The sequence below is a fragment of the Tabrizicola flagellatus genome, from assembly GCF_008271465.1.
Taxonomy (GTDB): Bacteria; Pseudomonadota; Alphaproteobacteria; order Rhodobacterales; family Rhodobacteraceae; genus Tabrizicola; species Tabrizicola flagellata.
Genome location: NZ_VMDU01000009.1, coordinates 1 through 101,430, shown reverse-complemented (window position 1 = coordinate 101,430; position 101,430 = coordinate 1). Strand labels below are relative to the sequence as shown.

Genomic DNA, 101,430 nt, shown 5'->3' with positions numbered 1-101,430 from the left:
CAATTGTCACCCGCCGGCTCTGGTTTCAGCTGGATGACTCTCGGGGGTCAGAGCAACCGGAGCGCCCTCTTCCCCTGCTTTGCCCAAAAAGAAAGTGTTTGCCGCAGAGCCAGCAAGTTGAGTGTTCAACACGACGCCCAGAGCAAGGCTACCATATGCAACGCCAAAGTCCGCCAGCGCGGTGTAGTAGGCAACACGATCCCCAGCATTCGCATGAAACCGAAGGACCGACAGTTGCGTGCTTGATAGCATGATGTGCTCCTAAAGGTTGGACGAGGTGGCGCAAGTGAGAAATCGAGTCACATTGTCCTGGACGCGACGCCAGTTCGGGAGTTCCGAGAGATCATAGGTTGCAGAGACATCAAGCCCGGCAGCTTCAAAGAATTGTTCGCAGCCTGGATTCATTAAGGTGCCTGGTGCATTGCAATTCAAGACAGTTTTCAGTTGTCCAGTTTCATCGAAATCGATGTATATGTTCTTGTTGATTTCTTTCTTAATCTCTTTACTTGGGGATTTAATTTCCTCGAGCCCGAATGGTCCGTCCATGCGACTATAGTCAGCAAGAGGCCTGTCCGGATTACCACCTGGAATGAACATCTCAGCCGCATGTGGTGCTAGTCTTTCCATTGGTATGTGATCTGAAATCAGAAACAGCAGCAGACTGCGAATACCATTCTTCTTTCTTACTTTGGTATCCGGGCGGGTGACCATCTCAAATGTCCCGATATCTACGCTGAACAACTGCGCCGTATCGCGGAAACCGTCCTTCCGGTCCCACCGATCCTCGAAATAATCGATGGGCACACGCATCTTCACCTCGCGGTGCTCAAGCTGCATGACGATGGTATGGTTGACGTAAGTGGCATCCTCGGTGAACGCCCAGCACGGATCCAGGTCGTCGGGAATGGGGGTTGGCGGAGTTTCGGCAGACGCCGCGCCAAAAAAACTCGCCATGACAACTGCGAAGGCAAACCGCATCAGGCACCATGACCACGCCGTGAAGCTCAGCGAAAGGGAAGCGCAACCGGGGGGGGGTAAGTCAAGATGAAAATGCTGGTCAGGCGTGTGGGATGCGGTTGATGCACAAAGCAAAACGCCCGAGGTTTCCCCCGGGCGTTCCGTCAATCCGACGTCAGGATCAGAAGCCCGACTTGATCATCTCGAATTCCTCGATCATCCGGTCGCGCATTTCGGTCGAGGGCGGGTCCTGGACGAAGAGCGGCGTGGTGACCGGATCGACGAAGGCGGCTGCCAGCCGCTCTGCCGGGATCTGGGCCATGGCGGCGTCGTTCGACAGCGCATAACCGATAGCATCGAGGAGCGGCTCGGCCGAGGAGGGTGCGAGCAGCGAGTTCATCAGGTCGTAGGCCTTGTCCTCCTTGCCGGGGCCGTCCTTCATGTTGACGAAGCCGCAGAACCAGGTGGCCGCGCCTTCCTTCGGGGCGCGGTTGAAGCCGACGGGGAAGTTCTCGCCCTGAAGGATCGCGACCGGGTCGTTCCAGGACCAGGCCACCTGCACCTCGCCCGAGGCCATCAGCTGCGCCAGTTCCGAGGGGTCGGCCCAGTAGGCGCGGACGTTCGGATGCACCTTGCGCAGCCAGTCGGCGGCGGCCTGGAACTGTTCGTCGGTCACGTTCTCCCAGGAGGTGACGCCGGTCGCCATGAAGGCCAGCGACCAGATGTCGTCGGTGTTGTCCGGCAGCGCGATGCGGCCGGCATATTTCGGATCGGCGAAGACCTGGACGGTCGCGACATCCTCGGCCGGGACGGTCTCGGCGTTGTAGGCGATGGCGGTATAGGCGTAGTCGGTCGGGATGAACCAGACGCCCTCGTCATTCTTGAAGGCATCGGCCATGCGGGCGGGGATGTTCTTGAACTCGGGGATCTTCGAGACATCCCAGGGCTCGATCAGGCCGGCTTCCATGTAGCGCGGCACGGCGGCGGCGCAGGGATGGACGACATCGGTGCGGAAGCCCGAGGAGACCTTCTGGAAGGCCTCGTCATCGTCGGCGAAGAAAACATAGGTCGGCTTCTGGCCGTGCTTGTCCACATAGGGTTGCAGCATGCCGTCGATTTCCCAGCCGGCCCAGTCGAGCACGGTCAGCTCGGGATCGGCGGCATGGGCCGCGACGGACATGGACAGCGCGGAAGCTGCGCCAATAAGGACGATGGATCTGCGGCTCATGTGTTCTCCTCTGCCTGCTGCGCGGACGGTCCGCCCGTCGGGCGCAGTTGTTTCCCCTGCGAAGTCGCGGACTGACCGCCCCCTTCAACGCGCCGAAGTTGGTTCGGGTTCCGCAAAAGGACAAGGGGAAACTGCGAAGATTCGCGGCTTTTGCCGCAGAAAGCCGCGCAATTTCCGGTGACCTTGCGTCACCGTGCCTGATTGGCGGGCGCAAGGCAGGGGCGGCGCGGGGTTGCGGGGCTTCGGCGGGCTTGCTAGTCCTGTCGGCGAGGCCGGGGGCGTCCCGACTCTGGCGGGCGGGGAGACATCCGTCCGTCTGGCTGGAAGACCTGCCGCAGACCGGGACCGTCCCGCACTGCGTGCGGTCGCCCCCGAACTGCGGCCCCAAGTGGGAGTCGCGCCGTGGCGCTTGATCTCGAATTCGTCCGTTCGCAGTTCCCGGCCTTCGCCTCGCCGGTGCTGTCCTCGCATGCCTTCTTCGAGAACGCGGGGGGCAGCTACCCTTGCGTGCAGGTGGTGGACCGGCTGACCCGGTTCTACCGCGACCGCAAGGTGCAGCCCTATGGCCCCTATCCGGGGGCGCAGGCGGGGGGCGCCGAGATGGACGAGGCGCGCGACCGGCTGGCGGCGATGATGGGGGTCAGGCGGGAGGAGGTCTCGTTCGGGCCCTCGACCAGCGCCAACACCTATGTCCTGGCGCAGGCGGTGCGGAAGTGGCTGGCGGGCGGCAAGGGGGCCGTCGTGGTGACGAACCAGGACCACGAGGCCAATTCCGGCGTCTGGCGGCGGCTGGCCGAGGAAGGGATCGAGGTGCGGGAGTGGAAGCTCGATCCCGCGACGGGATCGCTGGACCCCGAGGCGCTGGCGGCGTTGCTGGCGGACGGCAAGGTGCGGCTGGTGTGCTTTCCGCATTGTTCCAATGTGATCGCCGAGATCAACGACGTGGCGGCGATCTGCGCGATGGCGAAGGCGGCGGGCGCGCGGACGGTGGTGGACGGGGTGAGCTATGCGCCGCACGGGTTTCCCGACATCCCGGCGCTGGGCTGCGATGTCTACCTGTTCTCGGCCTACAAGACCTATGGGCCGCACCAGGGGATCATGGTGATCCGCGAGGCCTTCGGGTTCGAGCTGCCGGGGCAGGCGCATTTCTTCAATCACGGCACGCTCTACAAGCGGCACACGCCGGCGGGTCCGGACCATGCCCAGGTCGCGGCCTGCGCGGGGATGGCGGATTACATCGACGAACTCGCCGCACGGCACGGGGTGACCGGCGACGCGGCGGCGCGGAACCGGGGGGTGCACGACCTGATGCGGGCGCAGGAGGTGGCGGTGATCCAGCCGCTCTTGGACTACCTTTCCCAGCGGAACGATGTGCGGCTTCTGGGGCCGAGGGAGGCCGCGCGGCGGGCGCCGACGGTGGCGGTGGAGCTGGACCGGCCGGCCGAGCCGGTGAGCGAGGCGCTGGGCCGCGACGGGATCGCCTGCTGGGCGGGGGATTTCTACGCCGTGCGGCCGCTGGAGGCGCTGGGCATCGACCGCGAGAAGGGCGTGTTGCGGATGAGCGCGGTGCATTACACCAGCGCGGAGGAGGTCGTGCGGCTGATCGCGGCGCTGGACCGGGTGTTGTAGCGCCCATCTTGCGGCGCGCTGGCGCGCAAGCCCTTGCGTTTGTCCCTGCGCGGCAGGCGCGCAGGGACGGCGTTGGGGGTTTGCCACCCCCAAACCCCCGGGAGTATTTGCAAAAAGGGCAAATGCAGGGTGATCCGGCTGTCTGGTCGCGGCGTAATGCCAGGTTGAGAAGGGCTGGGGAATGTCAGAAGCACCGTTGATCCTGTGGTTCCGTCGCGACCTGCGGCTGGCGGACCAGCCGATGCTGGCGGCGGCGGCGGCGACGGGGCGGCCTCTCCTGCCCATGTTCATCCTGGACCCGGAGACCGAGGCTCTTGGCGCGGCGCCGAAGTGGCGGCTCGGGCTGGCGGTGGAAGCCTTCGGCCGGGCGCTGGAGGGGCTGGGCGCGCGGCTGGTGCTGCGGCGCGGGCCGGCGCTGGAGGTCTTGCGCGGGCTGGTCGCGGACGTGGGGGCGGGCGGGGTCTGGTGGTCGCGGCTATACGATCCGGCGAGCGTGGCGCGGGACACCGGGGTCAAGGCGGCGCTGAAGGGCGCGGGTCTGGAGGCGCGCAGTTTCGCGGGGCATCTTCTGCACGAGCCCTGGGAGATCGAGACCGGGCAGGGCGGGTTCTACCGGGTGTTCACGCCCTACTGGAAGGCGATGCGCGGGCTGCCGGTGGCGGAGCCGGCGGCGGCTCCGAAGGCGTTGCGGGGCGTCGCGGTCCGGCCCGGCTCGGACCGGCTGGAGGATTGGCGGCTGGGCGCGGCGATGAACCGGGGGGCAGGGGTCGTCGCCCGCTATCAGGCGGTGGGCGAGGCCGCGGCGCGGGCGAAGCTTGCGGCCTTCCTGGACGGACCGGTCGCAAGCTACGGAGAGAGGCGCGATCTGCCGGGGGAGGCGGGCACGTCGCGGCTGTCGGAGAACCTGACCTACGGCGAGATCGGCATCCGCGAGGTCTGGCACGCGGCGCTGCGCCGGCGCGAGGAGGGGGCGGGGGGCGCGGAGAGTTTCCTGCGCGAGCTGGCCTGGCGCGAGTTCAGCTATCACCTGATGCACCATTCGCCGCAGATCACCACGTCGAACTGGAAGCCGGACTGGGACGCCTTCCCCTGGCGCGGCGACAACCCGGAGGCCGAACGCTGGCGGCGCGGCATGACGGGCGAGCCCTTCGTCGATGCGGGGATGCGCGAGATGTATGTCACCGGCTCGATGCACAACCGGGTGCGGATGGTGGTGGCAAGTTATCTCACCAAGCATCTCCTGACGCACTGGAAGGTCGGGCTGGACTGGTTCGCCGACTGCCTGACCGACTGGGACCCTGCGGCGAATGCGATGGGATGGCAATGGGTTGCGGGATCCGGTCCCGATGCCGCGCCCTATTTCCGGGTGTTCAACCCGGCGGGGCAGGCCGAGAAGTTCGACCCCGACGGCAGCTATCGCCGCCGGTTCCTGGCCGAGATGTCGCGCGCGCCCGGGGCCGAGGCGCTGGCCTATTTCGAGGCGGTTCCGCGGTCCTGGCAGCTGCGGCCCGACCAGCTCTATCCGGCGCCGGTGGTGGACCTTGCCGAGGGCCGCGCGCGTGCCCTTGCGGCATATGGGGCACGAAATGCTTGAGCAAGGCCGCGGCTTTGGCGAAAGTGGTGACGGAAAAGCCCTGTGGGGGGGGACATGGACGTTCTGACGACGGTCGATGGCCAGCGCGACCTGCCGCGATATTTCGCGACGGCCTTCGAGGTGGCCAGGCGGCTGGGCGAGGGTCGGCTGGATTTCGTGCTTCCGGACGGGCGGCGCTTTCGCGTCGAGGGCCGCGCGCCGGGCATCGCGGCGGAACTGCAAGTGGTGCATCCCGATCTTTTCGCGCGGCTGGTGCGCGAGGGGGACCTGGGCTTCTGCGACGCCTACCTCGACGGCTGGTGGACGACGCCCGACCTGCAGGCCTTCCTCGACCTGATCCAGCGCCCGGCGAACAACATCGTCGGCGACGGCTTTCCGGGCATGGGCCTGGTGCGCGCCTGGGAGCGGCTGCGGTTCTGGCTGCAATCGAACTCGAAGCGCCAGGCGCGGAAGAACATCAGCTATCACTACGACCTCGGCAACGATTTCTACCGGCTCTGGCTGGACGAGACGATGACCTATTCCTCGGCGATCTTCGAGAACCCGCAGGAAAGCCTCGAAACGGCGCAGCGCCGGAAATACGCCAGCATGGTGGACCAGATGGGCGCGCGCGCGGGCGACCATGTGCTGGAGATCGGCTGCGGCTGGGGCGGCTTTGCCGAATATGCCGCGAAGGAGCGCGGCCTGCGCGTCACCGGGCTGACGATCAGCCAGGCGCAGCACGACTATGCAGTAGAGCGGATCGCGAAGGCGGGCCTGTCCGACCGGGTGGAGATCAGGTTGCAGGACTATCGCGACGAGCGCGGCAGCTATGACGGGATTGCCAGTATAGAGATGTTCGAGGCGGTGGGCGAGAAATACTGGCCGGTCTATTTCAACACCCTGCGCGAAAGGCTGAAGCCCGGGCGCAATGCCACCTTGCAGATCATCACCATCGCCGACGCGCGCTGGCCCCTGTATCGTCGGGGCGTGGACTTCATCCAGAAATACATCTTCCCGGGCGGCATGCTGCCGGCGCCCTCGGTGTTGCGTGCCGAGGTCGAGCGGGCGGGGCTGCGCGTCAAGGGATCCATCGAGTTCGGGGAAAGCTACAGCCTGACGCTGCGGCGCTGGCACGAGACCTTCGCCGACCGCTGGGGAGAGGTGCGCAAGCTGGGCTTCGACGACAGGTTCAAGCGGATGTGGGACTTCTACCTCGCCTCTTGCGCGGGAGCCTTTCAGGGTGGAAACTGCGACGTGACGCAGATCACGGTGACGCGTCCGAACTGAGGACAGCTCTGAATGGCATCAGCCCTGCCGACCGCCTCGAAACTCATGGCTGCGGTTTGCTTTGCGGTCGTGGGCTGGATCATGGCCAACTACTACGCGATGAACATGCCGGACGCCTCGGCCGCGGGGCCGATCCGGGAAGGCGCGGCGGTGATCGGGCTTTTCGTCGGCTGGGCAGTGATGGGGCCCGCGGTCGGCAAGGGCTATGTCGAGGCGGCGGGCGCGGGGATCAAGACCGCGTTCGTGCTGGCTGTGGTGGCGCTGTTCATGCTGGCCCTGCGCGAGATGCTGATGAATTCGGTCAAGATGCGCTACGAAGGGGCGCTGGATGCGATCCTGGACGTGTTCCAGGTGATGGCGCAGCGGTCGCACGGACTGTTGTCGCTGGGCGTGTTCGGCACGATACTCGTGGGCGGCATTGCGGCTGGGCTTCTGACCGAGAACGCGGGCCGCCGCTGGAAGTGATGTGACCGGGTTTCCGCAGGACTGGCCGCCCGCGCTTCGGGCGCTTGTGTCGGGTGCGGATCCGGCCGGCACTGGGGCGCGAGTGGCCTATCTCGTGGCGGTGCTGGGGCAGGATGGTCTGCCCGCCGGGGAGGCGGGGCTGGAGCTTGCCGCGCTGGTGCTACAGGGCTTCGGCCATCTGCCTGCCGAGGCGATGGCCCGGCGCCTGCCCGGTCTGAGGGTCGAGGCGGCAAGCCGGGTGCGCGCGGCTGCCGCCCCGGGGCGCGGGCTGCGGCAGGGGTCGGGCGAGGTCGCGCTTGGGGCGGTCACGCCGTCCCATGCCGGGTTCTTCGCGATCAACATCCACCGGCTTCGCCATGGCCGCTTCGACGGGAGCCTGAGTCCGGAGTTGACTCGCGAGGTCTTCGTCGTCGGCGACGCGGTGACGGTGCTGCCCTATGATCCCCGGCGAGACCGCGTGCTCCTCGTCGAACAGTTCCGCATGGGACCCTACGGTCGCGGCGACCCCTTGCCCTGGCAGCTGGAGGCCATCGCCGGCCGGATCGACCCGGGCGAGACGCCGGAAGAGGCGGCGCGGCGCGAGGCGGTGGAAGAGGCGGGGCTGGTGCTGGGCGCGCTGGAGAAGGTGGCGGAATACTATCCGACACCGGGGGCGGTGGCGGAATATCTCTATTCCTACGTCGCGCTCTGCGACCTGCCGGACGGGGTGGCCGGTGTCTTCGGGTCGCCCGACGAGGCCGAGGACATCAAGGGGCACCTTCTGTCCTACGACCGGCTGGTCGAGGTGATGGCGGCAGGCGAGATCGGCAACGCCCCGCTGCTTCTGACGGTGCTGTGGCTGCAGCGCGAGCGGGAGCGGTTGCGGAGGTAGTAGGATGGGCGGATCGTCCCGCCGGCGATCGCGCCAGGCGTTCACCCCTTTTGCCCTGCCGTGACCCCGGAGGGTTTCACACCCTCCGGACCACCCGTTGAGTATTTCTCAAAAGAGCAATCGGGATCGGTTCGTTACAGGTTCAACGCTGTCCATGCGCCGTTCCTGGCCGACGAACGCACGCAGGCATCGACGAAGGCGACGCCTTCGAGGCCCTCCTTGAGGCCGGGGAAGGTGGTGCCCTCTGGAACGGCAGACCCGGCCTTGGCGGCACGGATGGCGCGGGCCGCCTCGGTGTAGATGTTGGCGAAACCTTCGAGATAGCCCTCCGGGTGGCCGGGGGGAACGCGGGTGACGCGGGCGGCCTCGGGACCCGATCCGGCGCCGCCGCGGGTGATCAGGCGCTTGGGCTGCCCGAAGGGGGTGAACCAGAGGTAGTTCGGATCCTCCTGCGCCCATTCGAGCCCGCCCTTGGTGCCATAGACCCGCAGGCGCAGCCCGTTCTCGTTGCCCGGCGCGACCTGGCTGCACCAGAGCATGCCCTTCGCGCCCCCCTTGTAGCGCAGCAGCACATGGCCGTTGTCGTCCACCCGGCGGCCGGGGACAAAGGCGGTCAGGTCGGCGGCAAGGCTGTCGAGCGTCAGGCCGGTGACGAAGTTCGCCAGGTTGAAGGCATGGGTGCCGATGTCGCCGGTCGATCCGCCCGCGCCGGACCGCGCGGGATCGGTGCGCCAGTCGGCCTGCTTGTTGTCCACGGGTTCCGTCAGCCAGTCCTGGACATATTCCACGTTGACGAGCCTCAACTCGCCCAGCTCTCCGGCGGCGATCATCGCCTTCGCCTGCCGGATCATCGGATAGCCGGTGTAGTTGTGGGTCAGCGCAAAGATCACGCCCGAGGCCTCGGCCGCCCTGGCCAGCTTCTTCGCCTCGGCCAGCGTCGCGGTCAGCGGCTTGTCGCAGATGACGTGGATCCCGCGCTTCAGGAACTGCATCGCCACGGGCGCATGCATGTGGTTCGGCGTCACGATGGCCACCGCGTCGATCCCGTCCTTGCGCCGCGCCTCCTTGGCCGCCATCTCGGCAAAGCTCGTATAGGCGCGCGGCACGCCCAGGTCGGCGGCCGAGGCCAGGGCCTTCTCGGGGTTCGAGGAAAAGGCACCGGCGACCAGCTCGTACTGGTCGTCGATCCGCGCGGCGATGCGGTGGACCGCGCCGATGAAGGCGTCACGTCCCCCGCCCACCATGCCAAGGCGCAGGCGTTCGGGGCGGGCGGTATGGGCGGCGTCGATGGGCATGGCTTACCTCGTCTCGTCTTTCATCTGTCCAGAAATATCCCGGGGGGTCCGGGGGGCTGGCCCCCCGGTCCGCCCTGTCAGTCAAGCCCCAGCATCCGCCGGTTGGCGGCGCGGTCGGTCCCGGCATCGGCGAAGTCGTCGAAGGCCTTCTCGGTCACCCGGATGATATGGGCCGCGACGAAGGCCGCGCCCTCGCGCGCGCCGTCTTCGGGGTGCTTGAGGCAGCATTCCCATTCCACCACCGCCCAGCCGTCATAGCCGTATTGCGTGAGCTTCGAGAAGATGCCCCCGAAATCCACCTGCCCGTCGCCCGGGGACCGGAAGCGGCCCGCGCGGTTCACCCAGGACTGGAAGCCGCCATAGACGCCCTGCCGCCCGGTCGGGTTCAGCTCGGCATCCTTGACGTGGAACATGCGGATCCGGTCGTGGTAGATGTCGATGTGCTCCAGATAGTCCAGGTGCTGCAGCACATAGTGGCTGGGATCATAGAGCATGTTGGCGCGCCTGTGGCCCTTCACGCGGTCGAGGAACATCTCGAAGGTGACGCCATCGTGCAGGTCCTCGCCGGGGTGGATCTCGTAACAGACATCGACGCCCATCTCCTCGGCATGGTTCAGGATCGGGGTCCAGCGCCGGGCAAGCTCGTCGAAGGCCTCTTCCACCAGCCCCGCCGGACGCTGCGGCCAGGGGTAGAGATAGGGCCAGGCGAGCGCGCCCGAGAAGGTGGCATGCGCGGTCAGGCCGAGGTTGCGGCTCGCGGTCAGTGCCTTCTTCACCTGATCGACGGCCCATTCGGCCCGCGCCTTGGGATTGCCGCGCACGGCGGGCGCGGCAAAGCCGTCGAAGGCCGTGTCGTAGGCCGGATGCACGGCCACGAGCTGGCCCTGGAGATGGGTGGAAAGCTCGGTCACCTCCAGCCCCGCCTCGGCCGCGACGCCCTTGACCTCGTCGCAATAGTCCTTCGACGCCGCCGCCTTGTCGAGGTCGAAGAGCCGCCCGTCCCAGGACGGCACCTGCACGCCCACATAGCCGCAGTCGGCCGCCCATTTCGTGATCGATCCCCACGAGTTGAACGGTGCAGCATCCCCGGCGAACTGCGCCAGGAACAGCGCCGGCCCCTTCATCGTCTTCATTGCGTTCCTCCCATCCGGGCCGGGCGGCCCTGTTCCACCTTGACCGGGACCTCCAGCCCCTGCCGTTCGGCCCAGTCGCGCTTGTCGATCTCGGCCACCAGGGCGCGGGCCAGGAATTCGCCGGCCCGTCCCACATCCTCGCGCACGATCAGCACATCCTGCCTGAACCGGCGCAGGACGGCGATGGCTTCCTTCGCCACCAGGTCGAAATCCCGGCCCAGGACGCGACCCGTGCGTTCCGCCCCGGCGATGGCGGCCATGGCGGCGGTGGTCGATCCGACGAGGATCCCGTCGGGCGGATTGGGCCGGGTGAAGCGCGCGGTGATCGCGGCCTCCACCGCCTCGCCGCCGCTGTCCGAGGTCACGCCCTCGGCCACCTCGAAGGGTATCCCGAGAAGCGCCGCCTCGTCCGAGAAGCCGAAGGTCATGTGCCGGGCATACATGTGCGCGCGCGGCGGCGGAACCAGGAGCAGACGCCGTCGTCCGCGTTCGGCCAGCGTCCGGACGCCGAGCCGGCCGTAGGCCTCGTTGTCGAAGTCGAAATAGGGGTGGTCGATGCCCATCGCGGTCCGGCCATGCGCGGCGAAGGGAAAGCCGTGCTCGTGCATGTAGCGGATACGGGGGTCGTCCTCCTTGGTCTGGTTCAGGATGATGCCATCGGCGCTTTCGGTTTCCACGATGTAGCGGATCGGCTCCATCGGGTCCTGGTCGGGAAAGAATGGCGTGACGATCAGGTGATAGGCGGTGCCACGCAGCGCGTTGGCGATCGAGTAGATCAGCCGCGAGGTGTGGTTCATCACATCCGCCTCGGTCGAAAGCACCAGCGCGATGACATTGGTCTTGCCCGTGCGCAGGCGCACACCCGCGCGGTTCGGGCGGTAGCCGAGCTGGGCGGCGGTCTCGCGCACGCGGCGCTTGGTGTCCTCGCCGATGTCCGGGGCGTCCTTCAGGGCGCGCGAGACGGTGGCGATGGCGAGGCCGGTGGCAGCGGCGATCGTCTTGAGTGTGGGGCGGGAATCCGAATCAGGGACAGCGGGATCAGAGAGGGTGGCCATCGCAGCCTCCGTCGGCCGGGCGCGGGGCGGTGCAGCCCCGACGAATCCCGGATGGTGATTCGGTGATCGCCGGTCCCTTTGCACGCGCAGCGCCGCGCGACGCTCCGCTGCCGGGAAGCGCCCGTCCGGCAAGGGGTTTCACGCTGTTTCGGCAGTGCGGCATTGACCCGATTTACCCGATGACTCCCGCGCGGAATGGCGCAGATCATCCTCTCATGAAAACTTGTGTCACAGGGCTCGACAAGCGAAAAGATCAGTTGATCGGCAAAACTATAACGTTATAGGCTATTTCTATAACGTTTTAGAAACCGGGAGGAACGGCATGAAACTTTCAAGGATGACGGCGCTTCTGGCGATGACCGTGGCGATGCCCGCCATGGCCACCGAGCTTGAGGTCACCCACTGGTGGACTTCGGGCGGGGAAGCGGCGGCCGTGGCCGAACTGGCCAAGGCCTTCGACGCGAGCGGCGACAAGTGGATCGACGGCGCCATCGCGGGCGGCGGCGGCACCGCGCGTCCGATCATGATCTCGCGCATCACCGGCGGTGACCCGATGGGCGCCACCCAGTTCAACCACGGCCAGCAGGCGCTGGAACTGGTCGAGGCCGGACTGATGCTGGACCTGACCGACGTGGCCGAGGCGAACAACTGGAAAGAGATCGTCTATCCGCCGAGCCTTCTGGACGCCTGCACCGTGGACGGCAAGATCTACTGTGCGCCGGTGAACATCCACTCGCCCGAATGGCTGTGGCTGAACAACAAGATCTACGAGGATCTGGGCATTCCGGTTCCGACCAACTGGAACGAGTTCGTCGCCACCGCTCCGAAGGTGCGCGAGGCGGGCAAGATCCCGCTGGCTCTGGGCAACCAGCCCTGGCAGTCGAACCTCGCCTTCGGCGCGATGCAGATCGCCGTGGCCGGGCTTGACGCCTGGAAGGCCGTGAACGTGGACAAGAACATGGACGTGGCGGCCGGCCCGGAATATGCGGCCGTGTTCCAGGCCGCGGCCGATGCCCGCGAACTGGCGCGCGGGTCGAACGTGCAGGACTGGAACCAGGCGACCGCCATGGTGATCAACGGCGATGCGGCCGGCCAGATCATGGGCGACTGGGCGCAGGGCGAGTTCCAGGTTGCCGAGAAGGTCGCCGGCAAGGACTATACCTGCCTGCCGGGCCTGGGCCTGAACCAGTACATCTCGACCGGCGGCGATGCCTTCTACTTCCCGAAACTGGACGACCCCGAGAAGGAAGCCGCGCAGAAGCGCCTGGCTGCGCTTCTGGTCAGCCCCGAAGTTCAGGTCGCCTTCAACCTGAAGAAGGGCTCGCTGCCGATCCGCGGCGACATCGACATGGCGGCCGCCAACGACTGCATGAAGAAGGGTCTGGAGATCCTCGCCGGCGGCAACATCGTTCCCTCGGGCGACATGGTCTGGTCGCCGGACGTCCAGAAGCTGAACGAGGACCTGATGGTCGAGTTCTGGAAGTCCGACATGTCGCCGGAAGACGCCCATGCGAAATGGGTCGAGAACCTGAAATCGGGTCTCTGAGACTGACTTCACGACAGGGGGTCGCCCGGTAGCGGGCGGCCCCTTTTCGCACCTGACAGTCGAAAGGGGGGCAGGGACCGATGTCAGCCAGCAGCGAGGCGGACGCAATCCGCACAGCTTCCGCGGCCAGGCCGCGACCGCGGTGGACCCGCAACATCAGCGCCAAGATCGCGGCGATCCCGATGATCGCGACGGCCCTGGTGGTCTTCGTCGGCGGCACGATCTGGACCGTCGTCTATTCCTTCACCGACTCCAAGCTCCTGCCCCGGCTGCGCTGGGTGGGGCTGGACCAGTACGAACGGCTCTGGTCGCAGAACCGCTGGCTGGTCTCGATCGAGAACCTGATGTTCTACGGGGTGATGTCGCTGGTCTTCACCATCGCGATGGGCTTTCTGCTGGCGGTGCTGATGGACCAGAAGATCCGCTTCGAGGACACGTTCCGCACCATCATGCTGTATCCCTTCGCGCTCTCCTTCATCGTGACGGGGCTGGTCTGGCAGTGGATCCTGAACCCGCAGTTCGGGATCGAGGGCGTTGTGCGCGACCTGGGCTGGACGAGCTTCAGCTTCGACCCGCTGAACAACCCGCAGACCGTGCTGTATGGGCTGCTGATCGCGGGGCTCTGGCAGGGCACGGGCTTTGTCATGTGCCTGATGCTGGCGGGCCTGCGCGGCATCGACGAGGACATCTGGAAGGCCGCGCGGGTGGACGGGATCCCGACCTGGAAGACCTATCTGGTCGTGGTGATCCCGATGATGCGGCCGGTCTTCATCACCACGCTGGTCATCGTCGCCTCCGGAATCATCCGGCTTTACGACCTGGTGGTCGCCATGACCTCCGGCGGGCCTGGCGGCAACGCCAGCCAGGTGCCGGCGATGTATGTCTACGACTACATGTTCCAGGCGCAGAACCTTGGCCAGGGCTTCGCGGCCTCGACCATGATGCTTCTGTCCGTGCTGATCGTGCTGATCCCCTGGGCCTATCTGGAATTCGGAGGCAAGAAGCATGGCTGACATCTCGATGAGTTCCGCCATGACCGGCCCGCGCGGCGCGAGGCCCAAGCGCGCGCTCAGCCCGCGCAACATCATGCTCTACGGCATCCTGATCGTGGTCTGCCTCTATTACCTCCTGCCGCTCTGGGTGATGGTGATGACCAGCCTGAAGGGCATGCCCGAGGTGCGGATGGGCAACATCTTCGCGCCCCCGGTCGAGATCACCTTCCAGCCCTGGGTCAAGGCCTGGTCCGAGGCCTGCACCGGCCTGAACTGCGACGGTCTCAGCCGCGGGTTCTGGAACAGCGTCATCATCACCGTGCCCTCGGTGATCCTGTCGATCGCCATCGCAAGCGTGAACGGCTACGCGCTGATCAACTGGAAATTCAAGGGATCGGACATCTTCTTCACCATCCTGATCTTCGGGTCCTTCATCCCCTATCAGATCATGCTCTATCCCATCGTGATCCTTCTGCGCGAAGCGGGGCTTTACGGCTCGCTCTGGGGTCTGGTGATCGTGCATTCGATCTTCGGCATGCCGATCCTGACGCTGCTGTTCCGGAACTACTTCAGCTCGATCCCGGAGGAACTGTTCAAGGCCGCGCGCGTCGATGGCGCGGGGTTCTGGGGCATCTACTTCCGCATCATGCTGCCGATGAGCCTGCCGATCTTCGTGGTGGCGCTGATCCTGCAGGTGACGGGGATCTGGAACGACTTCCTGTTCGGCGTGGTCTACACCAAGCCCGCCTATTACCCGATGACGGTCCAGCTGAACAACATCGTCAACTCCGTCCAGGGGGTGAAGGAATACAACGTCAACATGGCCGCGACCCTGCTGACGGGCCTGGTGCCGCTGATCGTCTACTTCGTCTCTGGCAAACTCTTCGTGCGCGGTATCGCCGCCGGTGCCGTGAAAGGCTGATCCATGGGAAACTCGATTGAAGTCAAGGACCTGACGCTGAACTTCGGCTCGGTCTCGGTCCTGAAGAACATGAACCTGAACGTCGAGGAGGGCGAATTCGTCGTGCTCTTGGGGCCATCGGGCTGCGGGAAATCGACCTTGCTCAACTGTCTTGCGGGGCTGCTCGACATCACCGACGGGCAGATCTGGATCAAGGGGAAGAACGTCACCTGGGCCGAACCTTCGGACCGGGGGATCGGGATGGTGTTCCAGTCCTATGCGCTTTATCCGCAGATGACGGTGCGGGGGAACCTGAGCTTCGGCCTGAAGAACGCCCGGGTGCCGCAGGCCGAGATCGACAAACGCATCGCGCGCGCGGCCGAGATCCTGCAGATCCAGCCTCTCCTGGACCGCAAGCCCGCGGCGCTTTCGGGCGGGCAGCGGCAGCGGGTCGCCATCGGGCGGGCGCTGGTGCGCGATGTGGACGTGTTCCTGTTCGACGAACCGCTGTCGAACCTCGACGCCAAGCTGCGCAGCGAATTGCGGGTGGAGATCAAGCGCCTGCACAACCAGCTGGGCAACACGATGGTCTATGTGACCCACGACCAGATCGAGGCGCTGACGCTGGCCGACCGGATCGCGGTGATGAAGGGCGGCGTGATCCAGCAGCTTGCCGCGCCGCTGGAAATCTACAACCGCCCGGCGAACCTGTTCGTGGCGGGCTTCATCGGCTCGCCGTCGATGAACTTCCTGAAGGGGCGAACGGTGGACGGCGGCCGCGCCTTCCAGTTCGGCGCGACGAAGATCGACCTGTCCGGCTATGACGGCGGGGCGGTGCTGGAGCGCGACGATGCGATCCTCGGCGTCCGGCCCGAGCATATCACCGTCTCCACTACGCCCCCGGCCGGTCCCTCGATCCCGGCCGAGGTCGAGATCGACGAGAACCTGGGCGCCGACAGCCTTTTGTGGCTGAAGGCCGAAGGGACCAACATGAGCGTGCGGGTGCCGGTCGAGGGCCGGATTCCCGCGGGAACGAAGGTGCATCTGGGGCTCGATATCCCCAAGGCATCGCTCTTCGACGCAAAGACGGAACAGAGGATCTGACATCATGCTCGACCTGGCGGGTGCCTGGACGCTTTCGGATGAAAGCGGCGCCCATGTCGTGGCCTTCGACCTGCCCGGGGACGGGATCACCGCGCTGCACAAGGCAGGGGTGATCCCGGACCCCTATCGCGGCCGGAACGAATATGACTGCCGCTGGGTCAGCGAGCGGGACTGGCTGGCGCGGCGCAGCTTCGACCACGACGGCAGTCCTGCGGTCCTCGTGGTCGAGGGGCTGGACACGGTGGCCGAGCTGCGGCTGAACGGCCAGGTGGTGCTGGCAGCGGCCAATGTCCACCGGCGCTGGCGGGTGGACGTGTCGGGCGCGCTGCGCGAGGGGCGGAACGAGGTGGAGATCCGCTTTCGCAGCCCTGTCCGCGAGGCGGCGGCGCGGGCGGCGCGGATGCCGTTCCCGATCCCCTACCAGCAGGTCAACGGCCCGATCCCGCATGCCAACATGCTGCGCAAGCAGCAGTGCGATTTCGGCTGGGACTGGAACATCGCGCTGGGCATCTTCGGCCTGTCGGGCGCGATCCGGCTGGAACGTGCCGGCCCCCGCATCGGCGATGTCATCGTCACCCAGGCGCACCGGCCCGGCATGGCCGAGGTCTCGCTGGCCGTCCATGCCGAAGGGGTCGAGGCGGTCGCGGCCAGCCTGTGCGGCGTCACCGGCACGGCTCCGGTCCTGGGCGGGGTGGCGCGGCTGACGATGAAGATCGCCGATCCGGTGCTGTGGTGGCCGGCGGGGCAGGGGGCGCAGGCGCTGCACGAGCTGGTGCTGGAGGGCGGCGGCGCGCGCCTGGTCCGGCGGATCGGCCTGCGCGAGATGCGGCTGGTCTCCGAACCCGACGCGGCTGGGCGGTCCTTCGGCGTGCAGGTCAACGGTCGCGCGGTCTTTGCCAAGGGGGCGAACTGGATCCCGGCGGATGCGCTGTTCGGGCGGATCACGCCCGAGGGCGTGCGGGGGCTGCTGCAATCGGCGGTCGATGCGCACATGAACATGATCCGCATCTGGGGCGGCGGGCGGTACGAGCCGGACTGGTTCTACGACCTTTGCGACGAGCTGGGTCTGATGGTCTGGCAGGACTTCATGTTCGCCTGCCATCTTTATCCGTCCACGCCGGAATTCCTCGCCGAGGTCGATGCCGAGGTGCGCGACGTGGTGGCCCGGATCAGCCACCACGCCTGCATGGCGCTCTGGTGCGGCGATAACGAGCTGATCGGGGCGCTGACCTGGTTCCCCGAAAGCCGGAAGGACCGTGACCGCTATCTGGTGAACTACGACCGGCTGAACCGTACGATCGAGGCCGCGCTCCATTCGGTCCTGCCGGGGGCGAACTGGTGGCCCTCCTCGCCAAGCCCGGGGCCTTTGGCCTTTGGCGACGCCTGGCATGACGACTCGTCGGGCGACATGCATTTCTGGAGCGTCTGGCACGAGGGGCGCGACTTCGACCATTATCGGGACGTAAGCCCCCGGTTCTGTTCGGAATTCGGCTTCCAGTCCTATCCGTCCCTCTCCGCGATCCGGCGGTTTGCCGACGCGGCCGACTGGAACATCGCCAGCCCGGTGATGGAGAGCCACCAGAAGAACCCCGGCGGCAACGCGCGGATCGCCGAGACGATGTTCCGCTATTTCCGCTTCCCGGTGGATTTCCCGAACTTCGTCTATGTGAGCCAGGTCCAGCAGGCGCTGGCGATCAAGACGGCGGTGACGCATTGGCGCAGCCTCAAGCCGCATTGCCAGGGGACGCTCTACTGGCAGCTGAACGACACCTGGCCGGTCTGTTCCTGGGCAAGCCTGGATCACGGCGGGAACTGGAAGCTGCTGCATCACATGGCCGCGCGGTTCTATGCGCCGGTCCTGGTGACGGCGGTGCCGAAGGACGGCGGCATCGAGTTGCGGGCGGTGAATGACCGGGCGGGGCCGGTGACGATCACCGTCACGGCCAATGCGGCGGCGATGGACGGGACGACACGGCAGCTGGCGCAGACGACGGTCACGGTTCCGACCGATGCGGCCGTGCCGGTATTGACCCTGGCCCCCGATGCGCTGGGGGCGGGCGAGGTGCTGGCCTTCACCTGGTCGGGCGATGCGCAGGGCGGGGATGTCCATGCACCGAGGCCCTGGAAGGCCTACGACCTTCTGCCCTCGGGCCTGACGGCGGACATCAAGCGGGAAAGCGACTTGTGGAAATTGACCTTGCAGGTCAAGGCTCTCGCCCCGTTTGTTGCGGTAGAATCTGAAGTTCCGGGCCGCTTCTCCACCAATGCCGTGACCCTGTTCCCGGGCCATCCGGCCACGATCACCTTCACCCCCGAGGATGCCTCGGCGGTCCCGACCTTCACCCTCCGCGATCTCCATTCCGCCACCTATGGCGGCTGACGAAAGGACCCCCCCATGTTCAGCTATCAGCTTTACTCCTCGCGCAACTTCCCGCCGATGTCGCGGACCTTCGAGATGGTCTCGAAGGCGGGTTACACCGGCGTCGAAGGCTATGGCGCGCTTTACGCCGACGATGCGGCGGTCGCGGCGACGGCGGAGGGCCTGAAGGCCACGGGGCTGACGATGCCCACGGGGCATTTCGGCCTGCAGCAGCTGGAGACCGAGGTGGACAAGGTGCTCGGCATCGCCAAGGCGCTGAAGATGGAGCGGCTGTATTGCCCCTACATCATGCCTGACGACCGCCCGACCGATGCAGCGGGGTGGAAGGCCTTCGGCGCGCGGCTGCAGAAGGCGGGTGCGCCCTACAAGGCCGCCGGTTACGGGTTCGGCTGGCACAACCATGACTTCGAGTTCAAGGCCCTGCCCGACGGGTCCATGCCGCAGGACCGCATCTTCGAGGGGGGGCCGGGCCTTGAGTGGGAGATTGACGTGGCCTGGGTCATCCGGGGCGGCGCGGACCCGCTGTCCTGGATCGAGAAATACAAGGACCGGATCACCGCGGCGCATGTGAAGGACATCGCCCCGGCCGGGGAGAACAGGGACGAGGACGGCTGGTCGGACGTGGGGTACGGCACCGTGGACTGGAAAACGATCATGGCCGCGCTGCGCAGGATCGGGGTCAGGCACTTCGTCATGGAACACGACAACCCGAAGGACGACGCGCGGTTCGCAACCCGGTCCATCGCTTCGGCCAAAGCTTTCTGAGGAATGGGAAAAATGGCAAATCTTGGAATCGGGATCATCGGGGCGGGCAACATCTCCAGCGCCTATCTGCGGCTGGCGCCGCTGTTCAAGGGACTGGAGGTGCGGGCCGTCGCCGACGTGAACATGGAGGCGGCCAAGGCGCGGGCCGAGGAGTTCAACGTGAAGGCCCAGGGCGTCGATGACCTGCTGGCCAACAAGGACGTGGACGTGGTCATCAACCTGACCATCCCCGAGGCGCATTATCCGGTGACGAAGCGGATCCTCGAGGCGGGCAAACACGCCTATTCCGAAAAGCCGCTGGTTCTGACGCTGGAAGAGGGCAAGACCCTGCGCGATCTGGCGGCGTCGAAGGGGTTGGCCGTGGGCTGCGCGCCGGACACGTTCCTCGGCGGGGCGCATCAGCAGGCCCGCGCGCTGATCGACGAGGGCCGCGTCGGCACGATCACCACCGCGGTCGCCTGCGTGCAGAACCACGGGCCGGAGGGCTGGCACCCGAACCCGGAATTCTTCTTCCTGCCGGGCGCGGGGCCGATGCTGGATCTGGGGCCGTATTATGTGGCAAACCTGATCAACTTCCTCGGCCCGGTGCGCCGCGTGGGCGCGATCACCTCCTCGGCCACGCCGACCCGCACCATCGGCTCGGGCGCGCGGGCGGGGCAGCAGATCCCGGTCAAGACGCCGACGAACATCCACGCGCTGCTGGAGTTCCACAATGGCGCGGTGGTGAACCTGACGACCTCGTGGGACGTCTGGCACCACAAGCGCAACCATTTCGAGTTCTACGGCACCGAGGGCACGCTCTATGTCCCCGACCCGAACTTCTTCGGCGGCACGGTCGAGGTGGCGGACAAGGCCGGCACCCTGACCGAGGTCGCGCCCTGGGATCACCCGTTCGGCGTGCCGAACCAGGAGCATCCGCAGCGCGGGCCGCTCGCCAACTACCGCACGGCGGGCCTGGCCGACATGGTGGCGGCGCTGCAAGCGGGGCGCGATGCGCGGTGCAGCCTGGAGCGGACGCTGCACGGGGTGGACGTGATGACCGCCTGCCTGAAATCGGGCGAGACGGGGGAGTTTATCACCCTGACCACCACCTGCACCCGGCCGGCGGCGCTCTCGCCCGCGGAGGCGCGGGCGCTTCTGCGCTGAGAACCGGCCCGGACCCGGCACCTCCCTGCCGGGCGGGCCGTCACGGGCGGGGGGATTGAGGGGTCCCTCCGCCCGTATCCATGACAAGAGGTTGACGATGCTGGAAAACCCCGTGATCCGCGGCTTCAATGCCGACCCGAGCTTCTGCCGCGTGGGCGAGGACTATTACATCGCGACCTCGACCTTCGAATGGTATCCGGGGGTGCAGATCCACCACAGCCGCGACCTGGTGAACTGGCGGCTGGTCGCGCGTCCGTTGCGGCGGGCGAAGCAGCTGGACATGCGCGGCAACCCCGACAGCTGCGGCATCTGGGCACCCTGCCTGTCCTGGGCGGACGGGAAGTTCTGGCTGGTCTATACGGATGTCAAGCGGCTGGATGGCGCCTTCAAGGACGCGCACAACTACATCGTCACCTGCGAGACGGTGGACGGCGAGTGGTCGGACCCGATCTACGTCAATTCCTCGGGCTTCGACCCCTCGCTGTTCCACGACCGCGACGGGCGCAAGTGGTTCGTCAACATGCGCTGGAACCATCGGGGCAAGGGGACGGGGCTGAACCCGGCGCATGATGCCTTCGACGGGATCGAGTTGCAGGAATGGCACCCGGAGCAGGGCCTGATCGGCGAGGTGACGACGATCTACACCGGCACCGACCTCGGGCTGACCGAGGCGCCGCATCTGTTCTGGCATGACGGATACTACTACCTGACCACGGCCGAGGGCGGGACGGGCTATGACCATGCGGTCACGCTGGCGCGGTCGCGGGACATCCGGGGGCCTTACGAGACGCATCCGCAGAAACATGTGATCACCGCGCGGTTCAACCCGGAAAACCCGATCCAGCGGATGGGGCACGGGCAGTATGTCGAAGGCCACGACGGGCGGTTCTGGCATTCCTTCCTCTGCGGGCGGCCGCAGAAGGGTCCGCGCGGGTTGTTCTGCGCGACGGGGCGCGAGACGGGGCTGGCCGAGGTCGTGTGGCGCGATGGCTGGCTTTGGCTGAAGGACGGGGGCATGCTGCCGCCGACCACGGTCGATCTGCCGGTGGAGCGGGTCGTGCCCGGTCCCGTGGAGCATGATTTCACTGGCGCGGCCCTGCCGCCGGATTTCCAGTGGCTGCGCACGCCCGAGCCGGAGCGGATTTTCCGCATGACCGGCAGCGCCCTGCGGCTGATCGGGCGGGAAAGCCTGGGGTCCTGGTTCGAGCAGTCGCTGGTGGCGCGGCGGCAGGACGAGCCCTGCTACGAGGCGGAGTGCGATGTCCTGGCCGACCCGCCCAACTGGCAGCGGGCCGCGGGGCTGATCACCTATTACAACCGGCACAAGTTCCATGCGGCGCTGATCACGCGCGAGGGGGGCGAGCGGGTGGTGACACTGGTTTCCTGCCTCGGCGACTGGCCGGGCGAGGCGCTGACCTTCCACGGGCGGTTCCCGGTGGCCGAGGGCAAGGTGACGCTGGGGGTCAGCGTCGATCGGGCGGTGCAGCGGTTCCACGTGAACGGCGTGGCGGTCGGGCCGGAGCTCGATGCCTCGGTCGTGTCGGACGAGGGCGGGCGGGGAGAGCATGCGTCGTTCACCGGCGCCTTCGTCGGCGTGGTGGCGCATGACCTGACGGGGCAGGGCTGGACGGCGGATGTGACCCGCTTCCGCTATGCGCCCAAAGCGGATTGAGGAATTGCGTGGGCGGATTTGATCAACTCTTGATTGCCGGGTGGATGGCGTCATAAAGGGCGAAGCCGAAGGGAGCCCCGATGGACGCCGACACCCGCAAGATCCCGAGCCACGAGGTCACCTATGCGCGGCTGCGCGACATGATCCTGTTCGGGCATCTGGCGCCGGGCGCCCCGGTGACGATCCAGGGGCTGATTGCGGATCTCGGCGCCGGCATGACCCCGGTGCGCGAGGCGATCCGGCGGCTCACGGCCGAGGGCGCGCTGCTGCCGCAGGGCAACCGGCGGGTCGCGGTGCCGGAACTCTCGGCGGACCTTCTGGAGCAGGTGGCCTTTGCGCGGCTGGCGATCGAGCCGAAGCTGGCGGAACTGGCGGCCCCGAAGCTGAGGGCGGCTCAGATCGACCGGCTGGAGGCGATCGACGGGGCGGTGAACCGGGCCATCGAGGCAGGCAAGCTGCCGGATTACCTGGCGGCGAACCATGCCTTCCACTTCGCGCTCTACGAGGCGGCGGAGGCCCCGGTCCTGCTGGACCTCGCGCGGTCCCTGTGGCTGCGGGCCGGGCCGAGCCTGCGGGCGGTGATCGATCGATACGGCCGCGAGGCGGCACCGGACCTGCACCGCGAGGCGCTGGCGGCGATGCGGGCGGGGGATGCGGGGGCGCTGGCGCGGGCCATCCGGGAAGACATCCAGCAGGGCGTGGATCACGTCCGGCAGGCGCTGGTCGAGGGGCATTGACGGCTGTCGAATTGAGCGCTGACGCGCGAGGCTTCTGTCTCGTCGTCGGGGCTTGCGCCCTCCTCCTCGGGCGATGGGGGTTTCACCCCCAAACCCCCGAGAGTATTTGGGAAAAGGGCAAGAGAGCGGGCTGGGAGGTAATTTGATCAAATTTCTTGAACGCCAGCGTGTTTGATCATATCCTGTGGGCAAGACGGGGCATTCGGCCCTGCCGATTCCCGCGAGGTCTGCCCATGAACATGATCACCAACCACATGCCCACGGCCGAGTTGCAGCGGCTGGATGCAGCGCACCATTTCCATCCCTTCACCGACAAGGCGGGGCTGGCGGCCAAGGGCGCGCGGGTCATCACCCGGGGCGAGGGCGTCTGGCTCACCGACAGCGAGGGCCACAAGATCATCGACGGCATGGCGGGGCTCTGGTGCGTGAACATCGGCTACGGGCGCAAGGAACTGGCCCAGGTCGCGGCGCGGCAGATGGAGGAGCTGGCCTATTACAACACCTTCTTCCAGACGACGCATGTTCCCGCCATCGCGCTGGCGGCCGAGATCGCGAAGCTGGCCCCGGGTGACCTGAACCACGTCTTCTTCGCGGGCTCGGGGTCGGAAGCGAATGACACCAACATCCGCCTCGTGCGCCGCTACTGGGACGTGATGGGCAAGCCCTGGCGCAAGACCATCATCGCGCGGTGGAACGGCTATCATGGCTCGACCATGGGCGGTGGCAGCCTTGGGGGCATGAAGCCGATCCACGCCCACGGCGGCAAGATCGACGGGATCGAGCATATCGACCAGCCCTACTGGTGGGGCGAGGGCGGGGACATGACCGAGGACGAGTTCGGCCTGGCCCGTGCGCAGGAACTGGAGAAGAAGATCCTCGAGGTCGGACCCGACAACGTGGCCGCCTTCATCGGCGAGCCGATCCAGGGCGCGGGCGGCGTGATCGTGCCGCCCAGGACCTACTGGCCCGAAATCCAGCGCATCTGCGACAAGTACGGGATCCTCTTGATCGCCGACGAGGTCATCACCGGCTTCGGGCGGACCGGCAACTGGTTCGGGTCCCAGACCTTCGACATCAAGCCGCATATCATGACCATCGCCAAGGGCCTGTCCTCGGGCTATGCGCCGATCGGGGGCAGCATCGTCTGCGACGAGGTGGCGAATGTGGTTGGTGGGGCAGGGGAGTTCTTCCACGGCTACACCTACAGCGGCCACCCGGTCGCCTGCGCCGTGGCGCTGGAGAACCTGCGGATCATGCAGGACGAGAAGATCGTCGAACATGTCCGCGACGTGGCGCATCCTTACCTGAAAGAACGCTGGGAGGCGCTGACCGACCATCCGATGGTGGGCGAGGCCAAGCTGGTGGGCCTCATGGGTTCCATCGCGCTGACCCCGAACAAGGCGAAGCGGGCGAAGTTCGCCAGCGAGGCCGGAACCGTGGGTTACAAGACCCGCGAGCGCTGCTTTGCCAACAACCTGATCATGCGCCACGTGGGCGACCGGATGATCATCGCCCCGCCGCTGGTGATCAAGCCCGAGGAGATCGACGTGCTGATCGAGCGCGCAAAGAAATCCCTCGACGAAGCCTACCGGATCGTCAAGGACGAGGGTCTCTGGGCCGAGGCCTGAGGGCATCCTGCCGGGCCCCATGGACGGGCGGTCCTGCCGGTCCGTAACGGGGTCCGGGCGCTTTCCACTCGGCTTTCCGCTCCTGCCATGCCGGTATGGCCTGGGGCATCGGCCGGTGGCTGCAGCCCGGATGAGGAGTCTTCCCGTCACGTTGATGGCGGGCAACTTCGGAGATCGGAACCCGGCCCGTCCCCGTCCGGGCCTCGCAGGCGCCTGCAAGGGCCCGCAAACAGAGCGCGTCGGATTGCTTCATGCGCCAGAGGCGGGCGGCGATGTCAATGTCGCGCCCCGCGGCCTTGCCATCCATGCCGACCCTGATGCCGCGGGCGGTCAGCACGGTGACGAACTCGGTCGAGGTGAACGCCTGCCCCGGCGCCGCGGACCGATGCGGCAGGAATGTCGGGAGCGGGCTGCGGCGATGACATGCCCGTCTTCCGGTTCCCGGTCGGCAAAGAGCTTGCGCCCGATTTCCAGCGGCAGATCGGAGAGCTCGTCATGGCCTTTCCGGCCCCTGATTTCCTGGGCGACTGTCCTGGCTGGCTCCGGTTTCGAACCGGCCCAGCAGCGTGTCGAGCGCAGCCCGGCCGCCGTCGCCCTGCACCAGCTTTTCCTGGAAGACGTTCGACGACCCCATGAACTCGGCCACAAACCGCGTGCCGGGTGTGCGGTAGATTTCCGGCGGCCTACCGATCTGTCCGGTCGCACCACGGCGCATGATCACCGCGCGGTCGGCCATCGGGAACGCCCGGGAGCGGCCGTGCGTGACACAGACGAAGCTGATCCCGGTCTCGCGCTGCAGGGTCTCGGGCACGGACTGCATCCGCACCTTCTATGCTGCATCAAGCGCCGACAGAGGTTCGTCCAGCAACAGGATCTCGGGCTCTACCAGCAGCGACCGCGCCAGTGCCATGCGCTGCCTCTGGCCGCCGGACAACTGGCCGAAGGAGCGCTCGGCGAATTTGCTGATCTGCATCCGGTCCAGCCATTGGTCTGCCCGACGCCGCTCGGCCCTAGAAGGCCACGCTCCGCACGCAGCCGCACAACAGCTTTCTTCGGCGCTGCACTCTTGAATCCCGGCCGGATCTGCCCGCATCCGCCCGTTCCCGGGACAGGCCGTTGCCGGTGTCGCGATCGGCTCCCGCATCCGACGTCGCAGCGCAGTCTCGGCAACATCCGGGTCACGGACGGCCCTCGCAATGGCTACGCCCCGGTTCGTCCCCAGCACGACGGCCGCGAGCTTGAACTCACTGCTGAACTCTTATCTCGTCACGTCCGATTTCCGGATCCCTGGTCACGTTCTTGTCTCCCTGTCCACGAAACCGGCAGCAGGCCAGTGGCGAGGGAAGCCCCGGGGGGCAGGCCAGTCGTGCTGCGGCCTCCGGGTCGAATGTCTCCGAAGCCTTGTGCCGTCATCCCTGTGCCGATATCCGACCTTGCACAGGACGAACTCTGCCATGTATGCGATGCAACCATCGGTGCGCTTGCGCCAGGGTAGGGTGCCCACAGCCCCTCGTCCTCTTGTGAGGTCCGCGGCTTGGGAAACCGTCACGAACCGGGCGGGGACAAGGCGTTTCAAGGACGAACGACGCATGGGGGTCGCTGACAAAGAAATGCCGGACCGGGGGACCTCCTTGCAGCTTGGCCCCCACCGCCTCTCCGTCGCCCCCATGATGGACTGGACGGACCGGCATTGCCGCGTCTTTCACCGCCACATGACCCGGCGGGCGATGCTTTACACCGAGATGGTGACGGCCCCTGCCATCATCCATGGCCCGAAGGGTCGGCTTCTGGACTATTCCCCGATCGAACATCCCGTAGCCCTGCAACTCGGCGGTTCGGATCCGAGCGAGCTGGCCGAGGCGACCCGGATCGCGCGGAACTGGGGCTATGACGAGGTGAACCTCAACTGCGGCTGCCCCTCGGACCGGGTGCAGTCGGGCTGCTTCGGCGCGGTGCTGATGGAGCGTCCGGCGCTGGTGGCCGACTGCGTCCGCGCGATGCAGGGGGAAACCGATGCGCCGGTCACGGTGAAATGCCGGATCGGGGTGGACGAACAGGACCCCGAGACCGTCCTGCCCCATTTCATCGAGACCATCGCCGGGGCAGGGGTGCGGCATGTCATCGTCCATGCCCGCAAGGCCTGGCTTCAGGGCCTGTCGCCGAAGGAAAACCGCGAGATCCCGCCTCTGGACCACGACCTCGTGGTGCGGATGAAGCAGCGCTTCCCCGAACTGACCATCTGCATCAACGGCGGCATCACCTCGCTGGACCAGGTGCGGGCGCTGCTTGCGCGGGGGCTCGACGGGGTGATGATCGGCCGGGCGGCCTATCACGACCCGGCCTCGGTGCTGATCGGGGCCGATGCGCTGTGGGGCGAGGACTTCGCCCCTGATCCGGTCGCGGTGGTCGCGGCGATGCGGCCCTATATCGCCGACCACCTCGCCGCGGGCGGCCGGCTGCACCAGGTCACCCGGCACATGCTGGGGCTCTTCACCGGCCGGCCCGGCGCGCGGGGGTGGCGGCGCATCCTGTCCGAACGCGCCAGCCGCGACGGAGCGGGGCTCGAGGTGCTGGACGCCGCCCTCGCCGAGGTTCAGGCCAGGGCCGCCTGACGCGGGATCAGCCGCGACAGGACCAGAGCGATCAGCCCGCAGGCCGCGATCGCCGCCAGCATCGGCAGGACGGTGCCGTCAAGGAAGGGCCCCGCCGCAGCGACGAGGACGCCCGCCGCCACCATCTGCATCGTGCCCCCCAGTGACGAGGCGAGCCCCGCGATGTCGCCGTGGTCCTCCAGCGCCTGCACTTGAGCCGTGGGCAGGATCACGCCCAGGAAGATGTTGCCCACGAACAGCGTGGTCATCGTCGCGGGCAGGCTCGCCAGCCCTGCCAGCGCCAGGCCGAAGCCCGCGAAGGTAGCCAGCGCAAAGCCGACCGTCGCCCCGGCGATCATCCGCAGCGTGCCCAGCCGCTGCGCCAGGGTCGAGGCGAACTGCGAGGCGGCGAAGAAGCCGATGGCGTTCACTGCGAAGGCCAGCGAGAACTGGGTGGGGGTCAGGCCGAACTCCTGCCGGTAGACGAAGGCGGCGCTGGCGATGAAGACGAAGAAGCTGGCGAAGGCAAAGCCCGCCAGGAAGGTCATCACCATGAAGCCCCGGTCGGCAAGCAGGAGCCGCGTTCCCGACCGGAAGGCCGCAAGGTCGAAGTGCTGCCGGTTGGCGTCCGTCAAGGTCTCCGGGACAGCGAAGTGGATCAGGAAAAAGCTCAGACAGGCCGCAGCCAGCAGCGCCCAGAAGATCAGCCGCCAGTCTCCCAGGGCCAGCAGTCCCGCCCCGGACAACGGGGCGAGCAGGGGCGAGACCGCGATCACGATCATGATGGTGGACATCATCCGTGTCGCCTTCGGGCCGGTGGCCAGGTCGCGGATCACCGCGCGCAGCACCACCATGTTCGCCGCCCCGCCAAGGCCCTGCACCATCCGCCCGGCGATCAGCCAGCCGATCGAGGGCGCAACCGCGCACATGACCGTGCCAGCGATGAACAGCGCGAGTCCGGCATAGAGCGGCGGCTTCCGCCCCGCCTGATCGGCCCAGGGCCCATAGACCAGCTGCGCGAGGCCGAAGGTGACGAAATAGCCGACGATGGTCCACTGCACCGCCTGCTGGTCCACCGCCAGGTCGCGCCCGATCTCGGGCATCGCGGGCAGATACATGTCGATGGCAAAGGGGCCGACGGCGGCCACGAGGCCGAGGATGACCGACATCAGGGTCAGGGACACGGGGCGTGGCATCGGGGATTCTCCTTGGGCAGGCGCGCTGCATACCAGATGGTATCTTCCGGCACCAGAGCACATCTGCGGCGGTCGATGGGGTGCAGGGGCAGACCGCCCCGTGCCGGTGACCACTGGCAGAGCCTGCCGCTCCGGGCTATGTCGGGGAACCGGATGCAAGGTGACCCATGCCCGACCTTTCGCTTCTCCTGCCGATGATCGCCGCCCTGGTCGTGATCGGCGCCTTCGCCGGGGTGATCGGCGGCCTTCTCGGCGTCGGCGGCGGGATCGTCCTGGTGCCGGCCTTTTTCTACGCCTTCGGCCATCTCGGCTATGGCGGGGGGCAGCTGATGCAGGTTTGCGTCGCGACCTCGATGGCGACCATTGTCGTCACCTCGCTGCGCTCGGTCTCCTCGCACAACAGGAAGGGCGCGGTGGACTGGGAGGTGCTGAAGACCTGGGGGCCGGCTCTGGTGATCTCGGCCGCCATCGGCACCTATGTCGCGGGCAAGGTCTCCTCGACGACGCTGCAGGCCGTGTTCGGGGCGCTGGCGGGGCTTGCCGGGCTCTGGATGGCCTTCGGGCGCGACCACTGGCGTCTGGGCGACCGCATGCCCGGTGAGCCGCTGCGGAGCACCCTGGCCGGCTCGGTCGGCTTCTTCTCGGCGATGATGGGGATCGGCGGCGGCACCTTCGGCGTGCCGCTGATGACGCTTTACGGCCTGCCGATCCACCGGGCGGTCGCCACCGCCTCGGGCTTCGGCGTGCTGATCGCCGTGCCCTCGGTGCTGGGCTTCCTCCTCCTGCCCGTGGCCGAGGCGCCGCCCTGGACCATCGGAGCGGTCAACCTCCCCGCCTTCCTCGTCGTCATCGGCACCACGCTCCTGACCACGCCGCTGGGCGTGCGGCTTGCCCATGCGATGAACCCCAAGCCCCTGAAGCGCGCCTTCGCGATCTTCCTGACGCTGGTCGCGCTCAACATGCTGCGCAAGGTCCTGGGATGGTAGACGCGGCGGCCGCGCGCGGCTGGTGCAGGATCGGCCCCGACCCGGCCATCGCCGCCTGGGCCGCCGCCGCCCGCGCGGCTGCCCTCGACACGCTCGCCGCCACGGAGGAACCCTGGCGCTGCGGCGGCACCTGGTTCGTCGGTGTCGATGCCCTGCCGAACGGACCCGACGGCGCGATCGGCGGCACGCCCTTCCCCTGGTCGGTCCTGCCGCTTGCCCCCGAACCCCTGCACCGGGCCCAGCTGTCGGTGATCCGCCCCGGCTATCCCCGACCCTCGCCCGAGGAAACGCCGACCGCCTTCGCCTTCCGCCGCGACCGGGACGCCGCGCATCTCGACGGTCTCCTGCCCATCGGCCCGACCCGCGCCCGGATGGTCAAGGAGCCCCATGCCTGGATCCTCGGCCTGCCGCTGAACGACACCGCCGCTTCTCCGCTCACCGTCTGGGAGGGCAGCCACGACCTCCTCCGCGCCGCGCTGCGACAGGCGCTGGCGCCGCACCCGCCGGACATCTGGGGCGAGATCGACATCACCGCGGCCTACCAGGCCGCCCGCCGCCAGGTCTTCGCTTCCTGCCGCCGGGTCGAACTGCCCGCCCGGCCGGGCGAGGCGACCCTGCTCCACCGCCTGACCCTGCACGGAGTGGCGCCCTGGAGGCCAGAGGACACGGCCCCGCCCGAAGGCCGGATGATCGCCTATTTCCGCCCGCAGCTCGCCAGCGTCCGGGACTGGCTGACCGCAGCCTGACTTGCCCTTTTGCGAAATACTCTCTGGGGGTCCGGGGGGCGAAGCGCCCCCGGTCGCGGCCGGTCAGGCAGCAGGAGGCCCGACTAGCGCTCCATCCGGGCCATCCGCCCGCCGCGCCGCTTCTGCAAGCGCGGCGCGCGGCCCGGCAATTCGGCCATCACCGCCGCGCGCTCCTCGTGGGTCAGGCGCGACCACTGGCTGATCTCGTCGATGGTGCGGTAGCAGCCGACGCAGATCCGCTCTTCGGGGTGGACGACGCACAGCTTGACGCAAGGCGAGGCGATCTCGTCGCGCTTCCAGACATCGTCCTTCACGGCTCACTCCGCCCCAAATGCGCCATACGGTCCAGCGCGCCTTGCAGGATATAGCCCGCCGCCACCTGGTCGATCACCTCTTTCCGACGCTTTCGCGACGTATCCGCCTCCAGCAGTGCCCTTTCTGCCGCAACGGTGGACAGACGCTCGTCCCAATAGCAGATCGGCAGCGCGGTGAGCTTCTCCAGGTTGCGCGCGAAGGCCTGGGTGGACTGCACCCGGGGGCCCGCGCTGCCGTCCATGTTCAGCGGCAACCCCAGAACGATTCCCGCCGCCTCGCGCGCCGCCAGCAGCGCCAGCAGCTTTCCGGCATCAAGCGTGAACTTCTCGCGCCGGATCACCTCGACCGGCGTCGCCACCTGCCGCCGAAGGTCCGACAGCGCGACTCCGATGGTATGGGTGCCGAGGTCCAGCCCGGCGATCGCCCGGTTCGGCGGCAGGGCGGCGGCGAACTCTTCCACCGAGGCGCAGATCACGGGGTCAACCCGGTTTCCACCGCCGCCTGACGCAGGAAGGACAGCTCCGCCGGCCGGCCCTCGAATTTCGCCTTGGCCTCGTCGTAGATCGTCTGCGCCTCCTCCAGCCGCTCCAGCACCGCCAGCGAACGGATCAGCCGGTTCCATTCCTCGACCGTCCCGCCCTCGGTCGCCAGCCGGTCGGACAGCTGCGCCACCATGCCCTCGATCATCGCCTGGCGGTCCTCGGCCGACATCTCGCCCGCCGCCGCCATGTCCGCCGCCGAGGGGCCGCGCATCCCGCCGGCCGCGCCCGGCAGGGCATAGCGGATGCCGGCCAGTTCCGCGACCGAGGCGATCCGCTCGCGTATCGAGGCGGTCCAGGGCGCCTCGGGATTGCCCTGCTCGGCCAGCGGGCGCCAGAAGCGGAAGGCCTGGTCGAAGCGGCCGCCCTGCACGAACATCTCGCCCACCAGATAGCGCGCCAGCTCGTTCGTCATGTCGGCCTGAAGGCTCGCACGCAGCGCGGCCTCGGCCTCGGGCGAGACATAGCCGCCTGCCTCGGCCACCAGGGCCAGCGCGAGGTTGGCGTGGTCGTTCGATCCGGCCTGTTCGCCCAGCACGGCGATCAGCCGCTCCTGCACCCGGACGGCCGTCTGAAGGTCCCCCGACTCGAAGGCCTGCCGGAAGCGTCCGCGCAAGGTCTCGGGATCGGTGATCCCGGCCAGTTCGGCCGCCAGCGCCTGATCCTTGGTCGCGTCGCGCGACCGGCCCGTGGCGGCAAGCTCCGCCTCCTGCGAGGGACGGTTGGCGATGCCCTCGTCCAGAGCCGCCAGCCGCGGCTTCAGCGCCATGTCGGGATAGCCCGGCGCGCCCAGCCACCAGTAGGTCGCAAGCGCCCCCGGCAGCATCACGGCAGCGATCAGCGCCGGAACCGCCGCCGGAACACCGGCCCGCGACCGGACGGCAGCCTTGCCCTCTGCCGCCTCCGGGGCGCCGGTTGCGCCCCGTTTGCGGTCCGCATCCAGCAGCCGCTTGCCGACCTCGGCGCGCAGCCGCGCGGCCTCGTCGGGGCCGATGGTGCCGCGCGCAAGATCGCGTTCGATCTCGGCGAACTGGTCGCGGTAAACCGACAGGTCGGCATCAGGGCCAGCATCGGACGCCGGTGCCTTGCGCAGGGCCGCCAGCAGCACCGCCGCGACCAGGGCCGCAAGACCGGTAGCCACCGTCCAGAACATCCAGCCCGTCATCGCCTGTTGTGCCCCCTGCCTGTCGCGTCGGACATAGTCGTTTAAGGACGGCCAAGAAAGGGGCATTCGGCCGCACGGCACCATTCTTGCCGGCTGGCCCGCTGCCGGCTGCACGTCATGTCGCAATTTTCCCGATTGCGCCGCAGGCGGATTTGGCTGCACTCCGCAACTCATCCAAGACATGGCAGCCGACTCCTGTCTGGCGACCCCGTCCTTCAAGAGGCCACGATGAAGCGCTACTCGGTCTTTGCCATTGCCCGCGAGGCAGCCCGCTACCACCTGGGTTGGGAACGCGCCTGGGCCTCGCCAGAGCCCAGGGCGTCCTACGACGCGATCATCGTGGGGGCAGGGGGGCACGGCCTTGCGACCGCCTACTACCTGGGCAAGAACCACGGCATCACCAATGTCGCGGTGATCGAGAAGGGCTGGCTCGGCGGCGGCAACACCGGACGCAACACCACGATCATCCGGTCGAACTATCTTCAGGACTCCTCGGCCGCGATCTACGAGAAGTCTCGCAGCCTCTACGAGACGCTCAGCCAGGAGCTGAACTACAACGTGATGTTCAGCCCCCGCGGCGTGATGATGCTGGCCCAGACCCATCACGAGGTGCGCGGCTACCAGCGCACCGCCCATGCCAATGCCCTGCAAGGGGTGGCGACCGAATTCATCACGCCGCAACGGGTGAAGGAGCTCTGCCCGATCCTGAACATCGACGGCCCCCGCTATCCGGTCCTCGGGGCTCTCTGGCAGCCGCGCGGCGGCACCGGGCGGCACGATGCCGTCGCCTGGGGCTATGCGCGCGCCTGTTCGGCCATGGGCATGCACATCATCCAGAACTGCGAGGTCAAGGGCGTCCGGTCCGAAAACGGCCAGGTGACCGGGGTCGAGACCACGAAGGGCTTCATCGGTTGCAAGAAGCTGGGGCTGGTCGTCGCCGGCCATTCCGGCCAGTTGGCCGAGATGGCGGGCTTCCGTCTGCCGATCGAGGCGGTGGCGCTTCAGGCGCTGGTCTCCGAGCCGATCAAGCCCTGCATGGACGTGGTCGTCATGGCCAACACCGTCCACGGCTACATGTCGCAATCCGACAAGGGCGAGATGGTGATCGGCGGCGGCACCGACGGGTTCAACAACTACACCCAACGCGGCAGCTTCCACCACATCGAGGAGACGCTTCGCGCCCTGGTGGAAACCTTCCCGATCATCAGCCGGCTCAAGATGCTGCGCCAGTGGGGCGGCATCGTGGACATGACCGGCGACCGCTCGCCCATCATCTCGAAGACGCCGCTGGGCAACTGCTTCATCAACTGCGGCTGGGGCACCGGCGGGTTCAAGGCAATCCCCGGCTCGGGCTGGGCGATGGCGGAACTCATGGCCAAGGGCGAACCCGGCCCCCTGGCGGCCGAGTTCAACATGTGGCGCTTCAAGGAAGGCCAGTTCATCGACGAATCCGTCGCGGCCGGGGTGGCGCACTGATGCCCGCCCCGCGCCCGACCCCGAAAGCATCCCGCAACGGAGACGCAGCATGCTGATCCTCGAATGTCCCTACTGCGGCGTGAAGGCCGAAGAGACCGAGCTTTCCCCCGGCTACGAGGCGCATCTGAAGCGCTTCGGCCCCGGCTCCACTCCCGAGGAGTTCGAGGCCTACATGTTCGCTCGCAAGAACCCCAAGGGCGTGCATTTCGAACGCTGGCGTCACACCTACGGCTGCGGCAAGTGGTTCCTCGCCGCGCGCTGCACCGCCACGCTCGAGGTGTTCGGGACCTACCCTGCGCAGGTCTCCGAACCGCCCGCCGACATTATCGCGAAGATCCAGGCCCGCCGTCCCGACTGGCGGCCTGACTGGAAGGACACGAAATGAGCACGCGCCTCGCCAGGGGCGGCCGGCTGATCGACCGGACCGCGCCCGTCGAATTCACCTTCAATGGCAAGCGTTTCCGGGGTTTCCGGGGCGATACGCTGGCCGCGGGACTTCTGGCCAACGACCAGATGCTCGTGGGCCGCAGCTTCAAGTATCATCGTCCCCGCGGCATCGTCGCCTCGGGGCCGGAAGAGCCGAATGCGCTCGTGAACCTCGGCACCGGCGCCCGGCTGGAACCGAACCAACGCACCACCACAACCGAGCTCTTCGACGGGCTGGAATGCACCTCGCAGAACCACTGGCCCAGCCTCGACTTCGACGTGGGCGTGGTGAACAACTACGCCGCGCGCTTCCTGCCGGCGGGGTTCTACTACAAGACCTTCATCCACCCGCGTCCGTTCTGGAAACACGTCTTCGAGCCGGTCATCCGCCGCTCCGCCGGTCTCGGCAAGGCGCCGACGCAACCGGACGCCGACCGCTATGAACAGGCATATGTCTTCTGCGACCTGCTGGTCGTGGGGGCGGGGGTCGCGGGCCTGAAGGCCGCGAAGGCCGCCGCCGACAAGGGCCAGCGCGTGATCCTTCTGGAACAGGCCCCGGTGATCGGCGGCCGCGCCCCGGTGGACCAGACCGAGGTGGACGGCCAGCCGGTCGAGGCCTGGCTGTCGGCGATGGAGGCCGACCTCCTCGCGCGCGACAACGTGACCCTGCGCACCCGCACCTGCGGCTTCGGGGTCTATGACCACGGCTATGTCCTGGCCGACGAGCGCGTGGCCGACCACACCCCCGGCGACGGGCGCCCGAAGCACCGCCTCTGGCGGATCCGCGCGGGGCGGATCATCGCCGCGACCGGGGCCATCGAGCGGCCCTTGTCCTTTGCCGGCAACGACATTCCCGGCGTCATGCTCGCCTCGGCGGTGCGCGACTATGTGGTGAACTATGCCGTCTCGCCGGGCGACCGCACGGTCGTCGTCACCAACAACGACTCGGCCTATCAGACCGCGCTGGCGCTGAAGGCGGCGGGGCTGGACGTGCCCGCCATCCTCGATGCGCGCGAGACCGCCGACGGCGCCCTGCCGCAGGCCGCCCGCGCCGCCGGGATCCGCGTGCTGACCGGCAAGGCCATCGCCAAGGTCAAGGGCGGGAAGCGCGTCACCGGCGTCGCCGTCTGCGCCCAGGCGGGCGAGGGCACGGTGCAGGAAGAGATCGCCTGCGAGGCCGTCGCCATGTCGGGCGGCTGGTCGCCCGTGGTGCATCTGTGGAGCCACTGCGGCGGCAAGCTGCTCTGGGACGAGACGATCTCGGCCTTTGTCCCCGACCCGAAGCGCCCGCCGCTGAACCATGACGGCAGCGCCATGGTCGAATGCGTCGGTGCGGCGGCGGGCGATCTCGACCTGTCGGGCAAGCCGGCGGCGATCCCGCCGGTCTGGGTCATGCCGCAGGGTGCGCCGGTCCAGTTGCGCAACAAGATGTGGCTCGACTACCAGAACGACGTGAAGGTTTCGGACGTGCAGCTCGCCAGCCGCGAGGGCTATGTCTCGGTCGAACACACCAAGCGCTATACCACGCTGGGCATGGCAACGGATCAGGGAAAACTGAGCAATATCAACGGTCTCGCCGTGCTTGCTGAGTCTCTGGGTGAAGAGATTCCGCAGGTCGGCACCACCACCTTCCGCCCGCCCTACACCCCCGTCACCATCGGCGCGCTGGCCGGCGAGGCTCGGGGCGAGATCTTCCAGCCGCTGCGCCGCACGCCCATGCACGCGGCGCACGAGAAGGCCGGGGCCTATTTCGAACCCGTCGGCCTCTGGCGCCGCCCCTACTGCTTCCCGCGCGCCGGCGAGACGCATGAACAGGCCGTCCACCGCGAGGTCCTGAACACGCGGACCAACCTCGGCCTCCTGGACGCCTCCACGCTCGGCAAGATCATCGTCAAGGGCCCGGATGCCGGGAAGTTCCTCGACATGCTCTACACCGGCGTGATGTCCACGCTGCCCGTCGGCAAGTGCCGCTACGGGTTGATGTGCAACGAACAGGGCTTCCTGATCGACGACGGCGTGGTCGCCCGGATCGACGAGGACACCTGGCTCTGCCACACCACCTCCGGCGGGGCCGACCGCATCCACGCCTGGATGGAGGACTGGCTGCAATGCGAATGGTGGGACTGGCAGGTCTATACCGCCAATGTCACCGAGCAATATGCCCAGGTCGCCGTGGTGGGGCCCAACGCGAGGAAACTCCTGCAAGTCCTTGGCGGCATGGATGTCTCCAAGGAGGCGCTGCCCTTCATGCAATGGGCGGACGGCAAGCTGGCCGGCTTCCCGGTCCGGGTTTACCGGATCAGCTTCTCGGGCGAACTGTCCTATGAAATCGCCGTCCCTGCCAGCCATGGCGCGGCCTTCTGGGAGGCCTGCATGGAGGCCGGGAAGGCCCTCGGCGCGATGCCCTACGGCACCGAATGCCTCCATATCATGCGGGCCGAGAAGGGCTTCATCATGATCGGTGACGAGACCGACGGCACCGTCATTCCGCAGGACCTCGGCCTCGACTGGGCGATCTCGAAGAAGAAGGCCGACTACCTGGGCAAGCGCGGGCAGGAACGGACCTATCTCGCCAGCCCCGACCGCTGGAAGCTCGTCGGCTTCGAGACGCTGGACGGCTCCGTCATTCCGGACGGCAGCTACATCGTCGCCGAGGGCGTCAACGCCAACGGCCAGCGCAACACTCAGGGCCGCGTGACCTCGACCTACTATTCGCCGACGCTGAAGCGCGGCATCGCCATGGGTCTGCTGAAGCACGGGCCGCAGCGGATGGGCGAAGTGGTGGAGTTCAACACCGTCGCCGGCGGCACGGTGAAGGCGCGGGTGCGCGACACCGTGTTCTACGACAAGGATGGGGAGAAGCAGAATGTCTGACCCGGTTTCCGCGCTGAACGGCGCCAGCTTCCAGGGCTTTGCCACCATCCGGGAAATCGGCCCCCTGGGCATGATAACCCTGCGCGCCAGGGGGCTGAAATCGCTGGACAAGGCGATAAAGGCGGTGACGGGGACGAAGGTTCCCGCGCCGCGCCGGATCGAGATCAGGGGCGACCATGCCTGCGGCTGGATGAGCCCCGACGAATATCTGCTGATGCTGCCCTATGCCGAGGTCGGCGAGGCGATGGCAAAACTCGCCAAGGCGCTGGCGGGGGAACATCACCTGGCCGTCGATGTCTCGGACGCGCGCGCGGTCTTCCGCATCGAGGGCGACAAGGCCGACCAGGTCCTGCGCAAGCTGATGCCGGTGGATTTCGACCGGCTGGAACCGGGCGAGTTGCGCCGCAGCCGCGCGGCCCAGGTCGCGGCGGCGATCTGGCAGCAGGATCAGGGCTTTACGCTGGTCTGCTTCCGGTCGGTCGCAAGTTACGTCATGGGCCTTCTGACCCATTCGGCCCAGCCCGGCAGCGAGCTCTAGCCGCCCCAGGCGCCTCTGGCCGGGACGATGGCCCCGGCCGCACCGCCACGCCGTGGAACCCGACCCGGCCCGGCCGCGTTGATCCCGGCCGGTTGCCCTTGACCTTCCGGCCGCGAACCCTCTTATTCCTGCCAAGCATCACCCCAACAGGAGCAAGCCGATGGCCTTCACCCTTCCCGATCTCCCCTACGCGCATGACGCTCTGGCCTCCCTCGGCATGTCGAAGGAGACGCTGGAATACCACCACGACCTGCACCACAAGGCCTATGTGGACAACGGCAACAAGCTGATCGCCGGCACCGAGTGGGAGAACAAGAGCCTCGAAGACATCATCCGCGGCACCTACCAGGCCGGCGCGGTGGCGCAGAACGGCATCTTCAACAACGCCTCGCAGCACTGGAACCACAACATGTTCTGGACCTGGATGGCCCCGGGCGAGAACAAGAAGATGCCGGGCAACCTGGAAAAGGCGCTGACCGAGGCCTTCGGCTCGGTGCAGAAGTTCAAGGACGATTTCGCCGCCGCCGGCGCGGGCCAGTTCGGTTCGGGCTGGTGCTGGCTGGTCAAGGACAAGGACGGCAGCCTGAAGGTCACCAAGACCGAGAACGGGGTGAACCCGCTCTGCTTCGGCCAGACCGCGCTTCTGGGCTGCGACGTGTGGGAACATTCCTACTACATCGACTTCCGCAACAAGCGCCCCGCCTACCTGACCAACTTCCTGGAGAAGCTGGTGAACTGGGAAGCCGTCGCCGCCGCCCTGTAAAGCCTGCCAGACTCCATGGCTGCGGCCCGCGGGGTGTCCCCCTCGCGGGCCGCTTGCGTTCTAGCCCAATGCCTCGGCCAGCGCCGCCTCCAGCGCGGGGACATCCGGCACGGGGCGGAAGTGACCCTTCAGCGTGGCATCCGCAAAGCCCTCGGCGATCACATGGTCGAGGAGCGCGACCAGCGGCTGCCAGTAGCCCCCCACGTCCAGCAGCAGGATCGGCTTGCGGTGCAGCCCGATCTGGGCCCAGGTCAGCACCTCGAAGAACTCGTCCAGCGACCCTGCGCCGCCCGGCAACACCACCACGGCGTCCGAGTTCATGAACATCACCTTCTTGCGCTCGTGCATGTCCTCGGTGACGATCAGTCGCCGCCGGTCGCGGCTGGCGCGCTCGCGGCCCATGAGGTGGATCGGGATGACGCCCAGCGTCTCGGCCCCGGCCGCCGTTGCGGCTGCGGCGACCGCCCCCATCAGCCCGACATCGCCCGCCCCGAACACCAGCCGCCAGCCATTGCGCGCCAGCATTTCCCCGGTGGCGCGGGCAGCCTCGGCATGGGCGGGGTTGCTGCCGGGACGCGAGCCGCAGAAGACGCAGACGGAACGAAGGGACATGGGCCAGCCTGAAAAGGGGTTGCTTTGCCGCGTCATATAGAGATTCCTGATGACAAGAAACCAAAGCGGCGAAACCGCGCAGGGGGAAACGGGAATGTCGGCATTCGGGGCCTTGGACCGGGGAACGCGCATTGCCATCCTCCTTCTGGGGGGCGTGTCGGTGTCCGGCATCGGATACATCGCCTGGCAACTGACCCGGCCCCTGCCCGAGGAAGTGGCCGCGACCGAACCCTCCGGGTCTTCCCCTCAGCCTGCCGATGCCCCGGCGACCGACGCGGCGACTACGACGGGATCCGCTACAGAGCCCGCGGCCGCCCCGGCGCAAGCCGCCGACCCGCAGCCCGCACCTGACCCCACGGCCGCGACGGCCTCTGTTCCGCAGCCCGAGGCTGCTCCCGCAGCTCAGGTCCCCGCACCCCCCGTGCAGCCGCCGGTGATCGACACCTGGCGCGTCGCGGCCAACGGGGATGCGGTCGTCTCGGGCAGCGCCGAACCGGGAGCCACGGTCGAGGTCGTCGTGGCCGGAGAGGCCGTGGCCAGCGGCACGGCGACCGCGTCCGGCGACTTCGCGCTGCTCTTCACCCTGCCGCCGAACCCCGATCCCAGCCTGATGTGGCTGTCGATGACCCTGCCGGGTCAGGCGCCGGTCGCCTCGGAGCAGATGGTCGCCCTCGGTCCGATCGAGGGGCCGCCCTCGGCGGTTGCCGAGGCGGCTGCGCCCGCGGACGATCAGGTCGCCGCCGCAGCGGAGCCCGCCGCTCCTCCGGCGCTCCTCCTGTCCGACGAAGGCGCGGTCGTCCTTCAGGATCCCGCCGCGCCCGAGCCGGTGGCCGGCCAGACGGCCTCGGTGATGATCGACACGATCTCCTACACGCCGGATGGCGAGGTCCAGGTCGGCGGGCGCGGGGCAGGGGGCGCGATGCTGCGGCTCTATCTCGACAATGCCGAGAAGCTGACCCTGCCCGTGCCGGCCTCGGGCAAGTGGCTGACAACGCTGCCCGACACGCCGCCGGGGGTCTACACCCTGCGGGTCGATCAGCTGGACGGCGCGGGCAAGGTCACCTCTCGTTTCGAGACCCCGTTCAAGCGCGAGACGCTGGCAGAGCTGGCCGCTGTCGCCGGAGGCCAGGCCGCAGTGGCCGCCGAGCCTGCCGCACAGCCGGTAGAGGACACGGCCAGCGCCGCGCCGCCGGTCCCCGGGGCTGCCACCGATGCCACGACCCCCGCCGCACCGGTCGAGGTTGCCGCCGCCGCGCCGCCCGAGTCAGCCGCCCAGACCGAAGCCACCGCCCCTCAAGCGACGGCGGCGTCCGCGATCCCTGCCGAACCCGCCGCCCCCGAAGCGCCCGCCGTAGCCCTCGCGGATGCGCCGGCAGCGGCGCCCGCGCCGGTCACGGTGACCGTCCAGCCCGGTTTCACCCTCTGGGGCATCGCGCAGGAACGCTATGGGGACGGCGTGCTCTACGTCCAGGTGTTCGAGGCCAACCGCGACAAGATCAAGGATCCGGACCTGATCTATCCCGGTCAGGTGTTCGCGGTGCCCGAAACGGCATCGGCCCCCTGACGCCGGTGCACGCAGGCGGCCAGCACCTCGGGATGGTCCGAACAGCAGTCGTTCAGCACATAGGAGATCGTCTGCCCGATGCCGCGCGGATCGACGCTGTAAAAGACGTTCCGCGCCACCTTGCGCGATTTCAGCAGCCCGGCCTGCTCCAGCGCCGAAAGGTGGAACGACAGGCGCGGCGCCGGCATCCCCAGCGCCTCGGCGATCTGGCCGGCGGCCATGCCCGCCGCACCCCTGGGCGTGAGCAGCCGGATCAGGTCCAGCCGCGTCTCGTGCGCCAGGGCCGACAGGGCGGCGAGGGCTTTACTTCGGTCCATGGCTCAACTATTCAACGATCCTTGAAATGACCATAGCCCAAGCCTGACCCGCGCGCAACGTTCCTGCCGGGACCGGGCCGCCAGGAAAGACGATGCGCCGCACCACCTCGACCGCGACTTCCGCCGATGCCGGCACGCCCCGCGCCTCGGCAATGACCACCATCCGCCGCGTGGCGCCCTATCTCTGGCCCGCAGGTCAGGCCTGGGTGAAGCGGCGTGTCGTGCTGGCCATGACGTTCCTCCTCCTGGCCAAGCTGGTCTCGGTGGTCACGCCCTACATCTACAAGCTGGCGGTAGACAGCCTGTCGAACGAGGCCGGGTCGGACCCGCGTGCGCTCATGGGGTTCGGTGCGGTGGGGCTGGTCGTGGCCTATGGCCTGGCGCGGCTCGGTGCGGTCGCCTTCGGCGAGCTGCGCGACGCGGTCTTCGTCCGCGTCGGCCAGCGGGCAATCCGGCGGCTGGCGATCGAGACCTTCACCCATATCCACCGCCTCTCCTTGCGCTATCACATCACCCGCAAGACCGGCGGCCTGTCGCGGATCATCGAACGCGGGGTGAAGGGCGTCGATTTCCTGTTGCGCTTCATGCTTCTGTCCATCGGGCCGCTGATCCTGGAACTGACCCTGGTCTCGGTCATCTTTGCCATGGTCTTCGGCTGGCAATATGCCGCCGTCGTCGTCGTGACCATCGCGCTTTACGTCTGGTTCACCTTCACCGTCACCGAATGGCGCGTGAAGCTCCGGCGCGAAATGAACGACCAGGACACCGACGCCAACCAGAAGGCGATCGACAGCCTGCTGAACTTTGAAACCGTCAAGTATTTCAACGCCGAAGCGCGCGAGGCCGAGCGTTACGACAGCGCCATGCGCCAGTATGAGGCCGCCGCCGTCAAGACCGGCCTGTCGCTTTCGTTCCTGAACGTCGGGCAAAGCTTTCTCATCACCACCGGCCTCGTGATCGTCATGGCGATGAGCGCGCTGGGCGTGCGCGCCGGCACCCTGACCGTGGGCGATTTCGTCATGGTCAACGCCTACATGATCCAGATCACCATGCCGCTGAACTTCCTCGGCACCGTCTATCGCGAAATCCGCCAGGCGCTGGTGGACATGGGCGAGATGTTCGGGCTGCTGGGCCAGCCGGCCGAGATCGTGGATGCGCCGGATGCCAAACCCCTGCGCGTAACGGCGGGAGAGATCGTGTTCGACGACGTGCATTTCGGCTACGAGCCTTCGCGCGAGATCCTGAAGGGCGTCTCCTTCACCCTCAAACCGGGGCAGAAACTGGCGCTCGTCGGCCATTCCGGCAGCGGCAAGTCCACCATCGGGCGGCTTCTGTTCCGCTTCTACGATGTGACCTCGGGCGCGGTGCGGATCGACGGGCAGGACATCCGCGACGTGACGCAGACCTCGCTCCATGCCCAGATCGGGGTCGTCCCGCAGGATACCGTCCTGTTCAACGACACCATCCGCTACAACATCGCCTATGGCCGGGCCGACGCGACCGAGGACGAGATCATCGCCGCCGCGAAGGCCGCGAAGATCCACGATTTCGTCTCGCGCCTGCCGGAGGGCTACGACACCAGGGTGGGCGAGCGCGGGCTGAAGCTTTCGGGCGGCGAAAAGCAGCGCGTGGGCATCGCCCGCACGCTCCTGAAGAACCCGCCGATCCTGATCCTCGACGAGGCAACCTCGGCGCTCGACACCCAGACCGAACGGTCGATCGAGGAAAGCCTGGCCGAGATGGGGCAGGGGCGCAGCGTCATCACCATCGCGCACCGGCTTTCGACCATCGCCGACGCCGACCAGATCCTCGTGCTGGACGAGGGCCGGGTGATCGAACGCGGCACGCATGACGAACTGCTTGCGGCCGACGGCACCTATGCCGCGATGTGGCAGCGTCAGGTCATGGAAGGCGAGATCGAGACCGACGAAGCCGAAGCCGGCCCCTCCGAGGGGATGGCACCGGCGATCCGGGCGGTTGCCGGCTCCTGACCCGGCGCCGCGCGGCGATCTCGGGGACGGTGGGCTGCGGCCGCATCTGGCCCGCAATGGCCGGGCGGGGCTTGGCAACGCGCGGGCTTTGCCTGTAAGACGGGGCAAACGACAAGCGAGGCACGGCGTTGAGCAATCCCGACAGCTTCATCGAGGAAGTCACCGAAGAGGTGCGCCGGGATCGGCTGTTCGGGCTGTTCCGCAAATACGGCTGGATCGGCGTGGTGGTGATCCTGGCCCTTGTCGGCGGCACGGCCTGGACCGAATGGCAGAAATCCCGCGATGCCGCGCGCGCCGAGGCTTTCGGCGACGCGCTCATCGACGCGCTTGACCATGGCACGCCCGAGGAGCGGCGCGAGGCGCTGGCCTCGGTTCCGGCGACGGGCGAACAGGTCGCGATCCTGAACCTGATCCTCGGCTCCGATCCGGCCGAGGACAAGGCCGCCACGCTGGCCGCGCTCGAGTCGGTCGCGAACAATGCCGCGCTGTCGCCGGCCTACCGCGACCTCGCGGTCCTGCGCCGGGTCCTCGTGGGCGGGGCCGACCTGAGCCTGGCCGACCGCCGCGCCGCGCTCGACGGCATCGCCGTCGCCGGGCGCCCTTACCGCACGCTGGCGGCCGAGCAGCTGGCCTACCTTCTCATCGAGGAGGGCAAGCCGGACGCGGCCATCGCCGCGCTGGGCACCCTCATGCAGGACCAGGAGGCCTCGGCCGCGTTGCGGGCGCGCGTGGGGCAGGTGATCACGGCGCTTGGCGGCACGCTGCCCGAGCCGGCCAACGGCGGTTGAGATGCAGATGGACGCAGACGCAAGCAAAAGGTCCTTTCAGGTGGCAGTCATGAAGGTCAGACGGATGGGCGGCAGGCTGGTGACCGGCGTGGGGCTTCTGGCGCTTCTGGCGGCCTGCGGCGAAAGGGAAGTGATCCTGCAAGGCGAACGGTTCCCGGTGCGCGCCGATCTTGAGGCCAGCATCCCTGTGGAAGGCCAACCCGCACCCACCGCGCCGGCGGCGCCCGAAAATCAGAGCGTCGCCATTTCGCTTGGTCCGCAGACCGGCGGCGACTGGACGCACCGCGCCGGCAATGCCCGCCACCTGATGCCGCATGCCGCGCTGTCCGCGACCCCGCAACGGGTCTGGTCCGCAGATGTCGGGGCTGGCTCCAGCCGCAGGAATCGCATCGCCGCAGCGCCGGTCGTGGCCGATGGTCGCGTATTCACCATCGATTCCGGCACCACCGTCACCGCCACCTCGACCGGCGGCGCCACGCTCTGGACTGCCGACCTGACCGCGTCCTTCGACCGGGGCGGCGGCCAGTCGGCAGGCGGCCTTGCCACCGCGGGGGGGCGGGTCTTCGCCACCACCGGCTATGGCGAACTGGTCGCATTGGATGCCGCCTCGGGCGCGGTGCTCTGGCGCCAGCGCGTCGATGCCCCGATCAGCGGGGCGCCGGCCTCGGACGGCAATGCGGTCTATGTCGCGGGCCGCGACGGTTCGGCCTGGGCCGTGGACGCCAAGGACGGCAAGGTGATCTGGCAGGTCGTCGGCACGCCGGGCCGTGCGGCCTATGTCGGCACTGCCGCCCCCACCATCGGCGACCGCGCGGTGATCTTCCCCTCCTCGGGCGGCGATCTGATGGCGGTCCTGAAGATCGGCGGCGGCACCAAGATCTGGCAGGCCTCGCTGGCCGGCAAGCGGCTCGGCCGCGCCTATGCGCTCACCCCCGACGTGACCGGCGATGCCGTGATCGCGGGCAAGGTGCTCTATGCCGGCTCCGGCTCGGGTCGCACCGTCGCCATGTCCGCCGCCTCGGGCGAACGCATCTGGTCGGCGGGCGAGGGTGCGCTCGGCCCCGTCGCGGTCGCGGGCGGCTCGATCTTCCTGGTCAACGACGAGGCGAAACTCGTCCGCCTCGACGCCGCCACCGGCGAGCCGATCTGGTCGGTCGAGATGCCCTATTTCACCAAGGACAAGATCAAGCGCCGCAAGGGCATCTTCGCCCATTACGGGCCGGTGATGGCCGGCGGGCGGATCATGGTCGTCTCCTCGGACGGCCTGTTGCGCGCCTTCGACCCGGCCAATGGCGCCTTGACCTACACCGCCGAGATTCCCGGCGGCGCGGCCGCGCAGCCGGCGGTGGCGGGGGGCACGCTCTATGTCGTCGGGGGCAACGGGCAACTTCACGCTTTCCGCTGACGGCAAACCGGTGTAGCGGGGCGGCTTCGCGCAGAACGGACGCAGGCCATGACCTTCACCCTCGCCATCGTGGGCCGCCCGAATGTGGGCAAATCGACGCTCTTCAACCGGCTCGTCGGCCGCAAGCTTGCGCTGGTCGATGACCAGCCCGGCGTGACCCGCGACCTGCGCGAGGGCGATGCCAAGCTCTTCGACCTCCGCTTCACCGTCATCGACACCGCCGGTCTGGAAGAGGTCACCGACGACAGCCTGCAAGGCCGCATGCGCCGCCTGACCGAACGCGCGGTGGACATGGCCGATGTCTGCCTGTTCCTGATCGACGGGCGCGTGGGCGTCACCCCCTCGGATGAGGTCTTCGCCGACATCCTGCGCAAGAAGGCCGCCCGCGTGCTCCTCGGCGTCAACAAGGCCGAGGGCAAGGCGGGCGATGCAGGCGCGCTGGAGGCCTGGTCCCTCGGCCTCGGCGAACCCATCCGCCTTTCTGCCGAACACGGCGAGGGGATGGACGACCTCTACCGCGCGCTCAAACCCTTCGAGGCGGAATTCGCCCCCCGCGAAGCCGAGATGCTGCCCGAGACCGACACCGACATCTCGGAAGAGGACGCCGAGCTCGAGGCCGACGAGACCGCCCACAAGCCCACCGCCGCGAAGCCCCTCCAGATCGCCGTCATCGGCCGCCCGAATGCCGGGAAGTCCACGCTCATCAACAGGATCCTCGGCACCGACCGGATGCTGACCGGTCCCGAGGCCGGCATCACCCGCGACGCGATCTCGGTCCGCGCCGACTGGATGGGGACGCCGATCCGCATCTGGGATACCGCCGGCATGCGCAAGAAGGCGAAGGTGGTGGAAAAGCTGGAAAAGCTGTCCGTCGCCGACGGCCTGCGCGCCGTGCGCTTCGCCGAGGTGGTGGTCGTCCTTCTCGACGTGGAAATCCCCTTCGAGGTGCAGGACCTGCGCATCGCCGACTTCGCCGAAACCGAAGGCCGCGCGGTCGTGGTCGCGGTCAACAAGTGGGATCTCGAGGACGACAAGCAGGAAAAGCTGGCCGAGCTGAAGGAGATGTTCGAACGCCTTCTCCCGCAGCTACGCGGTGCGCCGCTCGTCACCGTCAGCGCCAAGACGGGCCGCGGCCTCGACCGCCTGCACGACGCGATCCTGAAGGCGCATGATGTGTGGAACCGGCGCGTGCCGACCGCAAAGCTGAACAGCTGGCTCGGCGCCATGACCGAGGCGCACCCGCCGCCCGCGCCCGGCGGCCACCGGATCAAGTTGCGCTACATGACGCAGGCAAAGACAAGGCCGCCGGGCTTCGTCATCAAATGCTCGCGGCCCGACGAACTGCCGGAAAGCTACAAGCGCTATCTGGTGAACGGGCTCCGCGACCATTTCGACATGCCGGGCACGCCGATCCGGCTCTTCCTGCGCAGCCAGGGCGACCAGAACCCCTGGAAGGACCGCAAGTTCCACACGCCAAGCCGCCTGCGCAAGCACAAGGAAAAGAACACCGGGCAGTAAGGCCAACCCCAAGAATTTTTAGGAAAATTCTAGGAAAATTCCTTGCTCAAGGAATTTGACCCTTACCCCGTCGCGCCAGCAGACTGACCGCGACCAGCGTCAGGGCGGCTATCCCGAAGGCCACCCAGGCCACCGGCGTGCCGCTGCCCCAGTTCGCCACGCCGATCCCGACCAGCGCCCAGGCCAGCGTCAGGCCATAGACCGGCATCCGGGGCTTGCGCCATTGCACCAGCACGCCCAGGATCAGCACGGCGGCCATCATGTCATAGGCCGCCTCCTCATTGCCGAGATAGCCGTAGCCGGCCAGCAGAACCCCGGTCGAGACCGCCGAGGCCGCCGTCAGCCAGCCCGCGAAGATCGCCAGCGGGGCAGAGAGGAGCCAGCGGTCGGGCTCGGTCGGCGCCTGCAGGAAGGCCAGGATCGCCGCCCCCGCCATCACCAGGATCACCACGGTCGCCCAGAAAGGGCTCGAGGCCGCTATCGCGAGCCACACCGTTCCCAGCACCACCGCCAGCGTCAGCGCCGGGCGCACGCGCACCCAGGCCGGATGCCGCTGCCGCTTCCACAGGCCGAAGGCGGCATGCAGGATCAGCCACAGGTAGATCAGAGACCAGATCGCAAAGGCATAGCCCGCCGGCTGCACTGCCGGTTGTGCGATCTCGACAGGGAACTGGCCCGGGTCATAGCCGGTGAACGGGGGGGTGATGATCGGAGCCAAGGCAAAGGCAAGCGCGGCAAGAAGCAGGACAAGGGCAGACGCGAGTGTCATTCGGGTCTTTTCGCTGTGGACGGGCAGGGCATAACGCCCCGCACCGCCTATGGTTCCCCGGTCCTCAGGCCAGCACGCCGTCCGCCGTGATCCGGGTCTTGCCGCCAAGATAGGGCGCCAGCGCCGCCGGCAAGGTCACGGACCCGTCGGCCTCCTGCCCGTTCTCCAGCACCGCGATCAGGCAGCGCCCGACCGCCAGACCCGATCCGTTCAGCGTCGCCACGAATTCCGGTTTCCCGCCCGCCGGGCGATAGCGCGCGTTCATCCGCCGCGCCTGGAACTGGCCGCAGGTCGAGACGCTGGAAATCTCGCGATAGGTGTTCTGGCCGGGCAGCCAGACCTCGAGGTCATGCGTCTTCTGTGCGCCGAATCCCATGTCGCCGGTGCACAGGACGATGGTCCGGTAGGGCAGGCCCAGCCGCTCCAGCACGGCCTCCGCGCATTTGGTCATGCGTTCGTGTTCGGCCAGCGCCGTTTCGGGCGTGCAGATCGTCACCATCTCGACCTTCTCGAACTGGTGCTGCCGCAGCATGCCGGTGGTGTCCTTCCCCGCCGAGCCCGCTTCGGACCGGAAGCAATGCGTATGCGCGGTCAGCCGGATCGGCAGCGCGGCCTCGTCCAGGATGTCGCCCGCGACCGAATTGGTCAGCGTGACTTCCGAGGTCGGGATCAGCCACCAGCCGTTGGTGGTCTGATAGCTGTCCTCGGCGAACTTCGGCAGCTGGTTGGTGCCATACATCGCCTCTTCCTTGACGAGGACCGGGGTCCAGGTCTCGGCCAGACCATGCTCGGACGTATGCAGATCCAGCATGAACTGCGCCAGCGCCCGATGCACCCGCGCCACCGCGCCGCGCATCACGACGAAACGGCTGCCGGACAGCTTCGCCGCCGTCGCAAAGTCGAGCCCCCCCTTTGCGGCCGGAATGTCGAAATGTTCCAAGGGCTTGAAGTCCATCGCCCGAGGCGTGCCCCAGCGCCGGATCTCCACGTTGCCGCTCTCGTCCGGCCCCTCGGGCACCTCGTCCAGCGCCATGTTCGGGATGCGCATCAGGGCATCGCGGAGCCGCGCGTCCTCGGCCGCCGCCTCCTCGGTCAGCCGCGCACCTTCGGCCTTCTTCTCGGCCACCAGCGCCCGCAGCCTTTCGAACTCGGCCTGATCCCCGCGCGCCTTCGCCGCCCCCACCTCCTTCGAGGCCGCGTTCTGCGCCGCTGCCGCGGTTTCCGCCGCCAGGATCTTTGCCCGCCGCGCCTCGTCGATCGCCAGAAGCTCTGCCGCCATCGGCGCCAGCCCCCGCCTCGCCAGGGCCCTGTCGAAGGCGTCCGGGTTCTCGCGGATGAAGCGGATGTCGTGCATGGTCTGGCCCCAACGAAAAGCTACGCCGGCGCTTATGCCCCATTCCGCCGCAAGGGGGAAGGCACCGCCTGTCGCGCCCCCTCTGGCAAAGCGCGGCGAAAGGGCTTACATGACCCGACAATCGCAAACGGGGCGGCACCTGAAGCCTCCCGATCCGGCCAGAGAGGATGTCCATGTTCGCCACCCCCGCCTTCGCGCAAGCCGCCGGCGCCGCCCCCGGAGGCGCCGCCGTGTTCGCCCAGTTCCTGCCGATCATCCTGATCTTCGTCATCTTCTATTTCCTGCTGATCCGCCCGCAGCAGAAGAAGATGAAGGAACACCGCGCCATGGTGGACGCGCTGCGCCGGGGCGACGAGGTCATCACCTCGGGCGGGATCATCGGCAAGGTCTCCAAGGTGCAGGACGACGGCAAGATCGAGGTCGAGATCGCCGAGGGCGTCAAGGTGAAGGTGGTCAAGCACACCATCACCCAGGTGCTGAACAAGACCGAACCCGCCGCAAGCTGAGACCGGACACATGGAATCGATGGCGCTCTGGAAGCGGATCCTCATCCTGCTGATCTGCGGTTGGGGGATCGTCGCGGCAATCCCCAACCTGTTCTACGGCAGGGTCGAGCGCCACAATGACGCCGTTGCCGCCATCGAGGCCGCCGGCGGTGTCGCCACCCCCGAACAGGAGGCCGCGCGTGCCGAGTGGCCGGGCTTCCTGCCCTCGGCGCTGATGAACCTGGGCCTCGACCTGCGCGGCGGCGCGCATCTTCTGGCCGAGGTCAAGGTCGAGGATGTCTACAAGTCGCGGATGGATTCGCTCTGGCCCGAGGTGCGCGATGCGCTGCGGCCCTTGCGCGACCAGGTCGGCGCGGTGCGCCGTGCGCCCTCGCCCGACGACGTGCTGCGCGTGACGCTGGAGAACCCCGCCGGCATGCCCGCCGCGATCGAGGCCGTGCGTGCCCTTGGCTCCAGCGTGATGTCGCTGACCGGCATCGGGCAAAGCACTCTGGACGTGACCGCCGAAGGCAACGACATCGTCGTGCGCCTGTCGGATGCCGAAAAGCAGGCCACCGACCAGCGCACCATCCAGCAGTCGCTGGAAATCATCCGCCGCCGCGTGGACGAGGCCGGCACCCGCGAACCCACGATCCAGCGCCAGGGCGAGGACCGCATCCTGATCCAGGTGCCCGGCATCGGCTCGGCGCAGGAGTTGAAGGCGCTGATCGGCCAGACCGCGAAGCTTTCGTTCAATGCGGTGGTTAGCCGCACCACCGACGCCGGCGCCTCGCCCGGCGCGCGCAACGTCCTCTTGCCCTCGATGGACGAGCCCGGCATCTACTACATCGTCGAGGATGCCCCCGTGGTTTCGGGGGAAGATCTCGTCGATGCCCAGCCTTCCTTCGACCAGAACGGCCGCCCGGCGGTCAGCTTCCGGTTCGATACCACCGGCGCGCGCAAGTTCGGCGACTATACCGCCGCCAACATAGGCGCGCCCTTCGCCATCGTGCTGGACGGCGAGGTGATCTCGGCCCCGGTGATCCAGAGCCACATCCCCGGCGGATCGGGCATCATCACCGGGAATTTCAGCGTCGAGGAATCGACCCGTCTGGCCGTCCTTCTGCGCGCCGGTGCGCTACCGGCCGAAATGACCTTCCTCGAAGAACGCACCATCGGGCCGGAACTGGGGCAGGACTCCATCGATGCCGGCCGCGCCGCCGCCCTGATCGGCATGATCGCCGTCATCGCCTACATGATCGCCTCCTATGGCATGTTCGGGGTCTTCGCCAACATTGCGCTCGCAATCAACGTCGCGCTTATCGTGGCGGTATTGTCGGCCATCGGCGCCACGCTGACCCTGCCGGGGATCGCCGGTATCGTCCTGACCATGGGGATGGCCGTCGATGCCAACGTGCTGATCTTCGAGCGCATGCGCGAGGAACTGCGATCCGGCTCCAATCCGCGCCGCGCGATGCAGCAGGGCTTCGACCGGGCCTTCTCGGCGATCATGGATTCGAATGTGACCGGGCTTCTGACCGCTCTCATCATGTTCTGGCTCGGCTCGGGGCCGGTCCGCGGCTTTGCGGTGACGCTGGGCCTGGGGATCCTCACCTCGATGTTCACTGCCGTCTATGTCACCCGGCTTATTGTCGAGACCTATCTCGACTGGAAGCGTCCGAAGACGATCGTGGTCTGACCGGAGGAAATGAAAATGGCCTGGCGCCTGAGACTTGTTCCCGAAAAGACCAACATCGACTTCTTCAAGATCCAGTGGGTGACCTTCGGCGCCTCTGTTGCCGCGATGCTCTTGTCGCTGGTGCTGATCTTCACCATGGGGCTGAACTTCGGCATCGACTTCCGGGGCGGAACGACCATCCGCACCGAATCCACCAATGCGGTGGATGTCGGCGCCTATCGGCAGGCCCTGCAGGGGCTGGACCTCGGCGACGTCTCGATCACCGAGGTTTTCGACCCGTCCTTCGCCGAGAACCAGCACGTCGCGATGATCCGGCTTTCTGCCAAGGAAGGGGATGAGTCCGTCACGCCGGAAACCATCGCCGAGGTCGAGGCAGCGTTGCAGCAGATCGATCCCTCGATCTCCTTCCCCGCGGTGGAATCGGTGGGACCGAAGGTGTCGCAGGAACTCATCACCTCGGCCCTTCTGGCGGTTCTGGCGGGCTCGGCGGGGATCCTGTTCTACGTCTGGGTGCGGTTCGAATGGCAATTCGCCGTGGGCACGGTTGCAGCACTGATCCATGACGTGCTGGTCACGGTGGGCATCTTCGTGCTGTTCCAGATCAAGTTCGACCTGACCATCGTCGCGGCGCTGCTGACCATCCTCGGCTACTCGGTCAACGACACCGTCGTCATCTTCGACCGGCTTCGGGAAAATCTCGCCAAATACAAGCAGATGCCGCTGCGGGACATGATGAACCTGACTGCGAACGAAACCCTGTCGCGCACGATCATGACGGCGACAACAACCTTCCTCTCGCTCATGGCGCTCTTCATCTTCGGTGGCGACGTGATCCGCGGCTTCGTGTTCGCCATGCTTCTGGGCGTTGTGCTCGGGACCTATTCCACGCTCTACATGGCCAAGAACATCGTCCTGATGCTGGGTGTGGACCGCGGCGACAAGCCGAAGAAGTCGGTGAAAAGCGATTTTGCCGACGTGGACGCCTGAGGCGGGGGCGGCGATGCGGCTGACCGAGGTCACCTACGGCAGCGCAAAGGCGATCGAGGGCTACGGCCCCGGCTTCTTCCGCGTCGCGGGCCATGTCCTGCGCGGTCCCTGCCTGATCACCCCTTGGGACGCCGGTCCCTGGGGCGGGCTTGAGGATACGGCCGGGCCGCTGTCGCTCGTGGACCGGATCGACGTGCTGTTCGTCGGCACCGGCTCGACCATCGCCCATGTGCCGCAAGCCTTCCGCGCGGCGCTGGAAGGGCAGGGGATCGGGGTCGAGGTCATGGCCTCGCCCACCGCCGCCCGCACCTACAATGTCCTGCTCGGCGAAGGCCGCCGCGTCGCCGTGGCGCTGATCCCGGTCGATTAGGGGCCGCAAGCCCCGCCATCCCGCGCCTCCCCTCCCCCCGCGTGGGGAGGGGAGTGGGGAAGGGGGCGGCGCTGCCCGATCAGGGTTTCCGGATCCTGAACGCCCACGGACAAGCCCTTGAAAGACAAGGGGTGCGCCGGCCTGTCCCGCGCGGACAGACCTCAGCCCCCGGCGATCTGCTTCGCCTTCTGGACCAGCACCTCGGCCTGCCGGATCGAGGCATAGTCGATCAGCCGCCCATCCAGCGACACCGCCCCCTTCCCCTCGGCCGCGGCCTTCTCCATCGCCTCGAGGATCCGCTTCGCGCGCGTCACCTCGGCCTCGGACGGGCTCATCACCTCGTTGGCCAGGGCAATCTGCGACGGATGGATCGCCCATTTCCCCTCGCAGCCCAGCACCGCCGCCCGCTTCGCCGCCGCCCGGTAGCCCTCGGGGTCCGAGAAATCCCCGAACGGCCCATCCACGGGACGCAGCCCGTTCGCCCGCGCCGCCACCACCATCCGGGCCAGCGCATAGTGCCACATGTCGCCCCAATGCACCGCGCGGCTGCCGTCCTCCAGCTTGTCGGTCAGCACCGAATAATCCGGGTTCACCCCCCCGATGATCGTCGTGCGCGCCCGGGTCGAGGCCGCATAGTCCGCCACCCCGAAATGCAGGGACTCGTTCCGCTTCGACGCACCCGCGATCTCGGCGACATTCTGCATCCCCAGCGCCGTCTCGATGATGTGCTCGAACCCGATCCGCTTCCTGTAGCCCTTCGCGTCCTCGATCTGCGTGACCAGCATGTCCACCGCATAGACATCCGCCGCCGTGCCGACCTTGGGGATCATGATGAGATCCAGCCGCTCGCCGGCCTGTTCCACCACATCCACCACGTCGCGGTACATGTAATGCGTATCAAGGCCGTTGATGCGCACCGACATGGTCTTCCTGCCCCAGTCGATCTCGTTCAGCGCCTTGATGATGTTCTTGCGGGCCTGCGGCTTGTCATCGGGGGCAACCGCATCTTCAAGATCGAGGAAGATCACATCCGCCTCGGACGCGGCGGCCTTCTCGAACATCTGGGGGGCGCTGCCCGGAACGGCAAGCTCGCTGCGGTTCAGGCGCGCGGGGGCCTGGGTGATGACGTGGAAAGACATGTTCGGGCTCCTGCCAGGGTAGGAGCTGCACCCGCCTTACCCATCCCCGACCGCGCCCCCCCGCGTCAAGCCCGAAAATGCATCACATTTCGCCACGAGAGGCGCGATTGGCGTAAAAGAAGGCAATTGCCTGTGCCCGGTTCCTTACGTCCAGCTTCTCGAACAGGTTCGACAGGTGGAACTTCACCGTGTTCTCGCTGATCTCCAGGTCCCGCGCGAGCTCGCGGTTCGTCAGCCCTTTCGACAGCGCTTCCAGCAGCGTCCTCTCGCGTGGGGACAGGGTCTCGATCGGGTCCTGCTTCAGACGGCGGATGTCGAGGAAGGGGAACACCATCTGCCCCTTCGCCACGGCGACGCAGGTGTCCAGGAGCCGCTCTACCGGGTCAGAGCGCGAGACGAACCCCGCCGCCCCCGCTGCCAGGGCCTTCCTCGGGATATCGCCCGTATCCTCGGCATAGACCACCAGCCGCGGTGCGTTGGCCTGGGTGCGCAACACGTCGATCAGCCGCGCGCCCCCCAGCGCCGGCAGGTTCCAGTCGATCACGCCCACCTGCACCGGCATCCGCATCACCATGCCCAGGAACCCCTCGGCCGTCGCCGCCGTCGCCACCAGAGAGAATCGGCGGTCCTTCTCGAAGAGTTCCGACATCGCGGCCAGCATCAGCGGGTTCGCGTCGCCCAGCATCAGCGTTACCGCTGCCATTCCCCGGTCATTGTCCCAAAGCGCCATCAACTACCTCTCTCCCTACCCGTTCGGGTGGGGCATTTCGGTATACTACCGCATATCCACCTGTTCGGGTGGGTAGATCCTCACCCGAACAGGCATCCGAAAGCAGGATATAGGAAGGTTGCCGTCCTTGTCGATTGCCGCTTTCCTGTGCGGCAAGGATCCCGTCCCCGGCAGACCCCGCGACCCTTTCTTCCGCTGCACCCGGAAGCGTCGCCAGATCGGCCCGGACGACGGTCCAACCGACATCGGCCTTGGGAGGGGCGCCGAATGACCGACACCGAAGTCTATCCGCAACTCGTGATTCCGGAGACGCTCGCCGCCGGCCCCGGCCCCGGAAACACCGACGCGCGGGTGCTGGCCGCCTTTGCGAACGCCGGGCTCGCAGACCACATGCAAGCCGACGTGCTGCGCGGGATGATCGAGTGCAAGCACATGCTGCGGCAGGTCTGGGGCACCGCGAACACCTACACCTTCGGCGTCGCCGGCACGGGGTGGAGCGGGCTTGACGCCCTCTTCTCGGCCATCCTGCCGGGCGACACAGTCGTGTGCTTCGTCAACGGCACGTTCAGTGGCATCGACGCGCTGACCGTCCGCACCAAGGCCGCCAGCCGCGAGGATCTGAAGGCCAACGCGCTGGACCCCAGGCCCGCAAACGTCACCGTCATCCAGGTTCCGCACGGCCAGTCGGTCACGGCCGAGATCGTCGAGAGGGCGCTCGCCGAACACAGGCCGATGTGGGCCACGATGGCGCATTGGGAAACCGGGTCGGGCCGCATCAACGACCTCAAGGGCTTCTCCGATGCCTGCCTGCGCCACGACGTGATGGGCCTGGTCGATGCCGTCTCCTCGCTCGGGGTCGCGGACTTCGCCATCGACGACTTCCCTGGCGTGGTGGGCTGGGCCTCCTGCCCGCAGAAGGGCGTCCTTTGCCTGCCCTTGACCTACGCCCCGGTCAGCTTCACCGACCGCTACATCGCCCACCTGCGTGAGAACGGCTGCTATACCTTCGTCCACAATCCGATCTTCGAGGCCCGCCACTGGGGCATCGTCGATGGCCGCGACGTGGGCGCGGGCACCTACCACCGCACCCATTCCGCCTACGCCGTCGCCGCTTTCCACGAGGCGCTGCGGATCAACCTCCGGCATGGCCGTGCCCGGAAGGCCGCCGAGTATGCCCGGCACGAGGCCGCGCTGCGCGCTGCCGTCACCTCGCTTGGCTGCGAGGTCACCTCGAACATGACCAGCCTCGTCGTCCTGAACCTGCCGCCGTCGCTGGCGGGGCGCGAGAAGGAACTGGTCGGCAATGCCCGCGCCAAGGGCTTCGGCATCTGGCCGACGCTGTCGGAACCCGTGCAGGTCCGCATCGGCATCCTGAACCAGCTGTCCGAGGCCGCGATCACCGACATCGTCGTGCGCTTCGCCGCCGAGATGAACGCGATGGGCGCGAATGTCGATGTGGGCCAGGCGCTTGCCGCTCTGGAAAGCCACTACGGCGCCGCCATCGCTGCCCAATAACGGGAGGAAGACATGGACATCCACGAATACCAGGCCAAGGAAATCCTTGCCAAGTTCGGCGTCACCGTGCCCGCCGGCGCGCTGGCCTACAGCCCCGAACAGGCCGCCTACCGGGCGCGTGAACTGGGGGGCGACCGCTGGATCGTCAAGGCCCAGGTCCACGCCGGGGGCCGCGGCAAGGCGGGGGGCGTCAAGCTCTGCGCCTCGGAAAGCGAGATCCACGAGGCGAGCGAGGCCATGTTCGGCCAGAAGATCGTCACCCACCAGACCGGCCCCGAGGGCAAGGGCATCTACCGCGTCTATGTCGAGCAGGCCGTCGATTTCAGTCGCGAAATCTACCTCGGCTTCGTCCTCGACCGGTCGTCGCAGCGGGTGATGATCGTGGCCTCCGGCGAGGGCGGGATGGAAATCGAGGAAATCTCGGCCACGCGGCCGGACTCGATCGTGCGCTCCTCGATCGAACCCGCTGTCGGGCTGCAGGAGTTCCAGGCGCGCGAGATCGCCTTCAAGCTGGGCATTCCCGCCGCGCTGACCCAGCAGATGGTCCGCACGCTGCAAGGCTGCTACCGCGCCTTCCGCGACCTTGACGCGACGATGGTGGAAATCAACCCGCTGGTCGTGACCGCCGACAACCGCATCCTTGCGCTCGACGCGAAGATGACCTTCGACACCAACGCGCTGTTCCGTCACCCGCAGATCGCGGAACTGCGCGACAAGAGCCAGGAGGACCCGCGCGAGGCCCGCGCCGCCGACCGGGGCCTCGCCTACATCGGCCTGTCAGGTAACATCGGCTGCATCGTCAACGGTGCGGGCCTCGCGATGGCGACGATGGACACGATCAAGCTGGCCGGGGGTGAGCCCGCCAACTTCCTCGACATCGGCGGTGGCGCCACGCCGGAACGGGTGGCCAAAGCCTTCCGCCTGGTGATGTCCGACAAGAACGTGCAGGCGGTCCTTGTGAACATCTTCGCCGGCATCAACCGCTGCGATTGGGTGGCCGAGGGCGTCGTGCAGGCGCTGAAGGCGGAACCCGTGGACGTGCCCGTGATCGTCCGCCTCTCCGGCACCAACGTCGAGGAAGGCCAGAAGATCCTCGCCCAGTCCGGCCTGCCGATCATTCGCGCCAACACGCTGATGGAGGCCGCCGAACGCGCCGTGATCGCCTGGAAGAACGACCGCAAGCACCTGATGAGGGCCGTGTGATGAGCATCTTTCTCGACCGTTCCAGCCGCGTCGTCGTGCAGGGCATCACCGGCCGCATGGCGCAGTTCCACACCAAGGAAATGCTCGACTACGGCACCAATGTCGTCGCGGGGGTGGTCCCGGGCAAGGGCGGGGAAACCGTCATGGGCATCCCCGTGTTCAACACGATGAAAGAGGCCGTCGCCGCCACCTCCTGCGACACCAGCCTCGTCTTCGTGCCGCCGCCCTTTGCCGCCGACTCGATCATGGAAGCCGCCGACGGGGGCATCCGCTACTGCGTCTGCATCACCGACGGGATCCCGGCGCAGGACATGATCCGCGTGAAGCGCTACATGCTGCGCTACCCCCGCGAACGCCGCATGGTCCTCACGGGCCCGAACTGCGCCGGCACCATCAGCCCCGGCAAGGCGCTTCTCGGCATCATGCCGGGCCACATCTACCTCCAGGGCCATGTCGGCATCGTCAGCCGCTCGGGCACGCTGGGCTATGAGGCCGCCCAGCAGCTGAAGGACCGGGGCATCGGCGTCTCGACCTCTGTGGGCATCGGCGGCGACCCGATCAACGGCTCGTCCTTCCGCGACATCCTCGAACGCTTCGAGGCCGACCCCGACACGCATGTCGTCTGCATGATCGGCGAGATCGGCGGGCCGCAAGAGGCCGAAGCCGCCGAATACATCCAGAACCACATGACCAAGCCGGTCATCGCCTATATCGCGGGCCTCACCGCGCCGAAGGGCCGCACCATGGGCCACGCGGGTGCGATCATCTCGGCCTTCGGGGAAAGCGCGTCGGAAAAGGTGGAAATTCTCACCGCCGCCGGCGTTACCGTCGCCGAAAACCCGAGCGTGATCGGCGAGACCGTGGCCAAGGTCATGGCCAAGCGCGCCGCCTGAAAAGAGGGAAGGGGAGGATGAACAAGCCCAAGGTCCTGGTCACGCGCCGCTGGCCGCAGGCGGTCGAGGCGCGGATGGCCGCGAACTTCGATGTCGATCTCAACCAGGCCGACAAGCCGCTCACCGAGGCCGACTTCCGCGAGGCCATGACCCGCTACGACGCCATCCTCCCCACCGTCACCGACAGGCTGCCCGCCACGGTCTTCGAGGCGGGGACCCCGCGCACCCGCATCCTCGCCAACTACGGCGTCGGGTTCTCCCACATCGACACCGAGGCCGCCAGGGCGCGCGGGATTGCCGTCACCAACACGCCCGATGTGCTGTCGGAATGCACCGCCGACATCGCGATGACGCTGATGCTGATGGTCGCGCGCCGGGCGGGCGAGGGCGAGCGGGAACTGCGCGAGGGCCGCTGGAGCGGGTGGCGCCCGACCCATCTGATCGGCACCAAGGTCTCGGGCGCGACGCTCGGCATCATCGGCTTCGGCCGCATCGGGCAGGCCATGGCGCAGCGGGCGCATTTCGGCTTCGGCATGAAGATCCTGGTGCAGAACCGCTCCGCGGTCGCCCCGGAGGTGCTGGCGCGCTACAACGCGGTCCAGGTCCCCACGATCGAGGACCTGCTGCCGCAATGCGATTTCGTCTCGCTGCATTGCCCCGGCGGTGCCGCAAACCGCCACCTCATCAACGCCCGGCGGCTGGACCTGATGAAGCCCACGGCCTTCCTCATCAACACCGCCCGCGGCGAGGTGGTGGACGAACACGCGCTGGCCCAGTCGCTCTGGTTCGGCACCATCGCCGGCGCGGGGCTCGATGTGTTCGAACGCGAACCGGCCATTCCCGACGCGCTGCTGCACGCCGACAACCTGGTCCTGCTGCCTCATCTCGGTTCTGCCACGCGCGAGACGCGCGAGGCTATGGGCTTCCGCGTGCTGGAGAACCTGACCGCCTTCTTCGAGGGGCGCGAGCCGCAGGACCGGGTCGCCTGATCAGGCAGATGGTAGGCCCGGAGGGACTCGAACCCCCAACCAAGGCGTTATGAGCGCCCTGCTCTAACCAATTGAGCTACAGGCCCGTAGCCGGACCCTGCCTAGCAGAACCGGGCGGGCGGTCAAGCGGGCGGGCGTCCGGGCGGGCGCGCGTTGCACGCCTGCGGGCAATCGTCTATGCGGGCCGCAGGATCGATTCCGCGCGAAGGGGCAGGCAGATGACCACGGGGCACAACGGACTGACCTATGCCGATGCCGGCGTGGACATCGACGCCGGAAACGCGCTGGTGGACCGGATCAAGCCGGCGGCTAAGGCCACGAACCGGCCCGGCACGATGGGCGGCCTTGGCGGCTTCGGCGCGCTCTTCGACCTCAAGGCCGCGGGCTACAAGGATCCGATCCTCGTCGCCGCGACCGATGGGGTGGGCACCAAGCTGCGCATCGCCATCGACACCGGTCATGTCGACACGATCGGCGTGGACCTCGTGGCGATGTGCGTCAACGACCTCGTCTGCCAGGGGGCGGAGCCGCTGTTCTTCCTCGACTATTTCGCCACCGGCAAGCTTGAGGTCGATCAGGCCGCCCGCATCGTCGAGGGCATCGCCAAGGGCTGCGCGGACTCGGGCTGCGCGCTGATCGGCGGCGAGACGGCCGAGATGCCGGGCATGTATCACAAGGGCGATTTCGACCTGGCCGGCTTCGCCGTTGGCGCCATGGAGCGCGGGCAGGACCTGCCGCGCGGCGTGGCCAAAGGTGACGTCCTGCTCGGCCTCGCCTCGTCGGGCGTCCATTCCAACGGCTACAGCTTCGTGCGCAAGGTGGTGGAGCTGTCCGGCCTCGGCTGGGACGCGCCCTCGCCCTTCTGCGAGGGCAGCCTCGGCGCGGCGCTGCTGACGCCCACCCGGCTTTACGTCCGGCAGGTGCTGGCCGCCATCCGGGCGGGCGGCGTCCGCGGCCTCGCCCATATCACCGGCGGCGGGCTGACGGAAAACCCGCCCCGCGTCCTGCCCGCCCCTACTGAAAACGGGGGGCTGGCCTGCGAGATCGACCTTGGCGCCTGGGACCTGCCGCCGGTGTTCCGCTGGCTGGCCACCACCGCGAACATGGCAGAGCCGGAACTGCTCAAGACCTTCAACTGCGGCATCGGCATGATCCTTGTCGTTGCCGAGGACAGGGCCGACGCCCTCACCGCGCTGTTGCAGGCCGAGGGCGAGACGGTGACCCGCCTCGGACGGATCGTGGAAGGGCAGGGGGTGATCTACCGGGGCCGCCTGTTGTGACGCGCGTCGCCATCCTGATTTCCGGGGGTGGCTCGAACATGCTGGCCCTGGTCGGGGACATGCGGCAGGGCGGCTATGCCGAACCCGTCCTCGTCGCCGCGAACGATCCGCTTGCGGGTGGCCTTGCCAAGGCCGCGGCACTGGGCATCCCGACCGCCGCCGTCGATCACCGCCCCTTCGGCCGCGACCGCGAGGGCTTCGAGGCGGCGCTTGCCGCCCATATCGACGCGGCAAAGCCGGACATCCTGTGCCTCGCAGGCTTCATGCGCATCCTGACGCCCGGTTTCATCGCCCGCTACCAGGGGCGGATGCTGAACATCCATCCCTCGCTGCTGCCGAAATATCCCGGCCTGCACACCCACGCCCGCGCGCTGGCCGCCGGCGACAGCCATGCCGGCTGCACCGTGCACGAGGTCACCGCCGACCTCGATGCCGGCCCGATCCTCGGCCAGGCCCGCGTGCCGATCCTGCCCGGCGACACCGAGGCCACGCTTGCCACCCGCGTGCTGGAAGAGGAGCACCGCCTCTACCCCGCCGTCCTGCGCCGCTTTGTCCAGGGCGACCGGACGCCGGTCTACCTGGACTGAGGCCCGTCCGGCCGCGTCAAGACGAAGGCACAGCCCGCCGCGATCAGTGCGCCTTGCGCCAGCAGGATCTTCCAGCCCAGCCCCAGGATCAGCGACAGGCCGAAGACCGCCGCCATGCTGCCCACCGCCAGCCGCTTGGCCGGGCGCGAAATGGCGCCGTTCTCCTCCCAGTTGCGGATTGGCGGGCCGAAAGTCGGATGCGCCAGCAGCCAGCGATGCAGCCGGGGCGAGGACTGGGCGAACGATCCGGCCGCGAGCAGCATGAAGGGGGTCGTCGGCAGCACGGGCAGCACCACGCCCAGCAGCCCCAGCCCCAGGAACAGGAGCCCCGCCAGAAGCCAGATCCCGCGCATCGCCCGCCTCCCTCTTGCGCGCCACTTGTTCACGCGCCGCCGGCCTCCGCAAGCCCGCCCCTTTCCTTTTCGCCCCCGAAGCCATAAGACGCAGCTGCACCGGCGGGATGACCCCGCGACGAAAGGACGGCACATGCGCACGATCACCACGACCGAGGACCTCGCCGACTACTGCGCGCTTGCCAAGAGCCAGCCCTTCGTCACCCTCGACACCGAATTCCTGCGCGAACGCACCTACTGGTCCAAGCTCTGCCTGATCCAGATGGCCCTGCCCGGCGCGGGCGAGGCGGTGCTGATCGACCCGATCGAGGGGCCGGACATGTCACTGGAGCCGCTCTACGACCTCTTCCGCCACGAGGCGACGGTCAAGGTCTTCCACGCCGCCCGGCAGGATCTGGAAATCTTCTTCGTCGAGGGCGGGGTGTTCCCCAGGCCCCTGTTCGATACCCAGGTCGCCGCCATGGTCTGCGGCTTCGGCGAACAGGTGGGCTACGAGACCCTGGTCAAGAAGATCGCCCGCGCCGATCTGGACAAGACTTCGCGCTTCACCGACTGGTCGCGCCGACCGCTGTCCGAGGCGCAGAAGGAATATGCGCTGGCCGATGTGACCCACCTTCGGGTGATCTACGAATGGCTTGCGGGCCAGTTGAGGAAGAACGGCCGCGCCGAATGGGTGGCCGAGGAACTCGCGGTCCTCACCGACCCCGCGACCTATACCATCCACCCCGACGAGGCCTGGCAGCGGATCAAGACCCGCACGACCTCGGGCCGCTTCCTGGCCGTGGTCAAGGCGCTGGCCCGCTTCCGCGAGGCCTATGCCCAGGCTCAGAACGTGCCGCGCAGCCGCGTGATGAAGGACGATGCCCTGCTGGAGCTCGCCTCGACCAAGCCCACCACGGCCGAGGAACTGGGCCGCTCGCGCCTCCTCCTGCGCGAAGGCCGCAAGCCCGAGATCGTGGAAGGCATCCTCGCCGCGGTGAAGGAGGGGCTGGAGATGCGGCCCGAGGATATCCCGCGGGTCGAAAACGGACGCGAGCAGTTGCAGGTCAACCCCGCGCTGGCCGACCTGCTCCGCGTGCTGCTCAAGGCCAAGTCGGAAAGCCTGGGGGTCGCGCCCCGGCTGATCGCCTCTTCTGCCGATCTCGACCTGATCGCGGCGGGCGAACGCGATGTGCCCGCCCTCACCGGTTGGCGGCGCGAGGCCTTTGGCGAGGATGCGATGCGCCTCTGCAAGGGCGAGATCGCCCTGTCCGCGAAGGGCAGCGAGGTTCGGGTGGTCCAGCTCTGAGCCGCCCGGCCCGGACGCTCGTCGTGGACTGCGTCCCTCCTCGCGCCGTCCGCGACGAGGCGACGCAGTCGCACCAGGAGCCGCCTAGCGCCGCGAGGCCCGCGCGTTGGTGGCGCCCTGCACCACGATCTCGCGCACGTTCTCCAGCTTGACGTTCGAAATGTAGATCGCCACGTCCACCTGCCGCGACTGCGGCGTGTTCACGGCGGTTTTCCCGGTGGGCGGGAAGACCCGGAACTCGTAGACCAGCGTGCCGCCCTCGGTCAGCGGCTGCGGGACCAGCTCGGCGCTCCAGTAGCCCTGGACCGGCATCTGGCCACGCGCCCGCACGATGGCCCCGCCCGGCATCGGCTCGACCGACATCGACATGACGACCTCGGCCAGGATCCGCCCGTCCTCCTTGGCCTCCGGCAGCACGATCGTCTCGCGCGGTTCGGATTTGCGGAACCAGTTGAACGGGTTCAGCTTGCTCTGCCGCAGTCCGCCGCAGCCTGCGACAGCGACGGCAAGACCAAGCACGAGATGACGGCGGGACAGCGACATGGAGCGATCTTCCTGATGCGTTGCCCCTTGGGTAGCCGATGGCACCGCGTTTGAAAAGCGCATCTTGGGCTGGACTGTCCCGGCCCCGCGCCTTACCTGACAGGCACAGACCGGAGCAGACCATGGCGAGCCAAGCCTTCGAAGAGATTGCCGAGACCTTCGACTTCCTCGACGACTGGGAGGACCGCTATCGCCATGTCATCGAACTGGGCAAGGCGATGCCGCCCATGGACGACAGCTTCAAGGTGCCGGCGCTCAAGGTCCAGGGCTGCGCCAGCCAGGTCTGGCTGCGCCCCATCGTCGAAGACGGTCGCTTCGATTTCCAGGGCGACAGCGACGCGATGATCGTCCGCGGCCTGATCGCCATCCTGCACGCGCTCTATTCCGGTCTGCCGGTGGCCGAGGTGGCAAAGGTGGACGCCGCCGCCGAACTTGGACGACTGGGTCTGAACGACCACCTGTCCAGCCAGCGGTCGAACGGCCTTCGCGCCATGGTGCAGCGCATCCGCGAAGAGGCCGCTAGCCGCGCGTGACGGTCACGTTTGGGTAAAAGGCCAGATACCCCGCGATGGCGGCCACGTCGGCCTTGGGGTCCTCGTAGGTCCAGACTGCATTTTCGATCAGACCACCCTCGCTGTGGACCGAATAGTAATTGGCGCGGCCCTTCCACGGACAGTTTGTGGTCTTTTCGGTCCTGACCAGCCGCGACATGTCGATGTCCTCGCGCGGGACATAGGTGACTGCGGGGTAACGCCCCTCCTTCAGCTCCAGCGCCGCCCGGCTTTCGCCCAGCCGCAGATCGCCCACCGCAACCGTGACCGGACCGTCGATCGGCGCGATGGTGATGTGGCTTCCCATTGTCTTCTCCCCGGCCTCAGATCGGGGCGCAGGCCGCCCTCAGCCAGTCAAGGGTAGCGCCCGAAACCCGGTTGGCCAGCTTTTGCAGCACCTCGGCGTGGTAGGCGTCCAGCCAGCGCCGCTCGGCCGGGGACAGCTCTTCCGCCAGGATCAGGCGGCGGTCGAAGGGGACGAAGGTCAGCGTCTCGAAGGCCAGCTGCGCCCGGTTGTCGCCAAGGGGCGGGGCCTCCTGCACGACGATCAGGTTCTCCAGCCGGATGCCGAAGGCGCCCTCGCGGTAATAGCCCGGTTCGTTCGACAGGATCATGCCGGGTTCCAGCGGCACTTCGGACACGCGGCTGATCCGCTGCGGCCCCTCGTGCACCGACAGGAAGGCCCCCACGCCATGCCCGGTGCCGTGGTCGTAGTCCTGCCCGGCGACCCACAGGTTGAACCGCGCAAGCGCGTCGATGTCGCGGCCGGGCAACCCCTTCGGAAACCGGGCCCGGCTGATCGCGATCAGGCCCTGCAGGACGCGGGTATAGCATTCCCGCGCCTCCCGCCCCGGATCGCCGACCGCGACGGTGCGGGTGATGTCGGTGGTGCCGTCCACATATTGCGCCCCGGAATCGACCAGAAGCAGCTCGTCCTGACGGACGGGGCGGTTGGTTTCCTCGGTGACGCGGTAATGCATGATCGCGCCGTTCGGCCCCGCGCCGCAGATCGTGTCGAAGCTGATGTCGTGCAGCGCGTTTGTCGCCCGGCGAAAGCCTTCCAGCGCCTCGACCACGGAAATCTCGCTCTGGCCGCCGCGGGGCAGGGCCTCGTCCAGCCAGCGCAGGAATTCCACCATCGCGGCCCCGTCACGCAGATGCGCCTCGCGCGTCGCCGTGATCTCGGCGGCATTCTTGCAGGCCTTGGGCAGGCGGCAGGGATCGTCGCCCCAGACCACCTCGATGCCCGCGCGCTTCAGGATGTCCGACACCGCAAGCGGCGCGGTCACCTTGTCCACGCGGACCGGCCCTGCAAGACCCGTCAGCGCCGTTGCGAACCCGTCCGCCGGATGCACCCGGACTTCAGCGCCCAGATGCGCGCGCACCGCGTCATCCAGCTTGGCCGGATCGACGAACAGATCGACCGTGCCGTCGTCGCAAAGCAGCGCAAAGCCGTGCAGCACCGGGTTCCTCGGAACGTCGGCCCCCCGGAGGTTCAGAAGCCAGCAGAGCGAATCCGGCAAGGTCACCACCGCCGCCCGCTGGCCGGCTGTCCGCAGCCCCGCCGCCAGCCGCGCCCGCTTGTCGGCATGGCTCTCTCCAGCCAGGTCCAGCGGATGCACGAAGGCCTTGCCGCAGGGCGGAGCGGGCTGGTCGAGCCAGATGGCATCAACCGGGTTTTCGCTTACAGGTGAAAGCTTTATGCCCGTTCCCTCGAGTGCCGTCTCAAGTCTCCCGATCTCGTCGGCCGTGTGCAGCCAGGGGTCATAGCCCAGCCGCCCGCTGTCCAGCCGCTCCTTCACCCAGTCTCCGGGCTTCACCTCCGGCCAGGGCACCGGCGTGAAGCTGCCCAGGTCCACTTGGGCCTTGACCTGCGTGCGGTAGCGACCGTCGATGAAGACCCCGGCGACATCCGGCAGCACGATGCAGAACCCGGCCGATCCGGTGAACCCGGTCAGCCATTGCAACCTTTCGTCGTGCGGGGCGACATATTCGCCCTGATGCACATCCGCACGCGGAACGATGAAGCCGGACAGGCCCAGGGCCCCCAGTTTAGCCCGCAAGGCGGCCAGCCGCGGTGGTCCCTGGTCGGGCGAGGCATGGCTGTCGAAGGTCTGGAACATCAGGTCAGGCTTTCCGTCAAAGGGCTCAACCGGCCCGCCGCATTCCCAGCGCACGCGCCCGCTTCCTGGGGTCCGCCTCGAACAGGGCGGCCAGCTGCTCGGTCATCGCGCCCGCAAGCTGCTCGACATCGGTGATCGTCACCGCCCGCTGGTAATAGCGCGTCACGTCGTGGCCGATGCCGATGGCGATCAGCTCCACCGCCCGCCGCTTTTCCACCATCGCGATCACGTCGCGGAGGTGTTTCTCCAGATAATTCGCGGGGTTGGCGGCCAGAGTGGAATCGTCCACCGGCGCCCCGTCGCTGATGACCATCAGGATCTTGCGGGCCTCGGGGCGCGCCATGATCCGCCGATGCGCCCATTCAAGCGCCTCGCCGTCGATGTTCTCCTTCAGGAGGCCCTCCTTCATCATCAGGCCGAGGTTCGGCCGCACCCGCCGCCAGGGCGCATCGGCCGACTTGTAGATGATGTGGCGCAGGTCGTTCAGCCGCCCCGGCATCTGCGGCCGGCCCTGTGCCAGCCAGCGTTCGCGGCTTTGCCCGCCCTTCCAGGCCCGCGTGGTGAAACCCAGGATCTCGACCTTCACGTTGCAGCGTTCCAGCGTCCGCGCCAGCACATCCGCACAGATCGCCGCGATGGAAATCGGCCGCCCCCGCATGGACCCCGAATTGTCCAGCAGAAGCGTCACCACCGTGTCACGGAACTCGGTGTCCTTCTCCCACTTGAAGGACAGGGGCGTCGTCGGGTTTGCCACCACCCGCGCGAGCCGTCCGGCATCGAGGATCCCCTCTTCCTTGTCGAATTCCCAGCTGCGGTTCTGCTGCGCCTGAAGCCGGCGCTGCAACTTGTTCGCAAGTCGGCTGACCGCACCCTTCAGGGGTTCCAGCTGCTGGTCCAGATAGGCGCGCAGCCGTTCCAGCTCGGCCGGTTCGGCAAGATCCTCCGCCTTGATTTCTTCATCGAAATCAGTCGTATAAACGACATAGTTCGGATCCGCGTCCGAATGCGGCGCGGGGGGCGGAGGCTCCAGCGGCGCCTCGCCCTCGGGCAGCTCCGCCTCGTCGCCCTGCTCCATGTCGGCGCTGTCCTCCATTGTGACCTGCGCCTGGGACTGATCCTGCTGCTCGTCCTGGCTGCGTTCGGGCGAGGCCTCGGAGTCCTCGGATTCCTCCTGTTCCTCGCCCGCCGAATCCGGGGCCTCCTGATCCTCTTCCGCCTGGTCGTCGCCCACATCCTCGGGTGCATCCGGGTCGTCGCCCAGCTGGTCGCCATAGCCCAGGTCGGCGATCACCTTGCGCGCCAGCCGCGCGAAGGCGGCCTGATCGGTCAGCACATCGTCGAGGTTCGACAGCGTCTCGCCCGCCTGTTCCTCGACGAAGCCGCGCCAGAGGTCGGCGGCATGTTCCGCCGACTTCGGCAGCGGGCGGCCCGTCGCCATCTGCCGCACCAGATACCCCGCCGCCACCGGCAGGGGCACCTCGCTTGACTGCGTCACCTGGCCATAGCCCTTGCGATCCGCCTCGTGGGCGATCTTCGCGTCGATGTTGCCGGCCGTTCCCGGCATGTCGCGCGCGCCCACCGCCTCGCAGCGTGCGTTCTCCATCGCCTCGAAGATGTCCCGCGCCAGGGGCCCGGTCGGCGCATAGCGGGCCGCCACCGCGTCGTCGTGATACTTCCGCCGCAGCGCGAAGGCATCCGCCGTCCCGCGCGCCAGCAAGACCTCGTCCCGCGTCATCCGGCGCGAAACCTGCGGCAGGCGGACGCCTTCCTTGTTCATCCCCGAGGGATCGACGGAATAGGTCACCGTCATCTCCGGGTCATCCGCCATGGTGCGGGTGGCCTCGGCGAGGGCCTTCTTGAAAGGATCGGCGGGGTTGTCGGCGGGTTTGTTCATGCGTCAGGTAAAGCACTCGGCGCGGGTCTCGGCAAGCGTCCCCGTGCGGTCATGCACAGGTCCGGCGCGGCGCTGCGGAGTTGGCAGGGGCACCGCAACCGCCAGATAAGAGCGACCGGAATTCAAACCCAAGGACCCCGACCCATGGCCAACCCGAAAATCGCGATCATCGTCTCGTCCACCCGCCCGACCCGCTTTGCCGATGTCCCCACCGCCTGGATCAAGGCCCAGGCCGAAGCCCGCGGCGACATGGATGTCGAGGTCGTGGACCTGCGCGACTATCCGCTGCCTTTCTTCGACGAAGTCGCCTCGAACGCCTGGGTGCCCAGCCAGAACCCGGTCGCCCAGAAGTGGCAGAAGAAGGTGGGCGAGTTCGACGGCTACATCTTCGTCGTCGCCGAATACAACCGCTCGATCACTGCGGCGCTGAAGAATGCGCTGGACCAGGCCTATGTCGAATGGGCCCGCAAGCCCTTCGGCGCCATCGGCTATGGCTCGATGGGCGCGGCCAACGCGCTCGGCCACCTGCAGAACATCGGCGTCGAGCTGCAGATGGTCCCCACCCGCAACAACGTCCGCATCGGCGGGTCGGATTTCTTCAAGGTGCACTCGGGCTTTGGCGGTTCGGGCAACCTCGGCGACATCGAGGGCGCGATTGCCCCGGCGGCCAAGGCCATGCTCGACGATGTGGTCTGGTGGGCCAAGGCCACCAAGGCCGCCCGCGGCTAACTCGGGATCATCGCGCGACACTCGGCGGCCAGGGCTTCGGCTCTGGCCGCTGCCGTTCGTGCCAGGCGCGGATCCCGCTGGAACCGCGCCCGATGCAAGAGGTCCCGCTGGGCTACCTTGGTGTCGATTCGCCACACCATGACTTGCCGCCCGGCACCTTCGGGCATGGTCGCCTCGATCAGCGCGACCACGGCGCCCAACTCGGATGCGGTGCGTTCAGACGCCGGCCCGTCGAACATCCACTGATCGTCCATCGCCGCCGAAAGCAGCCCCGCGCAGACCGCGAAGTCGCGCAACAGCGGACCCGCCGCCCCGGGCACGCTTGTCGCCCGAGCGCAAGGATGGCCAGAAAAGTTGCCGAGCCGAGCGCCATTTCGGCATGAGGCCCGCAGAATCGTGCATTTTCAAGGCGGAATGAAAACCCTCTGCCGTCCGCAAAGGAAATGGGCCGCCCCGAAGGACGGCCCCGCAGCCCGGACGGGCCGGGTTTACTTCATCGCCATGCTGGCCGCACTTTCCGGCAGTTCCTCGGCAAAGCAGCGCTGGTAGAACTCGGCCACGGTCTGCCGTTCCAGCTCGTCGCACTTGTTCAGGAAGGTGAGCCGGAAGGCGTAACCCACGTTACGGAAGATCTCGGCGTTCTGCGCCCAGTTCAGCACCGTCCGGGGGCTCATCACCGTGGACAGGTCGCCATTCATGAAAGCCGTGCGCGTCAGATCGGCCACCGTCACCATCTGGCTGATGGTCTTGCGGCCCTTCTCGGTGTTGTAATGCGGGTTCTTGGCCAGGATGATCGCGGCCTCGGCATCATGGCTCAGGTAGTTCAGTGTCGCCACGAGCGACCAGCGGTCCATCTGCGCCTGGTTGATCTGCTGGACCCCATGGTAGAGGCCCGTGGTGTCACCCAGACCCACGGTATTCGCCGTGGCGAACAGCCGGAACCAGGGGTTCGGGGTGATGATCTCGTTCTGGTCCAGAAGCGTCAGCTTACCGTCATGCTCCAGCACGCGCTGGATCACGAACATCACGTCCGGCCGGCCCGCGTCGTATTCGTCGAAGACGATGGCCACCGGGTTCCGCAGCGCCCAGGGCAGGATGCCCTCGTGGAACTCGGTCACCTGTTTGCCGTCCTTCAGCTTGATCGCGTCCTTGCCGATCAGGTCGATCCGGCTGATGTGGCTGTCGAGGTTCACCCGCACGCAGGGCCAGTTCAGCCGCGCGGCCACCTGCTCGATATGGGTGGATTTCCCGGTGCCGTGATAGCCCTGGATCATCACCCGGCGGTTATAGGCAAACCCGGCCAGGATCGCGAGCGTGGTGTCCGGGTCGAACTTGTAGGTCGGGTCGATCTCGGGCACGCGGTCGGTGCGGTCGGCAAAACCCCTGACGCGCATGTCGGTGTCGATGCCGAACACGTCGCGGACCGAAATTTCCTCGGTCGGTTTCATCGCCTGATCCAGCATCGTCTGAGTCCCTAGGTCCGCCCGCGCCTCATTGCGCGCCCGCGCCATCCTTGGAACATATCGCGAGGGGGTTCAAGGGGAAGCGCTGGACACGACAGTCCCGCGCCGATTTCCGCAAGCGTCAGTCGCGGAAATAGCGGCTGTCCTTCAGCTGGTCCCAGGCCCAGACCACCTCTTGCAGCTGTTCCTCGTGGCTGCGGTCGCCGCCGTTCATGTCCGGGTGCAGGACCTTGATCAGCCCCTTGTAGACCTTGCGGATTTCCGTCTTGGTCATCGTGTCGCGCGCATCCAGGATCTCGATCGCCTTGCGCTCGGTCGGCGGCAGCTTCCGCGTCGCGGTGGACATCGCGCGCCCCGGATTCTGCGTCGCCTTCTCACCCAGCAGAGACATCGGGTCCTTCACCCCCAGCCGCGCCCAGGCATTGCCGTCGCCCTGCCGGCTGAAGGGCCGGGTCTCGCGCTCCCAGACCCGGTTCCTGTCGAGGAATTTCTGGAACTCCTCATCCGTGGTGCCCTGGAAGAAGTTCCATTTCAGATTGTATTCGCGGATGTGGTCCTTGCAGAACCAGAAATACTCGTCCAGCTGGTCCGGTGACTTCGGCGCCCGATAGGCACCCTTGTGCTCGCACCCCGGATAGTCGCAGGGCCGGTCCGCTGTCTCGAACGCCCCCGACATCCCCCGCCGCCCGGAGGTCTTGCGCTTCTTGGCCGCGGCGGCGCTGATGTTGAACTCGAAGGGCGGACGACTGGACATGCTTCAGGGGCCTTTCCGACTCGGGCGCCCAAGTCTAAGGCTTTTCCCGGAAGTTGGAAGGGCAGGGGGCGCTGACATGGCCGTGAAAGACGAAATCGAGGAGCGCCTGACCGCCGCCTTCCACCCTACGGTGCTGACCGTGGTGAACGAGAGCCACCGTCACGCGGGCCATGCCGGGGACGACGGGACGGGCGAAAGCCATTTCCACATCACCATCCGCGCCGAGGTGTTCCGGGACATGCCGCGCCTCGCCCGCCACCGGGCGGTGCAGAAGGCGCTGGGTGATCTCACCGCCCGCATCCACGCCCTGGCCCTCGATATCGGCTAGACGCATCGGAGACGGCGCTTGCAGACGCTCTGCGTCCCGTGTATGTTATAATATAACATAACACGAGGTTGACATGACCGACACGCGCCTGCCCGTCACCGTCCTCTCCGGCTTTCTCGGCGCCGGCAAGACCACGCTTCTGAACCACATCCTGAACAACCGCGATGGCCGCCGGGTCGCGGTGATCGTCAACGACATGTCCGAGGTGAACATCGACGCCGACCTCATCCGGGAAGGGGCCGAACTGTCCCGCGCCGAGGAAAGGCTGGTCGAGATGACGAACGGCTGCATCTGCTGCACGCTCCGTGACGATCTTCTGACCGAGGTCCGCCGTCTGGCCGCCGAAGGCCGCTTCGATTACCTGCTGATCGAATCCACCGGAATCGCCGAACCCTTGCCCGTGGCCGCGACCTTCGATTTCCGCGACGCGGCCGGGCAAAGCCTTTCGGATGTCGCGCGCCTCGACACGATGGTCACGGTCGTGGATGCGATCAACCTCCTGAACGACTTCTCCAGCCATGATTTCCTTGCCGACCGGGGGGAAAGTCTTGGCGAAGGCGACGGAAGGACACTGGTCAACCTGCTGACCGACCAGATCGAATTCGCCGATGTCGTGATCCTGAACAAGGTGCGGGACGCGGGCCCCGACCGCGCCCGTGCCGCGCGCAGGATCATCAAGGCCCTGAACCCCGAGGCCCGCCTGATCGAGACCGACCATGCCCGCGTCGATCCGGCAGCGATCCTCGACACCGGCCTGTTCGATTTCGACCGCGCCGCCGAACATCCGCTCTGGGCCAGGGAACTGTACGGTTTCGCCAGCCATACGCCCGAAACCGATGAATACGGGATCGCCTCTTTCGTCTATCGCGCCCGCGCCCCCTTCCACCCGGGCCGTATCCATGCGGTCCTGAACGGCGATCTTCCCGGCGTGATCCGCGCCAAGGGGCATTTCTGGCTGGCCACAAGGCCGGACTGGGTGGCCGAGTTCTCCCTGGCCGGCGCCGTGTCCTCGGTCACGCCGCTTGGCAGCTGGTGGGCCTCCGTCCCGCGCGAGCGGTGGCCGGCGCATCCGGAGGCGTTGAAGGAGCTGCTGTCGAAATGGCAGGAGCCCTGGGGCGACCGGCGGCAGGAAATCGTGTTCATCGGTGCAGGGCTTGACGAAGCCGCCTTGCGGGCCCGGCTGGATGCCGCCATCGTCCCCGCCAGCAGCTTCACCCCCGAAGCGTGGAGCGACCTTTCCGATCCCTTTCCCACCTGGCAGCGCCGCGCGGCATGAACGGGAATCTCGCCTCGCCCCGCGCGCGGTGGCACAAGGCAGATCCGATGGCCGCATACGACCGGCTTCCCGCGGAACTGCGGCGCTGGCTGGCCCAGGCCGCGCTTCCCTGGAGCGCGGCCTCGGTGCTGCGCCTCTGGCAGCGTGCCCTGCGCGAGACCGGCTGTCCGAGGCAGGCCCTTGTCCGGCTGACCCGCGCCGAGGCAAGGAGCCTCGCGCGGGAGCGGGTCACGGTCTGGGGGCCGGCCCATCCGACCGGCGACCTGTCGGACCCTGTCCTCTGCCTGTCGTCTGCCCCACTGGCCAAGGGCCCTGCGCCCGTCAGGCGCCCGCCGCCCTGTCTTGCCCTTTTCGCAAATACTCTCGGGGGGTCCGGGGGGCGAAGCGCCCCCGGGGCGGCCGAGGAGGAGGCGAAGGCCGACGACGAGACAAAAGGACTTCGCGCGTCAGCGCCCATTCTGAAAACCGCCCCAACCCGCCCGAAGCGCAGGTTAAGAAACCCCTAACGTCCGCGGCCAAGCCTTTGACTTCAAAGGATCATCAGCGATTGTCCACCGTGGACACTACCCCGCCTTCACCCGCAGCCGCCAGGCGTGGAGCAGGGGTTCTGTATAGCCCGAAGGCTGCTCCCGCCCCTTGAAGACCAGGTCGCAGGCCGCCTGGAAGGCTGCCCCCTGGAAGGCCGGGGCCATCGGCCGGTAAAGCGGATCGCCCGCGTTCTGCCGGTCCACCACGGCGGCCATCTTCTTCATCGCCTCCATCACCTCGGCCTCGGTGACGACGCCATGATGCAGCCAGTTCGCGATGTGCTGGGCCGAGATCCGGCAGGTCGCGCGGTCCTCCATCAGCCCCACGTCGTTGATGTCGGGCACCTTGGAACAGCCCACCCCCTGGTCGATCCAGCGCACCACATAGCCCAGGATGCCTTGCGCGTTGTTCTCGACCTCGCGCATCACCTGGTCGCGGTTCCAGGCCCGGAAACTGGCCAGCGGGATGTCCAGGATCCCGTCCACATGCGCCCGCCGTCCCCCCTTCGCCAGCCGCGCCTGCACCGCGAAGACATCCACCTTGTGGTAGTGGAGCGCGTGCAGCGTTGCTGCGGTGGGCGACGGCACCCAGGCCGTGTTCGCCCCGGCGCGGGGGTGGGCGATCTTCTCGTCCAGCATCGCCGCCATCAGGTCCGGCATGGCCCACATCCCCTTGCCGATCTGCGCCCGCCCCGACAGCCCGCATTCGAGGCCAATATCGACGTTCAGGTTCTCATAGGCCGTGATCCACGACTTCCGCTTGATGAAGTCCTTCCGGCTGAAGGGCCCGGCTTCCATCGAGGTGTGGATCTCGTCCCCGGTCCGGTCGAGGAAGCCGGTATTGATGAAGGCAACCCGCCCCTTCGCCGCGCGGATGCATTCCTTGAGGTTGACCGAGGTCCGCCGCTCCTCGTCCATGATCCCGAGCTTCACCGTGTTGCGGGCAAGGCCCAGGATGTCCTCGACCCGCGCCATGACCGCGTCGGCGAAGGCCACTTCCTCGGGCCCGTGCATCTTGGGCTTCACCACATAGACCGAGCCCATCACCGAGTTGCGCATGCCTTCCGTCTTCTTCAGGTCATGCAGCGCGATGGCCACCGTCACCATGGCATCCATCAGGCCCTCGGGGACCTCCGAGCCATCCGGCAACAGGATCGCCGGGTTGGTCATCAGGTGGCCGACATTGCGCACCCACATCAGGGCGCGGCCCTTCAGCGTGAAGGGGCTGCCAGTCGGGTCCAGATACTCGCGGTCCGCCGCCAGCCGCCGCTCGACCTGACGACCGCCCTTCTGGAAGACCTCGGACAGCGTCCCCTGCATCAGCCCCAGCCAGTTGCGATAGGCCCCGACCTTGTCCTCGGCATCCACGCAGGCGACGGAGTCCTCGCAGTCCATGATCGCCGTCAGCGCGCTTTCCAGCTGCACGTCGGCCAGAAGCGCCTGGTCGCGCGAGCCGATGAAATGCGCCCGGTCGAAGACCAGCTCGACATGCAGCCCGTTGTTGCGCAACAGAACCGCGTCCGGTGCCTTCGGATTGCCCCGGTAGCCCGCGAACTTCTCCGGCTGCACCAGGGGCAGATCATCGACCAGAAGCTGTCCGTCCTTCACCACATAGCGCCGAACGTCGGCATGGCTGGTTCCGGCGATGGGAAATGCATCGTCCAGGAAGACCCGCGCCCGCGCGATCACCCGCGCGCCCCGGCCGCGCTCATACCCGCCAGACGGCGGCAGCGAGCCCATCGCGTCGGTGCCGTAGAGGCAGTCGTAGAGGCTTCCCCAGCGGGCATTGGCCGCGTTCAGCGCATAGCGGGCATTGGTGATCGGCACCACCAATTGCGGACCCGGGATGCGGGCAATCTCGGGGTCCACGTTCGTGGTCTCGATCGTGAAGGCAGGGCCTTCGGGCAGAAGATAGCCGATCTCGGCGAGGAAGGCCTTGTAGGCGGCGTGGTCATGCGGCTGGCCGCGCCGCGCGACGTGCCAGGCGTCGATCCTGGCCTGCAACTCCTCCCGCCGGGCGAGAAGCGCCCGGTTCCGCGGCGCGAAGTCGGCCAGAAGCCCCGCGAAGCCCTGCCAGAAGGCGCCAGCCTCGATCCCCGTGCCCGGCAGCGCCTCGTCCTCGACAAAGCGGGCCAGCACCGCATCGACCTGAAGTCCCGCCCGGTCCAGACGTTCGGTCATCGCATGTCCTCCTTGGGGGCCAGGGGCCGCCTTGTATGCTGTGGCACACAATAGGCGAGTGCGCGCGCCCGGGCAAAGGAAAGCGGGGCGGGAATTTCAAGGAGGGCCGAAAATCACCTGTCGGGAAATCCTGAAGGCAAAACTTAGCCAGTTTGCAAAGTTTCTGCTTGTGCGACTCGATGAGGTCGGATTGGTTAGCGATATGGCTAAGCATGATCCGCAACTCGACCTCCTGTTCCACGCGCTGGCGGACCCGACGCGGCGCATGATGCTCAACCGGCTGGCCAGGGGGCCCGCGCCGGTGACGGAACTGGCCGAACCCACGGGGTTCAAGCTGCCGACGATCCTGCGGCATCTGGCGGTGCTGGAGGCGGCGGGATTGGTCGCCACCCAGAAGGATGGCCGCGTGCGCTCCTGCGCCTTCCAGCCCGCGGCCCTGCGCCCGATGGCCGAGTGGATGGAAGAGCAGCGCAGGCTCTGGGAAGGGCGGCTGGACCGGCTTGACGACTATGTCACCAGACTGATGAAGGAACGCGAGACATGACCACGATCCCGGACCTGGACCCGGCAACCGACCTCAGCTTCACCCGGACCCTGGCCGTGCCCCGCGCGCTGGTCTGGGAATGCTGGACCGAACCGAGGCACATCCCGCAGTTCTTCGTGCCGAGGCCGCACCGGGTCACGGCCTGCGACATCGACCTGCGCGTGGGCGGCCGGTTCAACACGACCTTCGACGTCGAGGGCAAGGTGATGGAGAACAAGGGCGTCTACCTGGAGGTCGTTCCGCAGGAAAAGCTCGTGTTCACGGATGCTTACAGCGAAGGCTGGAAGCCCGCGCCCGACCCGTTCATGACCGCGCTCCTGATCCTGTCCGACGCGCCGGGCGGGGGCACGACCTATACGGCCATCGCCCGGCACCGGAACCCCGACACCCGCAAGGCGCACGAGGACATGGGCTTCTTCGACGGCTGGGGCACGGTGGTCACCCAGCTGGAGGACTATGCACGGGGTCTCCTGAAATGAGCCTGGATCGCGCTTCCGACCGCTTTGCCACCCTGACCTTCGACCGCAAGGTCGCCGCCCCGGTCGGGACGCTTTATGCCGCCTGGACATCGCCGGCCGCGCGCGCGGTCTGGGCCGCGCCCGCGCCTTCGGTGACGGTGGAGTTCCTGGAAGCCGACGCCCGCGTTGGCGGCCGTGAGGTCTCGCTCTGCAAGGTGGTGGGCGAGCCGGACCTCCGGGTCGAGGCGGGCTGGCTGGACCTTGTGCCCGAGGCGCGGACCGTGGGCTACGAGGTCGTCTCGCGCGACGGGGTCAGGCTATCGGCGGCGCTGGCCACGGCCGAGTTTCACGCCGAAGGCGCGGAGAGCCGGATCACCGTCACGGTCCAGCTTGCATCGCTGGCCGAGGACATGGCGGCAGGCTACCGTCAGGGCTTTGCCGCCGGGATGGCGAACCTTGCGGGCGTGGCCGAGCGGACGATGATCCTTCAGCGCGTCATCAGGGCCCCGGTCCCGGTGGTCTGGGGTGCCTGGTGGAACCCCGACTCCCTGCCGAAGTGGTGGGGGCCGGAGGGGTTTTCGTGCCGCACGGCCCGCATCGACCTGCGCGCCGGGGGTGAATGGGTGTTCGACATGATCGGACCGGACGGGACGGTCTGGCCGAACCACCACAAGTATGGCGCGGTCATCCCCGGGGCGCGGCTCGACTACACGCTGCACTGGGGCGAGAACGGGCCGAAGCATGCCGATGCCTGGGCGATGTTCGAGGATCTGGACGGTCAGACGCGCATCACGCTGGGCATGGTCTTTGCCACCGCGCAGGAGTTCCAGGATGCCAGGGGTTTCGGTGCGGTCGAACTGGGCCAGCAGACCCTGGGCAAGCTGGCGCGGATCGTCGGCGCGGACTAGGCGTCAGTTGGTGGGCGCGCCGCCCTCGGCCTTGCGGCGGGCGACATAGGCCTCCAGCGCCTCGACGGTGCCGGGGTCGATGGGCGGCGCCTCATAGGCGGCCAATAGATCCTTCCAGATCCGGTTGGCGCGGGCGGGGGCTTCCTCGGCCCCCTTGGCGAGCCAGGTCGGATAGTTGTCCCAGTTCGACAGCATGGGTGGATGAAAGGCGGTTTCATACTGCGCCAGCGTCTGCGCCGTGCCGAAGAAATGTCCGCCCACCCCGGCCTCGGCAATGGCGTCCAGCGATAGGGCCTCGTCCGTCACCTGGATCGGCCGGAACCAGGCCTGCATCATCCCCAGAAGCTCGGCATCAAGGATCAGCTTCTCGAAACTGGCCGTCAGCCCGCCGTGCATCCAGCCCGCGCCATGGATCACCAGATGCGCGCCCCCCATCAGGCAGCCCCAGAGCGACATCATCGACTCGTAGGCCGCCTGCGCGTCGAGCGCATTTGCCGCCGTGGTGTTCGAGGACCGGAACGGCACCCCGATCCGCCGCGCCAACTGGCCGCTCGCCTGGGCCGCCTTGGCATATTCGGGCGTCCCGAAGGCCGGCGCGCCGGTCTTCATGTCCACGTTCGAGGTGAAGCCGCCATACATCACAGGCACGCCCGGCCGCACGATCTGGGTCAGCGCGATGCCGAACATCGCCTCGGCATGTTGCAGGACCAGCGCGCCGGCCAGGCTGACCGGGGCCATCGCGCCGGCCAGCGTGAAGGGGGTCACGATCGCGACCTGCCCGTGTTCGGCCAGCGCGATCAGGCCCTGGCTCATCGGGTCGTCCAGCTGCCGGGGCGAGTTGGTGTTGATGACCCCCATCATCATCGGCGTCCGCGCAAGGTCGTCGAGGCTCCACCCCATCGCGATGGCGGCCATGTGGATCCCGTCCATCGTGCGCTCGGTCCCCAGCGCATTCAGGTTCCAGCTCTTGTCCAGAAGCGTGCATTGCGACAGGTAGAGGTCGAGGTGCCGGGTCGATGCGGGCAGGTCCATCGGCTCCAGCGGCCCGCCGGATTCCTGCTGGATCACGTTCAGGCTCTGGCAGAGGCGCAGGAAGTCCTGCATGTCCCGCAGGGTGCCGTCGCGGCGGCCGCGGTCGAGGTCCATCACATAGGCCGGGCCGCCCACGGAAGAGAAGACCGTGTCGTTGCCGCCGAACCGCAGGTCCTTCGCCCGGTTCCGCGCGGCGATGGTGAAGGTGGGGGGAACGGTGGCCAGGCAAGCCTCGATCAGGCCGGGGTCGGGGTGGACCATGTTGCCCTCGACCCGCGCCCCGGCGCGGCGGAACAGGTCCAGCGCCCGGCCGTTGAGGACGCGCATCCCCTGTTCGGCCAGAAGCCGCAGCGCGGCCCGGTGGATCGCCTCGACCTGGTCGTCGGACAGGACGCGGATCGGATCATAGGGGCGCGGCACCTGGCCGAAGGGCGGCTGCGGAATGGCATTCGCGGCGCGGGCCGGGCGGCGCTGGCGCATCAGGGGCTCCTTTCGGGGGGCATCTCGCGACGGGGCGGCAGGTCCGGCTCGCCCAGAAGCCGCGCGAAGCGGTGCGCGGAATGGACCGCGTCGGCGATGGAGGAAGGGGCGAGGCAGTCGCCAATCCGCGATGCGGCGATGCCCGCCGAGGACAGTTCATCGGCCAGCGCGCTGTCCGGCAGCCGGCCGGTCGCCAGGATCAGAGTGGCGCAGGGCAGGGGTTCGGTGCGGCCGGTATAGACGCACGCAAGGGTCGCAATCCCGCTGTCGTGCGATATCAACGCCTTGAGGGGATGGAGCTTCACACCCGCCTCGATCAGCCGGGCCTGGAGGAAGTCCTGTTCGTTGGTCATCACCGTCCACGACGAGACGAGGGCGGCGGTCGTCACATAATGGACCTCGTGCCCCGCGACGGCCAGTTTCTCGGCCAGAGCGCCACCCATGAAATAGTGCTCGTCGTCGTAGATCACGACCGGCCCCGCGATTGGCGTTCCCGCGAACACGTCGTCGGGCGTCAGAGCCTCGGGCAGATCGAGCGGGCGGATCGCATACACACCCACCCCGTCCCGCCGCCAGTGCGACCCGGTGGCCAGCACGACATGGTCCGCCCCGAACCCGGTCACGTCCGCCGCCGTCATCGGGCTGGCGGGATAGAGGTCCACATTTTCCAGCTTGCCCAGCATGTGCAGCCGCCAGTCCCGGACCCGCAGCCAGGTCTGCAACCCCGGCAGCGTCGCCTCGCGCAGGAGCCTGCCGCCGAACCGATCCGATGCCTCGGCCAGCGCCACCTCCAGCCCCCGGCGGCCCAGGGTCAGCGCCGCCTCCAGCCCCGCCGGGCCGCCGCCGATGACCAGCGCCCTTTCCCGGCGGGGATGGACCGCGATCCGCTCTGGATGCCAGCCGCGCCGCCATTCCTCGCCCATCGTCGGGTTCTGCGTGCAGCGCAGGCCCACGCCCTCGTTGTTCGCGGCGCGGCAGATGTTGCAGCCGATGCATTCGCGGATCTCGTCCTCGCGCCCCTCGCGGATCTTCGCGGGCAGGAACGGGTCGGCGATGGACGGCCGCGCCGCGCCGATGAAATCCTGCACCCCGCGCCGGATCTGGCTGACCATCCGGTCGGGCGAGGTGAAGCGGCCGACCGAGACCACGGGCTTCGAGGTCAGGGACTTCACGAAGGCGACGTTCTCTTCCTGGAACCCTTCGGCCGAGAACCGGGCCGAGCGGCTGTCGTTCCCCAGCGCGCCGGCCACGTTCACGTCCCAGAGGTCCGGCAATTCGGCCAGCATCGCGATGATCTCGCGCCCCTCGCCTTCGGAGGTGATCCCCTCCGGCCCGTGCAACTCGTCCACCGCCAGCCGCACCGCCACGGCGCAGGTGTCGCCGACCGCGTCCTTCGTGTCCTCGATCATCTCGCGCAGCAGGCGGACGCGGTTTTCCAGCGACCCGCCATAGGCATCTGCCCGCTGGTTGGTGCGGCGAGACAGGAACTGGAAGGGCAGGTAGTCGTGCCCGGCATAGACATAGACGATGTCGAAGCCGGCCTGCCTTGCCCGCCGGGCCGCATCGCGCTGCCAGCCCCGGAAGGCGCGGATGTCGGACAGGTCCATCGCGCGGGCGGTAGCGGGCAGGTGGTAAAGCGCAGGCTGCGTCATCGGTGCGATGCCCGGAACCCGCGTCATCCGGTTCGAGGCATGGGCGCCGCCGTGCCACAGCTCGATTCCGGCCAGCGAACCATGCGCGTGGATCGCCTCGGCGGTCAGGGCGAGGGGCGCGATGTCGTGGTCGTCCCAGAGGGTCAGGAAGGCATGGGGGCTGTCGTCGGACGAAGGGTGGATCGAGCAGTATTCTGTGCAGACCACGCCCCAGCCGCCCTCGGCCTTCACGCCCCGTAGCGCCGCGCCCGACTGCGGGCGCTGCCAGCCGAAGCCGGTTGCATGCGGGGTCTGGTAGAAGCGGTTCGGGGCGGTGACCGGGCCGATGCGGACAGGCTCGAACAGGATGTCGTAGCGGGGATCGCGGGGCATCGGGCGGCCTTGCTGACTGGGCCGACAGTAGGGCGGCCGTGAAAGCGGCGTCAAGCCGATCCGGCCCGGATCACGTCCGGGGCCTGGCCGTCGCCTTCCGCCCGTCCCGGCAGCGGTCCGAGCAATAGCGCACCTCGTCCCAGACCTTCGCCCATTTCTTCCGCCAGACGAAGGGGCGGCCGCAGGTGGCGCAGGTCTTCTGTGGCAGGTCGGCCTTTTTCTGCATCCGCGCCATGGTCAGAGGTCCAGCGACAACTGGCCCGCCGGCTCGGGGCGGCGACGGCGCGGCGGGCTGCGGTCGTTGACGAAGCGCGGGTCGGCGCGGCTGGCATGGCGGGTGACGATGGCGGCGATCTCGGCGCGGTCGCTGGTGCGGCGCAGGCCGAAGATCGCCTCGCGCGCGGCCCGCTGCGCGGCGGCGGGGTCCACGATGGGCGCCGGGTAACGGTGGCCGAGCAGGGTGCCCGCGCCCTCCCAGGCCCAGGGGGTCTGCAGGAAGGCATCCGGCACCCCTGCCAGTTCCGGCACCCAGGCCCGGGTGAAGGCGCCGGTCGGATCCTGGTCCAGCCCCTGTTTCACCGGGTTGTAGATCCGCGGCGTGTTGATCCCGGTCGTGCCCGACTGCATCTGCACCTGCGGCCAGTGGATGCCCGGTTCGTAATCGGTGAAGCGGCGGGCGAGGATCGCACCCGTCGCCCGCCAGTCGAGCCACAGGTGGTAGGAGGCCGCCGCCATGACCATGCTGCGCATGCGGAAGTTCAGCCAGCCCGTCGCCCGCAGATAGCGGATGCAGGCGTCGAGGAAGGGCAGACCCGTCTCGCCCGCCTCCCAGGCGGCCACCCGCGCGGCGTCGGGGTCGCGCGGGCGCAGGGTCTCGGCGGCGCGGTGCAGGCAGCGGGTCTCGATCTCAGGCTCGTCCTCCAGCTTCTGGACGAAATGGTCGCGCCAGGCCAGCCGCGACTGGAAACTGGCCAGCGCCCCGCCCCAGCGCCCGCCCGGCCGTTCCGCCTGCCGGATGGCGGTGGCCTGCACCACCTCGCGGATCGAGAGCGTGCCGAAGGCGAAGTGGGGCGAAAGCCGCGAACAGGCCCGCTCGGCCGTGAGCGGCGAGGACATCGCGGTGCGGTAGGGCTCGCCCCGCCGGGAGAGGAAGCTGTCAAGCAGGTCCAGCCCCCGCGTCCGCCCGCCGAGCTGGCGATGCGGGCAGGGGTCCGGCGCCAGTTTCAGCGCGCGGGCAGTTGGGATGGGGCCGGGCTCCACCCCCTCGATCGCGCGCAGGGCGGGGGCGGGCAGGGCGGGGGGGGCCATGAAGGCGTCGCGGCCCGCCGACCAGGCATCGCGCGAGGCAAGCCTGCGCACCACGCCCGATTGCGGCAGTTCCACCCACTCGATTCCCGCCCCCCGCGCCCAGGCCGCCACCCGCCGGTCGCGGGCAAAGGTCCAGAGGTTCCCCGTCTCCTCATGACTGACGATCCGGGCAATCCGGTGGCGGCGGCAGAGGCCCGCCAGCACTTCGACTGCATCGCCCGTGCGCACCACCAGGCGCGCCCCGGCCCCGGCAAGGGCGGCGCGCAGATCGGCCAGGCTTTCGGCCAGGAATTCCCACTGCCGGGCCGAGGCGTCGGGTTGCATCCAGAGTTCCGGCTCGACGACATAGACCGGCAGAACCGGCCCCAGCCCCGCCGCCAGCGACAACGCGGGATGGTCATGGATGCGCAGGTCGCGCTTGAACCAGACGAGAACATTCATGGAACATAGATGTAGCGGCGCGCCGGGATTCGTAAAGCGGCAAAAGACTGTTACCCGCCTCCCCCTTGCGTCCGGGACGTTTGGCCGTAGCTTGCAAGGGCAAAGGAGCCCTTCATGTCTGAGCAGAAGACCGTCTACCTGGCCGACTACCTTCCCTATTCCCATGTCGTCGACAGCGTGGACCTGACCTTCCGCCTGCATCCCACGGCGACCCGGGTGGTCGCCCGGCTGAGCCTCCACCAGAACCCCGCGCGCAAGGACCGCGACCACCTTCGCCTCGATGGCGAGGGGCTGAAACTCATTTCCTGCAAACTGGATGGCCAGGCCATCACCCCTGCGGTCGATGAACGGTCCCTGACCATCGCCGCGCACGAGCTGCCGGACGGCCCCTTCATCCTGGAAACCGAAGTCGAGATCGCACCAGAGTCGAACACTGCGCTGGAGGGGCTTTACATGTCGAAGGGCATGTATTGCACCCAGTGCGAGGCCGAGGGGTTCCGCAAGATCACCTATTACCCGGACCGCCCGGACGTTATGAGCCGCTTCAAGGTGCGGATCGAAAGCGACCTGCCGGTCCTGTTGTCGAACGGCAACCCCGTCGCCACCGGTGAAGGCTGGGCGGAGTGGGACGATCCCTGGCCGAAACCGGCCTATCTTTTCGCCCTGGTCGCCGGCGACCTGCGCGCCCATTCCGCGAAATTCGTCACCGCCTCGGGTCGCCCGGTCGATCTGAACATCTGGGTGCGCCCCGGCGACGAGGACCGCTGCGCCTATGCGATGGACAGCCTGATCCGCTCGATGCGCTGGGACGAACAGGTCTATGGGCGGGAATACGACCTCGACGTGTTCAACATCGTCGCCGTGGACGATTTCAACATGGGCGCGATGGAGAACAAGGGGCTGAACATCTTCAACTCGCGGTATGTCCTGGCCAGCCCGGAAACCGCCACCGACGACGACTATTACCGGATCGAGGCGATCATCGCCCACGAATACTTCCACAACTGGACCGGCAACCGCATCACCTGCCGCGACTGGTTCCAGCTGTGCCTCAAGGAAGGCCTCACCGTCTTCCGCGACCACCAGTTCTCGGCCGACATGCGGTCGGCCGCCGTGCGCCGGATCGAGGATGTGGTGACGCTCCGCAGCCGCCAGTTCCGCGAGGATGACGGGCCGCTTGCCCACCCCGTCCGCCCCGAAAGCTTTGTCGAGATCAACAACTTCTACACCGCCACGGTTTACGAGAAGGGCGCCGAGGTCATCGGCATGCTGAAATCGCTGGTCGGCGATGCCGGCTACAAGCGCGCGCTCGACCTCTACTTCGAGCGCCACGATGGCGATGCGGCGACGATCGAGGACTGGCTTAAGGTGTTCGAGGACGCCACCGGCCGCGACCTGTCGCAGTTCAAGCTTTGGTATTCCGAGGCCGGCACTCCCCGCCTGAAGGTCGAGGAAAGCTGGGACGACGGCGTCTATACCCTGACCTTCACCCAGAAGAACCCGCCCACGCCCGGTCAGCCCATCAAACACCCCAAGGTCATCCCGATCAAGGTGGGTCTCCTCAATCCGAACGGCGACGAGGTCGTGCCCACGATCATGCTGGAGATGACGCGGGCGAAGCAGTCCTTCCGCTTCGAGGGGCTTGCCGCGAAACCGGTTCCGTCGATCCTGCGCGGCTTTTCCGCGCCCGTGGTGCTGGACCGGAAGGCGCCCCCCGAGGAACGCGCCTTCCTGCTGGCCCATGACACCGACGCTTTCAACAAGTGGGAGGCAGGCCGCGCGCTTGCCAAGGAGGTCATGGCCGATATCGCGCTGAAGGGCGCGCCCGTCAGCCCGGCCTGGCTGGATGCCCTGGCGGCCGTGACCTTCGACGACACGCTGGATCCGGCCTTCCGCGCGCTCTGCCTGCGGCTTCCGGCCGAGGACGACATCGCCCAGACCATCCACGCCATGGGCCGCATCCCCGACCCGGCCAAGATCCACGCCGCCCGGCGCGAGATGGCCGGCGCCCTGGCGATTCGGCTTGGTGAAGGATTGTCACGCCTTTACAAGGATCTGGACGACAATGCGCCTTTCTCGCCCTCGGCCGCGCAGGCGGGACGGCGGGCGCTGAAGATCGCGGCTCTGGGCCTTTTGTCGCGGCGCGACGGCGGCAAGCTTGCCGCCTCGGCCTTCGCCCGCGCGCGCAGCATGACCGAGGAGGTCGGCGCGCTGTCGGCGCTACTGGAGGTGGGGCAGGGGCAGGCGGAACTGGTCAGCTTCGCCGCGCGCTGGGGCCGCGATGCGAATGTGATGGACAAATGGCATGCGCTTCAGATCGCTCATGCCGAACCCGCCGAGGCGGCTGCGGTGGCGGCGCGGCTGATCGGGGCGCCGGGCTTCGACTGGAAGAACCCCAACCGCTTCCGCACCGTCATCGGGGCGCTGGCCGCCAACCACGCGGGCTTCCATCACCGTTCGGGCGCGGGCTACCGGCTGGTCGCCGACTGGCTTCTGAAGCTCGATCCCCTGAACCCGCAGACGGCAGCCCGCGTCTCCACCGCCTTCGAGACCTGGCCGCGCTACGACGCGGCACGCCGCAAGCTGGCCCGGACCGAGCTGGAGCGGATCCTGGCCGCCCCCGACCTCAGCGGCGACCTGCGCGAGATGGCGGAACGGATGCTGGCGGCAGGCTGAGGCGCCCGGCGTGCCATAAAGTTGCCAATCTGTCCGGCTATGCAGCCTGCAATTGCGCAAGGGGACAAGCAATGTCGTATATCATCGCCATGCTGGTCCTGATGGCCGGCTGTTACTTCTGGATCATCAACGCCGGGGCCGTTTCCCATGCGATCCGCGAATGGACCCGATCGGTCCGGGACCCGGGCGCCCTGGCCCGGCGCTTCGGCCGTCCTCGCAAGTCTGGCGCCCACCCCGTGAGAGCGCCGGAATAACCGGACCTGACGGTCGCCTCCTCGGGGTTCGCCCCTCGGCGTTCAACTGGACAACTGGCTGCTATGCAGTCTTCGGTTGCACCTGCATCAGCCCCCGGACGCCGCGGAAGATGCCGCGCGCTCGGGGTCTCGCAGATCTGCGAAGCTGACGACGCAAGATGCGGTCTCGCGTGCCTGAACGTGCGGCTCCTGAAGATCGGCGGCGCCGAGAGTTTCCACCGCTTCGTCGGAGCCGGTCACCCGGCCTGGCAATAGGGCTGCGCCCGGGTCCAGGCCGCCATCGCCGACCGCTTCTCGTTCGACCGCAGCGGTGCCCAGTCGCGCCCGATGCCCCGATTGCCGCCACCGGCCACCAGACCGTCCCGGGCAACCTGCCTCGACATGATTTCGACCGCGCATTCGAGGTTCGCCTCGCCGTCCTTCAGCGCGCCCACCGAGGTCGCCTCGCAGCCGTAGTTCGCCGCCGACCGGGGCGAGATCTGCATCAGCCCGATCCAGCGCCCGCCGCCGCCCGACGCCTTCTCGTTCCACGTGCTTTCGTATTTCGCGACCGCCGACAGGAGGCCAGCCCAGAAGGCGCGGCGCTCTGGCACCGAGGCGGTTTCATATCCCGGGCACCACGTCTCGATATCGGCGGGCACCCGTTCGGACAGCATCTGATCCTTCGTCGAAAGGGCAAGCAGCGTCGATTCGGTCCATTCATCTCCTTCCGGATGATGGTCCCACTGCATCGGAGGCGCGACGAAAGCCATGGGTTCGACCGGTTCGGTCTTCACGCAACCCACCAGGGAAGCCGCTGCAAACAATCCGATAATTCCACGAACCAGCATGGTGACGTCACCCGAAAATCACTGCATTTCCCTTTTTTCGCCCCGATCCGCCGGCAGGTTGCGCGCAAGGCAGGCGCTCCCTGCCCGGAGGGCGAGTCGATGCTGGTTACACCGTCACTGCTGCATGTGAAAACCCGGACGGGTCGCAGTCGGCAAGAAGATGCCGTAGCGCTGCGGTCGCCGCTGCGATCCTCGGCGCCTATGCCGGACGGGCTGACGGCCGAGCAGGTGCTCTCCCGGCTTGACGCGCCGGTGCTGCGGATCGGCGCCGAACGCACGGAATGGGACTGCGTGCGCGACGACCACGCCGCGATGGCGGCGGCCGGGGAGTGGGTGGACCTTCTCGAGGCCCTGCGCTACACCGACCAGGAACGGGTGATGGCCTCCGGTGGGCATCGCGTGGCGCCGCTGATCAGCGAGGGCATGCGTGCCCGCCTGTCCGTCGCCATTGCCGCGCACAACTGGACCGCCGCGCGGGACGGGCTTGCGGCGCTTGAAAGCCTTTACGAGGGCAACAGGGACGACTACTGCGCTGCCCAGGTCCTTGCCCAGGCTCATATCGACCTGGCCCGGGCCCGGCGCATGTCCGTCCCGGAAGGCCAGATGTCCCGCGAGATCTGGGCCGAGTGTACCGCGCACTACGACCGCGCCGAGGCGCTGGTCACGGAGTTCGACCCGATCGAGGAGATGTCCCCTCTTCTGGCCGCGACCCGCTATGCGCTGCTGCCCGGGATCGAGGATGGCGGCTCGGTCTGCCGCGAATGGTATGAGGACTGGGTCGATCTTGACCCCGAGGATGCACAGGCCCACGCCGCGCATGCGGTGGACATGCTGCCGGGCAGGCATGGCTCGCTGGAGGGCTTCGAACGCGAGGCCCGCCGCGCCGTGCGGATGACGCAGGGCGTCACCGGCAAGGCGGCCTATGCCATCTACCACATCACCGCGGTCGATGTCCTGGGCGACCTCTCGCCGACGGTCGACCTTGAATACTTCTGCGAGGCGATCGCCGATTACCAGTCCGCGACCGGCTGCCAGCAGCGGGCCAACATCGCGGCGCATCTGTTGTCCAACCTTGCGATCGACTACCGCAAGGGCGGTGCCGAAACGGCGTGGCAGCTGACCAAGGTTCGCGCCGCGCTGTCGGACGTGCTCTGGAACAGGCTGCGCGAGGTGCAGATGGATTGCTGGACGAAGGGGCCCGAAAGCCTGGTCTTCGCCATGGCCGAGGTCTTCGGCCCGGCCCTGAAGCGTGGCGCACGCATCGTGCGGCGTGGCGAGGGTCTGGGCACCCTGGTCCGGCGCACCTGACGCATCCTCTTGCCCTGCCGCCCCGCGCGGCCTAAACCGGCCGGCAAGACCGCAGCCGGAGGCGACCCATGCTTGACCTGACCTATACCGCGCCCGCGCCCAAGGTGATCGCCGGGGCCAGGCACGACTGGGAACTGGTGATCGGCATGGAGATCCATGCCCAGGTGTCCTCGAATGCCAAGCTGTTCTCCGGCGCCTCCACCGCCTTCGGGGCGGAGCCCAATTCCAATGTCTCCTTCGTCGATGCGGCGATGCCGGGGATGTTGCCCGTCATCAACGAATTCTGCGTCGAACAGGCGGTGCGCACCGGGCTTGGGCTGAAGGCGCAGATCAATCTCGTCTCGGCCTTCGACCGCAAGAACTATTTCTACCCCGACCTGCCGCAGGGCTACCAGATCAGCCAGCTCTACCACCCGATCGTCGGCGAGGGCGAGGTGATCGTCGAGATGGGCCCCGGCATCGCCCGCCGGGTGCGGATCGAACGCATCCATCTGGAACAGGACGCGGGCAAGTCGATCCACGACATGGACCCGAACCTTTCCTTCGTCGATTTCAACCGCACCGGTGTCGCGCTGATGGAGATCGTCAGCCGCCCGGATATCCGGGGGCCGGAGGAAGCGGCGGCCTATGTCACCAAGCTGCGCCAGATCCTGCGGTATCTTGGCACCTGCGACGGCAACATGCAGAACGGCAACCTGCGCGCGGACGTGAACGTCAGCGTCTGCCGCCCGGGCGCATACGAGAAGTATCAGGAGACGCAGGATTTCAGCCATCTCGGCACCCGCTGCGAGATCAAGAACATGAACTCGATGCGCTTCATCCAGCAGGCGATCGAGTACGAGGCCCGGCGTCAGATCGCCATCCTGGAGGACGGCGGAGAGGTCGTGCAGGAAACCCGGCTCTATGACCCCGACAGGGGCGAGACACGCTCGATGCGGTCGAAGGAAGAGGCGCACGACTACCGCTATTTCCCCGACCCCGACCTCTTGCCTCTGGAGATCGAGCAGGCCTGGGTGGATGACATCAAGGCGCGGATGCCGGAACTGCCGGACGCCAAGAAGGCGCGCTTCATGGCGGATTACGGGCTGACCGACTACGACGCCAATGTGCTGACGGCCGAACTCGACGCGGCGAACTATTTCGACGCGGTGGCCAGGGGCCGCGACGGCAAGATGGCGGCGAACTGGGTCATCAACGAACTGTTCGGCCGGCTGAAGAAGGAAGGCCACGACATCACCGAAAGCCCGGTCTCGGCCGCCCAGCTGGGCGGGATCATCGACCTGATCGCCGCCGGCACGATCAGCGGCAAGATTGCCAAGGACCTGTTCGAGATCGTCTATACCGAAGGCGGCGACCCGGCAGAGATCGTGGAAACCCGAGGGATGAAGCAGGTCACCGACACCGGCGCAATCGAGGCGGCGGTGGACCAGATCATCGCCGCGAACCCCGAGCAGGTCGAGAAAGCCAAGGCAAATCCGAAGCTCGCCGGCTGGTTCACCGGCCAGGTCATCAAGGCAACCGGCGGCAAGGCCAATCCGGCGACGGTCAATGCCATGGTGGCGGCCAAGCTGGGTCTCTGACCTCCGGCTGTGGCCGATCTGGCGCGCTTCTGCCGGAAAAACTCGGCGTGATTTGCGGCAAGCCGCAGAATCTCCTATGTCTTCCTGCGGACAGGGACGGGAGAGACCCGATGCAGCGTTTCGAGTTCAAGGTCATTCCGGCACCCAGGCGAGGCGAAAAGGCGCGCGGGGTCAAGACCACCGAGGATCGCTTTGCCCTGGCTCTTACCAACCTGATGAACGAACTTGGCGCCGAGGGGTGGGATTACGTCCGCGCGGACACCTTGCCTTGCGACGAAAGGGTCGGGCTGACCGGCACCAAGACAACGTTCCAGAATGTTCTGGTTTTCCGTCGGATCCTTTCTGGCGCGTCTGCCGGCACGGCGTCGTCCGGTGGCCGACTGCTCTTGCAGGATCCGGTGCCTGCTGCACCCAGACTTGGCCCGGCCGAGACACCGGCACTCGGCAGGGCCCCGGCCGTCGGACCGGCGAAACCTGACCTCGCCGCCGAGTGATCAGGTAGCGTCCTGCAGCGCGGCGGGAAGTGCTTCTTCAAGAATATCAAGCGCCGGGTCCTCACCGAGACTGATCCTTATGCAGCGGTCCAGCGGCGCGACACCGGGCATCCTGATGAACACGCCCCGCATGGCCAGCGCCTCCAGCACCCTGCGGGCGTGGTTTCCGTCCCGTCCGCAGTCGATGGTCACGAAGTTGGTGGCCGAGGGCAGGGGGCGCAACCCGTTCTTCTCGGCAATGGCCGCCAGCCGGGCGCGGGCGGCCAGGGTTCGGGCCTGAACGCTGCGCAGCCAGTCCTGGTCCGCCAGCGCCGCCAGCGCCCCGGCCTGGGAGATGCGGCCCATGCCGAAATGATCGCGCACCTTGTCGAAGGCCAGCGCCAGGTCCGGGTTGGTGATCGCATAGCCGACACGGGCGCCTGCCAGCCCGTAGCCCTTGGAAAAGGTGCGCATCCGGATGACCTGCGGATGGTCGGCCGGGATGTCGGGCACCGTGCCCGGCGGCGCAAGGTCGGCATAGGCCTCGTCAAGGATCAGGAGCGTCTGCTCCGGCAGGTTCGCCACCATGTCCTCGATTACCGCCGCCGGATGATGGCTGCCCATCGGGTTGTCCGGATTGGCCAGGTAGATCAGCCGCGCACCCGTCGATGCCGCCGCGGCCAGCAGAGCCTCCGGGTCTTCGTGATCGCCGCGGTAGGGCACGCGGGTCAGGGCGCCACCATAGCCTGCGACGTGGAAGTTGAAGGTCGGATAGGCCCCCAGGCTGGTGACAACCGGCGTCCCCGGTTCCAGGACCAGCCGGCAGACCAGGCCCAGAAGCCCGTCAATCCCCGGCCCGACGGCGATGTGGCTTGGCGTTACCCGGTTATGCGCGGCAAGCGCCTGTTTCAGATCGTGATTTTCCGGATCGCCATACATCCAGGCGTCCTCGGCCACCGCCTTCATCGCGGCGATGGCCCGGGGGGAGGGGCCGAACAGGCTTTCGTTCGCCCCAAGCCGGGCGCGGAAGGGGATGCCGGTCCTGCGCTCCAGCGCCTCGGGGCCGGTGAAGGGAACGGTGGAGGGAAGGGCGGCGGCATGGTGGGTCAGGAAACGGCTCATGGCCGGGAGGCTGGCACGGGCCGGGGGCGACACGCAAGCCTCAGCGCAGGAACCTGCGGCGCGATTCCTCGGCAATGGCCTGCAACATCTCCAGCCGTGCCAGTTCGGCCATCGCGGCCTTGCGCTCGGCTTCGTCGGTCAGGGCCTGGAGCCGCTCCCGCTGGGCGGCGACCTGTTTCTTCAGGGTGATCTCCTCGGGCAGGACCCCCGCCTGCGCCATGATGCGGAACCCCACCGCATCTCCGGGAGAGACAAAGGCATCGCCCGGCCGGTCGGGCAGCGGCTTGCCTTCGCCCTCAAGCCCCTGCAACTGCCCCTTCAGACGGGCCTTCTGGATCTGCCGTTCCGCAAGACGCGAGAGCCAGGACATCGCAACGCCTCCCAGCCCGACTGTGACCGGTTCCACCGGCAGGAGCAAGGTCTCAGTCTGCCGGGCCGTAGTTCACCGTCAGCGTGTAATCGGTCAACTCGGGCGTCCTGCCCAGCTTGGCCAGCGCTTCTGTCGAGGGCGCAAGACCGACGAGTCCGAAGGTTTGTCCCGCGGCTGCGGAAAGATCCGCAGCATCCTCGCAGCGGTTGCAGAGCGTGATGTCCTGAACTGCCCCATCGTGCATGACGGCAAGATGGACCCGGATCATCCCCTCCCAGACGCAATCCACCCCGGTCGGGCAGCGCTGATCCTCGACCTCGGTCAGGGTCAGCGTGATGTCGGTCCCCGGAACCCTCGTCGGCTCGCCGCCGGGAAGGCGCAACTGCGGAAAGACCTCCGGTGTCAAGGCGCCGGAGGATGAGGCAAGGCTGGAAAAGGCAAGGATGGCGAGGGCAAGGCGCATGGGTGGATCCTTTCCGGGGTTGGCATCGTTGTGACGCATCGGCCCCGGAAAGGCTTGGGTCCGACTTCCTTACCCCAGATCGGCCAGGCGGGCCAACGCTTCGCGGATCTTCTGTGCCTCGTCCTGCCGCGCCTCGAGGTTCGAGGTCGCCTCCATCACCACGTCCTCTGGGGCCGACTTGACGAAGTTCGGGTTCTCCAGCCGGCCCTTGAGGCCGCCGATCTCCTTCATCAGCTTGTCCAGCGCCTTTTGCAGGCGGGATTTCTCCTCGGCGATGTCGATCAGACCCTCCAGCGGGATCGCGAAGGCCGCGCCTTCGGCTGCCACGGCGATGCTGCCCTTGGGGGCCGCGCCTTCGGTGACATTGTCCACCCGGGCGAGGCGCTTGATGAGCGCCTCGTTCCTCTGGAAGGCCGCGCGGGCCTCGTCGGTCAGGCTGGTCGCCACCAGGTCGGCCTTCAGGCCCACGGGGACATGGACCTGCGCGCGGGCCGATCGGATGTCGTCGATGAGCTGGGTGACGAAGGTCATTTCGCGTTCCGCGTCGCGGTCGATCAGGCTGGCGGGAAGCTCCGGCCAGTCGGTGTGGACCAGGAGTTTCTCGCGTTTGCCGGTGGTGCCCCAGAGTTCCTCGGTGATGAAGGGCATGAAGGGGTGCAGCAGGATCATCGACTGGTCGAGGACCCAGGCCATGGTCTGGCGGGTTTCCTGCGCGTCGGGGCCGTCGAACAGGGGCTTGGCGAATTCGACATACCAGTCGCAGACCTTGCCCCAGACGAATTTGTACAGCGCATCCGCCGCCTGGTCGAAGCGGAAGTTCTCCAGCGCCTCGTTGACCTCGGCCAGAGCCCTGGCGGTTTCGCCGATGATCCACTTGTTCGCGGTGGCCTTGGGGCTGGGGGCGGGGCCGGTCGCGTGACCTTCCCAGACCCCGTTCATCTCGGCAAAGCGGCAGGCGTTCCAGAGCTTGGTGCCGAAGTTGCGGTAGCCCGCGATGCGCTGGGTGTCGAGCTTCAGCACGCCACCCAGCGAGGCCATTGCCGCATTGGCGAACCGCAGCGCATCGGCGCCGTATTCGTCGATGATCTCCAGGGGGTCGATGACGTTGCCCAAGGACTTCGACATCTTCTTGCCCTTGGCGTCGCGGACGAGGCCATGCAGGTAGACGGTGCGGAAGGGCACGTCGTTCACCACGGCCAACTGCATCATCATCATCCGGGCGACCCAGAAGAAGAGGATGTCCTGCCCGGTCACGAGGACCGAGGTGGGGAAGTATTTCTTCAGTTCCGGCGTGGGTTCCGGCCAGCCGAGCGTGCCGATCGGCCAGAGGCCGGAGGAGAACCAGGTGTCCAGCACATCCTCGTCGCGCCAGATCGGGTAGACCAGCCTGGTCGCGTCCTGCTCTACCTCGTAAGCCGCAAGCGAGGCGGCAAGGGCCTCTACCGCCGCCGCGCGGTCGGCGACTTCCACGATGCGCGCATGGTTCAGCGGATGGGGCAGGGTGGCCAGACTGTCGCGGAAGCGTTCCGTCACCGACCCGACATCGGCCGCGCAATGGTAAATCGCCTCGCGCTGGACATATCCGCCGTCGCCGAGGACGCGGAGGATTTCCACCTCGTCCAGCGCCTCATCGCCCTCGTCGTCGCGGAAGCCGGGGGCGGACAAGTCAAGGCCATACCACACCGGGATCTGATGCCCCCACCACAGCTGGCGGCTGATGCACCAGGGCTCGATGTTTTCCAGCCAGTGATAATAGGTCTTCTCGCCCGAGGGCGGGATGATCTTCGTCCGGCCCGTCCGCACCGCGTCGAGCGCGGGGCCGACAATCTTGGCGGTATCGACGAACCACTGGTCGGTCAGCATCGGCTCGATCACCACCTTCGAGCGGTCGCCGAAGGGCTGCATGATCGGCTTCGCTTCGACATACGGCACCCGCTCCAGGTGCTCGGCGCCGGTTTCCTTGTCGACGGATTTCTTCAGGTGAGTGACCGCCAGCCCCTCGGCCGTGATCTGCTCGACCACGCGCTTGCGGGCCTCGTACCGGTCCAGCCCGCGCAATTCGTCGGGGACGAGGTTCAGGGCGTCGATCTCGGTCTCGGTCAGCTCGAAGGGCTGTTCGGCGATGCCGGGGGTGGCGTAGCCCTTGGCCACCAGCCAGGCTCGGGACATGCGGCCCGCGATCTCGGCGGCTTCGGCGTAGGGCAGGCCGTCGTCGCGCATCCGGGCGCGGGTGTCCATCAGGCGATAGCAGGGGATGCCCGCGCGCTTGGCCACGCCATAGTCGTTGAAATCATGCGCCCCGGTGATCTTCACCGCGCCCGAGCCGAAATTGGGGTCGGGGTATTCGTCGGCGATGATCGGGATCAGGCGGCGGTGCTCTTTCGGTCCCACCGGAATTTCGCAGAGTTTCCCGACAATTGGCGCGTAACGTTCATCCGATGGATGAACCGCGACCGCGCCGTCGCCCAGCATCGTCTCGGGCCGGGTGGTGGCGATGCTGATATAGTCGCGCTCTTCCTCGAAGGTGACGTTCCCCTCTGCATCCTTCTCGCGGTAGATGTAGGTCTCTCCGCCCGCGAGCGGATACTTGAAATGCCACATGTGGCCGGGGACCTCGATGTTCTCGACCTCGAGGTCCGAGATGGCCGTCTCGAAATGCGGATCCCAGTTCACCAGCCGCTTGCCGCGGTAGATCAGGCCCTTGTTGTAGAGATCGACGAAGACCTTGATGACGGCATCGTGGAAGTTGCCTTCCTCGCCCGCCGGTGCGCCGGGGGCGCCGGACATGGTGAAGGCTTCGCGGTCCCAGTCGCAGGAAGCGCCCAGCCGCTGCAACTGGCCGATGATCGTCCCGCGCGACTTTCTCTTCTGTTCCCAGACCCTTGCGGTGAATTTCTCGCGCCCCATGGTGCGGCGGTCGGGTTCCTGGTTCAGCGCCATCTCCCGCTCGGTCACCATCTGGGTCGCGATCCCGGCATGATCCGTCCCCGGCTGCCAGAGCGTGTCGTCGCCCTGCATCCGGTGCCAGCGCGTCAGGATGTCCTGCAGCGTGTTGTTGAAGGCATGGCCCATGTGAAGGCTGCCGGTAACGTTCGGCGGCGGGATCATGACGGAAAAGGTGGGGCGCCCCGGCCTGGCATTGGCGCCGGCGCGGAAGGCCCTGGCGTCGAGCCAGAGCTTCGAGATGCGGGCTTCGGCCTCGGCGGCGTTGAAGGTCTTTTCCATCGGCATGTGGCTCATCCCCTTGTCCGCGCGGGTTCTAGCGTGACCCGCGCCGGAGGGAAAGTCAGAAGGGCGGCAGACCCTGAAGCGCGCGGACAAGGCACCAGCCGACCAGCGCGGTGAAGCCGGCCGCCGTGGCCCAGACTGCGGTGCGGTTGCCGGTCAGCCCGGCCAGCGGAACCGCGTGCATCGCGTGGGTGGCCAGGAAATGCGGCAGGCGCAGGTCCCCGACCTCGGCCGACCAGCCGAAGAAGGGAAAGCGCGCGCCGGTCACCGGCGTGCCGACGAGGTGGCCGGGGTTGTTCGCCAGCGTTCCCGCGGCCGGGACGGTCAGCACGAAGGTCAGGATCAGACCCAGCGCGATCGACAGGTGCAGCGCATCCTGCCGCTCGCGCCAGAACAGCAGCCCCATCGCCAGCGACAGCGAGGTCAGGATGACGGCGGCGAGCCCCATCAGAGGGTAAAGCGCCGAACCGAAGCCCGTCGTGTTGAAATGCGAGGCCGTCCCCAGCGCCGCCGCGCCGTCGATCCAGAGAAGCTCGGCCAGGGTGCAGGCAGTGACGAGCCCGAGGTAGAGACGCCAGCGGCGCGAGGCGAGGCTGCCCGCGGGCAAGAGCATCCCGAAGAGCGCCAGCGTGCCGGTATAGACCACCAGCGCAAGGTGGAACTTCAGCGGCTTCAGCCAGATGTCGTCGCCTTGGAACAGCCGGCCGTCCAGCCCGGAGGCCACCATCAGGGGCAGCGCGGTCAGCGCGACGAACCAGGTCAGACGCAGGAGCAGGGGGTCGGGCCGCGACAGGACGGCAAGGCGAGGGGCGGTGAGGGTGGCGGTCATGGCAGGACCTTTCGGACAAGGGTGAAACGCAGGATCGCGAAGGCCAGCAGGCCCGCGGGACCGAAGAGGAAGGTCAGGACAAGGCAGGGGACCAGCGCCCAGTGCGGGATGCCCTCGGCCCGGGCGGTGCGGACCTCCCAGGCGCCGAGGAAGAGGTCGAAGGCCAGGTAATGCAGCCAGCCCGCCAGCGCGATCTGGGGGTGGGTGAAAAGCCGCATCACCTCGGGCAGCGACCCGAAGCCGCCCGGCGCCTGCCACCAGAAGGCCAGGACCAGCCCGGCATAGGCGAGCGACAACAGAAGCGGGATTGCCGCCCCGGCCACGGCGTGCGCGGCCCGGGGTGCCAGCGGGCTGGCAAGCAGCGCCAGCCAGCCCAGGAGGGCGAGGGGATTGGCGATCTGGAACAAGGCGTCGGGGGTCATTGCAGCCTCGCATCTTTACAGTGTCAGGATTAGCCGCCGCGCGGCGGAGCGTCAAGAAAAATCTTTACGATGGAAAGATTGGGCGTTACGCCTTGGGCATGGCGGAAAGACCCTATCACCACGGCGATCTGCGGGCGGCCCTGCTGACGGCGGCCGAGGAGGAGTTGACCGAGAAGGGCGTCGAGGGGTTTTCCCTGCGCTCGGTGGCCAAGCGGGCCGGGGTCAGCCATGCCGCCCCGGCGCATCATTTCGGCGACACGGTCGGCCTTCTGACGGCGCTGGCCACGGAAGGGTTCACCCGGTTCCAGGATACGCTGGATGCGCGCGAGGTGGGGGCGACGGACGATCGTGACCGGGCGGTCCGGGCGGGGCTCGGCTATCTGGAGTTCGCGCTGGCCCGACCGGCGCTGTTCCGGCTGATCTTCTCCTCGGCCCGGCCCGATTTTGCCGCGCCCGATCTGCTTGCCGCTGCGAACCGGGCCTACGACCACCTTGTCGGACTGGTCGCCACGCTGGGCGGAGGAGAGACCGACGTGATCGCGCTCTGGGCCACCAGCCACGGTATTGCCGATCTCTCTGCCGGCCAGAAGATGCGAACCTTGCAGGGAAAATCGCCCGAGGAGCGTGAGGCGATGATCCGCGCCGTGCTCTCGCGCTGCCTGCCCGCGTCAGACGGGTAACCCCGAATCGGGCTTGGGTTGCGCCATCACGATCTGGCTTTGCACCCGGGCGACAGCAGGGTTCGGCAACAGGCGGTGGTGGATCAGGTCGTTCAGTGCGGCCAGGTCGGTGCACCAGACCCGCAGGAGGTAGTCGGCCTCGCCGGTCAGGGTCCAGCAGGCCGTGACCTCGGGCAGGGTGGCGATCAGGCGCAGGAAGGCGGCAGCGGTCTCGGGGGCATGGTCGGCCATCTGCACGCTGACGAAGGCCTGCACCGCCAGCCCCAGCCGCTCGGGCGACAGCCGGGCGCTGTAGCCGGCGATCACGCCCTCGGCCTCCAGCCGCGCGCGGCGGCGGGCGGCCTGGCTTGCCGACAGGTTCAGCCGCGCGCCCAGGTCCTCGGCGGTGATCCGGGCATCGGCCTGCACAGCGGCGAGAAGGCGGGAATCGGTTTCGTCCAGCATGCGATACTTTCGCGCGAAACGTTCATATTGCGACAGGATCGCGCATGTTCACACGATTTCAAGCCGAAAGATGCGCGCCATCGGCGCCGGATCCGTGCCAGATTATGCGCATAACCCCCTGACCGGAGGCAGCCATGGGTCCCTTTCCGCACACCGCCCCCCGCGCCGTGATCTCGGCCGAGAACCCCGCCGGGACCGATGGCTTCGAATTCGTCGAATTCGCCCATCCGAACCCGGACGAGTTGCGTTCGCTGTTCGCGAAGATGGGCTACAGCCTGACGGCCCGCCACCGGACCAAGGCGGTGGAGCTCTGGCAGCAGGGCGACATCACCTACATCCTGAACGACGAGCCCGGCAGCCATGCCCGCCGCTTCGTCGATGAGCACGGCCCCTGCGCGCCGGCGATGGGCTGGCGGGTGGCGGATGCGGCGCATGCCTTCAACCATGCCGTGAAGAACGGCGCGGAACCCTTTGAAGGACCGCAGAAAACCCTGGACCTTCCGGCGATCGTCGGCATCGGCGGCTCGCTGATCTATTTCACCGACCGCTACGGCGATGCGAACCCCTACGACGCCGAGTTCGACTGGATCGGACCCCCGAAGCCGAAGGGGGTGGGCTTCCACTACCTCGACCACCTGACCCACAATGTCCATCGCGGCAACATGGACACCTGGTTCGACTTCTACGGCCGGCTGTTCAACTTCCGCCAGATCCGGTTTTTCGACATCGAGGGCAAATATACCGGTCTCCACTCCCGCGCGCTGACCAGCCCCTGCGGCCGCATCCGCATCCCGATCAACGAGGATCGCGGCGAGACCGGACAGATCGTGGAATATCTCAAGCGCTACAAGGGCGAGGGGATCCAGCACATCGCGGTCGGCACCGACGACATCTATGCCTCGACCGATGCCATCGCCGAGGCGGGGCTGAAGTTCATGCCGAAGCCGCCGGTGGCCTATTACGAGCTGTCGAAATCCCGCGTCGCGGGGCATGAGGAGCCGATCGAGAAGCTGGCGAAGCACGGCATCCTGATCGACGGCGAGGGGGTCGTGGACGGGGGCGAGACGAAGATCCTGTTGCAGATCTTCTCGAAGACCGTGATCGGACCGATCTTCTTCGAGTTCATCCAGCGCAAGGGCGACGAGGGGTTCGGCGAAGGAAACTTCCGCGCGCTCTTCGAATCGATCGAGCAGGACCAGATCGACCGGGGTGTCCTGAAGGCGTCCTGAGGTTCATTCGTCGAAACGCGAGACCGCCACCACCACGGCCTGCGCCGCCTGCCGGGCGCCGTCCGGTCCGGCCAGGATGCGCAGGCGCGAGGCATCGCCGACCTCGGGTTTGCGGCCGACGGCTTCCAGCGCCATGCTGCGATGTCCGGGCGTCACTTCCTCGCAGGCGGCCTTGCGCCACAGCGCGTGCGAAAAGGGGCTGGTGACCGCATAGGTGACACCCGGCCCCGAGATGTCGCCCGCCTTGACGCGCCCCGATGTCTCCAGCGCCTTGATGCTTTCTGCGATGATCTCGGCCGAGTCCTGGAAGGTCAGATCCTCAAGTGCCCGATAGACCGGATCGGTCCTGCCCGCGTTCAGGCACTGGCGGGCCATGAACACCCAGTCATGCACGATATAGGCCGGGCCATAGTTCCAGGGGGTGAAGCCGCGGAAGGCACGGGCCAGACCCGGCACCGAGCCGCCGTCCGTGTACATCATCGGCGGCGTGATGGTCTTTCCGGCAGTTTCGCCCTCTGGTCGGGTGAAGGTCAGAGGTCGGTTCGGAGTCGGCACATAGATGAAGGTGCCGTCGCCCAGCGATGCGGTGCCGCGCAGCCAGACAACCGCGACTTCTCCTGAGAATGTGCCTTCGTCGATGGTGCCGTAGTTCACGCTGGCACAGGCCGCCAGCATCGCCGAAAGGGTCAGGGCAGGGATGAGTCGCATGGTCGGCCTCAGGGGCTGCGCCGCGACAGTCTGCCACGATCCGCGACCTCTGTCGCGGCGTTCATCCGCGCGCGGCGATATGCGCGGCCAGCCGTTCGGCGTCGGTCCAGGCGCCCCAGATGAAGGCGGACCCCCGGCAGGACAGCCAGGGCAGGCCGATGAAGTAGAGCCCGGGCACCTCGGTCACGCCGTCCTGGTGGCGCGGGCGGCCGTCGGGGCGGAAGATGTCGAGATCGATCCAGCCGAAATCCAGCCGGAAGCCGGTGGCCCAGATCACGGTCGAGATGCCGGCGGATTTCAGATCCAGGGCGAGGATCGGATTGGTCACGCAGTCGGGCAGGGGCCCGAGCTGCCGCGCCTGAGGTTCCTCGGGCAGGTCGAGGCCATGGGCTGCGGCATAGGCGTCGGCCTCGTCGAGCACCGAAAGGTAGTTGCGGTCCCCGGCCTCCATGTTGGCTTGCAGGTCGTCGGCCAGCTGCAGGACGCCGTCGGTGCAGGCGCCGGCCCGGCCGAGGAGCGTGACGCCGAGGCCCGCCAGGCGGCGGAAGTCCATCGTGTGCCCGCCATAGGCGCCCGAGACGGCGATGGTGATGTGTTCGGTTCCCGGCGTGGGCGCCTTCATGTCCCACTTGCCGAGCTTGCCCAGCCACCAGACGAAATCCTGCCCCCGGTAGCGGCGCGGCGGGCGGTCGTGCGGGCCGACCGAGAGATACACCCGCCGCCCCGCGCGCACCAGTTCCTCGGCGATCTGCGCGCCCGAGGATCCGGCGCCGACCACCAGCACTGCGCCCTCTGGCAGCGCGCCGGGGTTGCGGTAGCTGTTGGAATGGAGCTGGGTGATCCCGGGGTCGGAGATCGCGGTCGGGATGACCGGCACCTGGAACGGGCCGGTCGCGACGATGACGTTCCGCGCCTCGACCGGGCCAGCCGAGGTGGTGGCGCGGAAGCCGTCGCCGCTGCGTTCCAGCCGGGTCACTTCCACCCCCGTGCGGACCGGCAGGGCGCGGTCGCGGGCGAAACGTTCGAAATAGTCGGCGACCGCCTCCTTTGGGGCGAAGGCCTCGGGGTCGATCCCTTCGAACTCGGCTTCGGGGAAGCGGTCGTGCCAGGCGGGGCCGTTCGCGACCAGGCTGTCCCAGCGCCAGCTGCGCCAGCGTTCGGCGATGCGGTCGCGTTCGAGGACGAGGTGGGGGATGCCGTGCTTCTGCAAGTGGGCCGACGCAGCAACCCCCGCCTGGCCGCCGCCTATGACCAGCGTGTGGACGGTTTCGGTCATGCGCAAGCCCCTTTCCCCAGGGTTAAGCTTCCGTAAACGTCCGCGAGCATGTTCTTGATTCCCATGTGACTTTTGGAAATGTCCACCGTGGACAGACCGGACCTATTCATCTCCCGGCACCCCGTAGGAGGGGGCAAGGGTCGGATCCTCGGCGCGCTGGACGTAGGCCGCCATCTGCGGCGCATAGACATCCCAGGCCGCGCGCAGCATGCCGATGGGGTTGTCTGCCCAGTCGATCCGCAAGTCCACCACCGGCCAAGACAACCGGTCGGCGACCTTCAGCCCGGCCGAATGGACCGGCCCGGCCTCGCCCCCGGCGGCAAGCCCGGCCTCGAGCGCCCGCATCAGCCGTTCCCCCAGATGCCCCGTCGCCCCGGTGAAGGCCTCGACCATAGCCATGGGCACCAGCTCACCCGCCAGCAGGTTTCCCCCGGCGGCGCAATCGGTGGCGCGGGCCTCGCCCCAGAGGCCCAGCACCTGGCGACCGGAATGGATGGCCGTCCGGCCCGCGGCATCGACCACCAGAAGCTGGCGATAGTCTATATGCGGGCGGCCGTCCGCGACGGCGGCCAGCGCCTCGGCGGCGGAAAGCCCGGCCTCGAGCTGGTCGAGCATGAGCGGCCCGAGCGCCGGGTCGGTGATGTTCTGGCTGGCGACCGCGCCGACGCCGGCCCGGACATGGGTGCAGCGCGCCGCGACGGCGGGGGAGGACGAGGAGATGGCCATGCCGAACTGCCCGGTCCGGGCGCAGCGGGCGACGATGGAGAAGGTCATGCGCCGCCCTTCACTCTTCGTCCGGGATGACGGCGGTGCCGTCGATCTCCACGAGCCAGGAGGGGCGCGCGAGCGCGGTAACGACGACCCCGGTCGAGACCGGATGCACGCCCCTGATGTATTCGCCCATGGTGCGATAGACCGCCTCGCGGTGGCGGACGTCGGTGAGGTAGACGACGATCTTGCAGAGATGCTCCATCCGGCCGCCGACCTCTTCCAGCAGCTGGCGGATGTTCTGCATCACCTTGTGGGTCTGTTCGACCGGGTCATGGCTGCCGATGTCCTTCGCGGTGTCCAGGTCCTGAGGGCACTGGCCGCGCAGGAACACGATCCGGCCGCGCGCCACCACGGCCTGGGCGAGGTCGTTGTCGAGCTTCTGTTCGGGGTAGGTGTCGCGGGTGTTGAACTTGCGGTGGCGAAAGTGGGTCATCGTCGGGTCCTGCTGGCCTTGGCGGCGGGTGAATCGAGCGCGTTCCGCGCGAGCCTTCGTCTCGCCTCTGTGCCTGCGGCACAACCGGCTCGGACGTGCCTCCGGCGGGGATATTTGCGGACAGATGAAACCAGGACGCCCGCCGTGGCAAGGGCCATGGCGGGCTCATGCTGTCCGGTGTCGGGTCGGATCAGCCCTCGACGTCGAGGCCGGCCTTGGGGCGGGGATCGCTGGGCAGGGCGCCGGTGGCGAGATAGAGCGCCTGTTCGGCGATGGTCGTGGCGTGGTCTCCGGCGCGTTCGATGTTCTTGGCGATGAAATGCAGGTGCATCGACGGTCCGATGTTGGCCGGGCTTTCCATCATGTAGGTGAAGAGCGAGCGGAACAGGGTGTTGTACATCTGGTCGATATCGAGATCGCGCTTGCGCACCGAGGCGGCAAGGTCCGCATCCTTCGTCACCAGCGCGCGGGTGGCCTCGTCCAGAAGGCGGACGACGAGCGCGCACATGCGGCGGATCGTGCCGGCGTGGCCTTCCACGGGGGCGGACGGCGGCAGGACGCGGGTGCGCTTGGCCACGTTCTTGGCATAGTCGCCGACCCGTTCCAGGCTGTGGGCGGCCCGCATCACCGCGAGGAGGCGGCGCAGGTCAACGGCGGTCGGCGCGCGGCGGGCGATGATGCTGGCGGCCTCCATCTGGATGAACTCTTCCAGCTCGTCGATGGCGGCGTCGGCGGCGATCACCTTGTCGGCGGCGGCGAGGTCATGGGTCTCGAGCGCCCTGGCGGCCTCGGTCAGCGCGGTTTCGGCCAGGCCGGACAGGCGGATGAAATGGGCCTGCAGGGCCTCGAGATCCCGGTCGAAGGCCGAGAGGATGTGCTGGTCGCTTTCGGTCATCGTCGGGCTCCTTAGCCGATGCGGCCGGTGATGTAGGATTCGGTCCGGGGGTCTTTC

The 101,430-nt window shown here is 67.7% G+C and carries 96 protein-coding genes and 1 tRNA gene; 53 read left to right on the top strand and 44 right to left on the bottom strand.

Features of this window, described 5'->3' with window-relative positions:
* Positions 1–261: 261 nt before the first annotated feature.
* Both FL625_RS12915 and FL625_RS12910 read right to left on the bottom strand, forming a co-directional pair.
* Entirely contained in the window at positions 262–978 is a 717-nt protein-coding gene (locus FL625_RS12915) for a hypothetical protein (protein WP_149589091.1), read from the bottom strand.
* A 160-nt stretch (positions 979–1,138) separates the two neighbouring features.
* Positions 1,139–2,185 carry an ABC transporter substrate-binding protein gene (locus FL625_RS12910; RefSeq protein WP_149589090.1) on the bottom strand — a complete coding sequence of 349 codons (1,047 nt, stop codon included), beginning with the start codon at positions 2,183–2,185 and terminating at the stop codon, positions 1,139–1,141.
* A 402-nt stretch (positions 2,186–2,587) separates the two neighbouring features.
* Here FL625_RS12910 and FL625_RS12905 point away from each other — a divergent pair, with 402 nt between their 5' ends.
* From FL625_RS12905 to FL625_RS12885, 5 genes are all read left to right on the top strand, one after another.
* Entirely contained in the window at positions 2,588–3,814 is a 1,227-nt protein-coding gene (locus tag FL625_RS12905) for an aminotransferase class V-fold PLP-dependent enzyme (RefSeq protein WP_149589089.1), read from the top strand.
* A 181-nt stretch (positions 3,815–3,995) separates the two neighbouring features.
* Complete coding sequence (locus tag FL625_RS12900; RefSeq protein ID WP_149589088.1) at positions 3,996–5,408, top strand: cryptochrome/photolyase family protein; 1,413 nt, start codon at positions 3,996–3,998, stop codon at positions 5,406–5,408.
* 54 nt (positions 5,409–5,462) lie between these two features.
* Positions 5,463–6,677 (top strand): SAM-dependent methyltransferase, encoded by a 1,215-nt coding sequence (locus FL625_RS12895; RefSeq protein ID WP_149589087.1) that lies wholly within the window; start codon positions 5,463–5,465, stop codon positions 6,675–6,677.
* 12 nt (positions 6,678–6,689) lie between these two features.
* The gene (locus FL625_RS12890) at positions 6,690–7,142 is read left to right on the top strand and encodes a TrgA family protein (protein WP_149589086.1); all 453 of its coding nucleotides are present in this window, start codon (positions 6,690–6,692) and stop codon (positions 7,140–7,142) included.
* Positions 7,143–7,224: 82 nt separating this feature from the next.
* On the top strand, positions 7,225–8,013 hold the full coding sequence (locus tag FL625_RS12885) for an NUDIX domain-containing protein (RefSeq protein ID WP_290426959.1): 789 nt from the start codon (positions 7,225–7,227) through the stop codon (positions 8,011–8,013).
* Positions 8,014–8,147: 134 nt separating this feature from the next.
* Here the strand turns inward: FL625_RS12885 and FL625_RS12880 are convergent, their stop codons facing one another.
* The 3 genes from FL625_RS12880 to FL625_RS12870 all read right to left on the bottom strand — a co-directional run bounded on the left by FL625_RS12880 (position 8,148) and on the right by FL625_RS12870 (position 11,496).
* Positions 8,148–9,308, bottom strand: a complete 1,161-nt coding sequence (locus tag FL625_RS12880; protein WP_235019410.1) for a Gfo/Idh/MocA family protein — start codon at positions 9,306–9,308, stop codon at positions 8,148–8,150.
* A 77-nt stretch (positions 9,309–9,385) separates the two neighbouring features.
* Positions 9,386–10,441, bottom strand: a complete 1,056-nt coding sequence (locus FL625_RS12875; RefSeq protein ID WP_149589085.1) for a sugar phosphate isomerase/epimerase family protein — start codon at positions 10,439–10,441, stop codon at positions 9,386–9,388.
* Positions 10,438–11,496, bottom strand: coding sequence for a LacI family DNA-binding transcriptional regulator (locus FL625_RS12870; RefSeq protein WP_149589084.1), 1,059 nt, complete (start codon positions 11,494–11,496; stop codon positions 10,438–10,440). The genes FL625_RS12875 and FL625_RS12870 overlap by 4 nt, the downstream gene beginning before the upstream one ends.
* Positions 11,497–11,818: 322 nt before the next feature.
* On the opposite strand from FL625_RS12870, the gene FL625_RS12865 reads away from it, so the two are divergent.
* From FL625_RS12865 to FL625_RS12820, 10 genes are all read left to right on the top strand, one after another.
* The gene (locus FL625_RS12865) at positions 11,819–13,042 is read left to right on the top strand and encodes an ABC transporter substrate-binding protein (protein ID WP_149589083.1); all 1,224 of its coding nucleotides are present in this window, start codon (positions 11,819–11,821) and stop codon (positions 13,040–13,042) included.
* 182 nt (positions 13,043–13,224) lie between these two features.
* Positions 13,225–14,055 carry a carbohydrate ABC transporter permease gene (locus tag FL625_RS12860; RefSeq protein ID WP_235019409.1) on the top strand — a complete coding sequence of 277 codons (831 nt, stop codon included), beginning with the start codon at positions 13,225–13,227 and terminating at the stop codon, positions 14,053–14,055.
* Entirely contained in the window at positions 14,048–14,956 is a 909-nt protein-coding gene (locus FL625_RS12855; RefSeq protein WP_149589081.1) for a carbohydrate ABC transporter permease, read from the top strand. The genes FL625_RS12860 and FL625_RS12855 overlap by 8 nt, the downstream gene beginning before the upstream one ends.
* 3 nt (positions 14,957–14,959) lie before the next feature.
* Positions 14,960–16,039, top strand: a complete 1,080-nt coding sequence (locus FL625_RS12850; RefSeq protein ID WP_149589080.1) for an ABC transporter ATP-binding protein — start codon at positions 14,960–14,962, stop codon at positions 16,037–16,039.
* 4 nt (positions 16,040–16,043) lie between these two features.
* Entirely contained in the window at positions 16,044–18,419 is a 2,376-nt protein-coding gene (locus FL625_RS12845; RefSeq protein WP_149589079.1) for a beta-mannosidase, read from the top strand.
* A 15-nt stretch (positions 18,420–18,434) separates the two neighbouring features.
* The gene (locus FL625_RS12840; RefSeq protein WP_149589078.1) at positions 18,435–19,184 is read left to right on the top strand and encodes a sugar phosphate isomerase/epimerase family protein; all 750 of its coding nucleotides are present in this window, start codon (positions 18,435–18,437) and stop codon (positions 19,182–19,184) included.
* Positions 19,185–19,196: 12 nt separating this feature from the next.
* The gene (locus tag FL625_RS12835) at positions 19,197–20,330 is read left to right on the top strand and encodes a Gfo/Idh/MocA family protein (RefSeq protein ID WP_149589077.1); all 1,134 of its coding nucleotides are present in this window, start codon (positions 19,197–19,199) and stop codon (positions 20,328–20,330) included.
* A gap of 97 nt (positions 20,331–20,427) precedes the next feature.
* A complete protein-coding gene (locus FL625_RS12830) occupies positions 20,428–22,002 on the top strand; it encodes a glycoside hydrolase family 43 protein (RefSeq protein WP_149589076.1) in 1,575 nt (524 codons plus the stop codon).
* 80 nt (positions 22,003–22,082) lie between these two features.
* The gene (locus tag FL625_RS12825) at positions 22,083–22,739 is read left to right on the top strand and encodes a GntR family transcriptional regulator (protein WP_149589075.1); all 657 of its coding nucleotides are present in this window, start codon (positions 22,083–22,085) and stop codon (positions 22,737–22,739) included.
* Between the two features lie 233 nt (positions 22,740–22,972).
* Entirely contained in the window at positions 22,973–24,367 is a 1,395-nt protein-coding gene (locus FL625_RS12820) for an aspartate aminotransferase family protein (RefSeq protein ID WP_149589074.1), read from the top strand.
* Positions 24,368–24,860: 493 nt separating this feature from the next.
* Here the strand turns inward: FL625_RS12820 and FL625_RS18590 are convergent, their stop codons facing one another.
* On the bottom strand, positions 24,861–25,178 hold the full coding sequence (locus tag FL625_RS18590) for an ATP-binding cassette domain-containing protein (protein ID WP_354001255.1): 318 nt from the start codon (positions 25,176–25,178) through the stop codon (positions 24,861–24,863).
* Between the two features lie 18 nt (positions 25,179–25,196).
* On the bottom strand, positions 25,197–25,460 hold the full coding sequence (locus FL625_RS18585; protein ID WP_354001254.1) for an ATP-binding cassette domain-containing protein: 264 nt from the start codon (positions 25,458–25,460) through the stop codon (positions 25,197–25,199).
* A 517-nt stretch (positions 25,461–25,977) separates the two neighbouring features.
* Here FL625_RS18585 and dusA point away from each other — a divergent pair.
* On the top strand, positions 25,978–26,979 hold the full coding sequence (gene dusA / locus FL625_RS12810; protein WP_149589073.1) for a tRNA dihydrouridine(20/20a) synthase DusA: 1,002 nt from the start codon (positions 25,978–25,980) through the stop codon (positions 26,977–26,979).
* Here the strand turns inward: dusA and FL625_RS12805 are convergent.
* Positions 26,961–28,154, bottom strand: a complete 1,194-nt coding sequence (locus tag FL625_RS12805; RefSeq protein ID WP_149589072.1) for a multidrug effflux MFS transporter — start codon at positions 28,152–28,154, stop codon at positions 26,961–26,963. The genes dusA and FL625_RS12805 overlap by 19 nt on opposite strands.
* A 167-nt stretch (positions 28,155–28,321) precedes the next feature.
* On the opposite strand from FL625_RS12805, the gene FL625_RS12800 reads away from it, so the two are divergent.
* The gene (locus FL625_RS12800; protein WP_149589071.1) at positions 28,322–29,140 is read left to right on the top strand and encodes a sulfite exporter TauE/SafE family protein; all 819 of its coding nucleotides are present in this window, start codon (positions 28,322–28,324) and stop codon (positions 29,138–29,140) included.
* Complete coding sequence (locus FL625_RS12795) at positions 29,134–29,886, top strand: hypothetical protein (RefSeq protein WP_149589070.1); 753 nt, start codon at positions 29,134–29,136, stop codon at positions 29,884–29,886. Before FL625_RS12800 ends, FL625_RS12795 begins: the two co-directional genes overlap by 7 nt.
* 83 nt (positions 29,887–29,969) lie before the next feature.
* Here FL625_RS12795 and FL625_RS12790 read toward each other — a convergent pair whose 3' ends face one another.
* From FL625_RS12790 to ccmI, 3 genes are read right to left on the bottom strand one after another with little or no spacing between them, the layout of a single operon-like run.
* Positions 29,970–30,200, bottom strand: a complete 231-nt coding sequence (locus tag FL625_RS12790) for a DUF1289 domain-containing protein (RefSeq protein ID WP_149589069.1) — start codon at positions 30,198–30,200, stop codon at positions 29,970–29,972.
* Entirely contained in the window at positions 30,197–30,676 is a 480-nt protein-coding gene (gene ruvX, locus FL625_RS12785; RefSeq protein ID WP_149589068.1) for a Holliday junction resolvase RuvX, read from the bottom strand. The genes FL625_RS12790 and ruvX overlap by 4 nt, the downstream gene beginning before the upstream one ends.
* Positions 30,673–31,905, bottom strand: a complete 1,233-nt coding sequence (gene ccmI / locus FL625_RS12780) for a c-type cytochrome biogenesis protein CcmI (RefSeq protein WP_160147778.1) — start codon at positions 31,903–31,905, stop codon at positions 30,673–30,675. Before ccmI ends, ruvX begins: the two co-directional genes overlap by 4 nt.
* A gap of 228 nt (positions 31,906–32,133) precedes the next feature.
* Here ccmI and FL625_RS12775 point away from each other — a divergent pair, with 228 nt between their 5' ends.
* The 5 genes from FL625_RS12775 to FL625_RS12755 all read left to right on the top strand — a co-directional run bounded on the left by FL625_RS12775 (position 32,134) and on the right by FL625_RS12755 (position 37,982).
* On the top strand, positions 32,134–33,381 hold the full coding sequence (locus tag FL625_RS12775; RefSeq protein ID WP_149589066.1) for a sarcosine oxidase subunit beta family protein: 1,248 nt from the start codon (positions 32,134–32,136) through the stop codon (positions 33,379–33,381).
* Between the two features lie 49 nt (positions 33,382–33,430).
* On the top strand, positions 33,431–33,766 hold the full coding sequence (locus tag FL625_RS12770) for a sarcosine oxidase subunit delta (protein ID WP_149589065.1): 336 nt from the start codon (positions 33,431–33,433) through the stop codon (positions 33,764–33,766).
* Complete coding sequence (locus tag FL625_RS12765) at positions 33,763–36,681, top strand: sarcosine oxidase subunit alpha family protein (protein ID WP_149589064.1); 2,919 nt, start codon at positions 33,763–33,765, stop codon at positions 36,679–36,681. Before FL625_RS12770 ends, FL625_RS12765 begins: the two co-directional genes overlap by 4 nt.
* The gene (locus FL625_RS12760; RefSeq protein WP_149589063.1) at positions 36,674–37,219 is read left to right on the top strand and encodes a sarcosine oxidase subunit gamma; all 546 of its coding nucleotides are present in this window, start codon (positions 36,674–36,676) and stop codon (positions 37,217–37,219) included. Before FL625_RS12765 ends, FL625_RS12760 begins: the two co-directional genes overlap by 8 nt.
* 160 nt (positions 37,220–37,379) lie before the next feature.
* Entirely contained in the window at positions 37,380–37,982 is a 603-nt protein-coding gene (locus FL625_RS12755) for a superoxide dismutase (protein WP_149589062.1), read from the top strand.
* 60 nt (positions 37,983–38,042) lie between these two features.
* Here FL625_RS12755 and FL625_RS12750 read toward each other — a convergent pair whose 3' ends face one another.
* Positions 38,043–38,594 (bottom strand): LOG family protein, encoded by a 552-nt coding sequence (locus tag FL625_RS12750; protein ID WP_149589061.1) that lies wholly within the window; start codon positions 38,592–38,594, stop codon positions 38,043–38,045.
* Positions 38,595–38,688: 94 nt separating this feature from the next.
* On the opposite strand from FL625_RS12750, the gene FL625_RS18395 reads away from it, so the two are divergent.
* The gene (locus tag FL625_RS18395; RefSeq protein ID WP_235019407.1) at positions 38,689–40,158 is read left to right on the top strand and encodes a LysM peptidoglycan-binding domain-containing protein; all 1,470 of its coding nucleotides are present in this window, start codon (positions 38,689–38,691) and stop codon (positions 40,156–40,158) included.
* Here FL625_RS18395 and FL625_RS12740 read toward each other — a convergent pair.
* A complete protein-coding gene (locus FL625_RS12740; RefSeq protein WP_149589060.1) occupies positions 40,119–40,475 on the bottom strand; it encodes an ArsR/SmtB family transcription factor in 357 nt (118 codons plus the stop codon). The genes FL625_RS18395 and FL625_RS12740 overlap by 40 nt on opposite strands.
* Before the next feature lie 152 nt (positions 40,476–40,627).
* Here FL625_RS12740 and FL625_RS12735 point away from each other — a divergent pair, with 152 nt between their 5' ends.
* The 4 genes from FL625_RS12735 (at position 40,628) to der (ending at position 46,177) form a co-directional block, all read left to right on the top strand.
* Positions 40,628–42,466, top strand: a complete 1,839-nt coding sequence (locus FL625_RS12735) for an ABCB family ABC transporter ATP-binding protein/permease (protein ID WP_235019411.1) — start codon at positions 40,628–40,630, stop codon at positions 42,464–42,466.
* Positions 42,467–42,594: 128 nt separating this feature from the next.
* On the top strand, positions 42,595–43,254 hold the full coding sequence (locus FL625_RS12730; RefSeq protein WP_149589058.1) for a hypothetical protein: 660 nt from the start codon (positions 42,595–42,597) through the stop codon (positions 43,252–43,254).
* Positions 43,255–43,303: 49 nt separating this feature from the next.
* A complete protein-coding gene (locus FL625_RS12725; protein WP_235019406.1) occupies positions 43,304–44,659 on the top strand; it encodes an outer membrane protein assembly factor BamB family protein in 1,356 nt (451 codons plus the stop codon).
* Between the two features lie 48 nt (positions 44,660–44,707).
* The gene (gene der, locus FL625_RS12720; RefSeq protein WP_149589057.1) at positions 44,708–46,177 is read left to right on the top strand and encodes a ribosome biogenesis GTPase Der; all 1,470 of its coding nucleotides are present in this window, start codon (positions 44,708–44,710) and stop codon (positions 46,175–46,177) included.
* Between the two features lie 46 nt (positions 46,178–46,223).
* On the opposite strand, the gene FL625_RS12715 is transcribed toward der, so the two are convergent.
* A complete protein-coding gene (locus FL625_RS12715; RefSeq protein WP_149589056.1) occupies positions 46,224–46,946 on the bottom strand; it encodes a TspO-related membrane protein in 723 nt (240 codons plus the stop codon).
* Positions 46,947–47,010: 64 nt separating this feature from the next.
* The gene (gene serS / locus FL625_RS12710) at positions 47,011–48,300 is read right to left on the bottom strand and encodes a serine--tRNA ligase (protein WP_149589055.1); all 1,290 of its coding nucleotides are present in this window, start codon (positions 48,298–48,300) and stop codon (positions 47,011–47,013) included.
* A gap of 173 nt (positions 48,301–48,473) precedes the next feature.
* Between serS and yajC the strand changes: the two genes are divergently transcribed.
* The 4 genes from yajC to FL625_RS12690 are packed head-to-tail and all read left to right on the top strand — an operon-like array spanning position 48,474 to position 51,841.
* Positions 48,474–48,806, top strand: a complete 333-nt coding sequence (gene yajC / locus FL625_RS12705) for a preprotein translocase subunit YajC (protein WP_149589054.1) — start codon at positions 48,474–48,476, stop codon at positions 48,804–48,806.
* 10 nt (positions 48,807–48,816) lie between these two features.
* The gene (secD, locus tag FL625_RS12700; protein ID WP_149589053.1) at positions 48,817–50,484 is read left to right on the top strand and encodes a protein translocase subunit SecD; all 1,668 of its coding nucleotides are present in this window, start codon (positions 48,817–48,819) and stop codon (positions 50,482–50,484) included.
* Between the two features lie 15 nt (positions 50,485–50,499).
* Positions 50,500–51,471, top strand: coding sequence for a protein translocase subunit SecF (secF, locus tag FL625_RS12695; RefSeq protein ID WP_149589052.1), 972 nt, complete (start codon positions 50,500–50,502; stop codon positions 51,469–51,471).
* 13 nt (positions 51,472–51,484) lie between these two features.
* Positions 51,485–51,841 (top strand): Mth938-like domain-containing protein, encoded by a 357-nt coding sequence (locus FL625_RS12690; RefSeq protein WP_149589051.1) that lies wholly within the window; start codon positions 51,485–51,487, stop codon positions 51,839–51,841.
* A 161-nt stretch (positions 51,842–52,002) separates the two neighbouring features.
* Here the strand turns inward: FL625_RS12690 and FL625_RS12685 are convergent, their stop codons facing one another.
* Together FL625_RS12685 and FL625_RS12680 are read right to left on the bottom strand one after the other, a co-directional pair.
* Positions 52,003–52,980, bottom strand: a complete 978-nt coding sequence (locus FL625_RS12685) for an HpcH/HpaI aldolase/citrate lyase family protein (protein WP_149589050.1) — start codon at positions 52,978–52,980, stop codon at positions 52,003–52,005.
* Positions 52,981–53,062: 82 nt separating this feature from the next.
* Positions 53,063–53,665 carry a response regulator transcription factor gene (locus FL625_RS12680; protein WP_149589094.1) on the bottom strand — a complete coding sequence of 201 codons (603 nt, stop codon included), beginning with the start codon at positions 53,663–53,665 and terminating at the stop codon, positions 53,063–53,065.
* Between the two features lie 312 nt (positions 53,666–53,977).
* Here FL625_RS12680 and FL625_RS12675 point away from each other — a divergent pair, with 312 nt between their 5' ends.
* From FL625_RS12675 to FL625_RS12660, 4 genes are read left to right on the top strand one after another with little or no spacing between them, the layout of a single operon-like run.
* The gene (locus FL625_RS12675) at positions 53,978–55,225 is read left to right on the top strand and encodes a pyridoxal-phosphate-dependent aminotransferase family protein (protein ID WP_149589049.1); all 1,248 of its coding nucleotides are present in this window, start codon (positions 53,978–53,980) and stop codon (positions 55,223–55,225) included.
* 12 nt (positions 55,226–55,237) lie between these two features.
* Positions 55,238–56,428 carry a malate--CoA ligase subunit beta gene (locus tag FL625_RS12670; protein WP_149589048.1) on the top strand — a complete coding sequence of 397 codons (1,191 nt, stop codon included), beginning with the start codon at positions 55,238–55,240 and terminating at the stop codon, positions 56,426–56,428.
* Positions 56,428–57,321, top strand: coding sequence for a succinate--CoA ligase subunit alpha (gene sucD / locus FL625_RS12665; RefSeq protein WP_149589047.1), 894 nt, complete (start codon positions 56,428–56,430; stop codon positions 57,319–57,321). Before FL625_RS12670 ends, sucD begins: the two co-directional genes overlap by 1 nt.
* A 17-nt stretch (positions 57,322–57,338) precedes the next feature.
* Positions 57,339–58,310, top strand: a complete 972-nt coding sequence (locus FL625_RS12660; RefSeq protein ID WP_149589046.1) for a 2-hydroxyacid dehydrogenase — start codon at positions 57,339–57,341, stop codon at positions 58,308–58,310.
* A gap of 9 nt (positions 58,311–58,319) precedes the next feature.
* Here the strand turns inward: FL625_RS12660 and FL625_RS12655 are convergent.
* Positions 58,320–58,396: transfer RNA gene (locus FL625_RS12655), tRNA-Ile, on the bottom strand.
* A gap of 132 nt (positions 58,397–58,528) precedes the next feature.
* Between FL625_RS12655 and purM the strand changes: the two genes are divergently transcribed.
* Together purM and purN are read left to right on the top strand one after the other, a co-directional pair.
* Positions 58,529–59,590: a phosphoribosylformylglycinamidine cyclo-ligase gene (gene purM, locus FL625_RS12650; RefSeq protein WP_149589045.1), complete on the top strand. Its 1,062-nt coding sequence runs from the start codon at positions 58,529–58,531 to the stop codon at positions 59,588–59,590.
* The gene (gene purN, locus FL625_RS12645) at positions 59,587–60,177 is read left to right on the top strand and encodes a phosphoribosylglycinamide formyltransferase (RefSeq protein ID WP_149589044.1); all 591 of its coding nucleotides are present in this window, start codon (positions 59,587–59,589) and stop codon (positions 60,175–60,177) included. The genes purM and purN overlap by 4 nt, the downstream gene beginning before the upstream one ends.
* Here the strand turns inward: purN and FL625_RS12640 are convergent.
* A complete protein-coding gene (locus FL625_RS12640; RefSeq protein WP_149589043.1) occupies positions 60,165–60,530 on the bottom strand; it encodes a YbaN family protein in 366 nt (121 codons plus the stop codon). The two genes, purN and FL625_RS12640, sit on opposite strands and share 13 nt — an antisense overlap.
* A gap of 133 nt (positions 60,531–60,663) precedes the next feature.
* Here FL625_RS12640 and rnd point away from each other — a divergent pair, with 133 nt between their 5' ends.
* On the top strand, positions 60,664–61,818 hold the full coding sequence (rnd, locus tag FL625_RS12635; protein WP_149589042.1) for a ribonuclease D: 1,155 nt from the start codon (positions 60,664–60,666) through the stop codon (positions 61,816–61,818).
* A gap of 84 nt (positions 61,819–61,902) precedes the next feature.
* Here the strand turns inward: rnd and FL625_RS12630 are convergent, their stop codons facing one another.
* Positions 61,903–62,361, bottom strand: a complete 459-nt coding sequence (locus FL625_RS12630) for a hypothetical protein (protein ID WP_235019405.1) — start codon at positions 62,359–62,361, stop codon at positions 61,903–61,905.
* 122 nt (positions 62,362–62,483) lie between these two features.
* Between FL625_RS12630 and FL625_RS12625 the strand changes: the two genes are divergently transcribed.
* Complete coding sequence (locus FL625_RS12625; RefSeq protein WP_149589041.1) at positions 62,484–62,894, top strand: SufE family protein; 411 nt, start codon at positions 62,484–62,486, stop codon at positions 62,892–62,894.
* On the opposite strand, the gene FL625_RS12620 is transcribed toward FL625_RS12625, so the two are convergent.
* The 3 genes from FL625_RS12620 to cobT are packed head-to-tail and all read right to left on the bottom strand — an operon-like array spanning position 62,881 to position 66,929.
* Positions 62,881–63,219 carry a DUF427 domain-containing protein gene (locus FL625_RS12620; RefSeq protein ID WP_149589040.1) on the bottom strand — a complete coding sequence of 113 codons (339 nt, stop codon included), beginning with the start codon at positions 63,217–63,219 and terminating at the stop codon, positions 62,881–62,883. The two genes, FL625_RS12625 and FL625_RS12620, sit on opposite strands and share 14 nt — an antisense overlap.
* Before the next feature lie 16 nt (positions 63,220–63,235).
* On the bottom strand, positions 63,236–65,035 hold the full coding sequence (locus FL625_RS12615) for an aminopeptidase P family protein (RefSeq protein ID WP_149589039.1): 1,800 nt from the start codon (positions 65,033–65,035) through the stop codon (positions 63,236–63,238).
* A 25-nt stretch (positions 65,036–65,060) separates the two neighbouring features.
* Positions 65,061–66,929: a cobaltochelatase subunit CobT gene (cobT, locus tag FL625_RS12610; protein WP_149589038.1), complete on the bottom strand. Its 1,869-nt coding sequence runs from the start codon at positions 66,927–66,929 to the stop codon at positions 65,061–65,063.
* A gap of 144 nt (positions 66,930–67,073) precedes the next feature.
* Here cobT and FL625_RS12605 point away from each other — a divergent pair, with 144 nt between their 5' ends.
* Entirely contained in the window at positions 67,074–67,658 is a 585-nt protein-coding gene (locus tag FL625_RS12605; RefSeq protein ID WP_149589037.1) for an NADPH-dependent FMN reductase, read from the top strand.
* Here FL625_RS12605 and FL625_RS12600 read toward each other — a convergent pair.
* The 3 genes from FL625_RS12600 to FL625_RS12590 form a co-directional block, all read right to left on the bottom strand.
* On the bottom strand, positions 67,655–67,954 hold the full coding sequence (locus tag FL625_RS12600; RefSeq protein WP_149589036.1) for a hypothetical protein: 300 nt from the start codon (positions 67,952–67,954) through the stop codon (positions 67,655–67,657). The genes FL625_RS12605 and FL625_RS12600 overlap by 4 nt on opposite strands.
* A gap of 192 nt (positions 67,955–68,146) precedes the next feature.
* Complete coding sequence (cobS, locus tag FL625_RS12595) at positions 68,147–69,121, bottom strand: cobaltochelatase subunit CobS (RefSeq protein ID WP_149589035.1); 975 nt, start codon at positions 69,119–69,121, stop codon at positions 68,147–68,149.
* A 121-nt stretch (positions 69,122–69,242) separates the two neighbouring features.
* Positions 69,243–69,875, bottom strand: a complete 633-nt coding sequence (locus FL625_RS12590) for a J domain-containing protein (protein ID WP_149589034.1) — start codon at positions 69,873–69,875, stop codon at positions 69,243–69,245.
* Between the two features lie 76 nt (positions 69,876–69,951).
* Here FL625_RS12590 and FL625_RS12585 point away from each other — a divergent pair, with 76 nt between their 5' ends.
* The 3 genes from FL625_RS12585 to FL625_RS18580 all read left to right on the top strand — a co-directional run bounded on the left by FL625_RS12585 (position 69,952) and on the right by FL625_RS18580 (position 71,985).
* Complete coding sequence (locus FL625_RS12585; protein WP_149589033.1) at positions 69,952–70,203, top strand: BolA family protein; 252 nt, start codon at positions 69,952–69,954, stop codon at positions 70,201–70,203.
* 73 nt (positions 70,204–70,276) lie between these two features.
* On the top strand, positions 70,277–71,479 hold the full coding sequence (locus FL625_RS12580) for a GTP-binding protein (RefSeq protein WP_149589032.1): 1,203 nt from the start codon (positions 70,277–70,279) through the stop codon (positions 71,477–71,479).
* Complete coding sequence (locus FL625_RS18580; protein WP_354001253.1) at positions 71,476–71,985, top strand: DUF6525 family protein; 510 nt, start codon at positions 71,476–71,478, stop codon at positions 71,983–71,985. Before FL625_RS12580 ends, FL625_RS18580 begins: the two co-directional genes overlap by 4 nt.
* Positions 71,986–72,042: 57 nt before the next feature.
* Here the strand turns inward: FL625_RS18580 and FL625_RS12570 are convergent, their stop codons facing one another.
* The gene (locus FL625_RS12570; protein ID WP_149589031.1) at positions 72,043–74,187 is read right to left on the bottom strand and encodes a malate synthase G; all 2,145 of its coding nucleotides are present in this window, start codon (positions 74,185–74,187) and stop codon (positions 72,043–72,045) included.
* Positions 74,188–74,389: 202 nt separating this feature from the next.
* Here FL625_RS12570 and FL625_RS12565 point away from each other — a divergent pair, with 202 nt between their 5' ends.
* The 3 genes from FL625_RS12565 to FL625_RS12555 are packed head-to-tail and all read left to right on the top strand — an operon-like array spanning position 74,390 to position 76,097.
* Positions 74,390–74,731 (top strand): ArsR/SmtB family transcription factor, encoded by a 342-nt coding sequence (locus FL625_RS12565; RefSeq protein WP_149589030.1) that lies wholly within the window; start codon positions 74,390–74,392, stop codon positions 74,729–74,731.
* A complete protein-coding gene (locus FL625_RS12560; protein WP_149589029.1) occupies positions 74,728–75,210 on the top strand; it encodes an SRPBCC family protein in 483 nt (160 codons plus the stop codon). Before FL625_RS12565 ends, FL625_RS12560 begins: the two co-directional genes overlap by 4 nt.
* Complete coding sequence (locus FL625_RS12555) at positions 75,207–76,097, top strand: SRPBCC domain-containing protein (RefSeq protein ID WP_149589028.1); 891 nt, start codon at positions 75,207–75,209, stop codon at positions 76,095–76,097. Before FL625_RS12560 ends, FL625_RS12555 begins: the two co-directional genes overlap by 4 nt.
* 3 nt (positions 76,098–76,100) lie before the next feature.
* Here FL625_RS12555 and FL625_RS12550 read toward each other — a convergent pair whose 3' ends face one another.
* The 4 genes from FL625_RS12550 to FL625_RS12535 form a co-directional block, all read right to left on the bottom strand.
* Complete coding sequence (locus FL625_RS12550; protein WP_149589027.1) at positions 76,101–77,609, bottom strand: trimethylamine methyltransferase family protein; 1,509 nt, start codon at positions 77,607–77,609, stop codon at positions 76,101–76,103.
* Positions 77,609–79,633: an oxidoreductase gene (locus tag FL625_RS12545; RefSeq protein WP_149589026.1), complete on the bottom strand. Its 2,025-nt coding sequence runs from the start codon at positions 79,631–79,633 to the stop codon at positions 77,609–77,611. Before FL625_RS12545 ends, FL625_RS12550 begins: the two co-directional genes overlap by 1 nt.
* A 70-nt stretch (positions 79,634–79,703) precedes the next feature.
* Positions 79,704–79,868, bottom strand: a complete 165-nt coding sequence (locus FL625_RS12540; protein WP_149589025.1) for a DUF2256 domain-containing protein — start codon at positions 79,866–79,868, stop codon at positions 79,704–79,706.
* A 2-nt stretch (positions 79,869–79,870) separates the two neighbouring features.
* Positions 79,871–81,382, bottom strand: a complete 1,512-nt coding sequence (locus tag FL625_RS12535; RefSeq protein ID WP_149589024.1) for an FAD-binding domain-containing protein — start codon at positions 81,380–81,382, stop codon at positions 79,871–79,873.
* 114 nt (positions 81,383–81,496) lie between these two features.
* On the opposite strand from FL625_RS12535, the gene pepN reads away from it, so the two are divergent.
* Positions 81,497–84,058 carry an aminopeptidase N gene (gene pepN, locus FL625_RS12530; RefSeq protein ID WP_149589023.1) on the top strand — a complete coding sequence of 854 codons (2,562 nt, stop codon included), beginning with the start codon at positions 81,497–81,499 and terminating at the stop codon, positions 84,056–84,058.
* 490 nt (positions 84,059–84,548) lie between these two features.
* On the opposite strand, the gene FL625_RS12525 is transcribed toward pepN, so the two are convergent.
* Positions 84,549–85,142 carry a transglycosylase SLT domain-containing protein gene (locus tag FL625_RS12525; protein ID WP_149589022.1) on the bottom strand — a complete coding sequence of 198 codons (594 nt, stop codon included), beginning with the start codon at positions 85,140–85,142 and terminating at the stop codon, positions 84,549–84,551.
* A gap of 201 nt (positions 85,143–85,343) precedes the next feature.
* Between FL625_RS12525 and FL625_RS12520 the strand changes: the two genes are divergently transcribed.
* From FL625_RS12520 to FL625_RS12510, 3 genes are all read left to right on the top strand, one after another.
* The gene (locus FL625_RS12520; protein WP_149589021.1) at positions 85,344–86,450 is read left to right on the top strand and encodes a hypothetical protein; all 1,107 of its coding nucleotides are present in this window, start codon (positions 85,344–85,346) and stop codon (positions 86,448–86,450) included.
* 68 nt (positions 86,451–86,518) lie between these two features.
* Complete coding sequence (gene gatB / locus FL625_RS12515; RefSeq protein WP_149589020.1) at positions 86,519–88,030, top strand: Asp-tRNA(Asn)/Glu-tRNA(Gln) amidotransferase subunit GatB; 1,512 nt, start codon at positions 86,519–86,521, stop codon at positions 88,028–88,030.
* A 110-nt stretch (positions 88,031–88,140) separates the two neighbouring features.
* Positions 88,141–88,524 (top strand): DUF4177 domain-containing protein, encoded by a 384-nt coding sequence (locus FL625_RS12510; RefSeq protein WP_149589019.1) that lies wholly within the window; start codon positions 88,141–88,143, stop codon positions 88,522–88,524.
* On the opposite strand, the gene FL625_RS12505 is transcribed toward FL625_RS12510, so the two are convergent.
* From FL625_RS12505 to FL625_RS12480, 6 genes are all read right to left on the bottom strand, one after another.
* Positions 88,525–89,625, bottom strand: a complete 1,101-nt coding sequence (locus FL625_RS12505) for a pyridoxal phosphate-dependent aminotransferase (RefSeq protein ID WP_149589018.1) — start codon at positions 89,623–89,625, stop codon at positions 88,525–88,527.
* A 40-nt stretch (positions 89,626–89,665) separates the two neighbouring features.
* The gene (locus tag FL625_RS12500; protein ID WP_149589017.1) at positions 89,666–89,995 is read right to left on the bottom strand and encodes a DnaJ family domain-containing protein; all 330 of its coding nucleotides are present in this window, start codon (positions 89,993–89,995) and stop codon (positions 89,666–89,668) included.
* A 52-nt stretch (positions 89,996–90,047) separates the two neighbouring features.
* A complete protein-coding gene (locus FL625_RS12495) occupies positions 90,048–90,458 on the bottom strand; it encodes a hypothetical protein (protein ID WP_149589016.1) in 411 nt (136 codons plus the stop codon).
* Between the two features lie 69 nt (positions 90,459–90,527).
* Positions 90,528–93,689: a valine--tRNA ligase gene (locus FL625_RS12490; protein ID WP_149589092.1), complete on the bottom strand. Its 3,162-nt coding sequence runs from the start codon at positions 93,687–93,689 to the stop codon at positions 90,528–90,530.
* Between the two features lie 55 nt (positions 93,690–93,744).
* Complete coding sequence (locus FL625_RS12485) at positions 93,745–94,515, bottom strand: hypothetical protein (protein WP_149589015.1); 771 nt, start codon at positions 94,513–94,515, stop codon at positions 93,745–93,747.
* A complete protein-coding gene (locus FL625_RS12480; RefSeq protein ID WP_149589014.1) occupies positions 94,512–94,937 on the bottom strand; it encodes an ABA4-like family protein in 426 nt (141 codons plus the stop codon). The genes FL625_RS12485 and FL625_RS12480 overlap by 4 nt, the downstream gene beginning before the upstream one ends.
* Positions 94,938–95,035: 98 nt before the next feature.
* On the opposite strand from FL625_RS12480, the gene FL625_RS12475 reads away from it, so the two are divergent.
* On the top strand, positions 95,036–95,617 hold the full coding sequence (locus FL625_RS12475) for a TetR/AcrR family transcriptional regulator (RefSeq protein WP_149589013.1): 582 nt from the start codon (positions 95,036–95,038) through the stop codon (positions 95,615–95,617).
* Here the strand turns inward: FL625_RS12475 and FL625_RS12470 are convergent.
* Positions 95,606–96,061 carry an Lrp/AsnC family transcriptional regulator gene (locus FL625_RS12470; protein ID WP_149589012.1) on the bottom strand — a complete coding sequence of 152 codons (456 nt, stop codon included), beginning with the start codon at positions 96,059–96,061 and terminating at the stop codon, positions 95,606–95,608. The genes FL625_RS12475 and FL625_RS12470 overlap by 12 nt on opposite strands.
* A gap of 134 nt (positions 96,062–96,195) precedes the next feature.
* On the opposite strand from FL625_RS12470, the gene hppD reads away from it, so the two are divergent.
* Entirely contained in the window at positions 96,196–97,290 is a 1,095-nt protein-coding gene (gene hppD / locus FL625_RS12465) for a 4-hydroxyphenylpyruvate dioxygenase (RefSeq protein ID WP_149589011.1), read from the top strand.
* A gap of 3 nt (positions 97,291–97,293) precedes the next feature.
* Here the strand turns inward: hppD and FL625_RS12460 are convergent, their stop codons facing one another.
* The 5 genes from FL625_RS12460 to phoU form a co-directional block, all read right to left on the bottom strand.
* The gene (locus FL625_RS12460; protein ID WP_149589010.1) at positions 97,294–97,998 is read right to left on the bottom strand and encodes a hypothetical protein; all 705 of its coding nucleotides are present in this window, start codon (positions 97,996–97,998) and stop codon (positions 97,294–97,296) included.
* 61 nt (positions 97,999–98,059) lie between these two features.
* Entirely contained in the window at positions 98,060–99,274 is a 1,215-nt protein-coding gene (locus FL625_RS12455) for a flavin-containing monooxygenase (protein WP_149589009.1), read from the bottom strand.
* Positions 99,275–99,376: 102 nt separating this feature from the next.
* Complete coding sequence (locus FL625_RS12450; protein WP_149589008.1) at positions 99,377–100,048, bottom strand: DUF1028 domain-containing protein; 672 nt, start codon at positions 100,046–100,048, stop codon at positions 99,377–99,379.
* A gap of 10 nt (positions 100,049–100,058) precedes the next feature.
* Positions 100,059–100,478, bottom strand: coding sequence for a RidA family protein (locus FL625_RS12445; RefSeq protein WP_149589007.1), 420 nt, complete (start codon positions 100,476–100,478; stop codon positions 100,059–100,061).
* A 190-nt stretch (positions 100,479–100,668) separates the two neighbouring features.
* Positions 100,669–101,373 (bottom strand): phosphate signaling complex protein PhoU, encoded by a 705-nt coding sequence (gene phoU, locus FL625_RS12440; protein ID WP_149589006.1) that lies wholly within the window; start codon positions 101,371–101,373, stop codon positions 100,669–100,671.
* Between the last annotated feature and the right edge of the window lie 57 nt (positions 101,374–101,430).

Excerpts from the sequence above, each read along its gene's own strand:
- FL625_RS12915 (WP_149589091.1), bottom strand. The coding sequence starts at position 978 with ATGCGGTTTGCCTTCGCAGTTGTCATGGCGAGTTTTTTTGGCGCGGCG.
- FL625_RS12910 (WP_149589090.1), bottom strand. The coding sequence starts at position 2,185 with ATGAGCCGCAGATCCATCGTCCTTATTGGCGCAGCTTCCGCGCTGTCC.
- FL625_RS12900 (WP_149589088.1), top strand. The coding sequence starts at position 3,996 with ATGTCAGAAGCACCGTTGATCCTGTGGTTCCGTCGCGACCTGCGGCTG.
- FL625_RS12895 (WP_149589087.1), top strand. The coding sequence starts at position 5,463 with ATGGACGTTCTGACGACGGTCGATGGCCAGCGCGACCTGCCGCGATAT.
- FL625_RS12890 (WP_149589086.1), top strand. The coding sequence starts at position 6,690 with ATGGCATCAGCCCTGCCGACCGCCTCGAAACTCATGGCTGCGGTTTGC.
- FL625_RS12880 (WP_235019410.1), bottom strand. The coding sequence starts at position 9,308 with ATGCCCATCGACGCCGCCCATACCGCCCGCCCCGAACGCCTGCGCCTT.
- FL625_RS12875 (WP_149589085.1), bottom strand. The coding sequence starts at position 10,441 with ATGAAGACGATGAAGGGGCCGGCGCTGTTCCTGGCGCAGTTCGCCGGG.
- FL625_RS12870 (WP_149589084.1), bottom strand. The coding sequence starts at position 11,496 with ATGGCCACCCTCTCTGATCCCGCTGTCCCTGATTCGGATTCCCGCCCC.
- FL625_RS12865 (WP_149589083.1), top strand. The coding sequence starts at position 11,819 with ATGAAACTTTCAAGGATGACGGCGCTTCTGGCGATGACCGTGGCGATG.
- FL625_RS12860 (WP_235019409.1), top strand. The coding sequence starts at position 13,225 with ATGATCGCGACGGCCCTGGTGGTCTTCGTCGGCGGCACGATCTGGACC.
- FL625_RS12855 (WP_149589081.1), top strand. The coding sequence starts at position 14,048 with ATGGCTGACATCTCGATGAGTTCCGCCATGACCGGCCCGCGCGGCGCG.
- FL625_RS12850 (WP_149589080.1), top strand. The coding sequence starts at position 14,960 with ATGGGAAACTCGATTGAAGTCAAGGACCTGACGCTGAACTTCGGCTCG.
- FL625_RS12845 (WP_149589079.1), top strand. The coding sequence starts at position 16,044 with ATGCTCGACCTGGCGGGTGCCTGGACGCTTTCGGATGAAAGCGGCGCC.
- FL625_RS12840 (WP_149589078.1), top strand. The coding sequence starts at position 18,435 with ATGTTCAGCTATCAGCTTTACTCCTCGCGCAACTTCCCGCCGATGTCG.
- FL625_RS12835 (WP_149589077.1), top strand. The coding sequence starts at position 19,197 with ATGGCAAATCTTGGAATCGGGATCATCGGGGCGGGCAACATCTCCAGC.
- FL625_RS12830 (WP_149589076.1), top strand. The coding sequence starts at position 20,428 with ATGCTGGAAAACCCCGTGATCCGCGGCTTCAATGCCGACCCGAGCTTC.
- FL625_RS12825 (WP_149589075.1), top strand. The coding sequence starts at position 22,083 with ATGGACGCCGACACCCGCAAGATCCCGAGCCACGAGGTCACCTATGCG.
- FL625_RS12820 (WP_149589074.1), top strand. The coding sequence starts at position 22,973 with ATGAACATGATCACCAACCACATGCCCACGGCCGAGTTGCAGCGGCTG.
- FL625_RS18585 (WP_354001254.1), bottom strand. The coding sequence starts at position 25,460 with ATGCGGGCAGATCCGGCCGGGATTCAAGAGTGCAGCGCCGAAGAAAGC.
- dusA (WP_149589073.1), top strand. The coding sequence starts at position 25,978 with ATGCCGGACCGGGGGACCTCCTTGCAGCTTGGCCCCCACCGCCTCTCC.
- FL625_RS12805 (WP_149589072.1), bottom strand. The coding sequence starts at position 28,154 with ATGCCACGCCCCGTGTCCCTGACCCTGATGTCGGTCATCCTCGGCCTC.
- FL625_RS12800 (WP_149589071.1), top strand. The coding sequence starts at position 28,322 with ATGCCCGACCTTTCGCTTCTCCTGCCGATGATCGCCGCCCTGGTCGTG.
- FL625_RS12795 (WP_149589070.1), top strand. The coding sequence starts at position 29,134 with ATGGTAGACGCGGCGGCCGCGCGCGGCTGGTGCAGGATCGGCCCCGAC.
- ccmI (WP_160147778.1), bottom strand. The coding sequence starts at position 31,905 with ATGACGGGCTGGATGTTCTGGACGGTGGCTACCGGTCTTGCGGCCCTG.
- FL625_RS12775 (WP_149589066.1), top strand. The coding sequence starts at position 32,134 with ATGAAGCGCTACTCGGTCTTTGCCATTGCCCGCGAGGCAGCCCGCTAC.
- FL625_RS12770 (WP_149589065.1), top strand. The coding sequence starts at position 33,431 with ATGCTGATCCTCGAATGTCCCTACTGCGGCGTGAAGGCCGAAGAGACC.
- FL625_RS12765 (WP_149589064.1), top strand. The coding sequence starts at position 33,763 with ATGAGCACGCGCCTCGCCAGGGGCGGCCGGCTGATCGACCGGACCGCG.
- FL625_RS12760 (WP_149589063.1), top strand. The coding sequence starts at position 36,674 with ATGTCTGACCCGGTTTCCGCGCTGAACGGCGCCAGCTTCCAGGGCTTT.
- FL625_RS12755 (WP_149589062.1), top strand. The coding sequence starts at position 37,380 with ATGGCCTTCACCCTTCCCGATCTCCCCTACGCGCATGACGCTCTGGCC.
- FL625_RS12750 (WP_149589061.1), bottom strand. The coding sequence starts at position 38,594 with ATGTCCCTTCGTTCCGTCTGCGTCTTCTGCGGCTCGCGTCCCGGCAGC.
- FL625_RS18395 (WP_235019407.1), top strand. The coding sequence starts at position 38,689 with ATGTCGGCATTCGGGGCCTTGGACCGGGGAACGCGCATTGCCATCCTC.
- FL625_RS12740 (WP_149589060.1), bottom strand. The coding sequence starts at position 40,475 with ATGGACCGAAGTAAAGCCCTCGCCGCCCTGTCGGCCCTGGCGCACGAG.
- FL625_RS12735 (WP_235019411.1), top strand. The coding sequence starts at position 40,628 with ATGACCACCATCCGCCGCGTGGCGCCCTATCTCTGGCCCGCAGGTCAG.
- FL625_RS12725 (WP_235019406.1), top strand. The coding sequence starts at position 43,304 with ATGAAGGTCAGACGGATGGGCGGCAGGCTGGTGACCGGCGTGGGGCTT.
- der (WP_149589057.1), top strand. The coding sequence starts at position 44,708 with ATGACCTTCACCCTCGCCATCGTGGGCCGCCCGAATGTGGGCAAATCG.
- FL625_RS12715 (WP_149589056.1), bottom strand. The coding sequence starts at position 46,946 with ATGACACTCGCGTCTGCCCTTGTCCTGCTTCTTGCCGCGCTTGCCTTT.
- serS (WP_149589055.1), bottom strand. The coding sequence starts at position 48,300 with ATGCACGACATCCGCTTCATCCGCGAGAACCCGGACGCCTTCGACAGG.
- yajC (WP_149589054.1), top strand. The coding sequence starts at position 48,474 with ATGTTCGCCACCCCCGCCTTCGCGCAAGCCGCCGGCGCCGCCCCCGGA.
- secD (WP_149589053.1), top strand. The coding sequence starts at position 48,817 with ATGGAATCGATGGCGCTCTGGAAGCGGATCCTCATCCTGCTGATCTGC.
- secF (WP_149589052.1), top strand. The coding sequence starts at position 50,500 with ATGGCCTGGCGCCTGAGACTTGTTCCCGAAAAGACCAACATCGACTTC.
- FL625_RS12690 (WP_149589051.1), top strand. The coding sequence starts at position 51,485 with ATGCGGCTGACCGAGGTCACCTACGGCAGCGCAAAGGCGATCGAGGGC.
- FL625_RS12685 (WP_149589050.1), bottom strand. The coding sequence starts at position 52,980 with ATGTCTTTCCACGTCATCACCCAGGCCCCCGCGCGCCTGAACCGCAGC.
- FL625_RS12680 (WP_149589094.1), bottom strand. The coding sequence starts at position 53,665 with ATGCTGGGCGACGCGAACCCGCTGATGCTGGCCGCGATGTCGGAACTC.
- FL625_RS12675 (WP_149589049.1), top strand. The coding sequence starts at position 53,978 with ATGACCGACACCGAAGTCTATCCGCAACTCGTGATTCCGGAGACGCTC.
- FL625_RS12670 (WP_149589048.1), top strand. The coding sequence starts at position 55,238 with ATGGACATCCACGAATACCAGGCCAAGGAAATCCTTGCCAAGTTCGGC.
- sucD (WP_149589047.1), top strand. The coding sequence starts at position 56,428 with ATGAGCATCTTTCTCGACCGTTCCAGCCGCGTCGTCGTGCAGGGCATC.
- FL625_RS12660 (WP_149589046.1), top strand. The coding sequence starts at position 57,339 with ATGAACAAGCCCAAGGTCCTGGTCACGCGCCGCTGGCCGCAGGCGGTC.
- purM (WP_149589045.1), top strand. The coding sequence starts at position 58,529 with ATGACCACGGGGCACAACGGACTGACCTATGCCGATGCCGGCGTGGAC.
- FL625_RS12640 (WP_149589043.1), bottom strand. The coding sequence starts at position 60,530 with ATGCGCGGGATCTGGCTTCTGGCGGGGCTCCTGTTCCTGGGGCTGGGG.
- rnd (WP_149589042.1), top strand. The coding sequence starts at position 60,664 with ATGCGCACGATCACCACGACCGAGGACCTCGCCGACTACTGCGCGCTT.
- FL625_RS12630 (WP_235019405.1), bottom strand. The coding sequence starts at position 62,361 with ATGTCGCTGTCCCGCCGTCATCTCGTGCTTGGTCTTGCCGTCGCTGTC.
- FL625_RS12625 (WP_149589041.1), top strand. The coding sequence starts at position 62,484 with ATGGCGAGCCAAGCCTTCGAAGAGATTGCCGAGACCTTCGACTTCCTC.
- FL625_RS12620 (WP_149589040.1), bottom strand. The coding sequence starts at position 63,219 with ATGGGAAGCCACATCACCATCGCGCCGATCGACGGTCCGGTCACGGTT.
- FL625_RS12615 (WP_149589039.1), bottom strand. The coding sequence starts at position 65,035 with ATGTTCCAGACCTTCGACAGCCATGCCTCGCCCGACCAGGGACCACCG.
- cobT (WP_149589038.1), bottom strand. The coding sequence starts at position 66,929 with ATGAACAAACCCGCCGACAACCCCGCCGATCCTTTCAAGAAGGCCCTC.
- FL625_RS12605 (WP_149589037.1), top strand. The coding sequence starts at position 67,074 with ATGGCCAACCCGAAAATCGCGATCATCGTCTCGTCCACCCGCCCGACC.
- cobS (WP_149589035.1), bottom strand. The coding sequence starts at position 69,121 with ATGCTGGATCAGGCGATGAAACCGACCGAGGAAATTTCGGTCCGCGAC.
- FL625_RS12590 (WP_149589034.1), bottom strand. The coding sequence starts at position 69,875 with ATGTCCAGTCGTCCGCCCTTCGAGTTCAACATCAGCGCCGCCGCGGCC.
- FL625_RS12585 (WP_149589033.1), top strand. The coding sequence starts at position 69,952 with ATGGCCGTGAAAGACGAAATCGAGGAGCGCCTGACCGCCGCCTTCCAC.
- FL625_RS12580 (WP_149589032.1), top strand. The coding sequence starts at position 70,277 with ATGACCGACACGCGCCTGCCCGTCACCGTCCTCTCCGGCTTTCTCGGC.
- FL625_RS18580 (WP_354001253.1), top strand. The coding sequence starts at position 71,476 with ATGAACGGGAATCTCGCCTCGCCCCGCGCGCGGTGGCACAAGGCAGAT.
- FL625_RS12570 (WP_149589031.1), bottom strand. The coding sequence starts at position 74,187 with ATGACCGAACGTCTGGACCGGGCGGGACTTCAGGTCGATGCGGTGCTG.
- FL625_RS12565 (WP_149589030.1), top strand. The coding sequence starts at position 74,390 with ATGGCTAAGCATGATCCGCAACTCGACCTCCTGTTCCACGCGCTGGCG.
- FL625_RS12560 (WP_149589029.1), top strand. The coding sequence starts at position 74,728 with ATGACCACGATCCCGGACCTGGACCCGGCAACCGACCTCAGCTTCACC.
- FL625_RS12555 (WP_149589028.1), top strand. The coding sequence starts at position 75,207 with ATGAGCCTGGATCGCGCTTCCGACCGCTTTGCCACCCTGACCTTCGAC.
- FL625_RS12550 (WP_149589027.1), bottom strand. The coding sequence starts at position 77,609 with ATGCGCCAGCGCCGCCCGGCCCGCGCCGCGAATGCCATTCCGCAGCCG.
- FL625_RS12545 (WP_149589026.1), bottom strand. The coding sequence starts at position 79,633 with ATGCCCCGCGATCCCCGCTACGACATCCTGTTCGAGCCTGTCCGCATC.
- FL625_RS12540 (WP_149589025.1), bottom strand. The coding sequence starts at position 79,868 with ATGGCGCGGATGCAGAAAAAGGCCGACCTGCCACAGAAGACCTGCGCC.
- FL625_RS12535 (WP_149589024.1), bottom strand. The coding sequence starts at position 81,382 with ATGAATGTTCTCGTCTGGTTCAAGCGCGACCTGCGCATCCATGACCAT.
- pepN (WP_149589023.1), top strand. The coding sequence starts at position 81,497 with ATGTCTGAGCAGAAGACCGTCTACCTGGCCGACTACCTTCCCTATTCC.
- FL625_RS12525 (WP_149589022.1), bottom strand. The coding sequence starts at position 85,142 with ATGCTGGTTCGTGGAATTATCGGATTGTTTGCAGCGGCTTCCCTGGTG.
- FL625_RS12520 (WP_149589021.1), top strand. The coding sequence starts at position 85,344 with ATGCCGGACGGGCTGACGGCCGAGCAGGTGCTCTCCCGGCTTGACGCG.
- gatB (WP_149589020.1), top strand. The coding sequence starts at position 86,519 with ATGCTTGACCTGACCTATACCGCGCCCGCGCCCAAGGTGATCGCCGGG.
- FL625_RS12510 (WP_149589019.1), top strand. The coding sequence starts at position 88,141 with ATGCAGCGTTTCGAGTTCAAGGTCATTCCGGCACCCAGGCGAGGCGAA.
- FL625_RS12505 (WP_149589018.1), bottom strand. The coding sequence starts at position 89,625 with ATGAGCCGTTTCCTGACCCACCATGCCGCCGCCCTTCCCTCCACCGTT.
- FL625_RS12500 (WP_149589017.1), bottom strand. The coding sequence starts at position 89,995 with ATGTCCTGGCTCTCGCGTCTTGCGGAACGGCAGATCCAGAAGGCCCGT.
- FL625_RS12495 (WP_149589016.1), bottom strand. The coding sequence starts at position 90,458 with ATGCGCCTTGCCCTCGCCATCCTTGCCTTTTCCAGCCTTGCCTCATCC.
- FL625_RS12490 (WP_149589092.1), bottom strand. The coding sequence starts at position 93,689 with ATGCCGATGGAAAAGACCTTCAACGCCGCCGAGGCCGAAGCCCGCATC.
- FL625_RS12485 (WP_149589015.1), bottom strand. The coding sequence starts at position 94,515 with ATGACCGCCACCCTCACCGCCCCTCGCCTTGCCGTCCTGTCGCGGCCC.
- FL625_RS12480 (WP_149589014.1), bottom strand. The coding sequence starts at position 94,937 with ATGACCCCCGACGCCTTGTTCCAGATCGCCAATCCCCTCGCCCTCCTG.
- FL625_RS12475 (WP_149589013.1), top strand. The coding sequence starts at position 95,036 with ATGGCGGAAAGACCCTATCACCACGGCGATCTGCGGGCGGCCCTGCTG.
- FL625_RS12470 (WP_149589012.1), bottom strand. The coding sequence starts at position 96,061 with ATGCTGGACGAAACCGATTCCCGCCTTCTCGCCGCTGTGCAGGCCGAT.
- hppD (WP_149589011.1), top strand. The coding sequence starts at position 96,196 with ATGGGTCCCTTTCCGCACACCGCCCCCCGCGCCGTGATCTCGGCCGAG.
- FL625_RS12460 (WP_149589010.1), bottom strand. The coding sequence starts at position 97,998 with ATGCGACTCATCCCTGCCCTGACCCTTTCGGCGATGCTGGCGGCCTGT.
- FL625_RS12455 (WP_149589009.1), bottom strand. The coding sequence starts at position 99,274 with ATGACCGAAACCGTCCACACGCTGGTCATAGGCGGCGGCCAGGCGGGG.
- FL625_RS12450 (WP_149589008.1), bottom strand. The coding sequence starts at position 100,048 with ATGACCTTCTCCATCGTCGCCCGCTGCGCCCGGACCGGGCAGTTCGGC.
- FL625_RS12445 (WP_149589007.1), bottom strand. The coding sequence starts at position 100,478 with ATGACCCACTTTCGCCACCGCAAGTTCAACACCCGCGACACCTACCCC.
- phoU (WP_149589006.1), bottom strand. The coding sequence starts at position 101,373 with ATGACCGAAAGCGACCAGCACATCCTCTCGGCCTTCGACCGGGATCTC.